Genomic DNA, 115,343 nt, shown 5'->3' on the forward strand with positions numbered 1-115,343 from the left:
CGAATATGCATCATACATGGCAAAGCCATAGATAGAGGGCAAGAACAAAAGCCATTGTTTATCGAATACGCGGGTGGCTTGTCCAATTTCACCCATAAGAATGTAGTTCATCCCTTCAGCGAAATGCGAAAAATAAGTAATCACTATCATCCAGGTCAGTATAAAGGCTGCCGTCACAATACGATGCAGGTACAGCTGCCCCATCCCCGGCATTAGGAAGGACCAGATCAATGCTGCTATGGGCTTTCGTTTATCTAAGTAATTGATCTCCAGCGGGCTGATAACAAACGAGTTAAAGCGATGGTTTTCCCTTTGGGCCAGGAGTGTAACTTTATTCATATCAATGGTGGTCCGGTAACTATCCCATATCCCAAAAAAATAAGTAGGTAAATACAGCATGAGCCAGCGCGTGTCCAAAACTTCTTTGGCTTTATCGAATTCACCCAAGAAGGAATAGGCGATTCCCAAATTGATATGTGCATTCAAATTAATGAGCATTTCCCAGAGGAAGAGCGCCATGCCCCTTATATATTTGGATAGAATCAGATGCCCAAACCCCGGAAAAGCCATTGACCACCACGCAACGATATAGGGGTTCCTTAAATGAAACTGTGTTGTACCTACTTGGCTAACATGGGCCATATATCTTCTGGCCGTATTATTGTTTTTGTAGTTTTGCAAGTGCGGAGTCCTCGCCGTTTGAGATTTATGCTTTCGGTTATGTTTCCCAAGCGGTTCCCTTACCATACACGTTTAACATCTTCATTCCGCATCCCGTAAAAGACTGTCCCCTGCCAAGTATAAGACGCAGGAACAGCCTGTTTTTGACTGCCTTCCCCTAGATTCGTGCCAACTCCTTCCGGTTGGGAGCATGCGGGGGTTCTTCTAACCACCCTCTGGAAATGAGTATGTCAGTACCTTCTTTCCCATACTGCTGAATCTCAGGTATAAGCTTCAAATATTCGCTGTTCAAGTCAATCCTTGAGGAGACCGACAGCGCGCGGCCGATAAAGTATACGCCTTGCGTGTTCAGCATAGCGACAAGGTTCAGTATTAACCTCTCTGAGAAGGGAGAGACCGTTGACGTTGATACTTCGGAATTGATCACTACTGTTCCCGACAGGTCTTCTTTAATTAAGATGTCGTTCAGAATCCGGATCTGTTTTTGTGCCAACTCTTTCCCCTTGATTAAATACTGCTGGATAACTTTGTCCTTCGTAACCTGAATTAGAGCTGTGAGGAGGACAAGTCCAAAATAGTTTCGTTCAATGTTAAAGAACATTTCGGAAATTTCAACTACGTTCAAGGGTCGTTTCTGTTCCATCCATTGGGCCAGAATGCCATCCTTCTTATGAATATATTCAATGTGATCCGGATATGGGATCATAGGCGGACGATCATAGATTCCTTTTTCCAGCATTAGGCTAATGGAGTCATTATAAAGCTCCTGAGTGGATTGCAGGCATTTGGAGAAGAAAATCCGGATATCCTCGCGAGCGACTTTGGATGTAAAAGAGGCATAGTTAACCAATCCCATACGGCTCATACCATACGCATAACTTAATGGATAAAGATCGTAGAACAGCGGGGGTGCACTTAAATCGATATCTTCATCAGTGAATCCCTTAGGTACCGGAAATCCCTCCTTTTCAAAAATACCCCTAATTTCTCTGATATGGGTCTCGGATAACTCCAAAGTCTTCTTAATGATGGGCTTGATATCTGCGCTCTCTGCATGGTGCAAAAAATGCTTCGAAAAGCAGATGGATAAAGTATCATTCATGTATGTCGCCCATAAACCCGCAATTTCCGTTGAGGAGAGGCCTACTGTATGTTCTACGTTCATTTTATTTACTCCTTAGAAAGTGATTTTCTAAAAAGTATGCGTAACTCGAGTGGGTCTTATGCACACTCCTGTCTACAAAAAGAAGGTGTCCAAATAATTGGACACCTTCCGTCGCTCATCTAAGTTACGTTACGGATTAACTGGCTGCCATGCACCCCATTGGCCTGTTGTACCGGGTTCTTGACCCTGCGTCCACCACTGAGCCTGCCACAGCTGTCCGTTGTGGGACACAATTTCATTCGTATACACCTTACTTGCATCCCATGCCGGGTAATGGTTGCCGTGATCGCCCGGGTCGGTTGGATGACCTGGATCTGTCGGTTCGGTTGGATCTGTCGGTTCGGTTGGATCTGTCGGTTCGGTTGGATTGCCCGGATCATCCCCAACCAGCTCCCAAACCTCATGGGTTCCTGGCTCCTGTCCCCGTGTCCACCACCTTGCCTTCCAAACCTTTCCTTCATGGAGTACAATCTCACCTTCAAGGTAAGGACGGATGGATACCCACTGCGGAATATCACCGAAACGGTCCGGGTCGCCCGGGAAGCCTGGTGCGGGCACTGTCGGCTGCGTAGGATCAATCGTCAGGTTAACGTCGATAACTTGATAAAATGCATTAACCGTATCAAAAATATCCCATACAGCTACGATAACATAATAGCCTTCCCGGTCATTCGGGATGAAACAGTCGTTGTACACATCCATTGGCGGAATCGCGCCGTTATCCTCATACCGGCAGAACAGCTCAAGATCCTCCCGCTTCAATGGAGAATTCGGGTCCCAGCCTTTTCTCGTAATGTAATAATCCCAAGTATTCGTACTGTGGTTAGCCACCATGTCCCAGTGGAATGTGTACGGCCCGCCCTTCATATCGACTTTCGTCCAGCGGTCCTGCGTCTGTTCGTCTAGAGCAGGGAAAGCGCCGCCTCCCCCTGCAATCTGGCCATCAGGCACTCCAATCTCCGGAAAATCACCACGGCCTTCGATGCTCCATGGCTCGTACATCACTGGCCCGCAGTTGGTATTGACCTTGTCATAGCACAAGTCAGAGCGGCTGTTCTCCACCCAGCCATGGGCAGAAGCACGTTCCGCGAGAAGCAGTGAACATGCGATAACCATCAGCATTGCGCCTGCTGTTAAGACCAGCACCTTAAGCTTGGACAACTTGTGTGGAATGAAAACTTGATCCGTCATACCTATCCCCTCCCATAATGGTTTTCAGACTCGGACAAAACTACCTTGCCTCTTCTAATTTTGAAAGCGCTATCACTCCTTCCGATAAAAAAACCCATTCCTACACGCCACTGCCGGACCCAACGACGAAAACAATCACCTCCTTTCGACTAACCTATTATCATAAGGGTCTCAAGGTGTAACCTGTTCTCACTTGGTGTTTGGAATAGAGAGAATCTGCGAATTGAAAACGTATACAGGTAGAATGATATAATACTAGCTTAACCGTAAATTACCAGTTCTGTCAATACGAAAACAAATTATAAGGGCGATCGTCTAGCGGACGACCGCCCTTCATTACTTGCTACTGTGCTTGTTTAACCAACCCTTGCTTTAAACGGTCCAGCTGCAGCAGATGATGACGGAAGTGCATTTCTACAAGCCGGAACCATTCCTCCGCGCACAATTCGCCAAATCTTGGATGGGATACAGTATACTGCTTGGACGCTTGCTCAAGCGCCGGTTCAACGTCCTTCATTCGCTGGATAATCGTATGCAGCTGCTGAACAAGCTGTTCTTTGCTTTCAGGCTGCTGCGGTGTATATTGGGCGGAAGGCGGTACCTGAATACGAATGGGCGGGAAGCTTCCTTGAGCAAATAAAGACACACCCATTTCGGTTTTCTCCGCAGGAGATACATCGGTCTCCTGGCTTGACGCCAGGCATTGCTCGATGCTGCGCAGCTGCATATGGAGTGCCGAGTTAATGAGATGCTGGAACATCTGGCCGAGCGACCATTCATTTTCGATAGGCGTCTTCTTCAGCTGCTCCATGCTAAACTGATCGAGCTCCCTAATATAGTATGCCGCCGTTTCCTCGAAGCGCTGCAGGGCTTCCTTTGTTGTTATCATGTCCTGTCATCTCCTTCAACCGTTATGAATCCCAGTATACAAAAACGCTACTGACACCATTATGTCAGTAGCGATTTAGCACTTTTTCCAATTCTTCTCTTACCCGGGTCCGAAAGGATTCCGGTTCCAGCACAACGACCCCGCTGCCCCAGCCAAGCACCCATTGCAGCAGCTCCTCCGGCTGCCGAACACGGAAGGTTATCAGCAGGCCCCCGTTATGCTCTTCAACCGTTTCAGTGTAGAAGTTGTACGCCTCCTTCACCTTATCTGCAATACTCGAATCGACCCATACCTGAACATGAACGTTGCGGTCGTCCGGGGGCTTGTAGGCAGCCAAGCGGAAATCGTCTGGGAGCATGAACTCCATCTCCTGAACGGTAAGCTCCGTCATCCGGGACAACCGGAAATGGCGGATACCCTGACGCAGTTCACACCAGGCAATCAGCACCCATGAGCCTCGCACAAGCACAAGGCCGTACGGGGCAGCCGTACGAATATTCTGGCAGTTACCGTCCATTTCGGTGATAGACTTGGAGTAGCGAAAACTTATTTTTCTCTTCTCCAGTATCGCCTGGCGAATGACGTTCAAGTACGCCTTTTCCTGGACACGTACCGCCTCTTCAGCGGTTGCCAGCAGACGAAAGCTTCCCCGTATCCGAGCGGCTTCACTGCGAATTGATTCCGGGAGAATCGCTTCAATTTTCTCTCTGGAATGGCGCGACTTACTGCCATAGTAGGCATCAAACCACTGCTCGATGAAATCGGTCCCGATAAGCAGCGTCACCGCCTCTTCCACTGTAAAGCTAACCGGCGGAAGGAAGTATCCCTCCATGATCGAATAACCCTGTCCGGGTGCCCCTACCACAGATACGCCTGCTTCGCTCAAGGCTTGAATATCTCTGTAGATGGTTCTTACACTGGTCTCAAATTTGGCTGCCAAGTCCTCGGCACGCAGCACTTTGTTGCGCTGCAGCTCAAGCACGATAGCTAACAACCGGTCGGTCTTGTTCATAACTGGCACCCTCTCCCAAGGGAATGTTAAAACGGTCGTTTACCCCATTCTAAACTAGATTCGGATCCGGCTCGCTTTCCGTTTTTAACGGTTTGGTCTTTTTCTCCCCGCTCTTAACCGGCGCTTCCTTGCGGAAATCCTTCAATATGGCAATAGACATGGCAATCAAGACAAAGGTCAGCGGAAATGCACTCACGATAATTGCCGTCTGCATCGCGCTAAGTCCCCCGGAGAGCATCAGCACGGCAGCTGAAGCGGTAAGGAACAACCCCCAGACAATTTTGACTGCGTTAGGAGGATTAAGATCCCCGTGCGTCGTCTGCATCCCCAGTACAAAGGTTGCTGAATCAGCCGATGTGACGAAGAAGGTTGTAATGAGCAGCAGGGTGACGACCACCAGCACCCCTGAGAATGGCAGCAGATCGTATACGGCAAACAGAGCCGTCTCCAAGCTTTGTCCCGCTATATTCGTCCCCTGAAAAAAATCAAAGTAGATCGCTGTGCCGCCAAATACACTAAACCAGAAGGCACACACAAGTGTTGGGATCACCAGCACGGCTATCATAAATTCCCTCACCGTCCTGCCCTTGGATACCCGGGCGATGAAGGTTCCCACGAAGGGAGCCCACGCAATCCACCAAGCCCAATAAAATATGGTCCACCCTTGAATCCAGGATGCCTGCTCTTGATTGAATGGCGTCAGCCGAAGACCCATACTCGGCAAATTTTGAATATAGCTGCCCAAAGTCGTTGTAAACAAGTCCAGTACGAACCCTGTCGGGCCCAGGAACAAGAAGGTAATAAGCAGAATGACGGCTAACACTAAATTCGCATTGCTCAGCAGGCTGATCCCTTTCTTAAGGCCGGTACTGGCCGAAAGGATAAATAACACGGTCACCACAGCCATGATAACAAGCTGCACGGTAAAGTTGTTAGGGACAGCCGGAATGACATAGTGCAGACCGCCATTTATTTGAGCGGCACCTAAGCCCAGGGAAGCAGCCACCCCGAAGATCGTCGCAAATACGGCTATTGAATCAATGATAGTGCCAACGATCCCTTGTGCCCGTTTACCAATCAGAGGCGTTAAGGTAACACTCACTAGTCCCGGTTCTTTCTTGCGGAACTTATAATAAGCCAGGACAAGGCCTATAACAGAGTAGATCGCCCAGGCATGAAATCCCCAGTGCAGATACGTGTATCGCATGGCGACTTTCGCCGCTTCCCCTGTTCTGCCTTCTCCGACTGGAGGACTGACAAAATGAGAGATAGGCTCCGAAACCCCGAAGAACAGCAGGCCTATCCCCATGCCTGCGCTGAATAACATAGCAAACCATGTTGCATTCTTAAACTCCGGCTTATCCTCATTCGCCCCTAGACGTATTTTCCCATACTTGCTAAAGATCAGGAATAGGGAAAATAACAGAAAGAAGGTTGCTGATAGCTGGTAGAACCACCCGAACGTCTGCAGGAAGAACACCTTCGTAACATCCATAACTGAACCCAGCCGATCAGGCGCCACGATACCCCAAAAGACAAAAATACTCGCAATAACAAGCGAAATCCAGAATACCTTTGAGACCTTGCCCACTCTCTCCAACTCCCTTGTAGGTGTAATCAAGTTATCGTTACCTTTCCCCAAGGAGTCCAAAATAATGAATAGCAGGTTTTCATTAAGCATTCGTACAAGCTGATTTCGCAATCGTCATACCGTATATTAACTGACCCAAAGGGGGATTGTTATGAGCAGCTTGACCTCGGAGCTGCCCAGATGAATGAACTGCGCAGCCTGATCGTTAAGCCTGCATCCATGGGAAGATATAAAGACCCGTAATAAAGACGCTGCCGGCGTCTTGATGCCGGCAGCGCTATCTCATACTTACTCGTGCTCCAGATGGCCAATCAGCGCCAAGGCCTCTTCATGATCAGGCTCAAGCTCCAACAGCTTGCGCAGATACATCGCTGCATCCTCAACCAGTGCGAGCTCGAAGCAGCAGATGGCTAGACAATAATAGACGGTGGATACGACCTCATCCTCTTCTTCTCGGACCGATGTTTCCAAATACCGCTTGGCATGCTCGTACATATCCATTTCAAACAGGATCAATCCGGCATCAAGCGCCAGATCATAGCGCTGCTCCATGACATAGTACGATGACCACATCCGCTCTATGCCCAGCAGGAGGTCCTGCAGTTCTTCCTCGTTGGCATCAGGCAGCAAGCTGGAGATCCGCTTCGCGCTCTGAATGAAGAACTCCGCGTCATAACCGCCGAGGCGCCAAAAGCTTAACAGCTGCTGCAGCCCCATGCTGTCCACATTGCGGTCCACCCAAATCTTCAGACTAAAGAATTCATCGGGCCCGAAGCGTTCGATACACCGGCGGTAAGCCAGCCTCATATTCGGATAACGAGTGGGCTGTTCCACGTTGAGAATACAGCCAACGTTCAGGTTCTTATAATGATGCGGGGGAAACAGCGTCTCAGCTCCCCGTTGTTCGAAGGCATGCTGAATCGCGTGGTAGTTCGCCGTTAACGAGAAGCTCCCGTGCACAATCAGCTCCGGCGGCTCTGCGAATTTCCAGTTATCCAGCAGATGATCCCCCTTATCCGCTGTTATCAATACGAATCCCGTCTGTGATAACCGGTTTAACCGCTCCAGGCAGCTTAACCCGACAGCCGGGAACAAAATATGCGAGTCTTCCAGCTGCTCCTGATAGATTGCGATAACATCACGGTAAGGATAGGTATCCTGTTCATACTCAGGCGCCCTGCGATGCTCATAGCTTAACTTAATCTGATTCAGCCATTCCGATGGTTTGTCCGACACCTGCTCTTCGGTATATTCGACATAAACATCCGCTTCATAAATCTGTCCCCCGCCAACATAGATCAGCTCCTGCGGGATGCTGTCGAAGAAGTAGTTCGCCACTATAATCAGAGGCTGGCGCAGAGCTGATTCCTCAATAACTGTACCGGATACTACAAGGTTCAGAGCGGTATCACGGGCAGCATCATACTGTGCAAAATCGAGCAAACCCTCCGCGATATAACGCTGCAGCGCAGGATGCTCCTTCCAGGCCGTCACATTGCTCATCGCCAGGTCTGTCATCACATAGCGGAATTCAGGCAGTGCTAATCCCGCATAGTCCCGCAGCTGGCAAAGCTCATGCAGCACATGGTTAGCCAGACGTCCCGCGCCCGCTCCCAGCTCCACAATATAGACGGGCTCTGCAACATGCCCCTGATTCGCCCGGTCCTGCAGAAACCCGAAGATCATCTCGGCGTAAGCCGCGCCGATCATGGGATTACTCGTTATATATTGAGGGACTTGGTCATTGTTCCAGGCCTTCGTCCCCTTGTCTTCATAATACTGCCGCTGGATGTTCCATATAGGCGCTTCGCTGAAGCGGTAAAGCTGTTTCTTCATTCCTGTCATGTACACAATCCTGCTCTCTTGGAATTTATACGCAAAACCATCATAACCTTGAGGCGCCTGCGTTACAAGTTGTTATAGATACTGCTGTATCTTAGTTCCCAGCCAGACAGAAAGCCACTCCGGCAATGGAGTGGCTTGTCTGTCGATATATTTACCTGTTAATTGTTCTTGTTGGGAGGGAGCGTGATCGCGGATGATTAGCAAGAATAGACTCCTTCATTAAGGTGACAACAGGGTGACTGGAAGTGAGAAACTGATTCTTGGATTCATACAGCTCAATTAGCTTCCCTTTCTCCAAAACACCCAGCGTATCCGAAATCGCAAAAGCTGCTTTAATATCATGCGTGATGAAGAGATAGGAAAGGCCATATTCGCTCTTCAATTCATTCAGCAGTTTCAAAATCAGCGTTTGATTCACCATGTCCAGGCTGCTCACCGGTTCATCAAGGATGATTAGCTTCGGCCTAAGAGCAATGGCCCTGGCGATATTGATCCTCTGAAGCTGCCCGCCGCTGAACTCATGCGGGTATTTTTTTGCGTCCGTTTCACTTAAACCTACCCTATTCAGCAGTTCAGCTACCGTTCTCCTTTGCTCAGCAGGGCTTAGCTTTTCATAGTTTTCAAGCGGTTCACTTATGATTGACTCTGCGGTCATTCGCGGATTAACAGCGGAGTATGAATCCTGGAATACAACCTGCATATCCCGGCGAAGCTTGCGCGGAATACGGGCGGCGTATAGATCATGGCCCTGAAACAGGATCTGTCCACGCTGCGGCCGCTGCAGGCCAAGAATCACTTTACCCAGGGTGCTCTTGCCTGCCCCGCTCGGACCAAGCAGCCCCAAGCATGTGCCCTCTTCAATACGGAATGAAATATCGGTAAGCGCTTGTTCCGATTCCTTCCTCCGCCTCAACAGCCGCTTCGAGCTATAGCTATGGGTTACGTTGTCTACTTGTAATAAGGTCATGAGTTCCCCCACTTCAAAAAGGTAACTGAAGCCTGGCATTCAACAGTGTCTTCGTATACTCATGCTGGGGATGGTCAAACAGCTCAAACACATTAGCCGCTTCAATGATTCGGCCCTGCTGCATAACCACCACATCATCTGCCATTTCCGCAATGACCCCTAAGTCATGCGAAATGAGCAGGATGGCTGTTCCATAGTCAGCTCGGATCTGATCCAGATGGCGAAGCACCAGCAGCTGGTTATGAACATCAAGGGCAGTCGTAGGCTCATCCGCAATAATGACAGCTGGATGCAGACAAGCGGCCATCGCGATCATCACCCGCTGCAGCATTCCACCGCTTAGATGGAAGGGATACTTAGCAAGCAGCTTGGCCGGGTCAGGCAGGTTTACATTCAGCAGCGCTTCGATGGCAAGCTCTTTAGCCTGCTTCGTATTGAATGCCGTATGGGACTTGATCGTCTCTACAAACTGTTCCCCTATTGTAAAAACAGGTGTAAATGCGCTCATCGGATTTTGCATAATGAAAGCAATATCCTTCCCGCGCATTTTGCGCATCTCTTGTTCGCGCAGACCATTTAATTCCTGTCCTTTCAGGGTGATGCTGCCGTCAATGGTCATAGCCTTCCGGTCCAAGAGCTGCAAAATGGACATGCTTGTGACGGTTTTACCACAGCCGCTCTCGCCAACGATCCCCAGTACCTTGCCCTTCTCCAATTCAAAATTGATATCTTGAACAAGGGTGGACATCCCTTGACTGGAATTCACGTGTACATGCAAATCTTTCACTTTCAATACGGATCGATTGTCTGTACTCAAGCTCTTCCATCCCTTTCAAGAATTGCGTTTGATGCCATAGCGTTCCGACAGCGCTTCGCCGAATAAATTAAAGGTTACAACCACCAGCATAATCATCAGGCCCGGATAGATCATTAATTCCGGATGGGAACGAATATACGATTTGCCTTCATGGATCATCGCGCCCCACTCCGGTGTTGGAGGCTGTACGCCTAAACCGAGAAACGACATGGCGGATATATCCATAATGGCCCAGCCCATTTCCAGCGCGCCCATAACTGCGAGCGGCGGCAGGACGTTGGGAATAACATGCTTTCTAATAATCGTCCACTGGGAAGAGCCGCTTATCTGGGCTGCAGCAATATAGGTTTGCTCTCTTAAGCTCAGCACCATCCCCCGGATGATTCTCGCGTAATACACCCACTGCACAAAGATCAGTGCCAGAATCACCTGCTTCAGCCCGTGTCCAAATATGCCAACTAGCCCAAGAACGAGCAGTAAGCTGGGGAAAGCCATAATCCCGTCACATATTCTCATTAATAGCTGGTCCACCCAGCCGCCCTTATATCCCGATAGGGTCCCGACAACTAAACCGATCGTTAGAGCGGATAGGAAAATTAATGTCGCATAACCCAGTGAAATGCGTGCGGCGTACAGAAGACGCGACAATGTACATCGCCCCAGATGGTCTGTCCCCAAGGGATATTCCCAAGAAGGAGACTTCAGCTTGTGGGCCAAATTAACCAGCGTCGGATCGTGGGGTGCAATCCATGGTGCCAGAAGCGTGATCAGAATGAGTATGCCTATAATAATAGAACAAAGAATCATGACCTTGCGGCTTTTCAATCGTGCATGTACCTTGATCGTCATCTCTCTGTTATTCCTTTACTGGAAATCCGGGGATCAATATACATCTGGATCAGGTCCACCACCAGGTTGCTAATGATGAACAACGCCGCTGCCAACAGCACATAGCACTGGATAACAGGCACGTCCCGGTTAAATATCGCTTCGATAAAATAACGGCCAAAGCCCGGCCATGAGAAAACGGCCTCTACAATAATGGTACCCGTCATGAGCTTACCCAGGTTCATTCCAAGCCCGGTCACCATAGGAGAGATGGCCATTCGTAACACGTGCTTGCCAAGTATTAGCTTTTCCTGGAGCCCTCTGGTGCGTGCGAAAAGAACGTACGGCTTCTCTAAATTTTCAATGACGCTGGCCCGCAGAAGTCTGGTATACAGCGCAATTAACGGCAGCGCTAAAGTGATCGAGGGCAAGACGAGATGCTTCCACGTACCGATGCCTTCTACCGGGAACAAGTCAAGCTTGACGGAGAAGAATATGATCAGCAGGTAGCCAAACCAGAACGAGGGAATGGATGCCCCGAAAAAAGAGAGAAATCGACTCAGATGGTCGATTCCGCTGCCTTTCTTCAAGCCTGCCAAAAATCCAACTGGAACACTGACTGCAATGGCTGTCAGGATGCTTCCCAGAGCCAGCTGAATAGTTGCCGACATGCGGGAGGATACTTCGTCCCAAACCGGTTTATTCGAGACATAAGAGGTGCCAAAATCAGCTTGGCTGATCTTGATCACAGATTTCAAATATTGAATGTACAGAGGTTGATCCAAGCCAAACTCTTGTCTCTTTTGCGCCAGAATCTCTTCGGTTGGCTGGATATGAGCAGCTGTTAAGTAAGCCTCGGCCGGATCAACAGGCGACATATGGATTAATCCAAAGGTTAGAAGTGTAGCCAAAAGGAAGATGGGGATAATGGCCAATATGCGGTTTGTAATATATATTCCCATCGAACTCTCCTCTTAAGGTTACTTGTTCATGCTTATACCTGTAAACGGATGCGCATCCCGATTAGCCGGGAATTTAAAATCCGCTACATCCTTCTGGTAGATCGCTATCTTCTTGATATAGGAGACCGGCACTATGGCGCCTTGCTCCTGAAGTGATTCCAGGATGGATGAGTAGAGTTCTTGACGCTCGGCTTCGTCAGTTGTCTGCGGAACTTTAGCGATCATCTGCAGCAATTCATCCTTGTTCGGATAAGCTGAGATCGCCTCTCTAAATCCGAATCCTTCTGTAGCTACAATGTTAATGAAAGTGTGGGGATCATATGGCGCGCCGTAGTTGCTGAAGAAGTTCAAGTCAAACTCATTGGCTTTAAACCTTTCGACTTGTGTTGTCAGCTCCACACCCACGATATTTAATTTCACTCCGATGACCGCATACTCCGACTGCAGGGTTTCAGCCATCATCTTCTGAATAGTCTCTGTAGCATTATACATCAATTCGATCTCAAGCAGCTTGCCATCCTTCTCACGAACAGCTTTTCCTTCTGGCAGCTTCCAGCCCGCTTCATCCAGAAGCTCTTTTGCTTTATCGACATTGTATTCAACAGCCGCTGCATCAATATCCGAAGTATAAGGGAAGTTTGTAGACAAAATCTGGTCAGCTACTGCTTCCAAACCGGAGGTTACCCCTTCTACCATCGCTTGTTTATTGAATCCGTAATGCAGCGCCTGGCGAACCCGTTCATCTGCGAGCTGTTCCTTCTTCGAATTCATAACCAGCAGTCTGGTAGCAACCGGCTCTGAAATGTTGGTTTCATAGGACCCTGTTGATTCCAACTGCTTGAACGTATCAATATTGATAACGCCCTCACCGTAGATCAGATCAAGGTCGCCTTTTTCAAAAGCAAGCACCCGTGTTTCGGCATCCGGGATAACCTTAACTTTAATTCTCTCTACTTTAGGAAGCTCCCCCCAGTAATGCTCGTTACGTGCAAAAATCGCATACTCATCCACTTTATGTTCTTCCAATACCCATGGGCCTGTGCCCACCGGTTTTGCAACACCCTTGGATGTGTCATCCCCTTCAGGAAATCCGGCAGCGCCCAGAATCCGGGTAGGACGAACAACAGCCAGCTCCTGAATCGTAGGATAGTATGGTTCCTTCAAGGTAAGCTTGAACTTATACTCATCTACGGCCTCGGTTTGCTCCACCTTCGAAATAAACCCTAGCCAGCTATGTAACTGGGCATTCTGCAGTACGGTATCAAAGTTTCTCTTAACAATCTCTGCATTAAAATCTGAACCATCGGAAAATTTCACATTTTGGCGAAGATTGAATATATACTCCTTGCCATCCTCGGATATTTCCCAGGATTCAGCCAAGTATCCTTTCAGTTCTCCTCCATCTTCATAGCCCACCAAAGGCTCGTAGACCATGGATTGCGCGAATAGCTGCGAAGGATTGTAGATATGCGGATTCATCTCGCCTATATCTCTAGGCCAAGCAAACGTAAGCATACTTTTGCTTTCCGTAACAGATACCGTTGTTTCCGCTGTGCTATTGGTACATCCCGCCAAAAAAGCAGATAACATCATAAATGTTACAAATAAACTAATGAATGTTTTGCGATTTCTTTTTCTCTGGACTGCCATAAATATGCCCCCTCTAGTTGCAATCGAAAATCATTCTCAATTATGCTGGATAATTATACGGCTGTCAATACATCTGGAGGCCATCTGTATGATCGGTCTTTCCCTGAAATCGTCCTATGGAAAAGTAGAAACCGGAATAAAAAAGATCAGCCTCCTGTATCCACATACATCGGAGGCTGATCATTTTACCATTTTGTCAGAATGCTACTCCACGCCGCTCTTTCTCAATTTTACAAGTTGACGCTTGAAGATCGCGGGTTTGGTAACTCTCAATATAATTAATATAGCAAGGATCAATATTACCGTGACGATGATAAGGACCATCGGGATGACAGAAAACCCTTTATAATCCACTGGCTTCGTGCCCGTAAGCGCAGAAGTGAGTTCACCTGTATATTCGGGAATAGTCAGGCTAACCTTGGACTTCATACTGATGGATTCGGTAATCTCGGAAGCTTCTTTGACAAGTGCCTCATCAACCACAAATTTATCGAATAATACTGTACCATCCGCAAGACTGAGGCGAATATTGGAAAGCTCAACATAAGCTTCATCCGCATTCACGTTGTTCCACCATGAGCCGTATCCAAAATATAACGAATCCGCATTGGCAATCCAGTTCAGCACAGGCGTGAAATCTGAGGTGCTCTTAAACTCTCCGGTTGCTCTGAGCTCATCATCTAATATGGATTGATCATAAGCCAAATCACCGTTTGCAAAAACTTTAAAGCCTGTAGGGACAATTTCAATTTTGATTGCTGCCTGTTCTTTAATATAGTCTTCAACTAATAAATAATCCTTGATGTTGGCATCAAAAAATCCGCCGTAATTAGCAGCATTATAGCCAAGATAAGAAGCAGGAGTAAAATACAGCCTGCCTTCATGCTCTCCACTCCCCATTAATGAGAAAATGGTGCCGAGCGGCGACGGTTCCCAAGTAGAAACGGCTGTAAACTCTATGGTCACTCCCTTAGAAGTGTCTTGGCCTTTAAAAGGGTTCTCATAGCTGTAAAGCGGAGAAAACTGCCCTGTTGTTTCTTTATGAATACCCAAATTAATAGTATCTACTGTTACAAGATTAGAACCAGTGGCAGAGCCTGCCCCGCTCCCCCAGACCACCGCAGAATTACTGCCGGTTAATAGCAATGTACAAATCATAAGGATGAGCACTTTATTTCTCATATACGAAATCTCCTTTTTTGTCGCAACCTATTTCAGGTTAGTAAATGCTGCAGATTGTTTAGTCAGTTCATACACAACATTAGAGCTGGATTCCATTTCCTCATGAATGACACTAATCTGATTGACTAGCTCTGATGTGCTGTGCGCCGCATCTGTAATTCCTTGTGTGCTTTCATTAATAGCACTGGAGATTTGTTTTACCGCCTCGGCCAACTCATTCATAATTCCCGTAAGGTTCTGCGTGTTGTGGACACATTCATCCATTGTCTCATTAACATGCTCTGAATCGGCTCTGTATTGCTGGCCAGAGCTTACAAACTGATCATAATCGGGAAGGACTGTTTGATTAATATAAGCTACGATCGCATTGGCCTGATTGTTCAATTCATTGACAGCAGAGGTTACCGTCGTGTTGATCGTCTGAATATTACTGGCAGCTTCACGGCTCGTGTCTGCAAGATTACGAATCTCATCAGCCACCACTGCAAATCCCTTGCCGGCTTCTCCAGCTCTAGCAGCCTCAATAGAGGCGTTAAGGGCTAATAACTGGGTTTGCTTGGAGATGTTCATGATTTCATTGGTTAATGCATTCACCCGTTGCACGCTTTTGCTATTTTCTATAGCAGTTTGCAGTGACTCCAGTATGGTTGTCATCATTTCATGCGTAGCTTCTTTGTTATGAACAGCTTTCTGTTCTAATTGGAGAGCCCGCTTCTTCATCTCAATGGTATATTGATAGATATTATGGGTCGAGGCTGATACGTTGTTCACCTCTACTCCCGCATGTTCGGCGCTGGAGCTGATGCTGTTAATGGTGTGGTCTACCGTCTCCATCCTGGCTGATAGCTGCTCCATCGTGGCAGATATATCCTGAGAGTTTGAGTTAGCTCCCGTAATATTCTCGTTCACATGCATCGTAATATTATCTAGTTGATTGGAGGAAACGACTATCTTTCCGATAATATCCTCCAATGTCATAATGAAGGTGTTGATGCCGCTCACAAGCTTACCTATTTCATCTTTGGTCTCAACAGGAATCCTCTCTGTCAGGTCCCCTTTATTACTTTTGATGTTTTCGATAATTTGGGCTAGTTTAGTTTCTGCAGACACGGTTGGTTTTACAATCGTTTTGTTTAGGATGATGAAATTCGTTATAAATACGATAAAAATAACCACCAGCATACCTAAGACGATCGCTACGGAGTTGGAGTAGGTGTTCACTTGATCCCGTTTGGCAATCTCAATATCATGTTTAGCCTGTTCAACTAATATGTCAGCCTGCTTGTTTAATGAGTTGAAAATTTCAGTAAGCACACCGTTTACGTTGCTTGCTGCTTCTTGATAGTGATTTACCGCGCTTAAGCGGAAGGTTTGTTCATACTTCTCTTTGTAGCTTTGATAAATGGTCATCAATTTATCGTAGGAAGCCTTGTCTTCATCTTCAATTAATGAAGCGTACTCCTCCAAACTGTATTCAAGCTGCGCTATGGACTTACTTATAGTCCCTGTTAATGCAATCTTGGATTCAACTGTTGAAGCGATACAATGGGCTAACAGCAGCTGCTGAGTCTCCTGCATCGTAGAGGAAATATGGTCTAATACCATAATCCGATTTAGATAATTCTCCGATATGCGATCACTTGAAGACTTCAGCATACTTAAGGAAGAAAGGCCCAGGAGTGAGGAACCTATCCCGACGACAACTAAGGAAATAAGGACAATGAGTATTTTAGCTTTTATTCTTCTCAATATGTTCAAGCCCTTCTGTAATTTGTTCTATGTTGATGTCCATCAACTGTCCAACCTCTAGGCTCCAATTGCTGATTTTTATGGAACCTACCGCAGATACATTGTATTTTTATACATCTCGACTTCCCCTCTATTCATTTCCCCCTTCTCATTCTTACTTGGACACGACGGACATCAGGCATGCAGAATCTGCAGTTGGCTAAGTCTTTTGGTAATCTATAAGGTATATATCGGTAAATGTGCGGTAAATTATAGCTACTAATGTATTTCTCAAGAATCACTGCAGATATGGCCGTTGTATAAAAAAAACAAAACCACTCCAGGCATGAAGTGGCTTCTTGTATGGAATTCGTCAAAAAAAGCACCTCGCCATGAGATGCTTATCCACTGATAGATTATCTCCCCAGCGTCTCCCGTAAACGCTGAAGATCTCTCCCCGGGGGCAACCCAAATCTGCGTGTATATTCCCGGCTGAAGTGCGACGGACTTTCGTATCCGACCTGATATGCAGCTTCGGCCGCTCCCAGGCCTTCTATGTGGAGCAGACGGCGTGCTTCTTGAAGCCGAAGCTGCTTCTGGTACTGGATCGGACTCATGCCCGTGACTTCCCGGAAATAACTGTATAAGGATGAGGCGCTCATCCGTGCTTCCTCCGCCAGCTCTTCTACCTTCAGCGGCTGTGCGAATTCACTGTTCATCCGCTCAATCACCTTCGCGATCCGCTGAGCCCGGCTGCCAAGGAGTGCAAACTGCCTCAACGCCGCGTTCTGTTCATCCTGCAGGACCCTGTAAATAATCTCACGAACAATTCCGGCAGCAAGCACGGGGATATCCTGCGGTGTATCCAGCAATCGGACAAGCCTTAGAACAGCTTCCAGGAGCGAATCGCTAAGCCTGCTTACAACCAGTCCCCGCCCAGATTCATGTTTTGGTTTACCAGCTTGTCCTGAGGCTTGAATTACTTCGAGAATTTGATTCATATCGAGCTGCAGCTGTACGCTTAAATAAGGCGCATCCGGTGAAGCCTCCATGATCTGGCCTGTAATTGGCAGATATACGGAAGCTGTCAAATAACTAGCCGGGTCGTACTGGTAGCGTTCCTCTCCAAGTATGACCTCCTTCGCACCCTGGGCCACCACACATAGAGACGGTTCATAAACAGAATGTACCGGCTCTGTGATCCGAGAAGCGCGGATAAAGTGCAGACCTGGAATCTCTATCTTCTGCGAACCGTCCTCTAATACATACCGCGCTAACAGCTCAGCCAGCTCACCACTTCTCTTAACACAACGCTCCCCCACGTATCCCACCATCCCATTCACAGTCTTATGCTATCTACCCTATAAGCTTTTGGAGGATTAGGCAAGTTCCTTGTATCTTCCAGCTACCGGGTGTTTTCTGCATTCATTCATAATGAACGAGCAGGGAGAAATCTGATGGAGGTATCGGCAATGCTCAAGCTTCTTTTACTTGCACTATTGTTCAGCCCTTTATCGAGTCAGTCTTGTCAGGACCTGAATGCCGGCCGGCATTCAAATACGACTACCGGGAAAAATAAACCGAAGAGGAGCGGGATTATATGAAGGCACTTCAAGAGAAAACAATTATCATCACAGGTGCGAGCAGCGGGATTGGCGAAGCGACAGCCCGTGAGCTTGCGCGCGTGGGCGCTAACGTTATTATTGGCGCGCGGCGCCTCGAGAAGCTTGAAGCTCTGGCATCATCCCTTCAGGCGGAAGGCGCCTCGGTTGCTGTTCATCAGCTTGATGTGACAGAACTCTCACAGATGCAAGCAGTGGTCAAGCTCGCGACTGACCGGTACGGACGTGTGGATGCTATTGTCAACAATGCCGGTATCATGCCGCTCTCGCCTCTGGCCTCCTTAAAGATTGAGGAATGGGATCGGATGATCGACGTCAATATCCGCGGAGTCCTTCACGGTATTGCTGCCGGACTACCGGTGATGAAGAAACAGGGGTTTGGGCAGTTTGTCAACGTGGCCTCTATAGGAGCCTATGAAGTGTCCCCCACGGCGGCTGTATACTGCGCAACTAAATACGCCGTGCGGGCGATAACCGACGGGCTCCGGCAGGAGGTTGCAGGGCAAGGCATCCGCGTGACACTCGTCTCGCCGGGCGTCACCGAATCTGAGCTGGCCGAGACCATAACAGATCATGAAGCAAGGGAACTCATGAAGGAGTATCGACGCATCGCACTGCCCGCTTCAGCCATCGCCCGCGCAATAACGTATGCCATTGAGCAGCCGGCAGGCATCGATGTGAATGAACTGGTCATCCGGCCAACCGTGTAGCACGGTTCCCCGCGTATTACACGCAGGGCACAAATTTAGGGGCATCCATAAGGATGCCCCTGTCTTCGGTAAGCTTATCTACATTACCAGATGGATATGCGCCGGTCCGGCGATAAGTACATTCCGTCTTGCTCTGTTACGTTATACACGTCATAAAATTGATCCAGCATCTGCAAGGTAAAATTAACTCTCAACTTATTCGGTGCGTGAGGATCGGATTGGAGACTTGCGACGGTTGACTCTACTGGCATCCAGGCCGCAAATGCTTGTGAGAATCCTTCGAACACTTGGGTGAGGTCCGCGTTCGGATTATCATCAGCAATATCAAGAACACACGCCAATCCGCCTAAGTCGGCAATCGTTTCCGCAAGCGTCAGCTCACCGTTTATTTTGTGTCCGGGCAGGAATTCAACTTTGGACAACTCTTCAGTCATTTCTGCCGCACGCTTCTGGAATTCAGCATAATCGGCTTCTGTCCACCAATTGGTCAAGTTGCCGTCCTTATCGAATTGAGCGCCGTTTACATCAAAGGCATGAGATATTTCATGACCGATAATCGTACCGATACTGCCCAGGTTCTGTTCCCGGCTCGCCTTTGGATCATAGAATGGCGCCTGCAGAATGGCTGCCGGGAAAATGATACTGTTCGTTGACGGAACGTAGAACGCATTTACCGTCATCACGGGCAGCATGCTCCATATGTCCATGGAATACGGCTTCTTGAGCATCTCTTTCCCTTCTGCATTCAGAGCGGCTTGCCGGCTCATAATCGCATCGAACATCGTACCGCCCTCTGCTTTGCTTGGGAAGCTGTAGGAAGCCGCCGGTTTCCATTCATCAGGATACCCGATATTTACATTGATGTCTCTCAGCTTCTCGATGGCCCGTGCTTTTGTTTCAGCACTCATCCATGTAAGAGCATTAATACGCTCTTCATATTTGGCAATAATCTCATTCACCATGTCTTTTACATCATTTTTACTGGACTCGGGGAAATACTTGCTGACAAACACTTTATCAAACGCCTGCGGTTCAAGGCCTTGAGCCAGAGCAGCCGCACGCTCTTCTATCGGAAGCTTCTCGGGTAAAATGCCGTACATCGCTTTCATCAAATCATCCTGGAAGCTTCGCGTTGTTTCAGAAAATGCAGCTTCATACTGGATAAATGTATTGATGGCCAGCATATCTTTAATCGCCTGTAAATTAGAATCGGTGATGAGGCTGTCGGCAAATTTAATATAATCATGCTCCGGGGAATATACCGTCATATCTGAAGGAAGGTCGTACAGCTTTATTACCATTTCCGCCAGTCCGGAGTTAGGTGTTGCCTTCTTCATTTCATCCCATGAAGATTTCTTCAGGCGGGCCTTAGGATCCTGCATCTGTTCTGGCGGCGTCGCCTTGGCAGAAAGCCGCTGTTCTAACTCGAATACCGCCCTGGCTCGTTCGGAGAGCTTATCTTTTTCGCCGATATAGCCCAGCACGCGTTCCATATATTCTACGTACGCCTTTTGAACATTGGCCATAGACGGATCGTCCGTGTAATACAGCGGCGTGCCCAAGCCCAGTCCTGTTCCTATGAAAAGGGCTGCGTATTTCGTTCTATCGCCGAGCGTATCTTCAACAGGCGCAAAACCTACATACGGAATGAAGTTGAAACGGTCCCAATACTTCTCGGCAGCCGCTCTCAAGCCTGCCACGTCACTGACAGCGTACAACTCATCCAGATAAGGACGGAGCTTATGAATACCATTCTCACGCGCAGCTGTATCTGTATACATCGCATAAAGCTCTGCCGCTCTCCATTCCGGAGACCCGCTGGCCGCAGTAGCTTTATGACTAAGCAGCTGATTCATAATCTCAGATCTGGTGCCGTCTACCTTCTTCATAACATCAAGGAATGTCCCAGCACTCGGATAACCGGGGTGGATAACGGGGTTAGCGAGATATTCCCGGTTCGTATATACATAGAAGTCATCCTTTAATCCAACCTGCTTGGCCCCGTAGGGGTTGTTGTTGGCTGCGGCTTGTACCACATACGACAGCTTCATGATAAATTGCTGCGCCTGTTCCATCGTGACGGCACCTTTAGGGAGCCCTAGATCATCCAACAGTCCGAAATCATCAAGCGCCGCATAATAGGGTGCTGCCCAAGCCGGTACATCCGCATTGTTGCGGCCCGCTTCTATTCCTTCCCAGGAAAGGATGTGGCATGCGATAACAACCAGCTGCGGCCCGCTAACTTTCGAATCAGGCTTGAACTGCTTTGCTCCAGTACCCTTCATGTATCCGGCAGCTGCTGCGATTGCTATATCATTGGCATTCGCATGACTGGCGGGTACATCGGTAAAGGCCTTTTTCGATCCGTCTCCCGAGATCTGAAACGTCTGATTAATTAATGCTGCGAGTTGACCCCTGGTTATGTATTGACTACCTGCTGCATCCGTCTTCGTGAGTCCAATACTGATAAACAATAATAGCGCTAAAATAAATGCGGTGGAACGTTGTAACCCTTTCACAAATGCACCTCCAAGTTTTATATATAACTTCTTCATTTTAACACAACTAGTATAAAAGGAAAAATAAGGTCCGTCCAACCAGCCCGGCAGCAGTTCTCCATAAAATGTGTCAAAGCCATGAATTGAATGACGATTTAATGCGAACCATAAAGGATGGATTGAAGACTACTGGTGTATGGATCTTTCACTATGATTGGAGGAATATCTGTTGAACATCTTGCGTGATGAGCTCATTAGAACAAGTGAAGGTTATGAATTGATTATTTACCTCGATCCACAGAAGGTCGAGTTCGCCAAAGAATCCGACCTGGATAATGGCGACAAACAAGAGCTGTATTCGGATGTCGAGGATTATGCCAAGAAGAAATATCCGAATATAAAAATTCATGTCGCCAAAATTATTCTGGGCGGCATGTTGATCTCGACAGTTCCGCTCACTGGAGCCGGACAAGCACAGGCAGCTGCACCGAATGATATTAATTCCGCTGCCGCATGGGCTCAGCCTTCGATTTCTCGTTTGATGGACATGAATATTATCACGGGGGATCCATCAGGTGCTTTTAATCCTAAGGAAGCCATGAACCGTGATGCTTTCACAACTATGTTAGTCAAAGCTCTGATTCCCGCAAATGAACTTGTGCGTCCGGGTACGCCAACGTTTACCGATGTTAACAAAGACCATTGGGCTTATGCCTATGTGGAAACTGCTGTAGACAGGGGCTGGATCTCAGGGATCTCAGCGGATGTCTTCGGGGGCAGCCAGAACATAACGCGCGAACAGATGGCCACGATATTCGTACGGGCCCTTGGATTGACCACAGACGACATTAAGGGACTCGGCGATACCCTGACATTCGAGGACAAAAATAACATTTCGCCTTTTGCCCGCGACGCGGTTGCTTTTGCCGTACGGAACGGTTTATTCGAAGGGGTAACACCAACCCGATTCGAAGCAAAAGTGAATGCCACCCGAGAGCAGGTTGCTGTAGTTGTGGATCGTTTCTTAGCCAACAAGGGTGACCTGCAGGATGCAGCAGCAGCCTTGCTTACAACTACCGTTTCGGCTTCGGTCGGTGCGGATTTGTCGTCCTTGACCCTGACATTCTCCAAAGCACTTGACTCACTCACGGCGTCTGATATCACGATTACAGCAGCCGGCGGCGCTGTGCTGGATGTGACCAATGTGAGTATAAGTGATGATAAGAAGACCGCTATTCTAACAACTGGAAAAATGACCGGAGGCGTGTCATACAGCATAACAGTCAACAAGCCATCGGTTAAAGGGCCGGCAATCGTTACGCCAGTCGTCACCGACCTCCTTGTGACGAATGTCTCCACAGACAATAATAAGCAAATCAAGGTTGCATTCAATCAGGAGCTGGACAGAACGTCAGCTCAGCTCGTGTCCAACTATACGTATACGGGAGCATCTTCAGGGATTACCTCTGTTGAACTGCTGGACGATAAGAGGTCCGTTCTGGTTACACTTGCCCAGGCTGAGGGTCAACAGGCAGTCGGTACGCTGGCAATTAAGAACGTGCAATCTGTAGCCGGCAATAAGCTGGCGAACGTCAGCAACACCGTTACCTTCCTGGATCTGACGATACCAAGCGCAGTTGGCGCTAAGCTGGTAGCACCGACTAAGGTTCAAGTGACGTTCTCGGAGCCAGTCACAGCTTCTTCTTTGAACAATGCAGCCTTCTCGCTCAACAATAATACGTATTCGTTAGCCGGTGCGCCAACAATCGTGCAGCCTAATGTAATTGAACTGACGCTCGGCAGCACACTGCCTGCCGGCGACTATACGATAACCATCAACCCGGCAAATACGGCCAGCGGTAATCAGATCAAGGACTTTGTAGGGTTGACTGTACCGAAGAGCGATGTACAATTCAGCTACACTGCGGATACGCTCGCACCGGTGGCAACCGTGGCGTCAATAACGCAAACAGCGGTTACGCTAGAATTTAACGAGCCGGTCAGCATGGCAGGAACTGGCGCTCTGAACACGGATTTCACGGTGTACCACTCGAACAATAATGTGGCGAACTACAAAGGAACGGCGTCCCTTAGCTCAGACGGCCGTACAATGACAGTCAACTTTGACAACACACCGCTGCCGCAAGGCACCGTTACCTTGTTCTTGAACAACAGCCCGTCGACAGCATCCCAGCTGCAGGATGCTTGGGGGAACAAGTTCGCGACGGCCACGCTTACCACATCAGTCATCGCCGATACGACTGCCCCTACGGTAGCCGGCGTGAACTATGTCGATTCCACCCACGTGGACGTGACATTCAGCGAACCTGTGACAGGTGTTGATGCCGCCGACTTCACACTGAAGGACGCGGACGGTACGACGGTTGCGATCAGCAACGTTGCTCCAACAAACAATACGTATCGCTTGACAACCGCTGTACCAATTAACGGCTCGACGTACACCTTGAGCCTTGCAGATGGCGTCTTGACCGATACGTCGCTCGCAAGAAACAAGAATCTCCCTTACTCCACCTCGTTTAACGTGGCTGACACGATCGCGCCAACCGTTACGACAGGAGAGTATACGGCCGATAACAAGTCTGTCCTTGTTAAGTTTAGTGAAGCCATGACAATAACCGGTCTAGGCTCTATTCTTGACACCAATAACTACCGCTTCGCAGCTGCCGACGGCAGCAGCCCTAGCGCGTTACCGGCAGGCACAACCATATCCCAGACGGCCGGCAATAAAGGAGTTCTCATCACATTCCCAAGCGCGATTTCGAGTCTTGGCAGCGGGAATTTCGAGAAGCTTCTAGTCGGCCAAGTCAGAGACGCAGCGGGTAATGCCACTAGCGCACTTAGCAATCCGGTTACACTAGCCGCCGCCACTCTATCCATCGGTAATATTAGCGATGTACGAGCCATAAGCAGCGACACGATCACGTTCAAGGTCGATACGTATCTTAATGCTATCGATGTATCGAAATTCACGATTGACGGTCAGGCTGCAGCTTCAGCGACCTATAAGAACGAAGGAGGCACTGCGCTCGTAACCGTTAAAGCGCCAAGTGCCCTGGTCAACCCGAATACAGTCGTTATGAGCATTGCGGCTGGCGGTCTAACATCAAATCTCAATGTTCTAAGCTCTGCCATTACGCAAACCGGCGCGGTCGACTATGTCGCTCCGGCTATTCTGTCCCGCGTTATTACCGATTCGAATGCGAACGACAAGTGGGATACTGTAACCATTACGTTCTCGGAAGCCATCCAGCCGACTTCAGTTGCTTTCGACTCGTTCTTGGTGGAAGGCTATACTGTAAACGATGTGGCTGTGAGCACCGACGGTACAGTGGTTACACTGAAGCTAAGGGAGAAAGACACAGCCGATGTCAATGGTCCGGCGCCAAGGGTACAGCTCGTGAAGTCGATTCGCGATGCATCTGAACAGCGGAATGTGCTTGTATCTGAGACGGCGGGAGTAGCTGCAACAACTAGTTAAGCAGCATAGGGAAACAAGTAAGCTGGGCCATCCAATATTGGATGGCCCAAACTTTTTAAGAATCAGCAGCCGTGCTGCAGCTACGAAGCACTCATCCGTCATTTCATGCACAGTTGTGTTGGGTTTCACCCGCGAGCCATGCGCTACTACTTGAGGTCAGTTACAGCATACAAATATGAAGGCACCCAAATAGGGCGCCTCGTGTGTATCTTCTAAGCTTCTTCCGTATAACGCTTGAAATTGTCCATGATCGCCTGCCAGCCTGCCTTCTGAAACTCAACGGGGTTAGTGCTTTCAGCATCAAACGTTTCGACTACCTTCGTTGCGTCCCCCTGGTTAACAAAGGTGATATCGACTGTCCTGCCATCTCCCATCGTATAGGAAATCCTCTCATGCTGCTCGACAACGTCGTAAACCCCGGAAAAGTCAAAGCCCATGCTGCCGTTTTTAGCTTCCATTCGAGTAAGAAACTTGCCGCCAACCCGCAAATCATTCTCTGCGTTGGGTACATGCCAGTCCTCTGAAGCCTGGTTCCACTTCATGATATGTTCCGGCTCGGTCCAATACCGCCATACTTTCTCTACGGGTGCTTGCACAACTGCCTCTACGGTTACTTTCGTCGGATTACTTGTTTCCATGCTGAACAGCTCCTCACTTATCATTATTTGCCTTCTCATATATGTAGACGAAACCGGATAACGAAATTCATCGGTGTATTCGCTCAGGAAGCCCAAATCGGGAAAATAATGATGAGTTAATGAAATTTTGGACATGGTATACCTTTCCGTTCCTCGTTTCAAGAATGTGAATACCCCAAGGGACCAAATAGGGCCCTTCGCTGCTTGGCACGTACTGTGCATAAGCAGGATATCCGCCATTCGCCGTAACCGGCAAGAACCTTGACCCGTCACAATGCCATCGTGTAAGCGTAAAGAACTTGAACAAATCGTCCTTGCCACGCACCCACATTGCGAAAGGCGGCATGGACATGCGGCCTTCCTCATGAAACAATGCTACCAGCGCTTGAATATCGAATTGCTCAAAGGCTTCCACATACCGTGACAGCAGCTCACGATCAGGTTCTGCTTCCGTCATGCTGAATTCGTCCGAACGGAGCTTCGCTTGTTCCATGGTTTGCCTGGCTCTTTGCAGGGCGCTGTTCACCGCTGCTGGTGACATGCCTAACGTTTCGGCGATCTGCTTAGAGGACCATTCAAACACATCCTTCAGGATAAGAACTGCACGCTGACGTGGAGGTAAGAGCTGTAAGAGTGTTATGAAGCAGAGCTGAAGGGTATCTTTGCGGATGAGAATATCTTCCGGACTATCTGTAAAATCTGGGGCAGGCCAAATCCAGGACGAGTCCGGCAGCGTTTCGCGGGGTTCAATGATGGCTGCAGCCGGACCGGATAAGTCAACGGGACGAGTGCGCCGTTTGGCTTGTCTCAGCTTGTCCAGGCATAGGTTGGTGGCAATACGATAGACCCATGTTTTGTACGAGGAATCCTGCCTGAATGAGTCCCAGCGCTGCCAAACCCGGATGAAGGTATCCTGAACAGCATCGTCTGCGTCATCAATGGATCCCAGCATCCGGTAACAAAACGAAGTTAACTCCGGCTTTAAGCTGTCAAACAACTGAAGTTCCAATGCAGTTTCGTTCATCATGGCCTCCTGTTGACGGACATAATCCCTTGTCATAAATCCACCGAACACAACTTCCATCTATCACCTATTATAACTATATTGTAGGTTAAGCATAGCGCCGATTTATCCGGGCCGTCATAGCAGCTTTTTAAAAATAACCTCAAGCTCCAATGATCTCTTTAACGTATTGTAAATTGGTGATTTCTTAAGAGCATCATAGCAAAAATCATTAAGTTCCTTGTCCTCTAAATCAACATATAAAAAAACGGTCACCGTTAGGCGCTGAATATACGGCTCTTCATCGTATCCCTTTACCCCAACAAGAGACAGAGGGTTCGCCAGCGACAGGTTCAAGACCCCTTCAATTTCTTCAATCGTTAGACCGCTTTTTTGGGACTGCTCTAACAGTGTCAATATAATACTGCTTAAGACGGAACCAGCGAAGTATTCAACACTGCTGATCGGCTTGTATTCCGAGTCAAAGCTGATCTGCTTTTCAATTTGAAAGCTGTTCTTGTTCGTATAAATCTTCACCGTAGAGAGATCGTTCGACGTACCCCTAAAGTTCATATCGAATATTCTGGACTCATATAGGGTATTTATCTCAGCTTTTGACCGATGCATTATAGTTGCTCCTCAATATTGATGCTGCTTCTGTTAAAGAGCGCATTTTGCCCGATATATTCTCCAGTACATTAACAGGGCTATTGGAAAAGGTTGCAAAGCCGCAGTCCGGATTCAGCCATATTCTCTCCGCTGGAAGATAAGTCATCGCCTCCTGAACTCTTGTCAGGATCGGTTCCGCTGTCTCAATGTCATCCGCTCGCGGATTAATGACACCTAAACCAAGTGCCGTATGCTCTGCTATTCTGGGATCAGCCAGTATGGAGCTCAGCTCCCCGGCCCTTGGCGTGGAGAATTCAAGTGTTAACAAGTCCGGATTAACCTTCGCAAATAACTCAAGGAGCGGCGTATAGGGGCCCGTCAGTAGAATACGCTCATCCTTACTCCAGTTGCCTCTGCAGACATGAAGGGAAGCAACCGTTCTCTTCCGGTCGATATGATCCATGATCGGTCCAATCAAGGAACCCGCGAATTCCAGCTCCTCCTTTGGGTCCTTTCTCTCGGAGAGAGCCGCGCACATGAATGACCTTGGCTTGCCCTCTGTGAACACAACCTCAGTCAGTACCGGTTCATCCAGTTGAATGACATCAACACCTATGCTCATCAGGTTGTCGATTTCTTCCTTCAAGATCTCAATAACATGCTGCCCCAGTTCCTCCTTGCTCCCGTATACCTTGCCAGTAAGCTTAGGGAGCCACATCGACCGGGTAAGCAGATAGGGACCCGGCAATGTGACCTTAACGGGTTTATCCGTAAGTTTCTTCATGGCCAGAAGCTCTTGAACAACAATGTCGCCATTGTATTGCAGCTTATCTACACATATCGCATTCTTAATACTGACGGCCGGAACATCAAGCGCGGTCAGCATGTCTTCGAACGCCTTTTTATCATCGATATAATCCAGCATTTCACTCATGCTCATCATGTTAACGCCGCCAATTTTGTCGGAAACAAAGGATACATAGTTATCCCGTCCGAGCTCGCCGCTGGTGATGATATCAATCCCCGCATCCTCCTGCAGCCTTACAATCTTCTCCGTCTCCCGCTCAATCAGCTTGTTGAAGTCGCTGGATTCAATGGCTCCCCTTCTCTTCATTCTTAGGGCGCTTAGCACCTCTCGTGATCTTGGCATGCTTCCGATTAAAGCAGTAGGAAACAGCGGTAATTGTTTTCGCATGTCGTTTATCTCCCAAAGTGTACGTATATAGTTAAAAAGAGAAGTAGCGGAAAAATCCACGCTTCTCTCTTTAGAGGAATTACTTATAAGAATTTCAGATAGTCATTTGCTTCCCTCAGCTGCTCGAATCCTGTGATTCGGCCTTCAACCCATTCCTTCAAGCCTTCCATATCCATCATCTGCTTATGCGCTTCATTGGAATAGTCCATTCTATGAAGCACCTCCTGCCATTCGAGGAACCTCTCTGTCGAAAAGTCGGGATGAGCGGTGAAGATACAGTGGTCAAATAACGGCGTTGTCTCAATACATACCAATTGATTCTCATCAACCGTGCCATCCTTCTTCCAAGCTTCCCAGTTCAAATCCAGCGCCACAGAGGCGTCTACCGTTCCCGCCATTAATGCCCGGATGGCATCCAGCTCTCCTCCAACATGATCTCCGTGGAGGCCGACGCCAATATCAAATCTTTGCTCCGTATAGTCCGCTTCATACTCAAGACCATTCTTATGCAGATAGTTGATTGGAATCAACCTCGCTTGAGGAGAATCCACAGCCCCGAAGCCAATCGTCTTTCCCTTCAGCCCATCGAGACCGGTTATGCCGCTGTCTTTCCTGACAATGAAGCAGGTCTTGCGGTCCCTGTCCGTATCCCTCATGGATCCCATCTGGCACTTGCCGTCTGTTCTCAGATAGGTATCCAGCCATGCCAGCGGGGAATTCCATGCAATGTCAATTTCCCTGTCCATCAGGCCGTCGACTTGTCCTTCATAATCCTTATAGAAGACACACTCGATCTCAAGCCCTTCCTCTTTGAAAAAATCAGCTATGATGCCCCAGATCACGGTAACCCTAGGATCATAAATAACGGCCCCGACATTTATTCTATCGTTACGCAATGAGCTCACTCCTTGTGTTGTCTTTACGGAATCATCTGACCGGTTAATGCTTTACCAAGCCACACAGACAGAACGTCAGCGCTTGGCGCCATAATTTGACCTGCATAGGCATCTCTTAAGAGCCTCTCCAAGGGGAGAGCCTTGTTATAAGCTTTGCCTCCGCCCACTCTCATGGCAAGCCTTCCGCATTCGATTGCGGCCTCCGAGGCAAATATTCTTGCTGACAGAATCTTGGCGAGCGCATCCGCTTCCCCGTTCGCACCTGCTCTGGCCGCTTCCAGCGTGATGGCTTTTGCGGCGGACGCATTTTTGTAAATATCCCCAATATGTATCTGAACCGTTTCAATATTAGACAGACTGCTTCCATCCGGATACTTCCTGTCCACAGCATGGCCGCTGGCCACTTCAAACATATGTAAGGCAGTGCCGCTGTATACAGCCCCCAGCCCTGTGATGAAGAATGGCGCGACCACATTGAATACCTGCTCCTGCCCCGAACCTTCCGCTCCAATGCGGTAAGAAGAGTCCAACGTTACCTGGTTAATAAGTACGGGACATGACGAATTGCCTCTCATCCCCAATCCGTTCCAATCTGACAGCCCGAAGGACAGTCCTTCCGACTCCAGAGGGAATACCCAGTTGTTTATTTGCCCTTCTTCAACAGAAGGCGCAAGAACGAGATAGTAGGACGCGTAGGCTGCAGATGTTACCATGCTCTTCTTACCGTTGAACGTGGTCTTGTCCCCGTTGACCTCAGCTGTCATTTCCGTTATGTAAAAATGGGTGCCCGTTCCGAATTCGCTGTAGGCCAGTGCCATGAACGTTCCGTTCTCAACAATGTCTGTAAAAACCCTCTTCTTCAACTCATCGCTTCCATGCGTTACAAGACACATCACGGCAACATTGTGCATCATATAGCAAAGAGCCGTCGTGGAGCAGGTCTCTGCGAATGCCAGACAAGCCTTGGCATGCTCTTCAAGTCCTCTGCCATAACCGCCGTATTCTTCCGGAATAAGAAGCTTCAAAAAGCCATGTTCACCCAGCTTCTTGAAAGACTCTTCAGGAAACCTCGATTCCTCGTCGGTCCGATCTGTATAGGGCAGTATGCAGGACTTTGCAAAATCCTTGCCTTCTTGATATACGTCCTTCATAGATCCTCTTCCTTTGCTTAATTATCAGCTTATTTATAAATATTACCATAATCTAGTTGTGCATTGATAGTTTATCGTCTGCTTTGCAAACTGGTGGCCGCTGCCTGAAATATTCTACTGCCACTTCACGGAATTCACGAGCTGCCTGTGAAATATAGCGGCCTCTATGCCACAACAAAGCTATCTCCCTAACCAATTCATGCTGCTCGACCTGCAGATAATGAATCCGTTCCCGTGAGTTCACTGCCGTGCTTGGTATGAAGCCAATGCCTATTCCTGCCTCCACAAGCGCGCTCAGCCTGGTAGGCTCATTGCCCTCATACACATATTTGGGTACAAAACCGGCCGACTGGCATACGGAGTCTACTAAATCACGGGTATGGTACCCTCTCTTTACGCCGACGAACGTTTCCTCCTTGAGGTCTGTCAAAGATACACTATGACGTTCCGCCAGCCAATGACCCATTGGAACAGCTACAAGGATGGGATCCGCAAACAATATTTCACATTCAATCCCCTCCCCTTGTATTGGAGGCGAGGAGAGGCCGTAATCGACCTCCCCCCGTTGAAGAAGCGTTACCATCTCCTGCGTGGTCAGCATCTGTACATGGAACTGAGTAGAGGGGCGTTTTTTCTTAAACTCTCGGAGGATATCCGGCAGCGTGCTTGCATTCGTCACGGCCAATTCGATGGTGCCATGCTCCGGACTGGACCAATCGCTAATCTCCTGTTTCCCTTGTTCCAATTCGAACAAAGCTCTCTCCGCACGGCGCAGGAATCGCCTGCCGACCTCATTCAACCGGAGATTCCTCCCTGCCCGGTCGAAGAGATGTACCCCAAGGTCCTCTTCCAAGCGGTGAATTGTCTTGCTTAACGATGATTGTGTAACATGCAGGCATCGTGCCGCTTCCGTCACATGCTCCATTCGGGCTACCGTCACAAAATATTGCAGTTGAAGAAGTTCCATTCACGCCCTCCATTCATTCCCTCAAGTCAATGGAATCATACCATAAGATGCATTGGAGTAAATAGCTGGTATCAAGTACGATGACTACATGAGGAAGTATCGGGAGGGGTACAGAAAATGAACGTTCGCAGCAGGTGGTTGATAATTTCCGTAGGTCTTGGGGTATTGTTGAACCCTTTAAATTCTTCGATGGTTGCCGTTGCTATCCCAAGGCTGCAAAATGTATTCCAGCTTAACTTTACCGCTATCTCCTGGATCATCTTTTCCTTCTACATTGCAAGTGCAGTCTCTCAACCTGTCATAGGCAGGGCAAGTGATTTATTCGGCCGGAGGAAAATATTTCTTACTGGGCTTATAGTGGCCTTCTTTGCATCGTTATCAGCCCCATTATCACCAAGCTTCGGGTGGCTCATCGTGTTCCGCATCGTACAATCAATCGGTACGAGCATGATGATTTCCGTCGGGATGGCTATTGTTCGTATTCACATCACAGAGAAACAGGCGAGTGCGCTGTCCGTCCTAACCAGCTTCCAATCTGGAGCGGCAGCCATTGGTCCCTTTGTTGGAGGGGTATTGATTTACTGGTGGGATTGGCCTGCTATCTTTCTCATTAATATACCGTTTGTGTTGGCAAGCTTCCTGCTCGCTTGGAGGACAATTCCCAAGGAACAACCATCAGGGCACGCTATGCTCAACCAGCCCGTCCGGAAATGGCTGAAATTAATTGATGCTCCGGGAATTATTTTATTCACAGTCGGTCTAATTTCACTGCTGGTCGGTTTATTAGCGGCAAAATCATCTGGGCATGTCTCATTCGTAAATGCCAGTGCTGCGTTGACCGGTCTCGTGCTTTTATCGGCTTTCGTACGACATGAGCTAAAAGCAGCATCACCCTTTGTTCCTGTTCGCATATTAGCCAAACATCCTGCGCTGACGCTAGTTAATGTCGAATTCATGATCGTTAACGTGCTATTCTACTCGCTCTTCTTCGGGCTTCCTTCCTACTTGCAAATGGTACGTCATATCAGCGAGTTCCATACAGGGCTGCTCATGCTTACCTTAGGCTTATGCTCGCTCATCGCTTCCCCTCTAGCAGGCCGGTGGATCAATAAATCAGGACCTCGGCCTGCATTGCTCACCGCCGGAACACTGATGACTTTAGGGGCAGCGTGGATTGTAACTTTCAACGAGGCTTCACCGGTTATCAGCGTATGTGCGGCGCTAGCAGCATTCGGAATAAGCAGCGGGCTGAGCAATGTCGGTTTGCAAGCGGCCTTGCTACATAGTTCCCCTAAAGAAATCATTGGCGTATCATCCGGATTATTTAATATGTCTAGAAACCTGGGGGCCATTCTCTCCTCCTTGCTGATCGGCATCGTAATGGGAGATAAGTTCAGCTTCGCAGGGTTCCGATTGCTTGGGGTGATCCTCACGGTCATTGCATTGTCCTTGGTATTTATGAATTGGCGGCGTCACCAGTCAAGGCCTGCTGATTCCGCATCGTTATCAGCCCGGAATTGAAATACTTGCCTTCTTCTTGATAGACATGACCCGCCTGGCACTTCAAATCAATGTACACGGACACATAGGGAACGCCCAAAACCACCCCGCTGCGGCTATAGCTTAGTTGGGGTGGTTTTGGGCTTCACCATTGAAGAACCGGGGCGTAAGCAGGCCGTTTTCTTATCGCAGTTGTACAGCCGGAATGCTTCGCTAACCAAGGTAAGTTTATAGGGACAACTTAGACTGGTACCGCCTTAAGATTTTTTGTCTTTTTCCATTTCAAGCGTAACTTTCAATACGTCACCCGCCCGGCCTCCGAAGACAATTAACCCGTTCTCCGGCAGAACCGCTGTATTCGTGCGGGTGGCAGCCGAGATATTGACCGGCATACCATTCGCATCATAGACGGCGAAGCCGCCATTCCGCGGAACATCCACCTTCATGGCCCGGCCTGCTGCTCCCTCGCCGATCTTGAACCAGAGCGCGTGGCCAGACGCCGGGATGGTAACGACGGAAGCAGCTCTTTCGCTGATTGGCTTCACGGCAGATTCACCAATATAGATACGGCCGTCTGCCTGCAAATATTCTGCGCCGCCCTCCGCGAAGAAGCTAAAATCGGTAACGTCCCGGCCGTTCATGACCGGAATTTCTACGGCATTAACCGCCTGATTTTTCCCTATAATCCTCGCTCCGTTCGCATATCCGCCCTGCTTATCAAATGAAATGGTTTTCATTAAGACTGCAGGCGACAGGTAGAACAACGAATTTATTTTCTCGTCCACCGCATAATAGGTCTTGCCATTCCGCTTCTTCCAGGCTTTGGCGACCGAGTGGGGCAAGGGATTCTTCCTCAGCTTTTGCCATTCATAATAAGCGATTACCGATTGCCCTAGGCCTGGAAACTCCAGAACACTCTTGACGCGGACGTACGTCTGCCCGTTCATCTGTTCGTCAAAGCTGATAACCGTTCGACCGTCCTTGCTGGTAAATTCACCCTCACCGGTATACACGAAGGTCTGCCCGGGAATTATGCCGCCCAGCATCCCCGGCAGGACCACTTTACCGCTGCCGACCTTGATCCGGAGCGTTGACCCTGCCGTTCCGTATAAACCGGTATATGCTCTCATGCTGTCCGGCATGGCCTTTTGGACGGGAGGCATAAAAGTAAGATCCGGCTGAATGGCCGGGATATCCCCTTTCACCTTCAGGTATGCCAGCAGAATTTGCGTTGCTGCTGCCGTATTATATAAGGATGAGCCCCCCGAAGAAAGCAAGGCAATGGAGACATCGTGATCCGGCAGGGCGATCAGCGCCGAATGATAGATGAGTGTGTCTCCGCCCTTGGTCACGGCTCTTATCCCGTAGTCACCGAACGGAGCCAGATCAACCGAATCCCATCCCAGCCCATAGCCGAAGATATTCCTCTCATCCTTGACCCAAATACCCCTGCGGTACTCAGGCTGCTGCATCGCTGAAGCTGACGCTTCTGACAGCAGCCCGGGCCGATTACCCATTAACACTTCCGCGAACAATGTCAGCTCCTCCGCGGTCGAATAGAGTCCGCCAGTGCCAATCATATTCGTGCTCTCTGCCGGCAGCTTATCGGACAACCCGGGAATCCGGCCCGGGAACAACCGGTTGCGGTTGAACTCGTCCAGCGGCGTCTTCGTAGAAGTCAGCCCCAGCGGAGCACTGATCTTCTGCTTCACAAAATCGCTATATGGCATCCCGCTCACCCGCTCTACCAGAAGCTGCAGCAGCTGAAAACCGTCATTGGCATAGACGGAGTACTCGCCTGGGCTGGACTTCAGCTTCTCAGAGCGCAGATTCTCCAGCAGCATATCGTAGTTTTCCGTATCATTGTCATCGAATAGGATACCATTCTTGTAATGCGAGCCGTAAAGCCCTGCCGAGTGGTTCATCAGCATACGGGGGGTAATCTGCTTGTATCTCTCATCAGCCATCTTGAAATCCGGAATATACGCCGTTAAAGGCCGGTCGATGTTCACCTTCCCCGCATCGACCAGCATCATGGCTGCGGCTGTCACGTACATCTTGCTGATTGAGGCAAGGCCAAACATGGCATCCCTTGAAACAGGCTCCTTGCCTCCAGCTTCATTTAATCCGAGACCGTCCGAGAGGACAATTTTCCCCTCATCCCGGATGGCATACTGGACGCCGCTTACACCATATTCCCCAATAAGCGTCTCCGCCATTTTAACCGCCACTGCTTCTGCTGTTTCCCCCGCTCCTCCACTGCTTGCCCGTGCTTTTCCTTCTGCCATGGGCAACATCAGCAGCAGCGCCGCCATCACAATCGCGATCGTCCGATTCCACTTAGTCAGCATAATTTCCTCCCCTATCCCATTTGGGTTACTGCTAACCCCATCATATAAAGGGATGAAGGAGGGAATGAAAAAATGCCCCTAAACGAAAAAAAAGAATCCCTGTACTGCATGAAGCAGGGGATTCTTCTCGCACCAAACGACAAGTTTACAGGATGGGCTCAATTATTGAAACCGCCGAGTATCGAATTCGTAAGAGGAGATGAGTATGCCAATATGAAGAGGTGAATAATGAAACGTTTCGAAAAAAAGAAAATAAAAACCGTTAATGGAACGTTTGAATACTCTCTGTCTGTTAAGAACTCGCCAGCAATCATCCTGATTAATGGCGGGAGCGGCCCTATTGAGGGTTGGTACAGAGTATTTCACGAATTGGCAGATGAGTTCACAATTATGGCCTATAACCGTTTGGGAGTTGGCGGCAGCAGTAAACCGACCCATCCCCAGGATGGAACAGCGATCGTCACCTCTCTGAAACAACTCCTCGATGATGTAGGAGTATCTCCCCCTTATATTCTTGTCGGGCATTCCTTAGGTGGATTGTACGCCAACTTTTTTGCCCGTCAATTTCCAGAGCAGGTCACAGGTGTTGTCCTCTTAGAATCCAGTCACCCACAGGATTTGGCGATTAATGATACACAGCCTGCTCCGATTCGGATTCTCAACCGTTTGCTGAGCATCTTTGATGTCTTTTCCCCCTCCCGTAAGTGGGATGAAGTCCATTTCGTACAAGAGACTGCCAAACAAATTGAACAGGCCCGCACCTTCCCCGACAAGCCTCTCTTCGTGGTGTCAGGTAAGAAAAAGCCTCCGTTTATGCCTGAACATGCCTTTGAAATACGGAGGAAGAACCAATTAGACTTTTTGCAGCTAAGCAAGCACAGCAAGCAGATTTGGGCTTCCCGCAGCGGGCATTTTCCTCAGTTAACAGAGCCAGATCTCGTGATCCAAGCCATTCGGGAATGTATTCATGCGGACTAAACACAACAAGCCCAATTATGTTCCGTAATCTGGTATTAAAACGATCACAACCGCTACCTGTCTTAATTTTTGTGTTTAAATATATCCTCCTGCCAAACCTGGTAACCATAAATAACAATGCCAAGCGCTGTTGTAGCAAGAACATCGACCATAGGCGTCATGTTAACGAATTGAATAATATTTCTGCTCCCCAAGAAAAGGTTTTCGAAAACATTTTGTTACAATGTCATACTTGAAATATTCGATGATAGCGAGTAAACTGTTCAAAGTGCCCGTTAATAAAATAATTTTACCTGTATAACCTCAGAATATGGCTTGAGGGTCTCTACCAGGAACCATAAAATCCTGATTACAGAAAATGATTCGTTCATTTTTTGTAATCAGGATTTTTTATTTTACAAATATTCTTTATTTTTTATTAGGAAGGACGTAAAGCAGAATATGAATGTAAAAGTGTTTATACTCGCCTTATCAGCTGTAGCCGTTGGACTGGTTGAGTTAATTATTGGCGGAATACTCCCGACTATCGCAAACGAGTTAAATATCTCTTTAAGCTCTGCCGGACAGCTCATCACGGTTTTCGCCCTTATTTATGCGGTTTCCGGTCCTGTGTTACTAGTGATGACTAGCAAAATGGAGCGAAAAAAGTTATATCTCATATCCTTGGCTGTTTTCTTCGTTGGGAATATCTTGACCTATTTCAGTCCGGATTTTACCTTTATGATGATTGCAAGGGTTGTAACCGCTATGAGTACAGCACTGATCGTTGTCCTGTCCTTGACCATAGCTGCAAAAGTTGTATCACCAGCACACCGGGCAAAGGCTCTGGGTCTCATTTATATGGGCATTAGCTCGTCGCTTGTCATGGGCGTGCCGCTGGGAATTCTGATTTCCGATAAATTTGGCTGGCGCATTATCTTTCTTGGGATCGCTGTTTTATCAATAGGTTCTTTTGTGCTTATCTCCATCTTTTTGGAGCGGCTTCCCGGGGAAAATACAATGCCGCTTTCACAGCAGTTAAAGGCCGTGAGCAGCTTTAAACTAGGCAGCGCACATCTTGCAACCATGTTTATGCTGGCGGGGCATTATACGCTTTATGCGTATTTCACCCCCTTCTTGGAAACGCAGCTTCATCTGAATTCCAATTGGATCAGCATATGTTATCTATTATTTGGGATTGCAGCGGTAAGCGGCGGAGCATTCGGAGGCATCCTTTCAGATTCTATCGGTGCTCCAAAAAGCATTATTACCGTCATCACTTTATTTGCCGTTGTGCTGTTCGTCATACCGCTAACTACTTTCTCACTTGTTGTATTCATACCGTTCATGATGATCTGGGCAGCCCTAAGCTGGAGTCTGGCTCCGCCGCTGCAGAGCTACCTGATTCAAGCAGATCCTGCTACATCAGATATTCAGCAGAGCTTTAATAACTCCGCATTACAAATTGGTATTTCTCTCGGGTCAGCATTTGGTGGTATTGTGTTAAGCCAAACCGGAAGTGTTATCCATGCAGCTTGGTTCGGCGGCATCCTTACCATCATTTCCCTGGTATGTGCAGTCTTTTCTTTAACAAGTAAAACGAGAGTAAGAGGAAAAATAGCACCGAATTAGTCTAATACTGTGTTGGTGCTATTTTCAAAATACCTTGGGGGTTTACTACCCTAACTGGCGTTGAAAGACTCTATTGGCAACGAAGTAAGCGATGATCATAATACCGGCGCACCAAGCAAGCGCGGTCCAGATCTCGCTGCCAACAGGCCCATCATGCAAGAGGGCACGAATTGAATTTACAATGGAAGTCACGGGCTGATTCTCAGCAAACGCACGAACAATGCCTGGCATGGACTCGGTGGGGACAAAAGCTGAGCTGATAAACGGCAGGAAAATCAGTGGATACGAATATGCTGTCGCCCCTTCCATAGACCCTGCTGTCAGTCCCGGGATGACCGCCAGCCATGTCAGCGCCAATGTAAACAGCGTGAGTATTCCGATTACCGCGAGCCAATCCAAGATATCAGCGTTGGAACGGAAGCCCATCAAGAGCGCTACCAGGATCATGACCACGACCGTAAGCGCGTTGGAAACAAGTGAGGTCCATACATGAGCCCACAATACCGACGAACGTTTAATGGGCATCGTAATGAACCGCGCCATCACCCCGCCTTTTACATCCGTAAAGAGCCGCAAGGAAGTATAAGCGACGCCGGATGCAATGGTAATGAGCAATATTCCCGGCAGCAGATAATTGACGTAGTTATCCGTGCCTGTCTCTATAGCGCCGCCAAATACGTAGACAAACAGCAGCATCATCATAATTGGCGTAATGGCTACCGTGATAATTGTATCCGGACTGCGCATAATATTCCGCATTAAACGGCCTAACAAAACCCCTGTTTTACCTTTCACTTACAGCTCCCCCTTTTTGCCGATGATGGCAAGGAAAATTTCCTCCAATGTTGGCTGCTTCTCGATGTATTCCACTTCTGCCGGCGGGAACATCGCCTTGAGTTCGGGGAGGGTACCTGTCGTGATGATTCTCCCGTCATGCAGGATGGCAATACGATCCGCCAGTTGTTCGGCTTCCTCCAGGTACTGGGTCGTCAACAATATAGTCGTGCCACCCCCGGCAAGCTCCTTGACGGCAGCCCAGACTTCAATCCGCGCTTCGGGGTCAAGCCCTGTAGTCGGTTCGTCGAGAAAAATAACTGCCGGCGTTCCAATCAGGCTCATGGCGATGTCCAGCCGGCGCTTCATTCCGCCAGAGTAACTGTCCGCGCGACGGTTAGCCGCATCGTTCAGGCTGAATCTTGCAAGCAGATTGTCGGTGACTTGAGCGGGATTGGCAACTGCCCGCAGCTTGGCGATTAACATCAGGTTTTCCCGCCCGGTCAGCATGCCGTCTAAGGCTGCAAACTGTCCTGTAAGGCTGATGCTCTGGCGCACATGATCCGGTTGGCGCTGAACGTCAAAGCCGCATATATCCGCTTCTCCGCCATCTGGCTTCGTCAATGTCGAGAGGATATTGACCGTCGTAGTCTTACCCGCCCCATTGGAGCCCAGCAGTGCAAAAATCTCGCCGCGCCGCACCGCAAAATCTACTCCCTTTAAGACTTCCTTGTTTTTAAAGGATTTTTTCAGCCCTTTTACAGAAATCACTGCATTACCCATGCTCTGTTTCCTCCTTAGAAGTGCTCGAGATAGATTCATCTTTCACCTACTTAGTATTACTGGTATTCCGTGACACTTACTACTTAGGTAAAAATAAACTGAATAGTTAGGCTCTGATTACATTGGCAACCAGCTATTCAGGCAGAGATACTTGTGATTTTTTTATTCGCTAATTAGCAGTATTTTCGGTCGTTTAGTCGCGGCTGATCTTATCATTCAACTTCTGGCGGTTTTTATCCTTCCAAGTCTTTGCGTCCTTCACTAGTTCATCACAAAAACTGGCTGCGTCCTCGCCGATCAGGTCTGTAACTGTCTTGCCGCTTGCTGCACCTTCCTCAAAGAGGTCCAGAATGCCGTTAAAGATCCGGCTGATGTCCTTCCAGTCCGTGGCACCCCCAGAGGTCCATATATATTCTTTGATCGCGTTATAAGCGCTGCGGTACTCGCTAGGAAGTGATTTCGCACGCGTCTCCATCGCCTTCCATTCCCGCTTGTCATCCATACTTCCGATAATTTTCTCGATAAAATTCATTTTGCTGCACTCCTTTTTATTTTATTTGGCCTTGAGTTCGTTAATTTTGCTTGAGACGAAATCCCACTTTCTCCAAAAAGCTTTCAGCTCTTCTTGACCCGCTGCATTTAGTGTATAAAACTTCCTTGGCGGTCCCATAGTGGATGGCCTTCTCTCGATGTCTACCCAGTTGTTTTTCTCAAGCCGCATGGTAATCGTATAGACTGTTCCTTCAACCACATCCGTGAAGCCAAGTTCTCGCAGCTGGTGCGTGATTTCATAGCCGTACGTTTCGCCGCGGCTGATGATCTCAAGCACACAACCCTCAAGCACCCCTTTCAGCATTTCAGTAATATTCTCCAAGCTTATCCCTCACTTACTCCAGTATTGTTCGGTACTCTGCAACATCGGTACTTAGTAATAACGACTACAGGTATATAGTATTGCAGAGTAGCTTGCCTTGTCAAGAACAATATATGCGGACACCAAAGTGGGGGCAGATGGAAATGCCGTATCGGTAGTTCCTGATCGGAGTCTAACCGATACGGCACAGTGTTCAGCAAAGAGGGCCATCCCGCCCGGGTGGCCTGCACTAAACCCATCCTCTCATTGATTGCATCACAATCACGTTACTTCATTGAACGGTGCAGCAAGTATACAAAGTAAGGTGCGCCGATCAGGGCGACAACGATCCCTGCCGACAAGCCTTCCGGATATGCAACATTTCTTCCGATAAAGTCAGCGATTAATAGCAGCCAGCCGCCAAGCAAGATCGATACAGGCATAAATGCTTGCGATCTGGGGCCAACTAGTGACTTCGCAATATGGGGTGCCATCAAGCCAATGAAGGAGATCCCTCCGGTGACCGATACTGCCGCCGATGCCAGGGCCACTGCAGCGATTATGAGCTGTAACCTTTCTTTTTGCAGGCTTACTCCTACCCCTACAGAAACAGCCTCGTCCAGACTTAACACATTCAGTGTCCTCATTTTATAAAAGACGAACGGGATACATATAATAAGCCATGGGAGCAATGCCAAGATATACGGCCAATCGGTTCCCCATATGTTGCCTGCCAGCCATTTGCTTATGAATTGAACCTTCTCGCGGTCTGCTGAAGAGATTAGCACAATCATCAACCCCGATAATGCCATCGAAAAGCCTACGCCTGTAAGGACAAGATTTAACGGGTTGAAACCAACCTTGCGCTGATAAGAAAAGAGATATATTGTCGCAGCGGTCATAAGCCCGCCGATGAAAGCAACCAAGGGAAATATGATGGCATATCCCTCTCCAACAGGGGCAAATAAGTAGTACAGAGCGATCGCCGCGCCCGCTCCAGCGTTAATACCTACGAGACCAGGTTCTGCAAGATCGTTTCTGGTAACAGCTTGCATAATGGCTCCCGATAACGCTAGGGCCATCCCTGCCAATAAAGTAATAAGCATCCGTGGAAAGCGAATATTATACAAGATTATATGTTCTTTCATCGTGCCATCACCCATGATTGCAGGCAGCATCCGACCCCAGGACAATGAAGCATGTCCAACAGCTGAACCTAGAATAAACGTAAGAACAATCAAGGTGAATAATATAAGTATAGCTCCAGCCAACTTTCTTTTTCTTAAAACGAATGTACTCATACCGTCCTGCCCCCTCTATTCACAATGAACAAGAAGAAAGGGATGCCTAGAATAGCAACGATTGCCACAACTGAGGTTTCAAAAGGAGCGTTGATGACGCGCGCAATTGTATCTGCCCCGAGCATAAATATAGCCCCCAAAATAGCAGAGACAGGGATAATCCTTGTATAATCAGTGCCAACGAGTCTTCTTGCTACGTGCGGAATCATTAGACCTACAAAAACAAAGTTACCCGCCAATGCAACAGACACCCCTGCAAGCATAGTCACTAATACAAATAAGATAGCTTTACTCAACAGGGTGTTTAGTCCCAGTCCGGAAGCTACATCTTCACTTAAACTAAGTATCGTAACCTGCTTGGAAAATAGAATCGCAAGCGTTATTCCAACGACAACGATTGGAATAAGCAGAGATAATTGGTTCCAGCTGCTGCCAACAAAACCTCCTGAAGTCCACATGGATACATTTTTAACCACTTTGAAATTTATGGCTACTCCTTCAGAGATAGCATACAGGAATGCTGATACAGCAGAGCCAGCCAGTACTAGCCGTACAGGTGACAATCCGCCTTTTTTCATAGATCCTATGCCAAACACAAGACCCGCCCCGACCGCTGCTCCAACAAAACAGGCTATAATAGTGATCATGAATGACAACTGCCCTGCGAACGCCATGACAAGAGCAAGGCCCAAGTTCGCTCCTGCCGTTAATCCTAATAATCCTGGATCAGCAAGGGGATTCCTTGTCATTCCTTGCATAATTGCTCCCGCTACAGCAAGAGCAGCCCCCACAAACAGGGCTGCCAGCTCTCTTGGTAATCGTATCTCTCTGATGACTAAGGTTTGATCATTTACGATATTCGTCAGTAAAGCTCTATACACATTTATGAGGGATACATCTCTTGCGCCTAGAATAATAGATAAGATTAACGTTATGCTGAGCAGAGCAAGCAATCCACTGACTGTTGCCGTAAACAGAAGAGGACGACTTCGCATGCCTTAATTCCCTAAAAATCCATCAAGAAAAAATTGCAGCTGGTATTCAAGCGTAATCGGATCGTTAAAGTAGAACTGGGCTGCGTCAGCGGTTAAGACACGATTATTTTTAACAGCTTCAATATTTTTATAGGTTTCCGTCTCAAGGAAGGAATTGTCGGCTCCTGCAGACTTGCTGAATACGATGTAATCGCCGCCAAGCTCAGGCAGAACCTCTGGTGAAATAGCTGAATACCCTTCTTTGGCAACAAACTTTTCAACACCTTCTGATCTCTTCAGGCCCATTGCATCATACAAGATTTCCGTTCCACGAGCATAATTGTCCCCGAATACGTAAAGCTCCTTATCCCAGCTCTCAATTACAGTTACAGTAGTGTCATCGCCGAGCTTAGCTCGAACCTCTTCACCTGCTTTAACCGCACGAGCTTTAAAATCAGCCACCCAGTCTTCCGCCTCCTTCTGCTTGTTCACAATCTTGCCGATTTCTAATACGCGTGTCAGATAATCTTGTGAAGAGTACGTAAGACCAAGCGTGGGTGCTATATTATTTAGCTGCTCAATGTTCGTTGCATAATCATCCGTAATGATAAGATCAGGGTCCAATTCAATAATCTGTTCTAAATTTTCGGCGCTTACTTGTTGGACTCCATCTATATAATCGGCCATCAGTGGATTTTCGTATGTAAAAGAATCAATGGCTATTACTGGCGCCCCCAGGAAAAGGGCATGTCCTGCATAGGAACCGCTAAGTACTATAATTCGTTGTGGATCTGCCGGGATTTCAACCGCACCCGCAGTCGTTTCATAACTTACTGTCGCTGCTTCACTTGCCGCGGGTTGATTCGTTGTAGTATTTCCCGCATTATTACTCTTGCTGCTTGCTACAGAGCTAGCATTGTTGCTGCCGCAGCCTGCAAGAATTACGCATGAAATTAAGATAACACATGACATCCATAATGTTTTTTTCATTCCTCTGCACCCCTAATCTATAATGATTATCATTCTCATTAACGACTTTACCATTATATCTCTACGCTGTCAAACACCTAAGCAGGCGTTTCTTGCCGCTTCTTCTACTTTACTTGTTCGGTAAACAGTACACCCCGCTTAACGTGTGATTCCTAGAGTCCATACCTGCTACCACTGGAAAATGGGCAAAAAAATAGCCTGTATATGAATACAGACTAAAAGGTAACTATTGGAACTATCCTAGCTAACGTTACCCACTAACAGCTTCTTCTTGCTGCTTGACCAGGGCTTTCTTCTCCCAGACTCTGCTCTTCCAGCGCACATACAGAACTGCGCCGCGCACCCACTCATCCAGAATAAATGCCGCCCAGATTCCAACCAAGCCAAAGCCCAAATGGATGCCCAGGTAGTAGGTTAGAGGAACACTGAACAGCCACATGACCAGCAGGGCGGAAATCATCGGAAACCGCGCATCGCCAGCTGCCTGCAACGCCCGTTCAAACAAGATATTGAAGTTCCTTCCCGGCTCCAGCAGGAAGCCCAATAGCAGCAGTGCAGATCCCATGCGAATAATGTCCGAGGAATCGGTGAAGAGATCCAGCAGGGGAACGCGGAAAAGACATATCAGCGCCACACCTGCCAACGATATGACTAGGCTGGCCTTAAGCGTGGAGAATGTCTGCTTATAAGCTTCCTCTATCTGTCCCGCCCCAATCAGGTGACCAACAACAATCTGTAACCCTCGACCCATAGCAATCCCTATAATCATCACAATAAAAATAATGTTCTGTGTGTAGATTTTCGTTGTGAGCATCTGCGCTCCCAGGGAGGACACGAACGCCGTCGTCACAAACTGGCTGGCGTTATAAGAGATATTGACCATAGAAGAAGGAACCCCAATTCGCAGCACCTTGGCCACATGCTCAAGCTTCCATTTCGTCAGATGCCCGATCCCAATCCTTACGCCAACGATTCTGCGCAGGACGTACAAGTGAGCAATCAAAGCCAGCAGCTGACTGATGACGGTCGATAAGGCAACGCCTAACACGCCAAGCTTCGGAATGCCGAAGGGGCCAAAGACAAACAGATAGATACAGGCAATGTTGACGACATTCATGCCAAGCGTCACAGCCATCGTATACCTGGTCTGGCCATGAGATTGGATAATCGCTACCGTAACCGTAATCAAGGCCTGCAAGATGAGCGCGCCGCCAACAATGTATAGGAACTCCTGAGCCATAGTAAACAATTCCGGCTGTAAGCCGAAAACATTCAGCAGCGTTCCGCTGAACATGACCACACCCAGGCTCATTATAATACCAGATACAACATTAATCCCAAGGGAAGAGCCGACAACACTATTGATTTCCTCTGTACTCTTCTTGGCTCCAAGGTATTGCGAGATAACGACAGCAGACCCTACTGCGATAAAATTAAAGGTCAGAATGGCAAACATGATAATCTGGTTTGCAACGCCGACAGAAGCGACGGCATCGTCCGATACCCTGCTCAGCATCAGCGTACCCGTCGTGCGCATCAGCATCTGAAGCGCAAACTCAACAAAAATCGGCCATGTAATGGCAAAGATCGATAACTTCCCTATCTCCGACTTATTCATTCGTTGTACCTTCTTTGTCTGTTATATACTTCATGCAGGAAGCCATGTTTGAGAACCCAATTGCTAACAAATTTATAACTTCGTTGGCCTAACCATTAATCTAATCTTAATCCATTCTTCTGTCTTTGCGCAAATAGCCTAAACAGAACTTCAAATCAACTGTAACGAATTATATATTTATCGGATATATAGTCGGAGGGAGTGAGAAAGTGGCCGAGGATATAGAAGATGTCTATAAAAACTACGCAAAAAGTGTCTACCGGTATTTGCTGAGTCTTACCCATGATGAAGATTTGGCCGAGGAGTTAACGGAGGAAACATTTTACCGCGCTGTATACTCGATTCATACCTATAACGGCTCATGCAAAATAAGTGTTTGGCTGTGCCAGATCGCCAAGCATGTGTGGTACCAGGAGCTTGAAAAGAAAAAAAGGCGTTCAACCCAAGAGCTGGACGAGGATATCCCTTCGCCGAATGGGTCGCCAGAGGAGGCCCACCTGTTTCAGAGCAACAAAATGGACTTATATCGGGCTATTCACCAATTGAGTGAGCCTATGCGGGAAATCGTACATATGCGTATATCCGGTGAATTTTCTTTTGCAGAGATAGGTGAAATACTTGGGAAAAGTGAAAATTGGGCACGTGTCACTTTCTACCGGGCAAAACAAAAAATAATGGAGTTGTTATAAATGATCCAATGCCATATTGTCCAAGATCTTTTGCCAAGCTGTATAGACGGCCTGCTCAGTGCGGAAACCGAACATGACATCCAGCAGCACTTGCAGGAATGTGAGAAATGCCGTGCCCTTCATGCTAAGCTATCCGCTTCAATAGATCACGCACATTTACACGCAGAAAAGGAAGATATCAATTTCCTAAAAAAGGTGAGAAGGAAAACCACAGCCAAAATGATAACAGGATTTGCAGTACTCCTGTTGATTTTTGCATTGTTAACTTACTATTTCGCCATAGGCTCCCCTGTCCGCAAGACCGATCTAATCTATACAACCGATGTTACAGAGGATTTGTGGCGAATCCATCTAGAGCTTACCAACGGCAAAGCCCTGCTTGTCAAGACAGAGACGATATATGGAGAAAAGGACAGCAATGGCATCAAGCCTATTATTGGCAAGCTCATCACACCTCACGAACTGCTGCCCTCACCGCTCCTCGGTGAAGAGGATACTTCCTTTATGTATGGCAGCACGATTGACAGCTTCAAGAACGGTGATTATAAAGTCATTCTCCGGCTAGAAGACGGCGACATTGTTTTTACATCAGATAATCTCGGTCAATAATCCCAGTCGTCTCTTGACTTAAGTCAATGCACGCAAGCAACCCCCCAGCTACAATACAATCATGATCACTGCAGCTTAGGGGGGACGTACTCCAAGGGAGGATAATCAAGTCAGCAGGGGGCTTGGTGGATTCTCTTCTTAATTCTGCTTAGTGACTCCGGCGTAAAAAGAAACCTTTGAGATCATCACTTCCTAGATAGAGGGTGCGTTTCGGGTTGATTAAACCCTTTTATTATAAGCCATACAGCCATAACCATTTCCTGCAGAGCAAGCGGCATTTGAAGTGCCGTATAGTTTGTTCCATACAAGGCCATTGCACCTGCCACTAGATAGATGATGCCTCCAATAAATCCCCATCCTGATAGCCATCTGGGTATTAATCGGGATTGGTACAATAAAGAATACAACATCAGCGCACCAAGGCTAAAGATAATTGTTGTTATGGAGTGGAGGTGTTCGCTTGAAAGGGACAGGATGTAACCCATACTCTGATAAACAGTACTGTCTGCAGAAGTCACCGTATTCGCGTGTTCCATATTTATGACCAACAGCAATAACCAGCTAATCGCTGTCACGATGTAGGTGAAGGTTTCAAGTGCTCCGCGGAATACTACATACCCTAGGGCCAAGGTTTGATTAACCTGACTGACTACTGGGTAGATGACAACCGGAATCAGCGCAAGTGAGATGCCCATAAGCAATAGAAAAAGTGTGCCCAGTATGAACTGGTTCTCATTTGCAAAGGTTAAGGTGTGTAAATCTGTCGCACCAGGCATTATTCCCGTACCTACGGTGCTCAATATGCCTGCTGCGGTTCCAAAAATATAGAGCACGCCAGCCCATCTTGCCAACTTGTTATTAGACTTCATTAACACACACCCGCTCTCTCGTATTCGCTACTCTTGGACTTCATAATCGAATACTTCCTCAATCTTCAAACCAAATATCTCACAGATACGGAAAGCAAGTTCCAATGAAGGGGAATACTTCCCCGCTTCAATAGAAATAATAGTCTGCCTCGAAACCCCTACCCTTTCAGCCAATTCCTGTTGTGTCATTTCATTGGCAAAAAATCGAAGCTTCCGGATGTTGTTTGTTATTTGCAGCTTCTTAACCATTTCCTACTCCTTTTCTGTAGAAATACAATTGGGCGGTTCCTTGAAGCAGCGGGGCTGAAAAGAAGGATAGGAATATGATGTTCAGCATGATTGAACTTGAGTAACCAAGTACCAGCGATATAAGTGCGCCAACAAACCCTAATCCCACAATGAGGTAGCTAATTCTCGTTGACTTGAGTTCAATCCGCTTATTCATTTCGTCCGACATGTTCTCTAGCTCAACTATCCGCTGAATAACTTTATCATCATAACGGCCATTCTGTGTCTTCACCTGTGCAGCAACTGCCACAGAGAACAAAATATTAAAAATGATCTGACTCGCAATGATAACCACGATCCCTATACCGATAGACGCGAGCATAGTGCCCGCCCAGAATTGCAGATCATCTGCAGCATTCGCGCCTGACTGAATCTTCCCGTAGGTGTAAGCCGCATAAAACCCCAATAATAGCGTTCCCGTTATCACGGAAACAATCGCTTTCTTTTCTTGATACGACATATTTAGCACTCTCCTACGTGTGGATCCAACATATATTCCTTTGGAGTGTCAGCGAAACCTGACAAGTTGAGAATGAGCTCTACCCGCAGTGTAAATTACTACATACACAACATAAAGTATTTTTAACATAGTGTCAAATATTTTTTACATTGAGAACAAACTAAAATGCGCAGGTTACCGCTCGTGTCTTAACTTAAGTCAATGCACGTAAGCCTCCCCCTAGTTACAATATAATCAATCCATTGAGCCTAGGGGGCAAGTGTTCCAAGAATAGGGTGTTCGGATCAGCGGGGGGCCTGGTGGATTCTCTTCTTAATTCTGCTTAGTGATTCTGGCGTAATACCGAGATAACTGGCCAATTGATGCTGGGGTACCCGGTCAATGAGCAATGGGCGTCTATGTTGCAGCGTCTTGAAGCGTTCTTCAGGCGAAGAAGCGATGAAAGCAGCGAATTCCTCTTGGACCTGGCCCAAATTCTCCTCGATCATCATGCGAGTCATCGTCTCCAATTGGGGGTGTTTGTTGTACATGTCCTGTTCCGTCTCCAGGTCGCCAACGACCATTACCGCATCCTCAATGCATATGAAGGTGTAATCGGATAACCTCTCTGGTTTGTGATGGTTGAAAACAGCGATAGCCTGCTCTTCGGTATAGAAATTGGACGTGGTCTCTCTTCCCTCTTCATCGATTGAATACTGTCTTACACAGCCTTTCAGAATGAAGTAACATCTTGTCGGGACCTCTCCTTGTCTAAAAAGAACGGTTCCCTTCTTGAATTGCTCGATATGTAACTGCTCCATAATGACTTGCTGTTCTTCCTCGGTAAGGGAAGTCCATCTCGACATATATTTGTATAAAATGTCCTTCATGGCCGCTTTCCTCCATCCCCTTCTCTTTCGTTCATCCTCCCATCCATTTTCTAATGCAGGGGAACATCTTGTAAAGGACCATTACTGTGAATCATATAAATTTGCCGTTAACTGGTTTTGGTATGTTCGATATAGAGCTCACTAAAGAATCGGAGGGAAACTAATGAAAGCTATGGTTCAAAGCTCGTATGGTCAACCGGAAGTCATCGTCCCGCAAGAAATTCCGAAACCGTCGCCTGGTAACAAGGAGGTTCTCATTCGGATCCAAGCTGCCGCAGTAGGCCCGTCGGACTGCGCTTTTCGCAAGGGTGATCCCCCAATCATCAAATTGATCTATGGACTTTCCAGACCCAAGTTTGCCGTTGGAGGCTGCGAACTAGCCGGAGAGGTCGATGCGGTTGGCGGGGATGTCGAGCATTTTAAAGCGGGCAATCGTGTATTGGGGATGAGCGTCAAGAGCTTCGGTGCTTATGCCGAGTATATATGTCTTCCCGAAGATAGTCCCCTTGTAGTTATACCGGATAACATCTCATTTGAAGAGGCGGTCGGCGTTTGTGACGGGGGGGCCACCGCGTTGACGTTTCTAAGAGATAAGGCCAAGCTGAAGAAGGGACAGAAGGTGCTCATTAATGGTGCCTCGGGGGCTGTGGGCATCTATGCTGTGCAAATAGCCAAATACTACGGTGCTGAAGTAACCGGTGTCTGCTCTGCCGCTAACGTTGATCTGGTAAGAAAAGCAGGCGCAGATTTCATCATTGATTATAGCCAGGAGGATTTCACGAAGGCGGGTAAAGCTTATGATGTCGTATTTGATGCTGTAGGCAAACGCTCCTTCTCAGCATGCAAGCGTGTACTTACGGCCAAGGGAATTTATCTGACTACCGTACCCAAGCTGTCTGCCGTTATACAGATGATGTGGACCTCTCTCATTAAAGGCAAACGGGCCGTCTTCGCAACAGCTGGCCTTATGCAAAACAAATCGAACTTGGCATTTCTTATGGAGCTTACACGGAATGGAACACTGAAGGCCATGATTGATCGGCGGTATCCTCTGGAACTCCTGCCGGACGCCCACAAGTATGTTGAAACCGAACGAAAAAGAGGTAATGTGATTATCACATTCTAGAAAATAGCTAAGCCCCTATTCTCCACTGGGGATTGGGGCTTAGCTCTATCATAACCGAAGATTCAGTATTGTCCTTTAATGACAAAGAACGAACCTCGAATGGTCCCTGCCAGCTTGGACTTCTGCCTGGCAAACTTAAACTTCCCTTCTAACTCCCTCGGGACCTCCATCCCCTCAGAAAGCTTAAAGCCTACAGCCCTCTTCTTAGGGTCATCAACCGTATACATGACGTTGACCCCAAGACCATCCTCATAAAAAACGTAAGCGAATTGGATATTATCCACTTGAAAACGCGACGTTTCTAAAGCTTTGGCGGTAAACCCAATATCACGCTCTTCTTTCAGAATTCGGTTCACATAATCAAGGGTCTCCTGGCTTTCGCCAGCTGGTACAACCGTGAACTCATGCTTGTATTTGTTCATAAAATAACGGGCTTCATTAGCACGTAAACCAGCAAGCGCTTCTGCTACCGGTGAAGATTCTAGACCAACCGTAGACACATTGTGAAAGTCAACGTTATAGGACATCCTCAATTCTCCTCTAATCTCGTTTACTTCTTCACAACCGGAATCCACATTTCCCCGAATACGATGCCATCTCGCAGTCCCATCTCAACCGCTGCATTGGGCCCGCCAACATAGGCAAAGTTCTCAGCTGCCGGTAAAACCTGGCCGAACGCTATGCCAGTGAGCTTATTGCTCAACTCTTCAGCCGTCTTCCCTTCCCCTTTCACGACAAGATATGGTCCCTTAGGGAATTGGATCACTCTGTGTTCTCCCGGTATCGATGCTTCAGTCATGACGCCGGCATAATACATCATCTTCTGATTTACCGCTTCGCTCACGGCAAAGATGTAGTCATTCGCAGCGACGGCCTTTAAAGCGTCAAGCGTTCCATCCTGCTCCACTGCCCGCCAAAATTTTTCCTTCTCCTTGTTTATGCCTGCATAATCCGTGTAATCGCTCTTCAGCTCTGTTCCAATACCAATAACCGTAAATCCGTCTTTTTCCTCAAGGGTATACGATGTCATCATTCAAGCTCCTCTTCTTTGAGATAGATGTTCAAGCGATTGTCCTTTTCGCTTGATACGTTTATCATAAATGTAAATCATGTCAAAATATGATACTGATTAGGGGGGCCCATGAAAAAAGTAGAACGGGTAAATGTAATGATGCGGTACATCAACAATCGCGCCCACTTTACCATTTCTGAAATCATGCGGGAATTCAACATCTCTCGATCTACGGCCATTCGAGATATCAGGGAAATTGAAGCAATGGGAATGCCGCTTGTCGCCGAGGTCGGGAGGGACGGGGGTTATTTTGTCATGAACAACTCGGTCCTGCCGGCTGTCCGTTTTACTGATAATGAGATCAAAGCTCTATTTATCGCCTTCATGGCGACAAGAAATCAACAGCTCCCCTATCTCAAGAGCCGCCAATCTTTAGCTGAAAAATTACTCGGACTCATCTCGAAAAACCAGCAAGATGATCTTGTTCTGCTGAATCAAATCTTGCTGTTTGAAGGAACCAACCCCCACAACCCCGACTTGCTCGATCTGTCAGATTTGCCTCATCCTATGTTGGAACGGCTTATCCAATACCTTCTTAAGGACAGCTGCTTGGTGGTTTCCGCCCGGGAAGGGAAGGAAATAAAGACATATCCCCTCTATTTGCTGCATCTATACCGTGAGAAGAGCTCCTGGCAAATTGAGGGCTTCGACCTAGAGGAGAAAAAAAGGCGGATAATCCCAGTCGATAATCTCACCGATGTCAACCCCTTTCCCGAGAAGAAAGGAATAAGCAAGAAACGGATCGTAGAACAGCTAAGCAAACAGGAGGAAGCCAGCAACCTTGTACTGGAGCTTGGTCCAAAGGCTATTGCCCAGTTCAAAAAATACCACCCGTTAAAAATGACTCTCTCCTACACGAGTCCTTATCAGAATACGGCTGTATTAAAGACATTCGTCCATGTTCATCATTCCGATGAATTGACTGAAATGACAAATTGGCTGCTATTCCTGGGTGGAGATATCACGATTCGAGAAATACCCAGAGAAGTCTGGGAGAGCTTGCAGGAGAGAATGGTTACTATACACGAGCAAGCCGCCGGCGGCGATCGAATCAATCCTGCGCAGGGCTAGGCTTCATTTCATAAATTTTCTCTAGCGTATGGACATGCTTCGTCTTCTCGTCATCGTCCTCTGTGTGGAGATACCACTCCACAAGCCTGTACCCGAATATGAGGAGGATCAGCTCGTAGACGCAGGGATCTATTCTTTGGAGTTGCCCATCTTGGGAATCCAGGGGCAACATTATGGAGCGCTTTCGCCATAGCCCTGCAAGCAGGTGTTCTGCTCGGAGCCGCCTTCATGTGGCGGCGGAACTTGTGGTTTGCCATGGGACTGCATTTTGCTTGGAATGCCGTTGAAGGCTTGCTTGGCATCCCGGTCTCTGGACACTCTGCTGCCGGTCTATTCACTGTAAAGGTACACGGTCCCGCACTTCTCACAGGCGGCGATTTTGGGCTTGAGGGCTCTATTGTGCCGGTTGTCGCCAGTCTTCTGATCTCCATACCTATGCTAATGTGGGCTGCACAGAATCGAAGAGTTGCGTCTCGAAACCTGCCTGTATCAAAGTAAATGAATAACTTCGAAACAAGGGTTGTAACCTCTCCAACAGCCTACCCTATTATCCCATTACTCCTGATATACCTAGAAGAATTAATAAAACTTGGAAATCTTGATTCAAATCAAGGAAAAACGTTCATTTATATTCTATTCTAAATTCACATCAGCGTTTTCTTATAACGACTAAAGGTTTCTGGGGTGATATCCAAATAACTTGACAGAATAGTTTGAGGTATTCTTTTTAGAAGTTCCGGACGGTTTTTTACCAATGCTTGAAATCTTTCTTCAGGTAATTGTGCCTTAAAGCTTGCGAAATTTTTCTGTAAGTCAATGAACTGCTTTTGGAAGAAAATTTTGAGCATTTCTCTGAATTCAGGTTGTGTGTTATCTAAGTCACGAGTCATAACTTCAGGACATGATACCATGATACAGTCTTCAAGACATGCGAGACTGTACATAGAGTCACCTTTCTCATCAGCATAACTGACCATATTGATCGCTTGTTCATCTATATAAAAGTCAACTGTGGTTTCTTTTCCGTTCTCATTACTGACATACTGACGAACACAACCTTTAATAAGGTAATGGCTCATATCTGGTTTATCACCTTGTTTTAATAGGACTGTCCCCTTTTTATATTTTTGTATAGGTATTTGCGTAATCAAATCTGAAATCTCTTCATCATTTATATCCGTCATTTTTTTCAATGTTTCGGCTAAAATTAATCTTCCAATTACAACGTAATTCATCGCAAATCACCTTTTCGCTATAAATTTCAGAAAATTTAAACACTTCTTTTACTAAAGGGAGAATGGATAAAACATGGAAAAACAGTTTAGAACGTATGAAAAAGTTATTGGATTATGTTTCTTATTAGCGACTGTCACCTATGCAATTGGAAATCAGATGATTGAAAATGGGGTACACGGCCATCTAGAACTAGGTTCCACAAGATTAGGAATTGTGTTTGAATTAATTAATAGCTTTGCAGTTGTTATAATCGGTTGGATGAGTTTTAAAGTCTTAAAGTCATATAATAAGACAATTATAAAAGGGTATATGTTTGCAAGGTTTATAGAAGGATTTTTATTAGCAGTGGGAGCAATAAGTGTGTTATTAATAACTCAAGCCAATATTGAACCAATCCTCAAGCTCAGGGAGCTTTGCTTTTCACTAGCTATGCTGTCTCTTGGGGGATTTAGCAGCTATTATTGTTGGTATTTGCTGATGAAAAGGTTAGCGCCAAAATGGATGATGGGACTAGGGTTTATAGGATATCTCTGTTTATTGATCTATTCAATTATAATGCTTATCTCAGGATTTGCACCTATATGGCTCTTTACTCCAGGAGGTCTTTTTGAACTGATTTTCCCTATTTACTTGATTATGAAAGGGTTCAATCGTCCATTCAATGATAGCTTGAATAATTAGCAAAAGGAGCTGTCGCGACAGCTCCCCCGCCTAATATACCTTCTTCAACATCTCCATCACTTCATCCAAAGTAAGACCAAAGGATTTGTAGTAGGAGATGTCATGAACCATTTGCTCCAGAATCATGTCGCTGCGTATTTGCTGCTTCCGCTCTGCGGATAGTTCGGCGACAAAACATCCCTTGCCCGTTATGGTATGGATCAACCCCCGTCTCTCCAGTTCTTCCCACGCCTTTTTGACGGTAATGACGCTAACGCTAAGCTCCTGGGCCGCTTGTCGAATTGGCGGAAGACAATAGCCGTTCTCCAGCTCGCCTTTCAGAATTTGGGCGCTTAGCTGCTCAAAAAGCTGCTGATAAATCGGTTTTTCCGATGTGCTCGAGATTGCGATATTCATTAGACTTCCACTTGCATGAATCGTTTGACTGCGATCCGGTAAGCAATGAAGGAGAATACCGCGAAAATCACGATTCCAGCAATCAGAATGATGGTTTGATTCAGCAGCTGGCCGGCACCGGTTCCATAGAAAATATCAGATAGAACTGGATTTTGAATTCCGAGCCATTGAGCAACTCCGGCGAATAGCATGGCAGCCGTAACAGAGACGAGCAGCGCCCAGCCGAATTTATACGCAGTCTTATAAAACATAGGAATAAAGATAAGGTTGAAAATCGCAAACATCACAATCCCTAGCCCCCAGAAGCCTATATTCGGCGGGAAGAAAAAGTACGTGAGATTTGGGTACAAGAGCATCGTGAATACACCAAAGATCGCGGCAATCAAGATATGCAAGAGCTCCAAGCCGATCACAACAAGTACTCTTGCTTTCACCATATCCCGTTTGGTGACGGGCATCATCGACGTAAACATCAAATCGTTCTGCGCTTTAAATTGATTGAACAGATTCGGAATGGTAATCCAGCAGAAATACAGCAGGACAACGAAATAAATCCAGCCGGGAATGAGCATTAGAGCCCCTATTAATACAGGAAATAAGAAATAGAAAAAGGGTACGCCTAATTTTACATCTTTCATTATCAAGTTATACATACTGATCCTCCTTCTTCGCGAAATAAATCATAATTTCCTCAAGGCTGGGTATGGCAGCCTTTATGCCACAGGCAGAATCGTAATCGCTCGCATGAATCAGCCCTGTGAATCCAAATGAATTGATTTTATAGGAAATCAACCGGTCCTTCACCTGGTTCAGCTGGTTTGCAGCACCGTTTAGAAGGAGATACGACTCTTTGAACTCTTCCTTCTCAACGCTGCGAATAATTTGCCCATTTTCGATGAAGGTTATGAAATCCGCGCATTTCTCCAGATCTGAAGTGATATGTGTCGAGAATAGAATACTGATCTCCCCGCCAGCGACAAGACCTTGGAAAATATCCAGCAGTTCGTCCCTTGCAACGGGATCAAGCCCGCTAGTAGGTTCGTCAAGGATGAGCAGCTTTGCTCCATGAGACAAGGCAATGGCGAGGTTGTATTTCACTTTCATTCCGGTCGACAGTTCGGCGATTTTTTTATTTTCATCCAGCTTGAATGTACGCATATAGTTACGGTATGTCTCATCGTCCCAGTTGGCATAAAACCTCTTGACCACGTCGGTCAGCGTCTTCATTTTGCTTCGGGTATAGAAATCAACCCCGCCCATGGCGTATCCGATCTCCTGCTTTAATTCGATTTCATGCTCCGCCATGTTCTTCCCCAGAATATGAACTTCTCCGCTATCCATACGGGTCATATTCAAAATCGATTTAATCGTGGTTGTCTTACCTGCGCCGTTAGCGCCGATAAAGCCCATAATATAGCCTTGTTCTAGTTGAAATGATACATTCCTAAGCTGAAAATTAGGGTAGCTCTTGCTTACGTTCCGAACGTCTAATGCAAGCATCTTCTTTATCCCTCCTACATTGTGCATATCGTGTATGCACAATATAGCACGCAGGGATTGCAGCAGTCAACCACTTTCTGGAGGATCCACGGTTACTGTGAATTATCCAGGCCTCCTTGAAGCAGTGTCTGGGTGCGGTGCTTTGATGCCCGTTTGACAAAAGGGAAAAACAGTGATAGGAAAAATGGCACAATCCGAGAGCTTCCTATTCACCAGTGTCAGAAACCACCTCATGAAGCATGCCCCTAAATGGATCTCTCGCAGTCAGGCACAGCACTTGTACAAGTTTCAGCTCTAGGACAGATGCGTTTAGACTATTGAATTGCAAACCGTGATTAATGCTTTCTTCCGGCCGTCCCAACATCTGTATGCCTATTTGCTCCACCCTACATCCTGTTCGCTTCTTGAACCTTAAGAAGTTTTCCCTTAATCGTTGTCTCCTTCATCATCTGAAGAACCAGGCGGCCTTTGCCGTTGAGAATATCTACATAGGAGGCATTATCCTCGATTGTAATAATCCCGATGTCCTCCGGCGAGACGCCTTCAATTTTGGCTATGGTGCCGACAAAGTCTACAGCTCTCATCTTCTTTTTCTTGCCGCCGTTAAAATACAGCTTCATGACACCTTGACCTAAGCGGGAGCCCCTGTCCTTCTTTACAGCTGTCTGCTTCCTCATCTTCGCTTCAAAAGCGACCTTCCCCTGTGTCACGGTTTCTTTGGCAGGACTTGTTTTCCTTGGGATCTCGAATCCGATATATCTTTCAATGTTGTGAACAAACTTCTCTTCCGTCGGCGTCGCGAAGGAGATCGCTTTCCCGGAGTGGCCTGCCCTTCCCGTTCGGCCTGTCCGGTGTACATAGCTTTCATTCTCTTGTGGAATGTCGTAATTGATGACATGACTGATACTGTCGATATCAATCCCTCTTGCGGCTACATCCGTCGCAATCAAGTAGCGGAATTCCCCTTGCTTGAACGCATTCATCACTTTCGTGCGATCGTCCTGCTCCATTCCGCCATGGATCCGGTTGCAGGAGTATCCCTGCTTCTCTAATTCTTTAAAAACAACCTCAACCCGAGTCTGCGTTCGGCAGAAGATAATACAGCTGTCCGGATTCTCGACCACCGTGACAGCCCGGAGTAACTGAAGCTTGTTCTCGTCCTTTACCATATAGAGCGAATGCTCGATTAGACTTGTTGCTTTCCCTTCGGTCTTCACCTCAATATCCAACGGATCGTTCATATACCGGTGGCATAAACTCTCGACATCTTTGGGCAGCGTCGCGGAGAACAACAGGGTCATGCGATTTTTGGGCAGCTCGCGGATGATTTTCTCCACGTGCTCAATAAATCCCATGTTCAGCATTTCATCGGCTTCGTCAATGACAAGAAACCTCACTTGCTCCAAGTCGATGGTTTGTTTCTCGATATGATCCATCACCCGGCCCGGCGTACCGACGACAATATGATTTTTATACGTCAACTGCGTCTTCTGTCTGGCAAAAGGCTGCTTCCCGTAAATCGCGATTGCCTTGATTCGTTTATATCTGCCTATATTCATGATGTCCTGTTTAACCTGGTCGGCAAGCTCGCGCGTTGGTGTCAAGATCAAAGCCTGCGGCCGATTCTCTTCCCACTCCACCATTTCGCAGATCGGGATCCCGTAAGCTGCCGTTTTCCCGCTTCCCGTACGGGATTTGACGGTCATATCCTTCTTCTCGAGCGCAGAGGGGATCACGGCCCCTTGGACTTCCGTGGGACGTTGATACCCCAAGCTATCCAAGGCGCGGAGAATATCCCCGCTTAATCTATAATCTTGAAAGCTTAACTCTTCCATATATAAACCCCTTTGTTTAAACAACGTTTGGCTTGCATGTATTGCGGGAGATCAGCGAATTTCTCGTGTACTTTACAATCGGGACACTCCTCCTGACTCCAGGCGCGAGGTGACCGGTCATACGTCAGTGCTCTAACATTAATATTTCCCAAACCCTTTTTCACATATAATATTCGACGAGAGAATGTCATACAGCTTTTGCTTAGATTCATTCAATTTTTGTTGAGCGGCTTCAATCTCCGCAATTTTCTTTTGTATCAGGTTTACATGCTCATCCTTTGATATTCCGTTCTTCGAGATCATGGATTGAATTTCCCGAATCGAAAAGCCAACGGCCAAACAATGTTTAACAACGTTCAAATGATGAATGATGTCTGAAGTATATACCCGATAATTATTTTGATCCCTTACTACGTATTCATCCGTGATAATGCCAATTTGCTCATAATAACGGATTGTTGAAATCGGAAGATCAATACTCCTTGCTACTTTCACTTATCTTCATAACCATCACCCCGTTTTGGCGCTTGCTATAAAGTTTACTTCATAGTTTACCATCTTACTAGCAGTGATGAGTAACATCATTGCCAAATTCAACTGAAAAAGGAGAGAAACCTGCATGAGTATCCATACAGGCAACTACCACAAAACAAACGACTTCAACAAAATCGTTTTGGAACGTCGTTCCGTTAAAGTCTACGATCCTGAAGTAAAAATCAGTCGGGAGGAAATGAGCGAAATATTAGCGGAAGCTTCCCGTGCCCCATCTGCCATTAACATGCAACCCTGGCGCTTCCTTGTGATCGACAGCGACGAAGGAAAACAAAAACTTGCGCCCCTAGCCTCCTTCAACCAGACACAAGTTTTGACATCTTCGGCTGTGATTGCGGTATTTTATGATGCTAACAATGTTGAATATATGGACCAAATTTTCAATAAATCAGTAGAACTTGGCTACATGCCGCAGGACATCATGGAATTGCAGCTGCAGCAGGCAAATTCATATTATGCGAGCCTGACTCCAGCTGCTCTGCGCGACATAAACATGCTAGACTCTGGTCTTGTTTCAATGCAGCTGATGCTGGTAGCTAGAGCCCACGGATATGACACCAATCCAATGGCGGGTTATGACAAGGAGCGAATCGCGGAGGTTTTTGGCATGGACAAAGAGCGCTTCCAGCCAGTCATGCTGCTTTCGATTGGCAAAGCGAGTAAAGAAGGCTATCTATCCTACCGTTTACCAGTAGATACGATTACTAGATGGGCTTGATCGAATTTTGGAGGGGTATGTACCTTGTAAAGCAGCTGCTACCTGGAATTGGCATATAAGAAGAACACTCGCCTCCGTAACGGCGAGTGTTCTTTATTATGAAAGAGTGTCCAGTGTAGTGTCAGAAACTTGCCATCACTTATGATACGGTTCAGTGAAACTTAATGGTAAAATCCGGTTCGACGGGTTCCTCGCGCTTGACGAGAACCAGCTTCGATTCGGACTTGAATCGGAGGAATCTGTAAAGCCGTATACCCTGAGATTGCCGAGGAAATTCGCGGAATGGCTGACGGCTTGCGGATATCATATGACACCTTTGCCGCTTTCTTGCTTAATCTCGGGTCCTTTGGAGAAGCCTACGGATGTACATGCTTCTGTTTCCAAGTGGGAGAGGATATCATCTTTGCCCGTAATCGTGACATGTTTACACAGTTGAAAATTATCACGGAGAGCTGCTTGTATCGGCCAACATCCGGATATATGTTCGTTGGTTAGGGCGATGCTCTCATTGGGAAAGAAGACGGGATGGACGAACATGGGCTTGCTGTCGGAATGACCTTCGTCGCTTCCGTAAAGACCAAGCCGGGATTAAACTTCCTTATGGTTGTACGTTATCTGTTAGAGAAAGCCCGAAACGTTCGAGAAGCTATTCACCTGCTGCAGGAGCTGCCGTTAAACACGGCGCAAAACATCATTCTTGCCGATCGAAGTGGGGTGTCCCATTTTTCCAAATCCCCTCTACGAAGGCCGGTATTTCCACGAAAGGCTCTTTAACAATAACGGCCTTGCCAACTGCGGTTGAAGCCTTTTCTTCAATAATTCGATAGTTCATGCCCGTCAATGCATGGAACATCCTTTGGTAATGGAACTTTGACAACATCGCGGATGTTGCGATATCATCGATCTCCAAGTTAGATTGTAAATCTTATTCAACGTAGTCAATCGCCGGCCGAAGCAGCCGAAGCAACCAAAGCGCCTCCACTTGATCTCATCTCCTTTCCTCATTCAGTTTAGAAGATCGGCAGAATGGCTTCCTCAACCGGTGAGATAAATCTCCATACAACGCCTTCTTCATTCCTTTGATACCCTACTTATGTTAAGGTTTAGTGTGATGGATGTGACATTCATATCACTACTTGAATACACTGGTTATTTATTTTCGGAAAATGAGAAGGATTTTAAAAGATATTTTTTATATAAGAGTTAATTATCATAGAGTGTGAGGTAGAAACGATGTCATTACTTACGATCAGTCAATTGGTAAAGAGAAAAGGAAACACATTATTACTTCCTGAGATTAATCTTGAGATTGGAAGTGGTCAATGTGTTGTGATCCAATGTAACAATGAGTTAGGGAATTTACTTATCCAGCTGCTTCTCGGTGCCGTTCCTGCTTCAAGCGGACAAGTACTATTCGAGGCGGCTGAATTGCGACATGAATTCAAACAGAAGGCACATAAAATAGGCATATCCCTCTTAAACGATGGAATCTATAATGGCTTAAAAGTGAAAGACTATCTTACTTTTTATAAGGATCTGTATGGGACAACAGATACAATTGATATAGTCTTGCGAAGAATAGGGCTGCTCGATCATCGAAACAGCAGGCTCTCTACGTTAAGTTTCTCTGAACAGAAACGTTTGCAGCTAGGAAGAGCCATTATACATAATCCTTCATTCCTTATATTAGAAGAACCTGAACAGAACGTAGATATTGAGAGCCATATCATTATTCGGGCATTAATCTCTGAGCTTCGTAATGAAGGAAAGGCCATTCTAATCACAACTTCCTATCTGGCTGATGCCATTTCTATTACCAATGAAGTATACAGATTAAATGAACACGAACTCAAAAAGATAGAAGTTATCGACCAGCCTGAAACGGATAACCAGACTGACGACCAACTTGTTGCAGCTGCTATTGAGCAGCCTGACGATGGTGATGATCACCTGCTTGTAACCGAGCAACAGATGCCACAATCTGAAGCTGCAATTCAGCCGGCTTCGCCGGTTCAAATTGAAATTCAACCCGTTCGTGTAGAAAAAATTCCTGCTAAGGTGGAGGATAAGATCATCTTATTCGACCCTACAGAAATCAATTTCATTGAAAGCAGCGATGGGATTTCCATGCTTCATGTAAAGGGAGAAACATTCCCCTGCACGTTTACTTTAAACGAGCTCGAGCAAAAACTAAAAGCCTTCGGCTTTTTCCGCTGCCATCGGTCCTACATCGTCAATTTACAGAAAGTACGTGAAGTCATTACTTGGACACGAAACAGCTTCAGCCTTATTTTAGATGATAATAAGAAAAGCTCGATACCGCTTTCCAAAGGCAAGCTTGACGAGTTAAAGACCATATTAGGCATCTAAAGCTCCAAATTGTCGTATAAAACGCTGTATCATTCACCCTTAAAATCGCATCATTCAACCCTGTATTTACTCTATTTATCCTTGAAATACTGCGCGGTTACGGGATTTCCTTTAATGTTGGTGCTGCAAGACGAGAACAACATGTAAAGGAGCAGCCCAAATGAAATATCAGATTGAAGTGAGCCAATTAACGAAAGCATTTGCTAATAAGTCGGCTCTAAATGGAGTCAGCTTTCAAATTAACCGTGGTGAAATTTTTGGATTTCTTGGCCCAAGCGGTTCGGGTAAAACAACCATGGTAAAAATATTAACCTCTCAACTTTTACACACATCTGGTTCGGTTAAGGTGTTTGGAAGCGACGTACGTAACCTGCAGGATTCCGAACAAATGAAACGGATTGGTATTCTTACCGATAATAGTGGTTTGTATGATCGACTTACGATCTATGATAACTTAGAGCTGTTTTGCAAGTTATATAATGTGGATGTAAAACGCATTGAAGAAGTGCTCGAAGAGGTAAATCTCCTTCAAGATAAGAAAACAGCTGTAAAGCAGCTATCCAAAGGCATGAAGCAAAGAGTGACATTAGCACGGGCGATTTTACATAAGCCAGAGCTTTTGTTCCTGGACGAACCGACCTCAGCTCTTGACCCTACCAATAAACAGCAGATTCATACTGTCTTACGGAAATTGAATGAGGAAGGAACTACAATTTTTCTAAGCACTCATGACATGCAAGAAGCTGAGGATCTCTGCAATCGGGTTGCATTTCTTCATAATGGAACAATTTTAGAGCTGGATACACCTCAAAGCCTGCGAGTGAAACACGGTGACTCAACCATTAATATTCTATTAAAGAACGGTAGCTCTGTAACCGTAGGTCTGGATGAGGCCGGATCTTACGCTATTAGAGATTACATGAATAATGGAGAGCTGCTTACGATTCATTCTAATGAACCAACTTTAGGGGATATATTCATCAAACTAACTGGGAGGGCGCTCCAATGACATTTTCGATGAGAAGAGTACGAGCGATTATTACGAAGGATTGGAAAGACTTATTAAAAAACTCATACATATTAGTTTCCATACTCCTGCCATTAGGCTTTGCAGCCATGCTATCTCGTATGAGTACGGATGACAGCAGCATGCTGAGTATGCCGATCAACCTTGCATTAGTTATGACTGGCGCATTTGTTCAAGCATCGATGATGGCAGAAGAGAAGGAAAGAAGCACCTTGCGTGTCCTATTACTCTCACCTGCTTCAACGCTAGAAATTATGATTGGTAAAAGCGTTTTATCTGCGATTATTACGTTAATTGTCGTCATTGGTTCTATCTTCATCAGTGGAATTAACATTCCCGAACTATTTTTCTTTTCTATTATGGTTTTATTATCACTGATCATATTCATATCGTTAGGTACCATTATTGGACTCATCTCACGTACGGTCATGGAAACCTCCATTGTAGGATTGCCTATTCTCATCATCTTTACTTATGGATCGATGTTAAGCTCTATGTTTGATAGCCCCATTATCACCAAGAGTATTTCTTATTTACCTACAGAAAACTTCTCGACCGCACTTATGAGTTTACAAGGCAGTGGCGGTTTTACAGAAATTAAATGGAATCTTCTAAATATGCTCCTATGGACGATTTGCTCGGTAATTCTAGCCATATTCATCTACGGAAAGCGTCGCTTTGACAAGTAAATATAAATAAATGAATGCGAGGTAACACATATGAACTCTAAAGCAACCAAATTTATTTTTCAGATGTTAATGGCAGCTGTTGTTACTATAATCATTGTTTCTGTTATCAAAGGCTTCTCTTAGTTACTTAAGTACTTACTTAAATACAAGAAATGCTAAAAGCCCTTCGAGATTGAAGGGCTTTCTGATTTAATCATTTCGCTCTATTTGTGATACGGTTCAGTGAAACTTAATGGTAAAGCACAAATTAAATAAAAATTCTATATGCGTCCCCCGATATGTAATCATTATTACCTTCCGCATGCTATTCTAAAGCCAAGGTCGTCTATCTTAAAATTCGGCATGCTTTTTCTTCTAGTCGTAGAACCACAGTTGTTTTCAACTTCAGCCCAACTGCCTCCCCGAAAAACTCTATAATCCCCATATCGCTTTATATCATATAGGTCCCAGCACCATTCCCAAACATTCCCTATCATATCGCATAGCCCCCATGGATTTGCCAGTAGTTTTCCGACTGGTTGAGCCGAGCCATTGGAGTTTTCTTGGTACCATGCAATCTTATCAATACTCTCGTACCGGTATCCCTTTGTTCCCGCTTTGCACACATACTGCCATTCAGCGTCTGTTAATAATCGAAAGCCGTTCGCTGATTTGTTATATATCGTATTCACACTTTCGTTTGTGATTGTGTAGCATTCATCCCTGCCAAGAATCCTGGACAATTTGTTACAAAAGACTAGCGAATCTAGCCATGAAACTTCCGTAATGGGCAGGTCATTCGCAACAGGTTCTAGAACATCATCATCCATGACAAAATGATACAGATGCTGTGTTATCGGATACTTCATTACATAGAAAGGTTTAATCGTTTCAGTCCATGTAATAACCTTCCGATCAGTTCCTCTCCCAGGATCTCCTAAAGTGTAATCAGAACTAATCCATTTGTTCGTGTTAATATAATCACGCAATTCAATAGTCCCACCATCTATAGGTACCATCAAATTCATTATATCTTCCTGAAGATGCTCTCTGTCGGCCCCATATCTCCCCAATATCATAGCAACCTCCTGTCTATTTCAACATTGAATTCAACTTTCCGCTATACCACTATTTGTGATACGGCTGTCGACTTTCCCGCACCATTTCGTCCGATCAGGCCGATACGTTCCCCTGGCATATTCGAAAATAAATATCGCGAAAGATCATGGACCCTTCATACTACTTCGTGACGTTCTCCGCGTATGACGCTCATGGCTATCACCCTTACTTAGTTTTTATTCTACTGGCGGCAGCGAAGTTCGCAGCAAGGTCTCCATGTCGGCAATCGGTACGGCCAAACCGGCCTCTATCAACTGGTCTTGATGCTGGACCTCGGCAATGGCGAATACAACGGCGATGGCTTTGCCACGCTTGTTAATGACGGGAGAACCGCTATTTCCGTTATAGATCGGCGCATCAAGAGCCATGACCGGCGTCTGGCGGCCTTGGATCGGGACCAAGCCGATAATAGCGCCTTCAATGACGATTTGCGTGAAATGAAGCGGATTGCCAATCACGTAGATATGTTCATCCGGCCCCCACTGCTCGTTGTCTCGCTCGACTTTAATAAATGGCAGCCGCTCATCCCCGATGTCCGCTTTCAGTATGGCGATATCCAGATCGGGATCACTCCCCGATAGCTCCGCTTTATAACTCTGACTTTGTTCCGGGAATTTTACTATAATATAGCCGCTATCTTCGATGACGTGATAATTGGTCACAATGTAGCCGCCGTTAATGTGGAACCCAGTGCCCTTGCCGTTGTCCGTGCTGACTGTAACAACCGCTTCTTTATAGCTTTGTATTTCAGCTTGTCTGGATAATTTCTTCGACCCGAACAAGAGGGGGAGCGTCTTCATGTTGTAGATTTGCGGCCAGAAGGCCACTATATTTCCGACTAGAGCGGCCACGAGCAGGAATAGAATCGTCCTTTTGATCCGCTTCCATCGGTTGGCCGATGAACCCCCGTCGTCGTCCTCCTCTTCCGACTCAAAGTCCCACTCCTCGTCCGCATACGGGTGGTCATTCTCATGTTCTTGATTATCTTCGGAATTAGAAAGAGAGTTCTCTTTGTTTCGACCTGAATTATTTTCCATGCGCATCCCTCCATACCCGCCGTAATCTTGTCCCGTTATTGTATCATCGAACCGCCTATAATTGGGGAAAATGGCGGCAACATCCTGCGTCGCTTGAAATACATTATTCGTTCAGAGGGGAATTCGCACAAACCACGTTTCGACGTTAATATTTTTCCACCATCATCATGTTTTAATGCTAACTGACTTCACTTCGAGAGTTGTCACCAGATAGAGATTCTATCTTTTGACTACGTATTTCTCCTTCGAAGCCAACTTTTTTAAGCCGGCGTTTTAATTGGTCCTAGATCAATGGTCTTTGGGCTGTATGCCGTCTTGACCATTTATCGTTATAATGAAGGAACCGATTCACGAGCGGCCAAGCTCAAGAAAGGAATATGTTCCATCATGACAATAATGGATTCGAATTCACCAATCGGGCTTAGCGTTGTCCAGTGGCAGGATCTGATCGCCAGCTGCGCCCGGAAAGCGGCGGACACCCCGTACGACAAAAATTATGGTACCGAGGTCCGCTCCATGGTGCGCCCCTTCATGTCGGAGTTCACACCTGAGGAAGCCTGGCTGTTCGAGCTGAACGTCGACCTGTTCTTGCTCCGCAAGCAATCGACCGGCCGCCACTTGGGCTACTTCGCCCAGATGGCGGCATCCGAGACGCTGCATGCCATCGAGAGTCACATCCATAACGGCCTGCCGCCGGAGATCCCGGTCAAGCAACAGGGGCGGCTGCTGGAGACGGCTGCATATATTCGTGATAAGGCAACCGCGAATGCATGGTCCCCTCCAGCCTATCTGGATATCTACGTGGAGCTGTGGCTGATCCTGGTTTCATCCGCTGCGGACAGCCCTCGCCTCCTCAAGGAGGAGCTGGCGCATCTATCCCAGGGACCCGGCATGGAAAACAAACTCTTCCCGCTCGTCGCCCTAGCCTGGATGTGCTTCTGGCTAGGTGAGGATCAAGAGGCTTGGCGGCTGCTGGATGCTGCAGAGCGGCATGGGCTAAAGCCCGGGCAGGTATTTCGCTTCCTGCGCCAGCTGGAGGAGAATAACGAATGGACCCGGCTTGAAGCCTGGCTAAGTCGTTGCGCGAACGAGCAAGTTGGACTCAGCCCCGGCAGCCTAGGTGAGTATGGCCGCTATTGGGATGCCGTCATCACGCGACTGCCGGAGGCCGAAGAACGAATGTGGAGCGCAATTACGAGCCTGCCTCCCTACTGCAGCAGCTTGTACGAGGAGAAACTGATGAGCTATGGCCGTTGGCGGCAGTGGATCGATTACCAGCTTAGCCTCGGCAGCGATCCGCTCGACTTTCGAGCGAAGGATCTGCAGCCCATCGAGAAGGAGGCGCCGGAAACGCTGCTGCCTTTTTACCACCAAGGCGTCGAGAAATACGTGTTGTTAAAAAACCGCGACGGCTACAAGCGGGCGGTCAAGCTGCTCAAACGGCTGGCCAAGCTGTACAAGAAGCTGAAGCGCGTGCAGCGGTGGGAGGCATACATCGAGACATTCGCCAGCCGGTATAGCCGATTGCGGGCCCTCCAGGAGGAGCTGCGGAGAGGAGGACTAATTCCATGATGAAGACTACTACTTATAACCGCGAGACCACCGCGGTTCGAATGGTGCTGACGTCGCATGGCGACGCGTTGTTCTTCGCGGACCCGGATTCGCTGCGAGAATGGACCGGACTTCAATTGAAGCATCGCCTGTTCGCTTGGCACGAACCGTCCTTCTATGGCACCGAGCTGGAGCTCGTCAAAGTCGGGGAGCTCGAGGCCGTCGTGCTGCCCGCCGACGAGGTCATTGCCTTCTTCGCCTCGGGGCAGCACCTGGAGCATATCGAGTGGAAGTGGGAAGACGATGCCGCGCGCTTGGCTGCTTTAGCGCCGCTCTTGGGTGAGTGCCTGGAGAAAGGGCTGTACGCGCCCGACCTTGCGGCTTACCGCAGCGGCTCCCTGCGCTGGAATTGGGATGCGGCTGCGGTCGGCGCGACCTTCGGACAAGCGCGCCGCGACGAACTGGACCTGGAGCGCGGCAGCTGGAGCGATGAGGCGCGCGACGGGCTAATGGCGGCCTTCTCGGCGGCCATAACGAGCCGCTTCTACGGTACGGAGTCGGACGAAGCGGATCTGCGCCGGGAATTCCCGGCTCTGTTCGCGCGCGAGAACGCAGCAGCCACGACGGCTGGACTCGACGACGAGACCTGGCTTGTGCAGATCGGCTGGAAAACGGATGTCGCGCCGTTCCGCCCCCTGCTGCAGCTAATGGAGCCGTGGGAGGGCGACGAGCACTCCCGCTGGCGGCTGCGGCTCGTGCTGCAGGACAAGAGCGATCCGGCTAAGCTTCGAACAGTACGGCTCGGCGACGACGGCTCGGCGGCAGGCAAGTGGCCGGACGCATGGGCGGAAGCTATTCGGAGCCGCTCGGACGGTTGGCTGCAGCGGCTGCGGGTTAGCCTTCCGCACGAACGGCTGGCGCGCGGCGAGGACGTGCTCGGCAAGCCGCTTGACGACGAGGCGGCCTGGCGCTTCCTGAACGAGGACAGCCGCCGGCTGCTCGAAGCCGGATGGCAGGTCCTGCTGCCCGCATGGTGGGAAGCCGCAAGCCGCAAGAAGCCGCGGCTGCGCGCAGCGGTACAGTCGGAGGACGATTCCAAGAAACGGGGCGGCGGCAAGTCTTTGTTCGGTCTGGATGCGATTCTGAGCTTCAACTGGCGCATCTCCATCGGCGACGCCGATCTGAACGAGGAGGAGTTCGACGAGCTGCTGGCGCGAGGGGAGCGTCTCGTGAAGTTCCGGGACCGCTGGATCGTGCTCGACCCGGCGCTGATCGCCCAGATCCGCCGCATGATGGAAGGCATGGACAAGAGCCAGGGATTAAGCTTCCAGGATGTGCTGCAATTGCATCTGCTCTCCCAGGGCGAGGCGGATGGCGGTGCAACGGACGCCAGTGTAGAGATTCTCGGGTCCGATGCAGCCCGCGTTGAACTCGAAGTCGAACTCAATGCGCACTTGACCGGGCTGTTCGCCAAGATTAATCAACAGAGCGAATGGCCTAGGCTCGATCCGCCCGCCGGTCTGCGTGCCGAGCTGCGCAGCTACCAACAGGATGGGTTCGCCTGGCTGGCTTTCCTCCGCCGCTTCGGGCTCGGGGCCTGTCTCGCGGACGACATGGGACTTGGCAAGACGGTCCAGTTGATTGCCTACCTGTTGCACGCCAAGGAGCAGGCGGATGATAGGCTCCGGCTCCCTTCGCTGATCGTCTGCCCTACGTCCGTACTCGGCAACTGGCAGAAGGAGATTTCCCGCTTCGCCCCATCGCTGAAGGTGGCCATGCATTACGGCTCCGGGCGTAAGAGCGGCGTCGCGTTCCGGAACGAGGCACGCAGCGTTGACGTCGTACTGACCTCTTATGCCACCGCCTCGCTGGACCAGGAAACGCTGGCCGCTTTCCAATGGGGAGCTGTCTGTTTGGACGAAGCCCAGAATATCAAGAACGCCGGGACCAGGCAGGCCGCGGCGGTCAAGAGCTTTCCCGCGCTTCATCGCATTGCGCTCACCGGGACGCCGATCGAGAATCGGCTCGCGGAGCTATGGTCCATCTACGATTTTACCGTGCCCACTTACCTCGGCTCCGCCAAGGCGTTCCAGGACCGCTTCGCAGCCCCGATCGAGCGCGAACAGGACGGGCGTCGCACGGCTGAGCTAAAGCGGCTGGTAAAACCGTTCATGCTGCGGCGCAAAAAAAAGGATCCCGCCATCCAGCTCGACCTGCCGGACAAAAACGAGATGAAGACGTATGTTCCGCTTACCTCCGAGCAAGCTGCCTTGTACGACAATTGTGTCAAGGAGCTGCTCGAGAAGCTGAAGAAGCTCGACGGCATCCAGCGCAAAGGCGCTATTCTCGGAGCGCTGACACGTCTCAAGCAGGCATGTAACCATCCGGCTCTGCTGGATGAGGATACGGGAGCGGAGCTGGAGGATGGCCCTCTACATACGGGGGCGATCGTCGCCCGCTCCTCCAAGCTCGAAAGGCTGCTAGCGATGGTCAAGGAGCTGCGCGAGGCGGACGAGCGCTGCCTCATCTTCACGCAATACATTGGCATGGGCAAAATGATTCAGGATGTCCTGCAGCGCGAGCTGGGCGAGCCCGTACTGTACCTGAACGGCAGCACGCCGAAGACGCAGCGGGACAGGATGGTCGAACGGTTTCAGTCCCGCGGCCTTCCGGCATCCGAGCAGCCGAACGTGTTTATCCTTTCCCTAAAGGCGGGAGGCGTCGGGCTTAACTTAACCGCGGCGAACCACGTCTTCCACTTCGACCGCTGGTGGAACCCGGCCGTCGAGAACCAGGCGACCGACCGCGCCTACCGGATGGGCCAGACACGCGACGTGCAGGTGCATAAATTCATCTCGCTCGGCACCCTTGAGGAACGCATCGACGAGATGCTGGAGAACAAGCAGCAGCTAAGCGACAATGTGATCTCCAGCTCGGAGAGCTGGATTACCGAGCTATCGACGGATGCGCTGCGGGAGTTGTTCTCGCTGCGGCGGGACTGGTCGCGCGATTAAGCGGAATTTGGGCAACCACTAGCACGGGTTCCTTATCTTCCCTTTTTCACCGTCATTCAGCTCAAAAGTTACGTTCTCCAGGACCAGCTGAGCGGCGTTGTATTTACGTTTTGGCAATTTATCGTTAACAAGTGGGTTCCTCCTGTACGAGGACTCCATTCGTATTAGATCAATAAAAAAAGGCGCAGGGAAATTCCCCACGCTCATCCGGTACGATCCGTTCAAGTCAAGGTTGGAGCCTCTTCGCAAATTGTGAAATCGTATGGTTAGACTTCTCCCGTAACGTGTGTATCGGCGAAAAATGCTACAGGAACTGCTACGGCATACTCCTTAGTTAATATTCTTGTGGATTTTTTTTCATAATCTGCACGACAGGCTGACGATTCGGTGCCGAGGCACTTCGAAAAGTCGGCCTTTTTATATTTATTTACCTTATTGAGTTAACCGGTACGATATCATAATCCCCAAACCTCATCCTGTCAAGAGATACTGTACAAATGAGCGACATAGCCGGAGATACCCCCTATTGTTTTCGGAATATGAATGTTCTTCTGGGAATGAGAAGCGGTTTCGCATTTTCCAAATCATTTGGTTTCACGTAAAATTTTATTCAGGTCGATAAGAAGATGATGCAGGATAATTTGCACGACGTGCTGGCAACTCGGTGCCAAGGCCAGAGCGAAAAGAACTTTCGGGAGGTAAAGAATGAACAAGCAGATTCGCGATGCAATTGGAATGAAACGAGGTCCGATGTTAACCGCGCTACTCATAGGTGCATTTGTAGCGTTCCTTAACGAGAATTTACTTACCAATGCATTCCCTGGATTGATGCGGGAATTCAATGTTGCTGCTTCGACCATACAATGGTTATCGACAGGTTACATGCTCGTAATCGGCGTACTGGTGCCGGTGACCGCATTGCTGCAGCAATGGTTCACGACTCGCCAGATGTTTATGTCTGCTATGGCGTTATTTTTAGCAGGTACCTGCTTGTGTGCAATATCCCCTGGATTCGAAATTTTGCTGATAGGTAGGGTTGTTCAGGCTAGCGGAACAGGATTATTAATCCCGTTGATGATGAATACGATTCTCGCTCTTTATCCTATAGAACGCCGGGGTGCGGCCATGGGTCTCATGGGGCTGGTCATTATGGTTGCCCCGGTCATCGGGCCAGCTTTATCGGGTCTGGTCATCGATACTTTACACTGGCGATGGCTATTCTATATGGTGATTCCTGTCGCTTTGTTTTCGATTATTTTTGCATTCATGTACTTAAAAAATGTGACAGAACTAACCAAGCCAAGGATCGATTTCTTATCCATCGTCATGTCAACCATCGGTTTCGGTTGCATCATCTACGGCTTCAGCCGAACAACTGTCTGGACTGAACCCGAGGGTTACAGTTTAATTGGCATAGGCAGCCTCTTCTTGCTCTTGCTTGTATGGCGGCAGCTCAGGATCAAAGAGCCTTTGATTGATCTTTCCGTATTTCGGCATCCCACTTTTTCTTTGGTAGCAGTATTGGTAGTCGTCCTTATGATGGTTCTATTCTCCACCACGACGTTGCTGCCAATATATATGCAAGATGTGATGCAGTTGACAGCGTTTACGACAGGTTTACTTCTGATGCCCGGCTGTATTTTAAACGCAATGATGATGCCGGTGACAGGAAAACTATTCGATAAATTCGGGCCTAGATTCGTCATCGTGCCCGGATTGCTCCTGATCGCCATATCGTTATGGCAATTTGCCAGTATCGACAATAATACTGCGCAAGGGTCCGTTCTTTTCAGTCATATCCTCTTATTCTTAGGCATATCGTTCGTCGTCATGCCGGCTCAGACAACTGGGTTAAATCAACTACCGCGCCATCTAGTCGCCCATGGCACAGCCATATACAATACTCTTCAACAGATTGCTGGTGGAATAGGCATCGCTTTGTTCGTCGGCATTATGTCATCCGGAACCGATCGTTATCTTCACCACTCGCTCGATCCCACTGCCATGCATGAGAAAACACAAATCGTGGTTGCTGGTTTACAAACGGTTTTTTGGATTGAATTTATTCTCGCCCTACTTATTTTGGTGCTGAGTTGGTTTATAAAAAAGTCTTCTGTATATAATGAAAATGATTCATTGCTTGCACAGAATGAGAGCTGACCCTACATCAAATAACAGTGTAAAAGAAATTAAGGAATCCTTGATATGAAGCGTTCTATCTCTCCTCCCCCTCGCTTCCGAGCAACGCCTGGAATTGGTTAATATTAGAGTTTTCGCCGTTACTTGTGGTAAGGTTCACCGTAACGGGGCTAACAGCGAAGTTTCTTTGCCGCGGCATTATAATTGTAAGAGCTATAGCTAAAGAGGGATATTTAAATACTAAATATCATTGTATACTCAACGAATATTTTCGATTCTAACACGCATTTATCAACTAATATCCGCTCTAGTTCTAGACATAACTTAGATACGAGAAATTCTATCATTATGCCTTCTTCCAATTCGTATATCGTATCGTAGGGTTACCATCAGGTAGAGATAACCGGAAGGGGAACTTGAACCTAAATAGGTCTCGGAAGGACAATTCCACTCTACCAATGCATAAACACTACGTGCTACCTGTCGTATTCGCTCATTCTCCGTCAGATCTAGATTAGCCCATTCTACAGGGCTCTCGAACCAAGTGATTAGTTGGATACAACACTTGATGCTTAAGGGTCGTGTGAAGGTTCGGTATTTCGACATCCTGTGATCGAAAGAATTTTGGGTAGCACGCTCTTATGGGCGTGCTTCTTTTATTTTTAGAGCGGCCCCTCAGCAAAAGGGAAAAATGTGCATAAGAAAATCGTCACTGGACATTCTACCTTTAGGTTAAGTCCTGTTTCAAACAGGGAACACAGAATGACTACCTTCAAAAACTGATGATTGAGGAGACGTGGTTATGAATCGGCGTTTTAGTGGAATTCTTGCAGCTTCGCTTATGATACTCACAATTGCGGGGTGCGGAGGGAATAATCAAGCACAACCGCCGGATGCAGCTAATGACGGAAACCAAGCGGAAGCTCCTGTCGAGGCCAAGCAGCGTATTATTCGTGCCGGGATCGGCTTGAATGATCAGCATCCTCAGTATAAAGGGTTGTTACGCTTTAAGGAAATCGTCGAAGCGGAGTCCAACGGAGCGATTAAAGTAGAAACGTATCATAGCGGACAATTGGGCGACGATCGAACAATGATGGAAGCATTGCAGTTGGGCACGCAAGAGATGACAATTCCTTCGACCGCTCCAATCGGAAATTTCGTAACGGATTTCACGGTATTCGACATTCCGTTCCTTATGCCCAGCGAAGAAGTGGCGGACAAGGTACTCCTGGAGAGCGAGATCGCTCAACAGCTATTAGATAAATTACCGGCTCAAAATTTAATCGGTCTGACGTATTGGGAGAACGGTTTCCGTAACTTGACCAATAATGTTAGGGCAGTCGGGACGGCATCCGATTTTAAAGGTCTGAAAATCCGCACGATGGAAAATCAACTGCATTTGGCGGCATTCAAAGCTTTAGGGGCTAACCCGACGCCAATGGCCTTCAGCGAATTGTTTACTGCACTACAGCAAGGAACAGTAGATGGGCAAGAAAATCCGATAGCGACCATCTATCTGCAAAAGTTTTACGAGGTTCAAAAGCATATCTCGCTGACGAAGCACGTGTACAGCCCGTTTGTCGTCATGTTAAGTAAGAAGTTCTGGGATGATTCCACTCCAGAGCAGCAGGAGTTATTGAAGCGGGCGGCATTAGAAGCTGGTACGCTCGAGCGTCAGTTGAACCGAGAAGCCAACGAGCAATATTTGACAGAGCTTAAAGCGGAAGGCATGACCGTGACAGAAATCTCCCCCGAAGCCCGCGCCGAGTTGGAATCGATCATTGTACCGATCGTCGATCAGTTTGCGGATAATATTGGGAAAGATACCGTCGAGAAAGTCCGAGCAGCCATTACGGAAGCAAGCCAATAAATCGAGTGTAGGAAACAGAAACATAAGACATGCTCTGTTTCCTGCTTTTCTTATTTTGGGGAGGAGCATAGAAGTGAGGTTCATACGAAAAATCGACGAGCAATTGGAAGAAACGGTCTGCGTCATATTGTTTTCTATTATGGTCATTCTCACCTTTGTACAAGTACTGTCGCGCTTTGTCCTAAACTTATCGCTTGGGTGGTCGGAGGAGATCTCTCGTTTTTTATTCGTGTGGCTCGTCTACATGTCCGCTGCCATGGCTGCGAAGCATCGTCGACACATTCGGGTCGAGTTGATCGACCAGTTTCTCCCTCGGGGGTTGTCCAAATGGGTCGGTCTCGTATCGGATGTACTGTGGATCGCCTATGCGGTTGTTGTAGCGTTCCTAGGTTTTAATATTATGCAAATGATCATGGGGCATGGGCAGCTGTCGCCTGCCGCACAATTGCCTATGGGCTGGATCTATTTCATTATTCCTGTCGGTTTCGGGCTGATCGCGCTTCGCGTTGCACAAGGCATCTATGCGCGTTTTCGCGGAAATGATGAGATTTCCGACGAGGAAAAATTACGAAGAGTCATTGAGGAGGGCTGACCGTGTCGCCACCTATCGTATTAGGCATATCTCTTATCGTATGTATACTAATAGGTATTCCGATCGCATTCGCCATTGGGATCGCCACCTTGGTTACTTTATTCGTCGGGGGCATTCCGCTCGCGTTTATCGCCCAACAATCGTTTACTGCCCTTGACTCTTTTCCTCTGATGGCCGTTCCTTACTTTATATTAGCGGGCGCTCTAATGGAGACTGGCGGTTTATCCAAAAGAATCATTCATGTCGCGCAGGAGGCCATGGGCAACGTAACCGGGGGCTTCGGCATTGTGACAATTCTAGCTTGTTCCTTATTCGCCGCCATTTCCGGATCAAGTCCGGCGACGGTCGCAGCGATCGGTTCGATAATGATTCCAGCCATGGTAAAGCACGGATACAGTAAGGATTTCGCTGCCGCAGTAGCCGGATCGGGCGGAGGGTTGGGCATCATTATCCCTCCTTCCATTCCAATGATTATTTACGGCATTGTTGCCGGAGTATCCATTGGCGATATGTTTCTAGCCGGATTCGTGCCCGGGTTTTTCCTAGCATTTCTGATGATTATGCTGATTTATGTCACGTCGAGACGAAGAGGATATACTGGTACCGGCCAAGCTTTTCAATTCACCAATTTCATGAAGGCACTCTGGGATGCCAAATGGGCGCTTTTCGCGCCAGTTCTTATCTTAGGAGGTATATACAGCGGCATCTTCACCCCGACGGAATCAGCAGTCATCGCCGTTGTCTACGGGCTGTTCGTAGGTCTATTCATATATAAAGAATTGAACTGGAGGCAGATTCCCAAAACCCTAATCTCTTCGGCCATGATCACTGGTTCCGTCATGGTTATACTGGGGACCGCGACCGCATTCGGCAAGTTAGTTACCATGTACCAAGTGCCGAACATGCTAGCCGCCGCGTTGACAAACATATCCGACAACAAATATGTGTTACTGCTGTTGGTCACAGCATTGATTTTGTTTATCGGCACATTTATGGAGACGTTGTCGATCATCATCATTTTAGCACCGCTGTTCTTACCTGTACTGATGCAGTTGGGTGTAGATCCGATCCATTTCGGGGTTCTTCTTGTCATCGGGGCCGAGATCGGTATGATGACTCCTCCGCTCGGCGTGAATTTGTTCGTTGCGTCTGGGATTTCGGGCTTATCTATTGAAAGAGTGTCCAAATCCATTTTCCCGTTTGTGCTTGTGCTCATCTTCGGCATGCTTGTCATGTTGTTCGTGCCATGGATGATACTCATTGTTCCACGAATTTTCGGATAAGGGGGCATCGGAATGGCTACGAAAAAAATTGTCATTCGGTTGTCGGAGGATAAGACGATCGCTGAATTAGGAAAAATATTAACCGGATTTAATTCCGAAGTGATGATAAAGAAGAACGAAGGGGTTCACTATAAAGAAGCCAATCTTAAAAGCATTTTGGGATTGATCAATCTGCGTCTCAATAATGGCGACGGGGTCACGATCGAAGGGGTCGGGGAGGAGGCGGAGGAGGCCGTAGAAGTCGTTGCGACATTCCTTGGCGGAACGCGGTAAACCCTTTCCTGATTCTGTAATCTCAGTGTACACGATATGTTTAGGGAGGAACATCGATGACCCTTAAAGTAGTGGTGACGGATTATGAATACGAGAACCTCGAGCCGGAGCGGGAAGTATTCGAACCCCTTGGAATCGAGCTAATTCCAGCGCAGTGCCACACCGAACGGGAGGTCATTGAAGCCGCGAAAGATGCTCACGGCTTAATTAGTCAGTATGCTCCTATTACTCGGAACGTCATTGAAAACTTGCCGCATTGCAAAGTCATCTCTCGTTACGGGATCGGCGTCGATACGATCGATGTGAAGGCAGCCTCGGATAGAGGAATTATTGTCGGGAACGTTCCTGACTACTGTATCGACGAGGTGTCCGACCATGCGCTCGCTCTGCTCCTAACCGGAGCCCGAAAAATCATACCGTTGCATCAAGCGATCCAAAAGGGCAAATGGGATTACAAGATAGGCGTTCCTATATATCGCTTAAGAGGGCTTGTTCTCGGCTTGGTTGGCTTTGGCCGAATCCCTCAGCAAGTCGCGCGGAAAGCGCAGGCCTTCGGTCTTCGAGTGATCGCTTACGATCCATTCATTCCTGGAGGAGTGGCCGAAAGCTTCGAAGTTAAGCTGGTACAATTGGATGAACTTTGTGCACAGTCCGATTTTATTTCCGTACATGCGCCGCTCTTGGCAAGCACCCGAGGCATGATCGGCGAGGAGCAGTTCCGACGGATGAAGAAAGGAGCCATCATTGTAAATACGGCAAGAGGCCCTATCATTCAGGAGGAGGCATTAATTCGGGCGCTTCAAGAGAGAACCATATCCGGCGCATGTTTAGACGTAGTAGAACAGGAGCCCATCGACGAGAGCAATCCGCTACTGAGCATGGACAATGTGATTCTGACCCCCCATATTTCTTGGTATTCGGAAGAATCACAAAATGAGCTCAAGCGCAAAACGGCACAGAACGTGGCTCGTGTGTTGATCGGCGAACGACCGGACTATATCGTGAATCCAATCCAGTAACAGTATGATGAGGAAACGCCTGGGGGTGTTCACCCGCAAGGGACGCCGGTGTGGTACAATCAATTTGTCTCTGTAAAAAAGGTCGAATAGCCCTTAAAGGTGGTCTATTTGGTGTATTTAAGTAATTCTATTCACTTTCTAAATATGAGCATTTTGCATGAGCGCTAAAAAGGGCATTTTGTCCAAAAACTAACGGCCCTTGTCAGGCAGGTATAATAGCAATGATGATTCCCCCTTTCAACCAGATTCCATCAGAGTGAGGAGAGCATCCCCACTCTTTCTTTGTGAACTCTAGAAAAATTCGCCCTACTTATGATAAGGTTCACCCCGATTAATCTTCACCGCCCGATACACCTGCTCGGTCAGCACCAGCCGCATCAACTGATGCGGCAGGGTCATACGCCCGAAGCTGAGCTTCTGCTGGGCGCGTTTCAGTACGTTCTCGCCGAGGCCGTTGGAGCCGCCGATGACGAATACGACGTGGCTGCTGCCGTAGGTGCCCAGCTTGTCCAGCTGGGCGGCAAGATCCTCGGATGACCACAGCTGGCCGCCAATGGCCAGGGCGACCACATGTGCATCCGGCTTGATCTGGGCCAGCAGGCGTTCGCCCTCCCGCTCGCGGACCTGTGCCTCCTCCGCTGCACTCATCGTCTCCGGCGCCTTCTCATCCGGCACCTCAATCACATCAAACTTTATGTAAGGCTTCAGACGCTTCGCATACTCCGCAATGCCGTCCGCCAAATATTTTTCCTTCAGCTTCCCAACCGCTGCTATTTGCACATGCATTCGTAATGCTCCTCCCGTTATAATCGAGCAGCCTACCCACCCGCCATAAGCCCCCACTAATTACCTTAACTATATGTCTTCCCCAGCCTTCTCGCGATGCAAACGTTAGAATCATGAAGCTTTTCTAATTCATTCAGACGTTTATAATGCTCCCCTGCAAGGGTATTAACGTTACAGAAGCGCACACAACTGCCAACAACAATTTGGATTTCGAAAGGGGTACAAACATGAACAAACAGAAATGGGTTAAGTCTTCGCTGACTGCTGTCCTGGGTGCTACACTGGTATTCGGTGCTGCTGCTTGCGGTAATGCCGAGAACAACAACGTCGTGGTCGAAGACGAGAATGTCGTCACACCGGATACGACTACTCCTACTCCAGACACAACAACACCAGATGCCGGCACTACAACGCCTGATGCTGGCACGACTGAACCAGGTACTGACGCAACGGCTCCCGACGTGAACGTTACAACACCAGATGTTGACGTGGATACGCCGGACGTGGATATCGACTCCCCTGAGGGAGAAGGCATTACGGAAGAAGGCACATCCCAAGACACGACAACTACTCCATAATGCATGATGATACAGGAAAACCCGCGCATCAGGCCAACCGGCCTGACCGCGGGTTTCTTGTTGTGGACCTGTTGTCCTAACCGGCTCACACCAGCAGAATTTCCGCTCTCTGCTCACAGAGATCGCACTTGCGCGGCGGGTCCCAGTCCGCAAACTGAGTCCGGTCCAGATCCACCATATCCGGCGCATCTTCATAATCGTCTACGAATTTATCAATAGCCAGCTCTACATGCTCTTTACATACACAATACATAAGCGCGTCTTACTCCTCTTCGTTGTCCTTCTCGCCCAGCTTGAATGTCGTTGTCTTCAACTTGCCATCCCGGTAAAAGGTTACGTCAATGGTGTCGCCGATTTCCTTCTTACTATACAGATACTTCCGAAGCTCCATCGTGCTGCCGATCGGCTGGCGGTCCAGCTTCACAATCACATCATTGAAGGCAAGCCCTGCTTCCTTAGCCGGCCCCAGCGACTCCAGGACAATAACACCTTCGGTTACATCCTTCGGGAGGTTCAGCTCATTCCCGGCAGGAGGCTCCGCCTCTTCCCCGGTCTCTTCCTCATCTGTCCATGCCGCTCCCGGCTGCTGCGACAGATACTGTTCCAGATCCAGTGTATAGACGCCCAGATAAGGGCGAAGCACCTTGCCATACTCCATTAGAGAATCCACAACAGGAAGAGCGCTGTTCATCGGAATTGCAAAACCAATCCCCTCGACACCATAATCTGCGACTTTCATGCTGTTTATACCAACAACCTCGCCGCTAAGATTAACCAGTGCCCCGCCGCTGTTGCCTTGGTTGATGGAAGCGTCAATCTGAATGACCTCCTGCTCCCAGTCATAATTGCCATCCTGATTCAGCGATACAGGAATCGTGCGTTTGCTTTTGCTCACAATTCCCATCGTCAGGGAGTCACCGAGCCCAAGCGGATTGCCTATCGCGATTACCGTTTCCCCGTCCCGAAGCTTCATCGAATCGCCGATCGCGGCAACCGTATCAATGCCCCTGCTATCTATCTCAAGCACAGCCAGGTCAGTAATCTGATCCATTCCCACGACCTTGGCTTCCCTAACTTCGCCATTCACAAGCATTGCCTTCAAGATATGAGCGCCTTCGACGACGTGATAATTCGTAATAATATAAGCTTTACCGTCTGACTTCTTAAAAATAACACCGGAGCCCAGGCTCGCCTGCTGAAGCTCGGCTTCTTCCCCGCTGTCCAGCTCCTCTTCCGTCCCATCCTCACCGCTCCACAAGCCTTTTCCCTGCGGCAGCAGCTGTTCATTAATGATGCTTACGACAGCTGGCCTGACCACCGCTGCTGCCTGAATGGTACGCTCGAACGGATCAGCGGTCTGAATCGGCGCAGCGCCGCCAGTCTGTGTGCCGCCGGCCGGGCCGCCGCTGTCATAGCCGTAGATGAAGCCGAACATCAGCACAGCGGCCATCGCGCTGACGAAGGAGGAGACGAACGCGATCCGCACCGCTCCCCAGCTGCGTTTTGCCGGAATACCCCATTCATCCTTGCGTGAACGGACCCGGCGGGATACCCTCGTGGAATAAAAATCGTCGTCGAACAAGCTCATATCTATCGCTCCTCTCGATGCCTTGCATCAAGACTATTTTTAGACTTATAGGAATGTTTTCGGCAGAACGGATTACAATAGTAAGAGTACTAGAATTCCCTATACGAATCTGTACTAAACATTTGACATCACAAGAGGAGATGATATTGATGCAGCATTTGCCTGTGTCTGCCTGGGATCAAGTCAATATGACCGCCAAGCTTGCCGATATGAAGGATCAGCATTACCAGATGCTTCTGGCCTTCCATTCCATGCTCGACATCCTCATGGATAAGGGACTCATCACAAGGGATGAACTGGAGCGTAAAGCTGCTGCACTGGACGCGGAGTCCGAGGCCGCTATTTCTTCCTTACTTCGTCCCATGGGGTAGGCCGGTCATGGTAGGTGTGGTTCAGAAAACACTCGTCCCTTTTAAAGAATATGCCGTGATCCTCCATAATAGAATTAACAGTTACACGGGCTAGTTCCATCAAGTTATGATCAAGGCTTAGGTGAGCCAGATAGACGCGTTTGGTGCGGTCGGTCATCAGCTCGCACACCGCTTCTCCGGCTGCCTCATTGGACAGATGCCCGATATCGCTTAAGATCCGCCGCTTAATGTTCCACGGGTATCTGCCCATCCGCAGCATCCCGATGTCGTGATTGGATTCGAGCACCATTACATCGGAGTCCTCTACGGCCCGTTTCACCTTATCGCTTACATAGCCAAGGTCGGTTACCAGGCTTAGCTTATAATCCCCATCTTGAAAACAGTACCCGACCGGCTCAGCCGCATCATGCGAGATGGGATAAGACTCAACCCGCAGCTCGCCGAACTCGACTATACCGCCTGTCGGCACAATGAACCTCTTCTGGTCGGCAATCTGGCCGACATGCTTATCCAGCGCATGCCAGGTTGCTTCATTGGCATAGACCGGAAGGTCATGCTTGCGGGCGAATGCCCCTAATCCTTTAATATGATCCGAATGCTCATGTGTAACAAATATGCCGTCTATATCTTGTCCGCTGACGCCGCGTTCCTTCATTAATCCTTCCAGCTTCTTCGCGCTGAGCCCGGCATCAACCAGTATCGTCGCCTCGTCGGTCTGCACAATCGTTGCGTTCCCTGTTGAACCGCTGGCAAGAACAGTAAACCGTATGCCCATCTATTGTTGTCCTGTCCTTTCTCTCCCCGTCCCATCAATCCAGAAGGACATTATCCTTCATCTGGGTAACCTCGGCACTGATCGCATTGACGTAATAACCGCTGCCATCCTCCAGCAGCACGCGCCACGACGGTGCCGAGACCTGGATGTCCGAGTTGAAAATTTGTCCGTGATAGCCGAGCTGAATGTCGGTCACCACTGATCCTGTCTGCAAATATTTATCGATCAAATGCGCCACGACGGTCGCCGCCGGCAGCACTGCTTGTCCTTCTCGTTCATCGTCACCGGGAATGATTTCGACCCGGTTCTGCTGATAGGCTATAATCTGCTGATTGCTGTAATAGAGCTTCATCCTGACATCAAACATCGGCAGCCCGTTATGCAGCCGGTAGAACACCGCGCTGCTGCTGTCGCTCATGTAAGCGTCGAAGCCGTACAGCTCAAGATCGGGAATGATATCCCCCATACCTTCTAATAATTCGCTCTTGTTAAAGACAATCCTGCTGGAAACTGGAATATCAAGTTCGACTTTATTCCCGTCACCCGCCTTCTGCGTATAACGGAATGTCAGATCCTCCAGCTTGGGCGTATCCGTCGGAATACTGGCCTCAAGCCGGATTTTTTTCTCCTGCATCTTCACAGCCGCCTCCAGCGGGAGAGCCGAGAGATCCACATTGGCGTTCAGCCGTTCACGGATATCCAGCCAGAGCTGGTAGCCAAGGAGCATATTCAGCAGCAGGAATGATATGATCAATACACTCTTCGCGCGGCTCCAATCCATTCGTTACATCTCCCTCTCCCGGCTCTGCCATGGCTGGCTGTACCAGTCTGCCAGTATCAAAGTCTCGTCTAACAGATTATCCATTTGCTTCTTCGGCGGCGGGAGCACCCGCTCCAGAACGGGGATCCGGAAGCAGCGGGAGTACACTATCGCCTCCAGAGCCGCCCCCCTTAAGCCCGCTTCCTTCATCCGCAGGCTGACCCGTCTGATTGAACTGCAGCTTGGGAAGCTTCTTCAGCGGCTGCTCCGGAACAGTTCCAGCCGGCATCGCATCCATCAGCTTATGCTCCGTGCCATCCGATAGGCGCACCGCCCATACCGGTGCAAAATGCAGCTCCCCCTCGTCTGTCGGGGTTACCTGCTGCGCCGGGAAGACCGCCACCACCTCTCGGTGGCGTGGATACCGCTCCAGCTCTTCGATCACACTTCCCGAACCGGGAAGCCAGCGTTCAGTCGTCCGGCCGCTCCGCTCCCCGCGGGTCAGCAGCGAGCGTTCAAATTCGCTAACAACCCCCTGCTGCACGACCAAGCGGATATGCCCGTATTCAAAATCCTCCGATCCCAGCACCGGATACCGGTCATAATACTGCTGGAAGAGGATGATCCGGCCATCATCCGGATCGGCAGGCACCACATATCGGTGACGTCCGTCCCAGCCGCCATGATCGTTCACAAACTGCAGTCCGGCGAGCATGTTTTCCCCCAGGTCATTCGGGCTGTCGAGCGGAGCTACAGGGTCAGTGTACACCATCCAGGTGCCGCCAGAGCCCAGCTGCAGCCCGCGTTTGCCGTCCGTATAGATCTGGGAGCCGTTCCAGTCCTCCAGGTTCCGCGTTTTCTCCGGGTCGAAGAACAGGTTGCGCTGCATCTGCTCCGGCGAATAGGCGGTATAGCCGAACGAGGATTCAATCGTCTCAACCGCCGTCTCCGGCAGGTAGACCGATCCTCTCCACAGCTGATAAGAGGGCAAGTAGGAACCGTAACTGGCGAACTCCTGCACATCCTGAAGCGTCAACACTTCCCTGACTGATTCATAGACCGTCTTCCCGTCCGAGCTGAAGAAGAACGTCTCCACAGTATCCTGATTCGGCCGCTTCATGACCCAGATCCTCTCGATCGTATCCCCCAGGAACAGGAAGTCTCCATCAAGATCGTAGAACTTCTGGAGCAGAGATACCGGGACACCGCTTCCGAAGCGCAGCTCAGCCCCGATTCCTTCCGTGCTGGCCTTGGCCCAGTCATAGCTGTCGGCTGTGTGCCTAAGGAAGCCGCTGAACTCCACCTCTTCAAACCGCTTCATGATTTCATTGAAGGTCACGGTGTTCGGATACAGCAGCGTATGCCGGTTGCCGCCCGCATGGAGGACGATATCCTCCGGGAAAATCACATGCTCTACGCGCTGCTTCTGTCCCATCGTCTCGGTCTGCACATACTCCTGCTCAACCTTGACACGGGCGCCGAGATTCGGGAAGCTGTACGCGAGAAAATAGCTCTGTATCAGACTCAGAACAACAAGAATAATAAGCGCTGTCGTCTTCACCCGCTCCATCATGACCCCTGGCTCCCTTCGTGAAGCGTCGGAAGCGTGAACGTAACCGTTGTGCCTTCATTCCACTCCGATTCCAGTTCTACTGTCCCGCCGTGCGCCTTAATGATTTCCCGGGCAATAGACAGACCAAGACCGGTGCCTCCCGCATTGCGGGAACGGGCTTTATCCACCCGGTAGAAGCGCTCAAATATCCGTGCCAAATCCTTGGATGGAATACCAATCCCGTTATCCTTCACACTGATGGAGATTGATCCGGCATCCGGCTTGCGTGCGGCTATCTCGATATGACCGCCGTCCATCGTATATTTGATGGCATTGGACATCAGGTTATCAAGGACCTGGTCAATCTGATCGCGGTCGATCCAGATGTTCTCAATGCCGTTCTCAATCAGCACGGAGCTGCCAATGGACTTCTGTCTCATCTGGAATGAGAAGCGGTCGGACACCTCCTCCAGCAATTCCCTCACGTGGACCGCCTTGCGCCGGAGCGGCGCCTGATTCGAGTCCAGTCTCGACAGATGCAGCAAATCGGTCACAAGCCGGATCATCCGTTCCGATTCCCCGCGGATGACGCCGACGAACCTTCCGGCAAGCTCCCTGTCCTCCAATGCGCCGTCATCCAGCGCTTCAATATAGCTCTTGATCGTCGTAAGCGGCGTACGCAGCTCATGCGACACGTTCGCCACGAATTCACGCCTGGAGCGTTCCATCTTCTCCTGCTCGGTAACATCCTGAAGAACAGCAATCGTGCCGGCCATCGTCTTGTCCCGGCGGCTGATCGGGGTACAGGTGATGCGCAGCAGCCACTCATCCTCGTCACCCTCAAGCTCCTTGCGAATCACCGTCGAATGCTCGACCCCCATCTGAAGCTCCGTTACCTTCTCATCCGAAATGCCGATCAGCTCGGACAGCGGAGTGCCTGTCCCTTCCTTCACCTCAAGCATCTCCTTGGCTCGCCGGTTCATCAGGATCACTCTATTATTCTCGTCCGCTGCCACTACCCCGTCACTCATGTTGGCCAGAATCGAAGCCAGCTTCTCCTTCTCTTCCTCGTTGGCGGACAGGGCTTCCTGCAGCCTCCCCGTCATATTGTTGAAGGCGTGGCTCAGCTGCCCGATCTCATCATCTCCATAGACCGGCACCTTATGATCGAACCTGCCTTCCGCTACGGCAACCGCCTGCCGGGTGAGCCCCTTGATCGGGTTCGTGATCGTATGGGCAAGCAGTATGCCCAGGATGCCGGTTAGTCCAAGCGCGATCAGCATGCCGGACATGAAGATCCGGTTAATCCGGTTCACCGTCTCGAACAGCTCCTTCATGGATGCGACGATGTAAACCGCACCGACCACCTTGCCGTTATCGAAGGCCGGCCTTGCGATTACCTTCTTGCGGACATTGTCCTCATCCACGATGTCCTGCTCATTTTCGCGTATTCCCTGAAGCGCGCGGCTTACGGCAAGGGTGGTGTTTTTCCGCCCGACATAGGATTGCTGGGCATTAGAGGTGGCAAGCACCCTGCCGCTGGCATCCAGAATCTGAATGTCCGCCTGGCTGAAGTTGAACAGGGAGCTGAGCAGGCTGCTGAGATCGTCGCCAAGCTGCTCATCCGGCACCTCGTTCTGTTCCCGCTCTGCTGAACCCAGCGTCTGCTCGACCAGAACCGTCAGCATGTTCGTCTGTTCATTCAGGTTATTCGTGAAGGAAGCAGCCAGCGATGTCTTCATCGTACTGATGAAATACACGCCGATCAGCTGCATGGCAATCAGGATCAGCAGCACATAGATAATAATGAGCTTCACCTGAACGGTGCGGAACAGCCGAATTCCTCGCATCATCCGGGGATGAACCCTCCTGACTTCGGATTACGCATCATATAGCCGAGTCCGCGCCGGGTAAGTATATATTCCGGCCTGCTTGGATCATCCTCAATCTTCTCGCGCAGCCTCCGGATCGTCACATCTACGGTACGTACATCACCAAAATATTCGAATCCCCAGACTGCCTGCAGAAGATGCTCACGCGTCATGACCTTCCCGCTGTTGCGGGCCATATAATAGACGAGCTCATATTCCCGGTGTGTCAGATCGAGCGGCTCGCCGTCCTTATAGACGACATACATATCCGTATCAATGAACAGGTTGAATAGCTTAAGCCCCTGCTTCTCCGCCTGGGCAGCTTCCGCATTTACTCCTGCCGTCTGCAGCTTCTGCTGCCGCCGCAGATGGGCTTTCACCCGGGCTAGCAGCTCTCTTGTACTGAAGGGCTTGGTGACGTAATCATCAGCACCCAGCTCCAGACCCAGCACCTTGTCCAGCTCTGTATCCTTTGCTGTAAGCATAATAATCGGGGTTTGCATGCGGCTGCGCACCTCGCGGCACACATCCATGCCGTCCTTGACCGGAAGCATGAGATCCAGCAGGATGAGGTCCGGCTTTTCCGCATAGGCCAGCTGCACAGCCTCTCCTCCGTCAAAGGCGCATATGACCTCGAAGCCTTCCTTCTCCAGATTGAATTTCAATATATCTGCAATTGGCTGTTCATCATCTACCACCAGTATCTTGCCCTGCATGCTCCCACCACCTGTTCGTTCTACTCTACCTACTATTTTACCACATAGGCTGAAGCCCTCCCAGCGGAGGACATTGACATTGGACAGGGCAAAATAAAGCAGCCGGCTGCTCACATGCAGCCGGCTGCGTCTATCCGCTTACAGATAGTTGATCGGGTTCTGTACCTTGCCATCCTTATGAATCTCAAAGTGCAGGTGAGTACCGGTCGAATGGCCCGTGTTACCCATTACGCCCAGCTTGTCGCCCTTCTCTACGACATCGCCTTCGCTGACATTGATAGAGTCCAGATGAGCGTAAACTGTCTTGAATCCATTCTTATGATCAATAAAGACAACCTTGCCAAGCCCATTCTTCGTTCCAGCAAATTCCACTACCCCGTCATCGGCTGCCAGAATACTGCTGTTTCCGACCAGATCGATCCCTTTGTGCTGTCTTCCCCAGCGCGGTCCGTAGCTGCTTGTCAACCGGGCACCGCTGACCGGCCAGGCAAACTCGCCCGTGCCCTCGCCCCGTACGACCTTCGTGCCCTTCATAATGATAGCCGGTACAGCTGGTTTAACGATCTCCTCATCTACCAGCTCTTCACTCATCAGGTAGCCGTTCTTCTTCACGAGCTTGTAGGTAACCTTCTTCGAGCCGCTGACACCCTTGCGGATCGTCTTGCGTTCGCCCTCGCGCATCTCATCGTTCTTCTGGACAATAACCGCTGGCTCGATTGTTTCCGTTTCAGTCACATTCTCGATGGTCTGCACGGTAATCTGCGGCTGAAGAACGGTCAAGTCGAGCTCGTCCCCTACCTTGATCATGTCATCCTTGATCCAGGGGTTATTCTGATAGATAACTTGCGGAGAGATGGAGAACTTGCTCGCGATACAGCCAATGCAGTCACCTTCTTGGACGGTGTAAACCGTATCCTCCGCACTCCCTGTCACCAGACGGCTGTACAGCGTATCCGCATCTTGAATGCGCTCTGGCGACACCTTCGTGGAAGACAGCTTAACCTCCTCTACAAAGCCAACCTCGGCCACCTCTGTCTTGGGGGCGGCTGCTGCCGGTTGTGCACTGTATGCGAGTGCCGTAACCTCTAACTTGTCTGCCGCTGTATTCTTCTCCGGCACGTACTTGGACTGCACTCGTTTCAACACCAGATCTGCGGTCTGCTGATCCTTGGCAATGCCAATAAGCTTGCCGTCTACCCGTACCTCCACGCCAACGGCATGGCTTGTGATGTGGTCCTCCAGCTTATCCAGCGTCGCTTCTGTCTCCGGCTTTGCTTTGAACCCGCTTGCCTTTATGTATGACAGCTCGCCGGCATCCAGTGCCATATTGAGGCCCGGATTGGCCGCACTTGCTTCCTTGCGCTTATCTTCCATCAGCTGCTCGACAGCTTCAGGAGCGTGTACGGTTCCCAGCTGGGCTCCATCCTGGTAGACATAATAATATTCTACGGTATTGCTCTTAACATAATAATGGCCGCCAAATCCGGCGGCAGAGAGGAGTACCAATGCTCCTCCGGCAAGTAGGACTGGTTTGCGAAGAAGCCCCTTAACAGCGCTCTTCCAGCTTGCGGCTTGCTGCTGCTTGCCATTCAAGTCTTGCAACCGGGTATCCGGCGCGGGCTTCTTAAGTCCCTTGCCTGCTTTGCTCTTCCGGTTTGTATGCCTGTGAACGGTCATGTTCTTCTCCTTTGTTCCACCCAATGATGTAATCGTTCATTCGTCTTGGAACAGACGAAAAATCCCTGTCCGGGAGATTACGCCTTTTACTGTATCACAACATTTGCAGCAGCGGCAACCGCACTGAAACCATCCCTCGATTAATATTTTTTCAGAATGTCCATTAATTCCTCATATTCTTCCCGGTCCAGATGCTTGGCAACAATCTGTTGAATGTTAGTCATCTCCTCATCGGTCAAGCCGCTCTCCACATAGGTAGAGATCGTCTGCCATTCCGATTGCGGAAGCTTGCTGACCAGCATTGCGAACAGCTTGTTCCGGTCTTCCTCGCTCATCTGATCCTTCGCTCTGGCCAGCTCTTCCGGCGTAATTACTGCTTCGCCCTGTGCTGACTGCGCCTGTGATCCTGTTCCGGACCCAGTCTCCGCCTTGGCTTCATCCCCATCCAGTCCGCTGTTGTCACCGCTTCCGGCGTCTGTGAGCTGATCAGTCTGCCCCGAATCCGGATCTGCTTGGCCATCGGTTCCGTCTGTCGAAGCTTCCGAGTTCATCCCTTCGTCCTGGAACGGATTAGCAGCCGGATCATCGCCTCCGCTGGTGTCGGTCTGATTCTCCTGACCGCCATCTCTGGCATCTCCTTCAGCATCCCGGCCAGCGCTGCTGCCATGCTCCGAATATCCGCTGCCATCGCCACTGCTCTTCGACGGGTTTGCATCACGGCTGCTGCCGTCCTCTTGACCGGCCTCCGCTGTCATTCTGCCGTCTTCCGCTTCGTCCGCACCCCACAGCTTGCCCCAAACACCGGACAGTGCGAAGGGCTGTGTCTTCATTGGCAGGTTATAATCTTTTATCAGTGCCTCTACATAGCTGTTTACGATATAACCCGTCGTCCAAATCGCCAAAAAGCTGACGATCAGCGCGGAAGCCACCGCCTTGCCGAGCCATCCCGCCATTTTCCACCACATCATGAGCCATCCATCCTTTACTCCATACTGTCCCTTGCAAAGTGGACATATCTACCAGTATGGACCAACCCGGGCGGCGCCATTCGTAGTCTGAGAGAAATTGTTAGAATCAGCGGCTTTAATAAGCGCAGCAAAAGGCCTGCTTTTCTTATCACCGATAAGGAAAACAGGCCTATTATTCTCTTATTCGGTATGATTATACATCATACACGTTGATCAGCGGATTCGTCTGCTCGCGGTTCCGGCCAACAGAGAAGATCGCAATTGGAATACCTGTCAGCTCCGATACACGCTCCAGATAACGACGGGTTGTCGCCGGCAGGTCATCCAGCGTCTTCGCGCCCGAGATATCCTCGCTCCAGCCCGGAAGCTCTTCATAGACAGCCTCGCATTCGGACAGCATCTTCAGGCTTGCCGGGTAGTGCGTAATGATCTCGCCGCGGTACTTGTAGCCTGTGCAGATCTTCACTGTCTCCAGTCCTGTGAGCACATCAAGCGAGTTCAGCGACAGTCCTGTGATTCCGCTGACTCTGCGGGCATGGCGAACTACAACACTATCGAACCAGCCGACACGCCGCGGACGTCCGGTCACTGTCCCGTACTCATGTCCACGTTCACGAATTTCGTTGCCTGTCTCATTGTGAAGCTCAGTCGGGAACGGTCCGTCGCCAACACGGGTCGTGTAGGCCTTCGCTACTCCAATAACCTGGCGGATGCGTGCCGGTCCAACACCCGAACCGATACATACGCCGCCGGCGCTCGGATTAGACGAGGTCACGAACGGATATGTACCCTGGTCAATATCCAGCATGACGCCCTGCGCGCCTTCGAAGAGAATTTTCTTGCCTTCGTCAATGGCATCATTCAGGACAACCGATGTATCTGTTACATACTTGCGCAGCGTTTCGGCATAACCGAGATACTCCTGAATGATCGATTCAGCATCCACAGGCTCACCGCCGTATACCTGCTGAATAACCTGATTCTTCTCCTTAACCAATTGGCGCACCTTCGCCGTGAAGTCCTCCGCGTCCATCAGGTCGGCGATACGCACACCGCTGCGGGCCGCTTTATCCATATAACAAGGACCAATCCCTTTACGGGTCGTCCCGATTTTGTTGTCGCCTTTACGGTCTTCCTCCAAACCATCGAGGACCATGTGGTACGGCATAATGACATGCGCACGGTCGCTGATCTTCAGATTGTCCGTCGAAAAGCCATTATCGTGAATGTAATTGATCTCATCAATTAGCGCAGCCGGATTAATAACCATCCCGTTCCCGATTACACACAGCTTATCATCATTGAATATTCCGGACGGAATCATCGTCAGCTTATATTTCTTGTCACCGATGAGAATCGTATGGCCGGCATTGTTACCGCCTTGGTAACGGGCGACAACGTCTGCGCCTTCAGCCAAATAGTCGGTAATTTTGCCTTTCCCTTCGTCTCCCCATTGGGTTCCGACAACAACAACCGTAGACATGGCATACCTCCGCTCAGTGTTCCATGACACCGAAATTTACCGCCCTGCAGCGCAGATTCTCCGCACTTCTGAAAGGCAGCAATACTAGTGTAGCAGTCCACCCTACCCCTGTCAACAAAAACGAACAATCAGTAGACCATATATACGAACGTTCGGATTTCGGTCTGATCCTGGCTAAGAAAAACGATTCCATCCTACCCCTCGCAGGGCAGTATGGTGATAATTGCTCCAACAGGCTATTCTTATGAAGGGACTGTTCAGAGCCGCCCGGTCAAGCCTTCTGACGAACTGCAGCGGCTCTCGTGCGCCAGCCTGCGCATAACAAAAGCCCGGCCTGCCGGCCGGGCTGCTGTCTATCCAAGCTCAATATCTCTATCGGGCATCCGCCTCTAGGCGACGCCCGGCTGCTGCTGTCCCGAGTGGTCGAGACTGACGAATTTGTTAAAGTTCTTCAGGAAGACAAGCTCGACCGTACCAACCGGACCATTCCGCTGCTTGGCGATAATGATCTCGATAATATTCTTCTTCTCGGTTTCCTTGTCATAGTAATCATCCCGGTACAGGAACGCGACGATGTCGGCATCCTGCTCGATCGAACCGGATTCCCGGAGGTCAGACATCATCGGACGCTTGTCCTGCCGCTGCTCCACGCCCCGGCTTAACTGGGACAGGGCAATAACCGGCACTTCCAGCTCACGGGCAATCTGCTTGAGGGTACGGGAAATTTCCGATACTTCCTGCTGGCGGTTCTCCCCCGCCTTGCCGCGTCCCTGAATCAGTTGGAGGTAGTCGATCAGAATCATGCCGAGCCCCTTCTCCTTCTTCAGTCTGCGGCACTTGGCGCGAATATCGGCCACCGTAATGCCAGGCGTATCATCGATATAGATCTCCGCCTCTGACAAGGCCCCGATCGCCATCGTCAGCTTCTCCCAGTCATCACCTTCCAGGTAGCCTGTCCGCATGCGGCCAGCATCTACATTGGACTCTGCACAGACCATACGCTGTACCAGCTGGGCCGCGGACATCTCCAGACTGAAGATCGCCACGGCCTCGCGTGCCCGGACGCCTACGTTCTGGGCGATGTTCAGTGCGAAGGCCGTCTTGCCGACCGAAGGACGGGCAGCAACAATAATCAGGTCACTCCGCTGAAAGCCGGAGGTCATCTTATCGAGATCCGGGAAGCCGGACGGGATTCCCGTCGTACCGCCCTTATGACTGTACAGAAATTCTACCCGTTCGAATACTTCCATCAGTACATCCCGGATGGATACGAAGCCGCTGCTTGAACGCCGGTTCGATATTTCGAGTATGCGCTGCTCCGCTTCATTCAGCAGTATACCGACTTCATCCGTCGCCGCGTACCCGTTCTGCACGATTTGCGTCGCCGTCCGGATCAGGCGCCGGAGTAGTGATTTTTCCTCCACGATCTGGGCATAATAATCGACGTTGGCCGCAGTCGGCACACCGCTTGCCAGCTTCGCCAGATACGTGACGCCACCGGCCTCTTCTAGTTGCTGCCTGTCCTGCAGCCAGGATGTCAGCGTAACCAGGTCAATCGGCTGATTGCTTTCACCAAGCTCTACCATCGCTTCATAAATCATCTGATGCTCAGATGAATAGAAATCTTCGCTCCGCAGCCGTTCCATAGCAGTAACCAATGCCTCGGCCTGCAGCAGAATGGCCCCCAGGACCGCTTGCTCAGCTTCAAGATTTTGCGGGGGGACCCTGTCAAACATCGCCTCTGTGTTCATCGTCCTTCTCTCCCCTGTCCGATGCTGTCCGTCATTACGATCGGGTTATGATAGTCATTCAATATAGTCAATAAGTCCAATATGCTCTTATTCCTCAGCCGTCTGTACCTTCAGGGTTGCCTTCACTTCCGGATGCAGCTTTACCGGTACCTGGGTCACGCCCAGCGAACGGATCGGCTCACCCAGCTCAATCTTCCGCTTGTCCACCGTGAAGCCCTGTGCAGCCAAAGCCTCCGCAATCTGCTTACTGGTAATAGCGCCGAACAGGCGGCCGCCTTCCCCGGCCTTCGTCTTGATGACAACTGTCGTCTCACCCAGACGCTCGGCCAGCTTCTGTGCGTCCTCCTTCTCCTTCGCCTTACGCTTCTGCTCGGACGCACTCTGAGCTTCAAGCGTCTTCACATTGCCCTCGGAGGCTTCCTTAACCAAGCCCTTAGGCAGCAAGAAATTGCGTGCGTAGCCTTCGGATACATTCTTAATCTCGCCCTTCTTGCCTTGTCCCTTAACATCCTGCAGGAAAATTACTCTCATTCGAATAACCCCTCTTCCTTATCAATATGATCCAGTACTTTCTTCAGGCGTTCCGCTACCTCGGTAACGGTGCCTTCCAGCTGAGCTGCTGCGTTAGTTAAGTGGCCGCCTCCGCCCATACGCTCCATCACGACCTGCACATTCATGTCACCGAGCGAACGGGCGCTAATGCCAATCAATCCGTCCGTTCGTTCGCTGATAACGAACGATGCCAGCACATCGGTCATATTAAGCAGCGTGTCGGCAGACTGGGCAATCAGCAGCTGAGAGTTCTTGACACCTGGCTCTGTGACCGCGATCGCCACATGCTCGTAATGAATCTCCGCATGCTTAATAATATCAGCCTTCTTGATGTATTCTTCAAGGTCCTCCTTGAGCATCCGCTGCACGAGCGATGTATCCGCGCCATGTCTGCGCAGGAACGATGCCGCTTCAAAGGTGCGGGACCCGGTCCGCAATGAGAAATTCTTCGTGTCTACCGTAATCCCCGCCAGCAGCGAGGTCGCTTCCGTCACATCCAGGCCTACCCGGTCATGAATGTACTGCAGCAGCTCCGTCACCAGCTCGCATGTGGAGGAAGCATACGGCTCCATATAGATCAGCACCGGATTCGCAATGAATTCCTCGCTCCGGCGGTGATGGTCAATGACGACCACCCGATCAGTTGCGGACAGCAGCTTCGGCTCTTTCACCATCGAAGCCTTATGCGTATCCACAACGACTGCGAGTGAACGTCCGCTCATAATGGTCAATGCCTGCTCCGGAGTAATGAATCGCTTAATCAGCCGCTCTTCCCCGGCGATCAGCTCCATCATCTTCTCGATAGAAGGATTAAGCCCCTCCAGCACGATATAAGCTTCTTTATTAAACAGCTGGGCTGCCTTTAGCACACCGATTGCCGCCCCGATAGAATCCATATCAGGAAGCTTATGGCCCATGATGATAATGTTATCGCTGTCCTTCATCAGGTCGCGCAGCGCGTGCGCTACAACCCGTGCTCTGACACGGGTCCGCTTCTCAACTGCGTTCGACTTGCCGCCGTAGAAGGTCTGCCGCTGGCCTACCTTTACCGCGGCCTGGTCGCCGCCGCGGCCGAGCGCAATGTCCAGGCTTCCCTGCAGCCATTGACCGAGTTCAATAAGATCCGAGGTTCCGCAGGCCATGCCAATGCTGAGTGTCATCGGAATCTTGAGATCCAGCGTCATTTCCCGGACCTCGTCCAGAATTACGAACCGGGACAGTTCGAGCTCTTTAAGCGTCTTGAAATCTGTCATAATCAAATAACGGTCCGAGGTTAATCGTCTTAGGTACATATGGTACCGCTGGGCCCAATCGGTAATTTCGGCTGTTACCTTGGACATCAGCGCCGAGCGCTGCTGATCGTCCATCCCCTGTGTGACTTCCTCTAGATTATCCATCATGACGACGCCAAGCGCCAGCTTTTCGTCCTCGTATTTTTTGGCAATATTCCAGCGTTCCGTAATATTCACCACATACAGGAGTCTCTCTTCCTGCTTGAACAGCAGCTCGTACACAGAAGTACCGATTCGTATCTCTACCGGTCCTTCCTGCTCCTTATCCTTGTCCTTCGACTGCAGAGCCGGGAACAGCTCGGTCAGCGGCACACCAATCACAGATTCCCGCTCCAGCATGTGCGAGATGAACGGATTATGCCATTCAACGACCTTATCCTCATTGAAGAGCACGATACCGAAGGGCAGCTCGCTGATGACTTCATTGCCCGTCTTCTTGATCCGGTATGACAAGGTGCCAAGGTAGCTCGTTAAATCCCGGCGGAACGAGCGTTCCGCGAGCAGCGTATACACGGCCACGACGCCTGCCAGCACAAGTCCGGCAAGGCCGAGCAGCCAATTGTAAGTGGAGAGCGCCAAGGTAAGCGCAATAATAAGCACGAGCGACCATACCTGATGAAGTCCGTGCCATCTCTTCATGAGAAACTTTGGCATTTCCATTCGCCCCTGTACTTAAGGTTTCGTAAACGATTTTCTGAGCGGAAACGCTACGTCAATGACCCCGATCAGACTAAGCGGCGGAAACAGCAGCACCGGCACGGTTAGCAGAATCGGCACGACACGCGGCCAATTTTTTTGCGCGGCTAGAAAGAAGAAGAACCCGATAGCCTGTACGGTAAATGCAAACCGCAAGAGCGGCAGCAGATTGATAATTACCACTGAGAAATACGTGCTGTCCTTGGTTGTCATGAACAGGTCGAACAAAATGGCAATCAAATAGTAAAAGACAAATGAGCGCGGCAGCATCCAATCCTTTGCCTGTTGGAAGGCAGCCACCTCGATACCCGAAGAGCGCAGTGCCCGACGGGCCAGATAATGCGTAACCGCCGCGTACAGGAACGAGACAATGATGAGCATTACGGGCAGGGATTGCATGGCCGTCCGTATCAAATCCTCTGTCATGTCGGCCGTCCAGTAGCCGGGCAGCAGCCCGTCTCTCGATAACGTTGCGAAATTTTCCCGTATGATATTGCCCATCTCACTGAGCAGCGCGATATCAAACGCAAACTGCAGAATCAGCAGCTCCAGCAAAAATTGCCCCAGCAGGGCAAGTGTACCGCCGGTTATTGCCGTACGTGCTGAAGCCTTCTTCTTATACAAGTGTCCCATCACAATTCCGGGGATCAAGAAGAACAATCCCACGATCAAGGCAGCAGGCCCTATCAGCAAGTACCCGGCAACCCAGATTGCCAGCATATGAACAGCAAAGGCGGCTGCCGGAAGCATCGTGTAAAGTACTACATACGGCACCATTAATAAAGTTATGGTCAATACATTAACGCCAGGTACAGCAATCGAGAACAACAGCACAAGCGCCGCAGCACTCCACAATAGTGGTCGATAACCTGTCTTCAAACCGTTCCACACTCCTCGGCACATGAGCTTTAATCTCCATTATAACATAAAGGCAGGAGCCGGCGCATTGCTACCCGGCCTTTCCCCGTCCTGTCCCCGAATAATGTCATAATGGTTTAATCCTATTCCCCTACTATTATTCCGGCGTAAAAAGACTCCCTGCCTCAGCTGTCGAGGTCAGGGAGCTTGTCCGATATTCATTCTACTGCTGCCGGCTGCTGACAGCCGCTTGATCCTACTGCTCTCAGCATGCCGGCTGTAATCAGGCACCGACTGCGGTCCATACATCGCCTTCCTTCGAAACCTTAAATCCTGTGTCCTCCAGGAACTGCACCGGCACGAATGCCCGCTCACCTATCGAGATCAGCTCAGACTGCTTGTCTGCCGCCTTCACCTCGTACCCGCGCTCAAGGATCAGCTCACCGCTCTTAGGCTTCTGGCCTGCCTTGGAGTCAGATGCTTCAGCTGAACCGGCTGCTGTCGTGTCCAATGTATACGTCTTGCTGATCTTATCCCATACAAGTGAATAACCCTGCTCCTTGAAAGCTGCCAGATCGACATATACCTGATCGTTATAAGCTATCAGAGGGTAGGAAGCCGTACCCCATTTCAGGCTTCCCGCCGTTTCCTTGAAGCGGACGAATTCACTGCGGATCGCCTGTCCAACACGTACGCTCTTATTCAGCTCGCCTTGGTCCAGTGCCACCTGTCCGTTAACAAGCACATACTCCATTCCTTCGGAATAGAGATCCGGCTGCTCCACCGTAGCTTTGTCAATGACTGTGTCATAGTTGAAGACGACGATGTCAGCATCCATCCCCTTCGCAATCCGGCCCTTCTTCTTCAGAGCCGGCACCTGCTTCTCCAGCCGCTGAGCCGGCATAAGGCTGAGCTTGGCAATAGCCTCGGACAGCGTAATGACGCCCTTCTCCCTCGCGTATAGCCCCAACGCGCGGGCGAACGTGCCGGAGGCACGCGGGTGATTGTTATGGCCCGGCTCCAGAATCGCATCACTGCCGATCATGACATAAGGTGCCTGAAAGGCATCAATAACGTCCTGCTCGGGTATTGCGTAGGCTACGGCCAGCTTGCCTTCCTTCTGATACTTGCGGAAGGTTTCCGCTGTCAGCCGCTCACTCGTCCCGGCAATCTGCAGATCCTCATATGTAATGCGGAACCGCTCCTGCCAGCCTTCATCGAATCTGGCGGAATTCAGATAAGTCCCCCAATAATCATACGGATACAGACATGCTGTTATATCAAGTCCTTCTTTCAGCGCCTCGTCAATCATCGCCAGCGATTCCTTCATGCTGAACGTTCCGCCCGTACTATTGATATGATCAATATGCACAGCCGCACCGCTTGCTCTTGCATAGCCGATTAGCTCGTTCATCGTATCGAAGTTCGTTCCCGGCTCCTCCATATCGGAGTAACGGCCGTGGAAATAGGTCGGAACGTTATATTCCTTAGCGAGCTCCATGAGCGCAAGCACTTCCTCCGAAGTGATGCCCGGCACATATTCCAGACTGAAGGATATACCGAGCGCACCATTGTTAAGAGCTCCCTCCGCCTGCTCCTTGAGCTTGGCGATCTGGGCGGCACTCGCGCCTGCGTAGCGGCTCAGCTTGAACTGATTGCGTGCCTGCGTATAGAAGAACGATGCGCCAAAGTGCACGGGAGGCTTGTCCCTTTCATAGTAGGCATACCACTTTGCAGGAGAGGATGTGCCTCCATGCATCGCAATGTTCGTCGTCACACCGTCCGCGATCTTGTTCCAGACACCGAGAGGGTTCGGATCATAGGACAGATTATCAATGAATCCAGGTGCTACGACCAAGCCGGTCGCATCTATCGTCCGTTTCCCCTTCAGAGGCTTCGATGTAACGACACCTACCGTTCCGTCCTTAATGCCTACATTGAGCCCTTCCTGGTCCAGCTGCGTCTCCGGGTTGATTACCCGTCCATTCTGAATCACGATATCATATACAGCATCGAGCTCCGCCTGCGTGACGTCAGCATCGAGTGCAGCCCCTGCGTTGTTCTGATCTGCTGCCCCGGCAGCCGGATCCCCTTCTTCCGCTGATTCTCCTGAACCGCCCGTACCGCTATTGTCACTTACGGTCTCCCCTTGGTTACCTGCTGTACCGTTCTCCGCCGTCTGTCCCGGTGTTAGACCCGGTGCCATATCGTCTTTACTGCCGAACAGCGACCAGATCATAAACACGGCAAAGACCGCCGCGAGCAGCGCGGCGATCATCAGCAAGACGCGCATCGGCCTGCGGCCTGTGCCCGCCCCATTACGTTGTTGTGCCATTCCCTGCCTCCTATATTCTTGCATTGCGGCGTGGAGATTAGCTGGTCATACAGCTTACGCTCCAAAAGCCGCTCATCCCTCCGCCCGGATCAGCCTATGTTTCAAGCTTGGGCACAGCTGCCGCTGCTTCCTTACCGCCCCGGCTGTGCTCCAGCATCGCGCCTGCACAGTAATCTATAATATCACTGCGCCGGACAATACCGATGAACCGGTTCATGTCATCGATAACCGGGACAAAATTCTGAACCTTAGCCAATGAGATCAAGTCTTCCATTTTCGCATCGATCTGAACCGCCTTATTGCTGATGCGCCTCGGTACATCCTTAAGTCTGTATTTATTAGTCTGCTCAAAGCTCATACCAGGCTGACTCTTCAGAAACCAGAGCAGGTCGCCCTCGGTAATTGTACCCGCATAACCACCCTGATCATCGAGAATCGGCACCGCCGTATAGCGGTGATATTCCATCCGCTCCAGGGTCTGCCGCAGCGTGGCATCTGCTGTTACGCATACGACTTCTTGCTTAGGCAGCAAGAAAAAAGCAATGTTCATGACACTATCCTCCCACTTTCATTTCCCCATGTTTAGTCTGTGGTTGTCCTGTGAGGTAAGGAACTAATCAGTGCCCGTTCGCCTGCGCAGCCGACAGTGCCTCGACCGGCTTCTTTGCCTGATATTGATCCGGCAGCGGCAATGACGATAACGGCGTCGAATCGTTCAGCCAGGCATCCACCCAGCCCTTAGCCTTATCCAAGTCTTCCTCTTCCACAAAGAAATACCATCCGCCGCCATTAGAATGCAGCAGTCTGCCTTCGCCTTTCAAGGTATGGCTGTAGATGGTTCTGCTGTTGGACGCCAAGAGCGCCTTCCCAAGCTCCACCATCTCGTCAGGGACAATGTCCATTGTGAAATTATCGCCCATAATATCAATCAACTCAGGGATTTGAGCCCATTGGTTCATCTCCGCCGCCTTGTTAAGAATAGCATTCAGGAAAATCTGATGACGCTGTGTACGGCTTATATCCCCGCCTGCATCCTCGCGATAGCGAACAAAGTTGAGGGCATCAGTACCATTGTAAATCTGCTGACCGCCTTTTACAATAAACTTCTCGTGCATCGCATCATTGTTCACGATATCTTTCTTGATCGGCAGCTTGATCCCGCCCATCGCATCGATAACATTCCGGAAGCCTTCAAAGTTAATGGTGGCATAATGATCCACATGCATGTCAAACATCTCTTCTACCGTCTGCACCGCCAGACCCGCTTCACCGTAAGCGTAAGCGTGTGTGATCTTGTCCGGCCGGCTTCTCCCCGGAATTTCCACATAAGAATCTCGCGGAATGGAGATCATCAGAACAGCTCCGTCTTCAGGTCTTACGACCGTCACAATCATCGTATCGGAGCGGCCGCGCTCGTTTTTACGCTGGTCAACACCCAACAGCAGCAGGGAGAACGGTTTCATCTCCTTATAGCTGACAGGTTCTGTCTCCGGCCTGCCTTCCAGCGGCTGATAGGACTTCTCCAGCTTCTTCTTCACGCTCCCTGAGAGAAATGTATCAAACCCCCACAGTGCAAGTGCTGTACGATTAAAATATCCGATAATTCCAAGTACCAGCACAGCAGCCAATATGCCTGCCGTCCATTTCTGCCAGCGTCTATGTAACATTGTTACCATTCTCCCTTCGCCCTACACTATTTAAACCGCTAACACTCGCTTAAAACGATCCGGCAATCCGTAAAGCTGCACCCCTGCTCGTGGTTTCTCCCGGGAGGAGGTGAATCGTTTACTGCCGCCTTGCATACATATTGCTAAGACAACCTTGTCTAGTACATCTGACAACCGGAAAGGATGATCAGTATGAATGATTCCCCGTCCTCCAAGCGGCGCGTCCCCCGCTTTGAGCCCCGGATTGCCGCCATGCTCTGTTATGTGCTCGGTTTTATAACAGGTCTCCTATTATTGACGATTGAAAAGGACAGCAGGTTTGTAAAATTTCACGCACTGCAATCTATTTTTGCATCAACAGCTATTATTGTGACGCAGCTGCTACTGGGCGGCATTCCAATTATCGGGTGGCTGATTGGACTTCTGCTGGCTCCAGCGGCCCTTATCCTCTGGCTGGCTTGTATGCTGCTGGCCCTGCAGGGTCAGTGGTTTAAGCTCCCCCTAATTGGTGACCTGGCCGAGAGGCATGCGCAGCGTTATTGATTAGGCGTTATTGATCAGAACACGGCTTCTGACAAAAAGAAAAGCCTGCATTTCCCATGCAGGCCGGACCGGATGCTATTTTTTCGGTTGTTTTCTCCTGTCGGTATCATGCCCTGTCACAGTCTCCTCGACATTATCCATGATACCCGCCACTGCATCATCAATTGGATCCGTAGCAGCATTGTCTTCCCGTTCAGCTGGGGTAAAGATACCGTAGAAATTCTCTGACTTCTCCGTATTGCGGTCGTGATTCCGATCAGACTTGGCCATCATCTGCACGCTCCTTCGCAGCCATGTACCGGCATGATTACGGCATAATCGGGACGATGTCCTATCAGGCCACCGCCCTGTACCGTTTGCCCCTATCATACCCGTTATCGGCACTTAGGAATCACCCTGAACAGGTCAGGAAGCAACTTCCACGTTCCGTATCTCCTGCCCGCCGCCCCTGCGGCGCATACGGAATACATAGTAGGAGAGTGTGATGAACGCACTGGCTGTGAATACGCCTGCCAATACACCCGCATCTTCCTGCAGAAAATCAAACTGTCCGGTCGAAATAATGGTCCGGAAGCCATCCACTGCATAAGCCATCGGCGTCCAGGTATGCAGCTGCTGCAGACCGGTCGGGATCATCTCAACCGGGAAAGTACCGCCCGATGTCGTGAGCTGAACAATCAGCAGCAGAATCGCCAGGAAGCGTCCGGCATCGCCGAACAGCGTGACCAGCATCTGTACAATTGCCATGTACGTCCAGCTGAGCAGAATACTAAATCCAATGAAATATGGAACGCTCTTCACTTCCAGCTGCAGTACGCCAAGCATAACGCCATCCAGCAGCAGCGCCTGCAGCAGCGCCTGCAGCAGCCCTACGAGAAGCATGGTGACCAGCTTGCTGCCAAACCAGTTAATGGCCCTCCTTGGCCGGACAGCCGGCTTGCGTACATCAAATACGATTGTCAGCATCATAGCGCCGACAAACAAGCTCATCGAGATAAAGTACGGCGCCATGCCGGTTCCATAGTTGGGAACGGCCCCTTCCTTCTCTTCGTCAATAATGACTGGTGATGCGAACATTCGGTACGTCGCCTCATCTGGATGTATCGATGAGGTCTCCGCTGCTGCATCTGTTAGCTTGTGAAAGAGCTCACTCGATCCGTCTGTAACCGAGCGGGAGCCGCTTGCCAGCTCCACTGTGCCTTCATGCAGCTGCTTCGCGCCGCTTGTTACCTTGCCAATACCAGTCTTCAGCTCGCCTAGACCCGTCTTCAATTCCTTCGCGCCCTGCTCAACCGACTGGGCTCCTGCTTCAAGCTTAGCTGCAGCCTTGCCTGCTTCATCAAGCTTGCCGCCCAATGTCTCCATGCCCGCCAGCACCTCTGCCCCACCGGCTGCCAGCTGTTCCGCGCCCGCTGCAAGCTGCTGCTGTCCCTCTGCCAGTCCTGCTGCTCCTCCGCTCAACTGCTCAGAAATCTGTATCGCCTGAGCATACTGCTGTGAAGCGGCAAGCTCAGGATTGGCTCCTGCAATAGCCGCCAGCAGCGCCTGAAGTCCTTCCGCACCTGTCTTCAGCTGCTCAGCGCCTGCCTTGGACTGTGCAAGCCCATCCTTCAATGCAGCCGTTCCGCCCTGCAGGCTGCGCACGCCGTCCGTCAGTTCCTGATGGCCGTCCTCCAGCTTCACGATCCCCTCGCTGAGCTTCCCGCTGCCTTCAGACAGCTTCTTGGTTCCACTTCCCAGCTTTTCCGTGCCTTGAATCAGCTTGAGAATGCCATTGCCTAACGTGCCTGTGCCGTTAAACATCTCGCCGAGCTTACTTTGAATCTGTTCGATTCCTTCGTGCAGCTTCCCGCTGCCGTCGGCCAACTTGCCTGCACCTTCAGCTGCTTCGCCAAGCCCGTCCGATACCGTCTGAATGTTCTCAAATAAGGAGGTCACGTAAGCTTCCGTAAGCTCCTGTGACAGCTCCGCCTTTATTTTATCCACGGCTGATGAACCAATTCGTGAAGTCATATAATTTAGGCCTTCATTCGGAATGTACGTGAGCACGGCCGGGTCCGGATGAGCTTCCATCACTTTGGAGGCCCTTAGTGAAAAATCCTCCGGGATCTCAATCGCCATGTAGTACTGCTTATTCCGCAGCCCCTGTTCGGCCTGCTCCTTCGTAACGAAATCCCACTGGAAGGCATCGGAATTCTTAAGCTCCTCCTGGAAGTCTTCGCCGATCGTTAGCATCTTGCCATCCATCTCAGCGCCCGTATCCCTATTCACGACCGCTACCGGCAGCTCATTCACTTGATCGTAAGGATTCCAGAATGCCCATAGGAAGGTACCGCTGTACAGCAGCGGAATCGTACAGACCGCTATAATGGAAACTAGTGTCATCCGCTTCCGGAAGATCGACTTCCACTCCTCCACAAACAAAGTCCTGCTTCTCTTCTCCATAACTATCCTTCTTTCTCTGTTTCCTTCTATGTTGCCTATATGCTACTGCCTGCCCTGCAATTCGATGTTGTTCTTGTAGTGCTCATAGAACGTATTCAGCATCCGCTGCAGCTCGTTGACATCCTTCTCCGGCAGCACGCCAAACAGCTTGTTAAGCAGCTCCTTCCGCTGCTCCACGACACGTACCAGCTCTTGCCGCCCTTCCTCTGTCAGCTCCAGATACACGGTCCTCCGATCCTGTTCATCCTTCACACGCTCAACCAGTCCGGCCTTGACCAGCCTGTCAGCTATACCTGTGAAGCCTCCTGTCGTAATGAACAAAGCACCGGCAAGCTGAGAAGCCTTCTGCCTGCCTTCCTTATCAAGCAGTTCAAGCAGCTGCACCTGCGTTATGGAAAGACCAGATGGATTCTGCTTGTACCATTCCGTTCCCCAGATCTTATAGCTCATACGAATCATCTGCCAGCAATCCAGCAGCTTATCTTGATGGCTCATGCGTTATCCCCTTTCCTAGTCCGGATAGGTTTCACTATCGAACCTTCTGCCGGACATCTACATAGAATAATTCCTTTAAAATAAACCAGTAATAACCGTTTCCCTTATAAATAAGCATCTTACTACTAAGATAAATATTTTGCAAGTGCTCAGTGTAAAATTTGATTATAGCCTTATAGCTTAACTTATAACAGAAAGCACAAAAAAGCTGCTTCTCCAGCAGATCGTAATCTGCTTTCAAAACAGCTTCTTTACTCTATATACTACTCCGTTGTGTAAGGAAGCAGAGCTACCTGACGCGAACGTTTGATGGCAGTTGTCAGAGCACGTTGATATTTAGCGCTGGTGCCCGTTACACGGCGAGGCAGGATCTTGCCGCGCTCGCTGATGAACTTTTTGAGCAGGTCAGTGTCTTTATAGTCAATGTGCGTGATTTTGTTAACGGTGAAGAAGCATACTTTACGACGCTTGTTACGGCCGCCTTTACGGCTGAACTTGCGCTCTGGACGCTCTCCGTCTCCGCCTTCTCTTGGTTTAAAGGCCATGTTCATATTCCTCCTTGTCTAAAAAATTCATTAAGCAGCAGCCTGCGGCCGCTTCTTAAAATGGCAAATCATCTTCCGAAATGTCGATTGGTCGTCCGTCATCAGAGAACGGATCGTTGTCGTTCCGCGAAGCATTCCCGCGTCCGCCGGCATTACCGCCGCCGTACGAACCGCCGCCTCCGCTTCCGCCGCCGTAATTGCTGCCGCCACCACCGTAGCCGCCGCCTTCTTCACGGTTGTTACTTCCGCCGCCCTCACGGTTCGATGACTCCAGAAAACGAACGTTATCGGCAATGACTTCCGTCACGTAAACCCGCTTACCTTCGTTATTCTCATAGTTCCGAACCTGAATCCGGCCTTCAACCGCGGTCAGACGACCTTTGCGGAGATAGTTGGCGCATGTTTCGGCAAGCTGCCGCCAGGTGACAACCGGGATAAAATCAGCTTCCCGCTCACCGCCATTGCTGGTAAACGGCCGGTCAACAGCCAGCGTAAATTGCGTGACCGCCACACCGGACGGTGTATATCGCATCTCGGGATCTCTTGTCAGACGCCCGATCAGAATGACACGGTTCAACATGGTTATTAACCTCCCAATCGGTTAACATCCCTTGCGCGCAGCTTAGGCTACGTCTTTGACGATCAAGAACCGGATAATTTCATCCGTAATCTTCATGACGCGGTCAAGTTCAACGATAACCTCAGATGGAGCGTTGAAATGTACCAGCACGTAAATGCCGTCACGAATCTTATTGATCTCATACGCAAGGCGGCGTTTGCCCATCACGTCTTGCTTTGTGACTTCTCCGCCGTTGGAGATGATGCCATTGAATTTTTCGACTAGTGCTTGAACAGCTTCCTGTTCTACATCCGGACGAATAATGTACATCACTTCATATTTGCGCATTCTGTTCACCTCCTTTTGGACTAGCGGCTCCCCTGCGGGAGCAAGGAGCGAGAGACTTAATCAACTCGCATACCATATTACTATATCAAAGATAGAGTGCCGAAAGCAAGTACTGTTTTCCTGCACCTGCTTCCCCCTCTCAGAACCAGCCATGTCACATAATCCCGTTCATTGACTGTCCTCCCTTCGCGCACAATAAGCTGTGGACGAAACCGTCCGTTAACTATGCAGCATAAGGAGGAACTTCCCCATGGGTGAATGGACACATTTTACGGACAGACATACGGCTCCTAATGATGGAATCTATATTGAGGTCGGCGAGCATGCCGTGCACACGGGCGTCAACAATCCGCGTAAAGTAAAGCTCAAGAAAGGCCAGCGCTTCCCCGAGCTTACGAATGAAGACCGCCGCTGGACCCGGATGAAGTAAAAGCATTATTTCATCGGCATCATGTATACAGCTGATCCATCCGGGACAATATAATATCGACGGTGAGACGAGAGGTGTGGTTACGTTGAACTCCTTAGTGCAACAACCGCAAGAGGAACAGATCCACTCAGCATAGAAGCGGAGGGATGTGCCAAAGACTCTTAAGTCGAAGTACACGCGCATCGGAAGATGCACCCGAAAGTTTCTTGTCGCCTGATGAAGATACTGATGACTCAACCAAATCAACCACCGTCAGGAGAGCCCGCAAGGGCTCTCTTTTTTGGTGAATATAAACCAAATCAACCGAAGCAAACAACAAAAAAACGGCCCCATCGGGACCGTTATGTGTATGTATGGCGGAGAAGGTGGGATTCGAACCCACGCACGCCGTGAGACGCCTAGCTGATTTCGAGTCAGCCCCCTTGGACCACTTGGGTACCTCTCCATTCATCACAAGCAGGATTTATAATACCATAGATGGTTGGGGAATGCAACAGCCTTGTTTACAACTTTTTAAAGGCAAATCATTCCCCCTCCTCTCCCTTACTCTGCAGCCTGTCCTTGCTGCTCTGATCCAGCGCTTCGCAGCACCTTCTTCATGTTTTTCTCAAACTTCAGCCTGGGCACAAGGATGCTGTGCTTGCAGCCGACACATTTGATGCGAATGTCCATCCCCATCCGGATGATCTCCATCTCATTGGTTCCGCAGGGATGCTGCTTCTTCATCTGCACAATATCGCCAAGCGCAAACTCCTTACGCTCCATCTCGCTATGCGCCTCCTCTTTCACCCTTGTAGTAGGTGACCATCTTCGGATACGGAATTTCAATGCCATTCGCATCAAGTGATTTTTTAATCTCAGCATTGAGCAAACGTGCTACGACAAAGTGAGTATTCGGCATGCACTCTGCAATAACCCTTATGGTCACTTCCGATTGTCCCAATGCCTGTACACCCAGAACCTCAGGCGTCTTCGTCATATTCTCATGATGCACCTGTTCAATCGTTTTCTTAATAATCTCCGTCGCATGGTCGATATCCTCTTCATAAGCAATCGAAACATCCAGCACGGCAAGTGAATTGCGCAGTGAATAATTCGTGACCTCCACAATTGAGCCGTTAGGTATAATATACACCTCTCCAGTCCAGCTTGTCAGCCTTGTGGCACGCAACCCGATCACATCCACTGTACCTTTGAAATTACCCGTCTGAATAAAATCGCCTACCGAGAACTGGTCTTCAAGGATAATGAAGAATCCGGTAATGACATCCTTCACCAAGCTTTGGGCGCCGAAGCCAATCGCAAGCCCGACTACACCGGCCCCTGCTATAATCGGTCCGAGATTTATATTGAATTCGCTTAGAATGAGCAGTAATGTGATGAAATAGACAACATAGTTTACTACATTCTTAAGCAGCCTGCCGACGGTTTGCACACGTCTTGTTTCAATGTGCAGCCGGGTAGTGTTCCGGCTCAAGATCATATGGTTCAGCAGCTTGTTAGCTCCCCAGATGATGACTCTCCCGATTACCAGAATCAGCAGAATTCTAATGGCACCAATTGCGACCGCAATCCACATCGCCTCATTCATGAACCAATCCTGAATTGCCGCCCAAAGCCCAGATATCGTTTCCTCATTAATCGTTGTTTCTTCGTTCATCAATTTCTCCTCCCTACGAACCCATCATCCTAAAGCTTAACCTCTTTATTTACACAGTTAGCTTAGCTATTTAAACGACACTTGCACATACTGGTTTCCCACCTGCTCGAATATTCCCCGTATCTCTACCTTCTCTTCTATTATAACGGCTGCCACCTGCTGCAAGTCCACATCCGGAAAATCAATTGACAGCGCGCAGCCTGCAGTTATCTCCTTTGGTGTAGGCCGTATATCTATTTCTATCTCCGCGTATTCCAGGAGCATCTCTGCCCGCAAAGCTTGTTGAGTAGAATCAAATGCAATCAGCATATTCTGTCCTCCGCGAATGAATCTTTATTTTTACAGCCCCAAGTATAAAATGACCACCCTGTCCATATACTAGTAACACATGAGGATGGCGGAGGGGATTCTATGAAAATGACGAGTAGAAAAGAGACGCCTTTCAAGATAGCGCACACGGAATCAAATGTTGGCGTACTCCTGACAGACAGGCTTACCGGTTATTTGCGCAACCTGTACCCGGAGCAACGACTTGTTATTGTGTGCGTCGGAACTGATCGTTCAACCGGAGATTCACTAGGCCCATTAATAGGCTCCCAGTTAAGCAAGCATCGCAGTCCCCACTATGATCTGTTCGGTACGCTGGAGCAGCCTGTCCATGCCGTTAATCTGGAGGAAACACTCCAGCATATTGAACGGAATATACGCCATCCATTCGTCATTGGTATAGATGCCTGTCTTGGACAAGTTGCCAGTGTGGGATGTATTCAAGTTGGGAAGGGTCCTGTCCGTCCGGGTGCCGGTGTGAACAAGGAGCTCCCTCCCGTTGGGGACATCCATATTACCGGAATCGTGAATGTCGGCGGCTTCATGGAGTATTTTGTCCTACAGAATACCCGTCTTCACTTAGTCATTCGCATGGCCGAAATCATAGCCCGAAGCCTGCATCATGCGGTCCTTCTTGCTAACCGGCCGGCTGCTATTTCGGCTGCACAGCCTGAATGATCGCCTGCTTCTCCTCTGGTGTCAATGGATAAGTAGATTCACCGCCCACGAGCGGTTTAGCATATACGTATGTTTCCTCGCGTGTATGAAGACCGCTCATCACAATACCATCCTGGTCATCGTTAACTATCGCAATCGAGAAGCTCATATCACTGCCTTGTGTTGAGAATGCATTATAACGATAAATACCGACATTCCCCTTCTTCAACCGCAGCCCGTTATACAGCTTCACCAGTTCGTTCTCATGCTCCCTTAATTGGTATTCACTATGCGTCACCCTCGTCTGCAGGTCGGTCAGAAGCTGTTCCAAATTATCCACTCCGGTCTCCGCCATCATCGCCCGATAATCACGTCTTAATCGTTTCAGCCTTCTGCCCATTGCAATATTCCAGATCACAAGCATTAGAACAATTGCTGACAAGCCCAGGAACAGCCATTCGACGATATATGGTTCAAATATTGGCTCCATTCTAATTTCTCCTCCATACCATCCCATTACCTGCCTGCCTGCTTGCAGGCAACTAACTGCGCTAAACTTTCTTTATGAATAGTGCTGTTTTATTTCTTCCACTGCAGCAATTAATGCATCTACGTCTGATTCTTCCGTGTAAAAACCGACACTTGCGCGTACCGCACCTGTCTCTGTCGTACCCGCACAGCCGTGTGCAAGCGGCGTACAGTGAAAACCGGAACGTACTGCTATACCGTAGTGCTGATCCAAAATAAAAGCGGTCTCTGAAGGATCGGCAGAACCCACCAGGAAGGATACAATGCCTGTTCTGGGCTCGCCAATCGCAGGACCCAAGACCGTTACACCATCTATTCCAAGAAGCCCCTCCATCAGACGCTGTGTTAAAGACCATTCTTTATTATGGATCTTTTCGACAGTCTCATTCGCTACCACTTCAACCCCTGCCCGCAAGCCCGCAATACCAGACAAGTTTAGTGTGCCTGATTCATAACGGTCCGGTCTTACATCCGGCTGATCAATGGCTTCGGATTGACTTCCAGTCCCTCCATGCAGGAGCGGAACCAAGTCGATATCCGGATGAATGTACAGCCCTCCCGTCCCTTGGGGGCCCAGGAGACCTTTGTGACCCGGAAAGGCCAGCATATCTATGCCCATCGCCTCAACGTCTATAGGGAGTATTCCAGCGCTCTGAGCGGCATCTACCAGAAGTGCTATACCTTTTGAACGTGTGAGCTGTCCTATATCTTGAACTGGAAGTATGGAACCAAGCAGATTGGAGCTGTGGTTAACGATTACAAGCTTTGTAGCAGCTGTTAATGCCTCTTCTATCTGTCTCAGCTGAAGAGTTCCTGCCGGATCTGTATCTACATAAGTTACTTGAATTCCAATTGTGCGTTTGAGGTATTCCAAGGGTCTGCGGACAGAGTTGTGCTCAACCGCGGTCGCCACCACATGATCGCCAGGCTTCAAGAATCCTTTAATAGCAAGGTTAAGTGCTTCTGTCGTACTTGGAGTAAAAGCGATGTCATTCGGATTCTTAATGCGGAATAGCTGAGCCAAACTCTTCCGGGCGCCAAACACCGCACGACTGGCCCGAACGGCCATTCTATGGCTGCCCCGCCCCGGATTAGCTGCGTACTCCAACAGTGCCTCCTGGACAGCATCAACAACCTGCTGAGGCTTGGGCCATGAAGTAGCCGCATGATCCAAGTAATGAATTTTATTATTTGTATCCACCTTTTACTCCCTCCACTCATCCACCTTTTTCCCATATAAAACAATAGCACACCTTAGTTTAATCTTTCCTCCGAAAGATTACAACTCAGGTATGCTATAACTGTTTACCATGAATACTAGGCCATTTTTTCAAGAAGCTCTAACAGTCGCTCTAGATCCTGTTTATTGTAATACAGCAGTTCAATACGCCCTTTATCCTTCTGCTGCTTAATTTTGACGGTTGTTTTGAAACGTTCGCGAAGCGATTCTTCTACTTGTTCAATATAAGGGTCCCGCTTCTTATTGCGCTGGGCTGGTAGCGATTCCTGTTCTGCTGCAGGCTTGCGGTCAAGATTCTGAATTGCTTCCTCCAGCTCTCTTACGCTCCACTCCTGCTCTATTGAAAGCCTGGCTAATTCCTGTTTTTTCACTTCATCCTTTAGACCTGCCAGTGCGCGTGCATGACCCATAGATAATGTTCCACGTGAAACATTTTCCTTAATTTCTGCTGGGAGAGTAAGCAACCGCAGGAAGTTTGCAATATGGGATCTCGACTTCCCAACCTTCATGGACAGTTCTTCTTGGGTCAGACTGAACTTCTCCATAATCGACTGGTAAGCGATCGCCAGCTCTATGGCATTCAGGTCTTCCCGCTGCAGATTCTCGATCAAAGCAATTTCCATGACTTGCTGATCAGTGAAGTTTCGTACTACAGCAGGGATGGTCGTATTACCGCACAGCTGAGACGCCCGAAAGCGTCGTTCACCAGCGATTATCTCATATCCCTTAACAACACTGCGGACAATAATAGGCTGAATTATTCCGTGCTGTTTAATCGATTCAGCGAGTTCCTTGATAGCATCCTCATCGAATGTTTTACGTGGCTGATAGGGATTCGGCCTTAACTGCGTCAGTGATACCTCAACCACTTTATCATCTTCCTGTACCGAAAGCGATGGAATCAGCGCGTCAAGCCCTCTACCTAGCCGCTTGCTCATACGTTATCACTTCCTTCGCCAATTCAAGATAAACCTCCGCGCCTTTCGAACGAGGATCATAGGTAATAATGGATTGACCATGAGACGGGGCTTCGCTCAGCCGCACATTTCTTGGAATGATCGTCTGGTAGACCTTCTGTTGGAAGTATTTCTTCACTTCTTCTATAACTTGAATGCCAAGGTTTGTCCTGGCATCAAACATCGTAAGCAATACACCTTCAATTTGCAGCGAGGTGTTAAGGTGCTTCTGAACAAGGCGGACTGTGTTGAGCAGCTGACTTAAACCCTCTAGAGCATAGTACTCACATTGTATGGGAATAATTACGGAATCCGCCGCTGTTAACGAATTAATCGTTAAGATGCCAAGAGATGGCGGGCAATCAATCAATACGTAGTCGAACTGATTCTTAACCAGCTGCAGAGATTTCTTCAGTCTTACTTCACGCGATATCGTAGGGACAAGCTCGATCTCCGCACCGGCCAGCTGAATCGTAGCCGGTATAAGCGTAAGTCCCGGGATTTTCGTTTCACACATCGCTTCTTCTGGATGAACATCATTAATAAGAATATCGTAGATGCAGTTGCTCACATCTGCTTTATTTATCCCGATACCACTCGTTGTATTCCCTTGCGGGTCAATATCTACCAGAAGAACTTTCTTGCCAAGTGAAGCTAAGGAGGCGCCTAAGTTGACAGAGGTGGTTGTTTTCCCTACCCCGCCCTTCTGATTCGTTATGGCAATTATTTTGGACAATCCGGTTCACCTCAATATCTAGCTAGTAGGCTGTAAATAGAGAAAAAGCGGCAAGGGTTGCCGCTTTCGCGAACGAAGCTGCTTGGGTCATGTTGTACGGCTCAGCTACCGCTTAGGGATCCGAATAACGATCTCATAATGCTCTTCGCAGTCCTTTTCATCCGTCTTGATCTTCAAGCCGGAGCCGGACACCATATCTATGGATTGGCGAATCGTATTAAGAGCCAGGCGTACATCCTTCGTAAATGAGATCCTTTTCGACTTCTTGGCTTTGGCCGCTTCCTTGTAAAAGGCTGCTCTCGCCTCTGTTTGTTTAACATTCAGTTCCTTGGTAATAACATCTTCAAGAACCTTTATTTGAAGCTCTTCCGTTTCAAGAGTCAGCAATGCCCGTGCATGACGTTCGGTTATTTTCCGTTCCATCAATGCAAGTTTAACAGGTTCACTAAGATTCAACAATCGAAGCTTATTGGCTATCGTGGATTGACTCTTTCCAAGCCGCTGTGCCAGACTTTCCTGCGTCAGATCATGAAGATCAATGAGTTTCTGATAGGCAATGGCTTCTTCTACAGCGGTCAGCCCTTCTCTTTGCAGGTTCTCAATAAGAGCAATGGAAGCAGCTTGAGAATCATTAAATTCTCTTATGATAGCCGGTATTGTTTCAAGGCCAAGTTTCTTTACCGCACGCCAACGGCGCTCACCCGCAATGATCTCGTACCGATTATTCCGAATTCGTACGACAATTGGTTGAATGACGCCATGTGTTTTTATCGTTTGGCAAAGCTCTTCGATCCGATCATCATCGAATATCGTTCTGGGCTGATAGGGGCTTGTATCGATATCCTCCACGGGGATTTGTTTGACTTCATCCTGGTTGGAGCGTTCGGAAAAGCCGAAAAGCCGCGAAAATTGTTCTTTCATACCGTCATAACCCACCTAATTCAATATGCCGTAACGTTGAACCATACAATGATGCGGATGTCTCTAACTTAACATAATTGGATCAATTAGAGTGCACTCGCTTCATTATACGCCTTACGACGATATTATCAAATTTTCTCCGGTTCTTTATTGCACTTTAGTTATATTCGCCAGCCAAAATCCTTTTTCCTGCTTGATAACATCAAAACCGGGAATGAAAATGTTTCACGTGGAACAATTTCACTCCCGGAATGTTATCTTTATACAATCGGCTGTTTGAGCGGCGTACCTGCCTTGCGCGGGTACTTCTTCGGCGTGGAACCTTGCTTGCGAATCAAGATAATATGACGGTCTGATTCTTCGTTAGGAAGCTTGAAATGATGGACATTTTCCAGCTTGCCGCCAAGCTCCTTCAAACTCTTCCCCGCTTCGTGCACTTCATCTTTAGGATCACTGCCCTTCATGGCTGCAAACAAAGCACGTGGTCTTGCAAAAGGAAGACAAAACTCGTTCAGAACGTTCAGCCTCGCAACCGCCCTAGCTGTTACCAAATCATATTGATCTCTGTGCTCTGCTTGACGCGCAATATCCTCTGCCCTCCCATGAACAAGCTGGCAATTCTTCAGTCCCAGTTTTTCACATAGATGAGTAAGGAACTGAATTCGCTTGTTAAGTGAGTCCACGATTGTGATATGGAGATGGGGGTAACAAATTTTCAACGGAACACTTGGAAAACCAGCGCCTGAACCGATATCCGCCAGCCGGGTCGCCTGATCCATATCAACATAGAAGGATAATGAGATCGAGTCGTAAAAATGCTTCTCATATACCGCATCTCGTTCCGTAATCCCGGTCAGATTCATCTTCTCGTTCCACTCAACAAGAATCTGATAGTAACGCTCCAACTGCTCCAGCTGAGTGTTGCTAAGCTCCCTTTGTTGTTCTGCCATAAGCTTGATAAACCATTCCATCCTCTTACCCCCGTGCCGCAACTACCCGGTTATAATGCTCCAGATAAACAAGGAGAATGGACAGATCTGCAGGTGTCACGCCAGATATTCTGGATGCTTGACCGATTGATAGCGGCCTGATTGTGCTCAGCTTCTGCTTGGCCTCAGAAGCAAGTCCATGTACATCGTAATAATCGATGTCATCCGGAATTTTCTTCTTCTCCATCTTGGCTAGACGTTCAACCTGCAGCAGCTGTTTCTCAATATAACCCTGATACTTCACTTGGATCTCCACTTGTTCCTTCATATCATCATTTAACTCGAGCGGTGAAGGAGCAACCTTCTCAAGCAGTGCATAGCTGATCTCCGGTCTGCGCAGCAGCGAGAGCGCATCGACTGTGTTGGCAATCGGTGCCGAGCCCGCTTCTTCTAGCATAGCTTGCAGGGATTCATCTGCCCGAACCTTGGTCGTCTTAATTCGTTCAATTTCCTGTTCAATCCTCTCCTTCTTCAACAGAAAGCGGCTGTGTCTCTCCTCCGAGATAAGGCCAATCTCATAACCAATCGGGGTCAGCCTCAGGTCAGCATTATCATGACGAAGCAGCAGGCGGTATTCTGCACGGGAAGTCAGCAAGCGGTAGGGCTCATTCGTCCCCTTCGTCACGAGGTCATCTATCAATACACCAATGTATCCCTGAGACCGTTCCAGGATTACTGGCTCTAGTCCCTGCACCTTGCGGGCTGCATTGATGCCTGCCATGATTCCTTGGCCAGCCGCCTCCTCATAACCGGATGTGCCATTAATCTGCCCAGCGGTGAATAACCCAGACACAACCTTCGTTTCCAGTGTCGGCCACAGCTGAGTAGGTACAACCGCATCATATTCAATGGCATAGCCGGTACGCATCATTTCTACACGTTCCATACCAGGGATCGAGCGAAGAATAGCGAGCTGAACATCTTCAGGCATACTCGTCGACAGACCCTGTACATAATATTCTGACGTGTGCTTGCCTTCAGGCTCGAGGAAAATTTGATGTTTGGGCTTATCCGCAAACCGCACAATCTTGTCTTCTATAGAAGGGCAGTAACGTGGCCCTGTACCTTCGATTTGACCCGAGAACATCGGCGCGCGATGCAGGTTATCATTAATAATCTTGTGTGTATCTTCTGATGTATAGGTCAGCCAGCATGGCAGCTGTTCATTGTCCGAGTATTCCGTCTCATAAGAGAAGAACTTCGGCTGCTCGTCCCCAGGCTGGATTTCCGTCTTGTCAAAATCAATCGAATCCTTGTGAACACGTGGCGGCGTACCGGTCTTAAATCTTACAAGCTCAAGTCCCAAACCGCGAAGCGATTCGGACAGCTTCACCGATGGCTGCTGGTTGTTAGGACCGCTCTCATACATCAACTCGCCCATAATCACTTTGCCGCGCAGATAAGTTCCCGTTGTTACAACAACAGCTTTCGCCCGGTATTCAGCACCTGTCTTCGTTATTAAGCCTACGCAATTCCCGTCTTCTACGATCAACTCTTCTGCCATACCTTGGCGAAGCGTCAGATGCTTCGTTTCTTCAATGGTCTTCTTCATCTCATGCTGATACATGAACTTATCTGCCTGAGCACGAAGCGCATGAACTGCTGGCCCCTTACCTGTATTCAGCATCCTCATTTGAATGAAAGTTTTATCGATATTCCGTCCCATCTCGCCCCCGAGCGCATCAATCTCACGAACGACATGTCCTTTAGCAGGACCCCCAATTGACGGGTTGCATGGCATGAATGCCACCATATCCAAATTAATTGTTAGCAGCAGGGTCTCACAGCCCATTCTTGCCGATGCCAGTGCAGCTTCACAGCCTGCATGTCCGGCACCTACCACGATGACATCATAATCGCCAGCATGATATCCCATTTTGCTATCCCTCCTCCTCTTTTTCGCCCAAAACTCATCCTCATTCATCTATCTGCATAATCTCTTAATTTCATCAAGAATCCGACTCGAATTGCCATCATTATTTTTGCATATTATTTACCTAGACAGAACTGCGAAAAAATCTGATCAATAAGTGAATCACCCGCGCTATCACCAGTAATTTCGCCAAGAAGCTCCCAAGCTGTACGGACATCGATTTGCACAATATCAATCGGGATGCCGGATTCTGTCGCCTCGATGGCATCCTCAAGAGAACGCATCGCCTGCTTAAGAAGAGCAATATGCCTCACATTCGATACGTAGGTCATATCGGCGGATTCCAGCTTGCCGGAGAAGAACATGGAAGCAATTGCTTCCTCCAGCTGATCCATACCTCTTTCCTCCGCCACTGACATCCGTACAATGGCCTGTTCGGGGACCAGCTCGATAAGCTCTTCATCACTAAGCTGAGTCGGAAGGTCCGTCTTGTTCAAAATGACGATCATCTGCCGGCCGCTCAGCTGCTTTAGCAGCTCCTTCTCATCCTCATGCAGCGGCTCTGCATTGTTCAACACTAACATAATGAGATCCGCCTCACCTAATGCAGTGCGGGAACGCTCCACTCCAATCCGTTCCACTAAATCAGAGGTCTCCCGAATTCCCGCTGTATCCAGCAGTCTTAGGGGAATCCCCTTTACCGTAACAAATTCCTCTATCACATCCCGGGTTGTTCCCGGTATATCCGTCACGATCGCTTTATTGCTCTGGGATAAGGCATTCAGCAGAGATGACTTGCCTACATTCGGCCTGCCGACAATTGCCGTCACAATACCCTCCCGCAAAATCTTGC

The 115,343-nt window shown here is 49.1% G+C and carries 112 protein-coding genes, 1 tRNA gene, 1 pseudogene and 1 riboswitch (2 of these 115 cut by a window edge); of the genes and pseudogenes, 29 read left to right on the plus strand and 85 right to left on the minus strand.

From position 1 onward, the window contains the following. The 15 genes from L1N82_RS12470 to L1N82_RS12550 form a co-directional block, all read right to left on the minus strand. Nucleotides 1–681: the 5' portion of a hypothetical protein gene (locus tag L1N82_RS12470; RefSeq protein ID WP_235287842.1), read on the minus strand. The gene continues 102 nt to the left of window position 1, outside the view; only the first 681 of its 783 coding nucleotides appear in the window; the start codon lies at nt 679–681; its stop codon lies off the left edge, out of view. A gap of 157 nt (nt 682–838) precedes the next feature. Further along, on the minus strand, nt 839–1,846 hold the full coding sequence (locus L1N82_RS12475; protein WP_235287710.1) for a DUF3231 family protein: 1,008 nt from the start codon (nt 1,844–1,846) through the stop codon (nt 839–841). Between the two features lie 129 nt (nt 1,847–1,975). Then, complete coding sequence (locus tag L1N82_RS23245) at nt 1,976–3,037, minus strand: lytic polysaccharide monooxygenase (RefSeq protein ID WP_268821946.1); 1,062 nt, start codon at nt 3,035–3,037, stop codon at nt 1,976–1,978. A 343-nt stretch (nt 3,038–3,380) separates the two neighbouring features. Further along, on the minus strand, nt 3,381–3,923 hold the full coding sequence (locus L1N82_RS12495) for a DinB family protein (RefSeq protein ID WP_235287844.1): 543 nt from the start codon (nt 3,921–3,923) through the stop codon (nt 3,381–3,383). Nucleotides 3,924–3,990: 67 nt separating this feature from the next. Further along, nucleotides 3,991–4,938, minus strand: a complete 948-nt coding sequence (locus L1N82_RS12500; RefSeq protein ID WP_235287711.1) for a helix-turn-helix transcriptional regulator — start codon at nt 4,936–4,938, stop codon at nt 3,991–3,993. A gap of 49 nt (nt 4,939–4,987) precedes the next feature. Further along, nucleotides 4,988–6,529, minus strand: coding sequence for a glycine betaine uptake BCCT transporter (locus L1N82_RS12505; RefSeq protein WP_235287712.1), 1,542 nt, complete (start codon nt 6,527–6,529; stop codon nt 4,988–4,990). 288 nt (nt 6,530–6,817) lie between these two features. Continuing rightward, on the minus strand, nt 6,818–8,374 hold the full coding sequence (locus tag L1N82_RS12510; RefSeq protein WP_235287713.1) for an SAM-dependent methyltransferase: 1,557 nt from the start codon (nt 8,372–8,374) through the stop codon (nt 6,818–6,820). Nucleotides 8,375–8,525: 151 nt separating this feature from the next. Further along, nucleotides 8,526–9,341: a nickel import ATP-binding protein NikE gene (gene nikE, locus L1N82_RS12515; RefSeq protein WP_235287714.1), complete on the minus strand. Its 816-nt coding sequence runs from the start codon at nt 9,339–9,341 to the stop codon at nt 8,526–8,528. Between the two features lie 13 nt (nt 9,342–9,354). Continuing rightward, nucleotides 9,355–10,089 (minus strand): nickel import ATP-binding protein NikD, encoded by a 735-nt coding sequence (gene nikD / locus L1N82_RS12520; RefSeq protein ID WP_407946751.1) that lies wholly within the window; start codon nt 10,087–10,089, stop codon nt 9,355–9,357. Nucleotides 10,090–10,173: 84 nt separating this feature from the next. After that, nucleotides 10,174–11,007, minus strand: a complete 834-nt coding sequence (nikC, locus tag L1N82_RS12525) for a nickel ABC transporter permease subunit NikC (RefSeq protein WP_235287716.1) — start codon at nt 11,005–11,007, stop codon at nt 10,174–10,176. Beyond that, nucleotides 11,004–11,948 carry a nickel ABC transporter permease subunit NikB gene (gene nikB / locus L1N82_RS12530; protein WP_235287717.1) on the minus strand — a complete coding sequence of 315 codons (945 nt, stop codon included), beginning with the start codon at nt 11,946–11,948 and terminating at the stop codon, nt 11,004–11,006. Before nikB ends, nikC begins: the two co-directional genes overlap by 4 nt. 18 nt (nt 11,949–11,966) lie before the next feature. Then, on the minus strand, nt 11,967–13,541 hold the full coding sequence (gene nikA / locus L1N82_RS12535) for a nickel ABC transporter substrate-binding protein (protein ID WP_235287718.1): 1,575 nt from the start codon (nt 13,539–13,541) through the stop codon (nt 11,967–11,969). 261 nt (nt 13,542–13,802) lie between these two features. Continuing rightward, complete coding sequence (locus tag L1N82_RS12540; protein WP_235287719.1) at nt 13,803–14,780, minus strand: hypothetical protein; 978 nt, start codon at nt 14,778–14,780, stop codon at nt 13,803–13,805. A 27-nt stretch (nt 14,781–14,807) separates the two neighbouring features. Next, nucleotides 14,808–16,538 (minus strand): methyl-accepting chemotaxis protein, encoded by a 1,731-nt coding sequence (locus L1N82_RS12545; RefSeq protein WP_328284480.1) that lies wholly within the window; start codon nt 16,536–16,538, stop codon nt 14,808–14,810. A gap of 386 nt (nt 16,539–16,924) precedes the next feature. Beyond that, nucleotides 16,925–17,830, minus strand: a complete 906-nt coding sequence (locus L1N82_RS12550; protein WP_235287721.1) for an AraC family transcriptional regulator — start codon at nt 17,828–17,830, stop codon at nt 16,925–16,927. A gap of 278 nt (nt 17,831–18,108) precedes the next feature. Between L1N82_RS12550 and L1N82_RS12555 the strand changes: the two genes are divergently transcribed. Continuing rightward, nucleotides 18,109–18,840: an SDR family oxidoreductase gene (locus tag L1N82_RS12555; RefSeq protein ID WP_235287722.1), complete on the plus strand. Its 732-nt coding sequence runs from the start codon at nt 18,109–18,111 to the stop codon at nt 18,838–18,840. A gap of 83 nt (nt 18,841–18,923) precedes the next feature. Here L1N82_RS12555 and L1N82_RS12560 read toward each other — a convergent pair whose 3' ends face one another. Next, nucleotides 18,924–21,359 (minus strand): M13-type metalloendopeptidase, encoded by a 2,436-nt coding sequence (locus L1N82_RS12560; RefSeq protein WP_235287723.1) that lies wholly within the window; start codon nt 21,357–21,359, stop codon nt 18,924–18,926. A 208-nt stretch (nt 21,360–21,567) separates the two neighbouring features. On the opposite strand from L1N82_RS12560, the gene L1N82_RS12565 reads away from it, so the two are divergent. Then, complete coding sequence (locus tag L1N82_RS12565) at nt 21,568–24,837, plus strand: S-layer homology domain-containing protein (RefSeq protein ID WP_235287724.1); 3,270 nt, start codon at nt 21,568–21,570, stop codon at nt 24,835–24,837. A gap of 212 nt (nt 24,838–25,049) precedes the next feature. Here L1N82_RS12565 and L1N82_RS12570 read toward each other — a convergent pair whose 3' ends face one another. From L1N82_RS12570 to L1N82_RS12600, 7 genes are all read right to left on the minus strand, one after another. Further along, entirely contained in the window at nt 25,050–25,475 is a 426-nt protein-coding gene (locus L1N82_RS12570) for an SRPBCC family protein (protein ID WP_235287725.1), read from the minus strand. 67 nt (nt 25,476–25,542) lie between these two features. Further along, nucleotides 25,543–26,499 (minus strand): sigma-70 family RNA polymerase sigma factor, encoded by a 957-nt coding sequence (locus L1N82_RS12575; RefSeq protein ID WP_235287726.1) that lies wholly within the window; start codon nt 26,497–26,499, stop codon nt 25,543–25,545. Between the two features lie 117 nt (nt 26,500–26,616). Beyond that, entirely contained in the window at nt 26,617–27,105 is a 489-nt protein-coding gene (locus tag L1N82_RS12580; RefSeq protein WP_235287727.1) for an OsmC family protein, read from the minus strand. Then, nucleotides 27,086–28,282 (minus strand): cobalamin-independent methionine synthase II family protein, encoded by a 1,197-nt coding sequence (locus tag L1N82_RS12585; protein ID WP_235287728.1) that lies wholly within the window; start codon nt 28,280–28,282, stop codon nt 27,086–27,088. The genes L1N82_RS12580 and L1N82_RS12585 overlap by 20 nt, the downstream gene beginning before the upstream one ends. 83 nt (nt 28,283–28,365) lie before the next feature. After that, nucleotides 28,366–29,178: a phosphate/phosphite/phosphonate ABC transporter substrate-binding protein gene (locus tag L1N82_RS12590; protein WP_268821949.1), complete on the minus strand. Its 813-nt coding sequence runs from the start codon at nt 29,176–29,178 to the stop codon at nt 28,366–28,368. A 23-nt stretch (nt 29,179–29,201) separates the two neighbouring features. Further along, nucleotides 29,202–30,329 (minus strand): acyl-CoA dehydrogenase family protein, encoded by a 1,128-nt coding sequence (locus tag L1N82_RS12595; protein WP_235287730.1) that lies wholly within the window; start codon nt 30,327–30,329, stop codon nt 29,202–29,204. Nucleotides 30,330–30,381: 52 nt separating this feature from the next. Beyond that, nucleotides 30,382–31,296 carry a LysR family transcriptional regulator gene (locus tag L1N82_RS12600; RefSeq protein ID WP_235287731.1) on the minus strand — a complete coding sequence of 305 codons (915 nt, stop codon included), beginning with the start codon at nt 31,294–31,296 and terminating at the stop codon, nt 30,382–30,384. A gap of 117 nt (nt 31,297–31,413) precedes the next feature. Between L1N82_RS12600 and L1N82_RS12605 the strand changes: the two genes are divergently transcribed. Beyond that, complete coding sequence (locus tag L1N82_RS12605) at nt 31,414–32,817, plus strand: MFS transporter (protein ID WP_235287732.1); 1,404 nt, start codon at nt 31,414–31,416, stop codon at nt 32,815–32,817. Between the two features lie 236 nt (nt 32,818–33,053). Here L1N82_RS12605 and L1N82_RS12610 read toward each other — a convergent pair whose 3' ends face one another. After that, nucleotides 33,054–35,147 carry a serine hydrolase domain-containing protein gene (locus tag L1N82_RS12610; protein WP_235287733.1) on the minus strand — a complete coding sequence of 698 codons (2,094 nt, stop codon included), beginning with the start codon at nt 35,145–35,147 and terminating at the stop codon, nt 33,054–33,056. 228 nt (nt 35,148–35,375) lie between these two features. On the opposite strand from L1N82_RS12610, the gene L1N82_RS12615 reads away from it, so the two are divergent. Together L1N82_RS12615 and L1N82_RS12620 are read left to right on the plus strand one after the other, a co-directional pair. Further along, nucleotides 35,376–36,125, plus strand: a complete 750-nt coding sequence (locus L1N82_RS12615) for an alpha/beta fold hydrolase (RefSeq protein ID WP_235287734.1) — start codon at nt 35,376–35,378, stop codon at nt 36,123–36,125. 273 nt (nt 36,126–36,398) lie between these two features. Beyond that, nucleotides 36,399–36,497: riboswitch (purine riboswitch) on the plus strand. Between the two features lie 69 nt (nt 36,498–36,566). Next, nucleotides 36,567–37,736 (plus strand): MFS transporter, encoded by a 1,170-nt coding sequence (locus tag L1N82_RS12620; RefSeq protein ID WP_235287735.1) that lies wholly within the window; start codon nt 36,567–36,569, stop codon nt 37,734–37,736. Nucleotides 37,737–37,781: 45 nt separating this feature from the next. Here the strand turns inward: L1N82_RS12620 and L1N82_RS12625 are convergent, their stop codons facing one another. From L1N82_RS12625 to L1N82_RS12660, 8 genes are all read right to left on the minus strand, one after another. Beyond that, the gene (locus L1N82_RS12625) at nt 37,782–38,531 is read right to left on the minus strand and encodes an ABC transporter permease (RefSeq protein WP_235287736.1); all 750 of its coding nucleotides are present in this window, start codon (nt 38,529–38,531) and stop codon (nt 37,782–37,784) included. Then, entirely contained in the window at nt 38,532–39,293 is a 762-nt protein-coding gene (locus tag L1N82_RS12630; RefSeq protein ID WP_235287737.1) for an ABC transporter ATP-binding protein, read from the minus strand. 193 nt (nt 39,294–39,486) lie between these two features. Further along, the gene (locus L1N82_RS12635; RefSeq protein WP_235287738.1) at nt 39,487–39,825 is read right to left on the minus strand and encodes a DUF1048 domain-containing protein; all 339 of its coding nucleotides are present in this window, start codon (nt 39,823–39,825) and stop codon (nt 39,487–39,489) included. A 21-nt stretch (nt 39,826–39,846) separates the two neighbouring features. Next, nucleotides 39,847–40,167, minus strand: a complete 321-nt coding sequence (locus L1N82_RS12640) for a PadR family transcriptional regulator (protein ID WP_235287739.1) — start codon at nt 40,165–40,167, stop codon at nt 39,847–39,849. A gap of 266 nt (nt 40,168–40,433) precedes the next feature. Next, entirely contained in the window at nt 40,434–41,447 is a 1,014-nt protein-coding gene (locus tag L1N82_RS12645) for a FecCD family ABC transporter permease (protein WP_235287740.1), read from the minus strand. Further along, nucleotides 41,444–42,442 (minus strand): FecCD family ABC transporter permease, encoded by a 999-nt coding sequence (locus L1N82_RS12650; RefSeq protein WP_235287741.1) that lies wholly within the window; start codon nt 42,440–42,442, stop codon nt 41,444–41,446. The genes L1N82_RS12645 and L1N82_RS12650 overlap by 4 nt, the downstream gene beginning before the upstream one ends. A gap of 3 nt (nt 42,443–42,445) precedes the next feature. After that, complete coding sequence (locus L1N82_RS12655; RefSeq protein WP_235287742.1) at nt 42,446–43,411, minus strand: iron-hydroxamate ABC transporter substrate-binding protein; 966 nt, start codon at nt 43,409–43,411, stop codon at nt 42,446–42,448. Nucleotides 43,412–43,661: 250 nt separating this feature from the next. After that, nucleotides 43,662–45,029, minus strand: a complete 1,368-nt coding sequence (locus tag L1N82_RS12660) for an MATE family efflux transporter (protein ID WP_235287743.1) — start codon at nt 45,027–45,029, stop codon at nt 43,662–43,664. Between the two features lie 209 nt (nt 45,030–45,238). On the opposite strand from L1N82_RS12660, the gene L1N82_RS12665 reads away from it, so the two are divergent. Continuing rightward, entirely contained in the window at nt 45,239–45,718 is a 480-nt protein-coding gene (locus tag L1N82_RS12665; RefSeq protein WP_235287744.1) for an RNA polymerase sigma factor, read from the plus strand. Then, a complete protein-coding gene (locus L1N82_RS12670; protein ID WP_235287745.1) occupies nt 45,719–46,327 on the plus strand; it encodes a zf-HC2 domain-containing protein in 609 nt (202 codons plus the stop codon). Between the two features lie 185 nt (nt 46,328–46,512). Here L1N82_RS12670 and L1N82_RS12675 read toward each other — a convergent pair whose 3' ends face one another. From L1N82_RS12675 to L1N82_RS12690, 4 genes are all read right to left on the minus strand, one after another. After that, a complete protein-coding gene (locus tag L1N82_RS12675) occupies nt 46,513–47,196 on the minus strand; it encodes a DUF4386 domain-containing protein (RefSeq protein ID WP_235287746.1) in 684 nt (227 codons plus the stop codon). A 27-nt stretch (nt 47,197–47,223) separates the two neighbouring features. Next, entirely contained in the window at nt 47,224–47,445 is a 222-nt protein-coding gene (locus L1N82_RS12680) for a helix-turn-helix transcriptional regulator (RefSeq protein WP_235287747.1), read from the minus strand. Continuing rightward, on the minus strand, nt 47,438–47,944 hold the full coding sequence (locus tag L1N82_RS12685; protein ID WP_235287748.1) for a hypothetical protein: 507 nt from the start codon (nt 47,942–47,944) through the stop codon (nt 47,438–47,440). The genes L1N82_RS12680 and L1N82_RS12685 overlap by 8 nt, the downstream gene beginning before the upstream one ends. A 284-nt stretch (nt 47,945–48,228) precedes the next feature. Then, on the minus strand, nt 48,229–48,813 hold the full coding sequence (locus L1N82_RS12690) for a Crp/Fnr family transcriptional regulator (RefSeq protein WP_235287749.1): 585 nt from the start codon (nt 48,811–48,813) through the stop codon (nt 48,229–48,231). Between the two features lie 163 nt (nt 48,814–48,976). On the opposite strand from L1N82_RS12690, the gene L1N82_RS12695 reads away from it, so the two are divergent. Beyond that, nucleotides 48,977–49,939: an NAD(P)-dependent alcohol dehydrogenase gene (locus L1N82_RS12695; RefSeq protein ID WP_235287750.1), complete on the plus strand. Its 963-nt coding sequence runs from the start codon at nt 48,977–48,979 to the stop codon at nt 49,937–49,939. A 62-nt stretch (nt 49,940–50,001) separates the two neighbouring features. Here L1N82_RS12695 and L1N82_RS12700 read toward each other — a convergent pair whose 3' ends face one another. Both L1N82_RS12700 and L1N82_RS12705 read right to left on the minus strand, forming a co-directional pair. Further along, nucleotides 50,002–50,466: a phage tail protein gene (locus L1N82_RS12700; protein ID WP_235287751.1), complete on the minus strand. Its 465-nt coding sequence runs from the start codon at nt 50,464–50,466 to the stop codon at nt 50,002–50,004. A 23-nt stretch (nt 50,467–50,489) separates the two neighbouring features. Beyond that, nucleotides 50,490–50,969, minus strand: a complete 480-nt coding sequence (locus L1N82_RS12705) for a GyrI-like domain-containing protein (protein ID WP_235287752.1) — start codon at nt 50,967–50,969, stop codon at nt 50,490–50,492. 111 nt (nt 50,970–51,080) lie between these two features. Between L1N82_RS12705 and L1N82_RS12710 the strand changes: the two genes are divergently transcribed. Further along, nucleotides 51,081–52,082 carry a helix-turn-helix transcriptional regulator gene (locus L1N82_RS12710; RefSeq protein ID WP_235287753.1) on the plus strand — a complete coding sequence of 334 codons (1,002 nt, stop codon included), beginning with the start codon at nt 51,081–51,083 and terminating at the stop codon, nt 52,080–52,082. Here L1N82_RS12710 and L1N82_RS12715 read toward each other — a convergent pair. Further along, a pseudogene (locus L1N82_RS12715) lies at nt 52,063–52,212 on the minus strand (aminoglycoside phosphotransferase family protein); the annotation flags it as partial. The gene L1N82_RS12710 and the pseudogene L1N82_RS12715 sit on opposite strands and share 20 nt — an antisense overlap. Before the next feature lie 98 nt (nt 52,213–52,310). On the opposite strand from L1N82_RS12715, the gene L1N82_RS12725 reads away from it, so the two are divergent. Beyond that, entirely contained in the window at nt 52,311–52,580 is a 270-nt protein-coding gene (locus tag L1N82_RS12725) for a hypothetical protein (protein ID WP_235287754.1), read from the plus strand. Between the two features lie 146 nt (nt 52,581–52,726). Here the strand turns inward: L1N82_RS12725 and L1N82_RS12730 are convergent, their stop codons facing one another. After that, nucleotides 52,727–53,317, minus strand: coding sequence for a Crp/Fnr family transcriptional regulator (locus L1N82_RS12730; RefSeq protein WP_235287755.1), 591 nt, complete (start codon nt 53,315–53,317; stop codon nt 52,727–52,729). 73 nt (nt 53,318–53,390) lie between these two features. Here L1N82_RS12730 and L1N82_RS12735 point away from each other — a divergent pair, with 73 nt between their 5' ends. After that, nucleotides 53,391–53,999, plus strand: a complete 609-nt coding sequence (locus L1N82_RS12735) for a DUF4386 domain-containing protein (RefSeq protein ID WP_235287756.1) — start codon at nt 53,391–53,393, stop codon at nt 53,997–53,999. 30 nt (nt 54,000–54,029) lie between these two features. Here L1N82_RS12735 and L1N82_RS12740 read toward each other — a convergent pair whose 3' ends face one another. The 5 genes from L1N82_RS12740 to L1N82_RS23470 all read right to left on the minus strand — a co-directional run bounded on the left by L1N82_RS12740 (nt 54,030) and on the right by L1N82_RS23470 (nt 58,225). Continuing rightward, entirely contained in the window at nt 54,030–54,395 is a 366-nt protein-coding gene (locus L1N82_RS12740; RefSeq protein ID WP_235287757.1) for a GntR family transcriptional regulator, read from the minus strand. Continuing rightward, nucleotides 54,395–55,048 carry an ABC-2 transporter permease gene (locus tag L1N82_RS12745; RefSeq protein WP_235287758.1) on the minus strand — a complete coding sequence of 218 codons (654 nt, stop codon included), beginning with the start codon at nt 55,046–55,048 and terminating at the stop codon, nt 54,395–54,397. Before L1N82_RS12745 ends, L1N82_RS12740 begins: the two co-directional genes overlap by 1 nt. Further along, entirely contained in the window at nt 55,041–55,895 is an 855-nt protein-coding gene (locus L1N82_RS12750) for an ABC transporter ATP-binding protein (RefSeq protein ID WP_235287759.1), read from the minus strand. The genes L1N82_RS12745 and L1N82_RS12750 overlap by 8 nt, the downstream gene beginning before the upstream one ends. 386 nt (nt 55,896–56,281) lie before the next feature. Further along, entirely contained in the window at nt 56,282–57,730 is a 1,449-nt protein-coding gene (locus L1N82_RS12755; protein ID WP_235287760.1) for a DEAD/DEAH box helicase, read from the minus strand. A gap of 138 nt (nt 57,731–57,868) precedes the next feature. After that, entirely contained in the window at nt 57,869–58,225 is a 357-nt protein-coding gene (locus L1N82_RS23470) for a helix-turn-helix domain-containing protein (protein WP_235287761.1), read from the minus strand. 124 nt (nt 58,226–58,349) lie between these two features. Between L1N82_RS23470 and L1N82_RS12765 the strand changes: the two genes are divergently transcribed. Together L1N82_RS12765 and L1N82_RS23595 are read left to right on the plus strand one after the other, a co-directional pair. Further along, nucleotides 58,350–59,000, plus strand: coding sequence for a nitroreductase family protein (locus L1N82_RS12765; RefSeq protein ID WP_235287762.1), 651 nt, complete (start codon nt 58,350–58,352; stop codon nt 58,998–59,000). Between the two features lie 552 nt (nt 59,001–59,552). Beyond that, entirely contained in the window at nt 59,553–59,774 is a 222-nt protein-coding gene (locus L1N82_RS23595) for a carcinine hydrolase/isopenicillin-N N-acyltransferase family protein (RefSeq protein ID WP_407946752.1), read from the plus strand. Here L1N82_RS23595 and L1N82_RS12770 read toward each other — a convergent pair. Further along, on the minus strand, nt 59,692–59,910 hold the full coding sequence (locus tag L1N82_RS12770; protein WP_235287763.1) for a hypothetical protein: 219 nt from the start codon (nt 59,908–59,910) through the stop codon (nt 59,692–59,694). The genes L1N82_RS23595 and L1N82_RS12770 overlap by 83 nt on opposite strands. 323 nt (nt 59,911–60,233) lie before the next feature. Here L1N82_RS12770 and L1N82_RS23475 point away from each other — a divergent pair, with 323 nt between their 5' ends. The 3 genes from L1N82_RS23475 (at nt 60,234) to L1N82_RS12790 (ending at nt 63,086) form a co-directional block, all read left to right on the plus strand. After that, nucleotides 60,234–61,370 (plus strand): LytTR family transcriptional regulator DNA-binding domain-containing protein, encoded by a 1,137-nt coding sequence (locus L1N82_RS23475; RefSeq protein ID WP_328284481.1) that lies wholly within the window; start codon nt 60,234–60,236, stop codon nt 61,368–61,370. Nucleotides 61,371–61,530: 160 nt separating this feature from the next. Next, nucleotides 61,531–62,379, plus strand: a complete 849-nt coding sequence (locus L1N82_RS12785) for an ABC transporter ATP-binding protein (protein ID WP_235287764.1) — start codon at nt 61,531–61,533, stop codon at nt 62,377–62,379. Continuing rightward, nucleotides 62,376–63,086: an ABC transporter permease gene (locus tag L1N82_RS12790; RefSeq protein ID WP_235287765.1), complete on the plus strand. Its 711-nt coding sequence runs from the start codon at nt 62,376–62,378 to the stop codon at nt 63,084–63,086. The genes L1N82_RS12785 and L1N82_RS12790 overlap by 4 nt, the downstream gene beginning before the upstream one ends. Before the next feature lie 290 nt (nt 63,087–63,376). On the opposite strand, the gene L1N82_RS12795 is transcribed toward L1N82_RS12790, so the two are convergent. The 3 genes from L1N82_RS12795 to L1N82_RS12805 all read right to left on the minus strand — a co-directional run bounded on the left by L1N82_RS12795 (nt 63,377) and on the right by L1N82_RS12805 (nt 65,221). Further along, on the minus strand, nt 63,377–64,144 hold the full coding sequence (locus tag L1N82_RS12795; RefSeq protein WP_235287766.1) for a formylglycine-generating enzyme family protein: 768 nt from the start codon (nt 64,142–64,144) through the stop codon (nt 63,377–63,379). A gap of 41 nt (nt 64,145–64,185) precedes the next feature. Then, on the minus strand, nt 64,186–64,263 hold the full coding sequence (locus L1N82_RS12800) for an ATP-binding cassette domain-containing protein (protein WP_235287845.1): 78 nt from the start codon (nt 64,261–64,263) through the stop codon (nt 64,186–64,188). 97 nt (nt 64,264–64,360) lie between these two features. Then, on the minus strand, nt 64,361–65,221 hold the full coding sequence (locus L1N82_RS12805; RefSeq protein WP_235287767.1) for a S1C family serine protease: 861 nt from the start codon (nt 65,219–65,221) through the stop codon (nt 64,361–64,363). Nucleotides 65,222–65,617: 396 nt separating this feature from the next. Here L1N82_RS12805 and L1N82_RS12810 point away from each other — a divergent pair, with 396 nt between their 5' ends. The 8 genes from L1N82_RS12810 (at nt 65,618) to L1N82_RS12845 (ending at nt 76,962) form a co-directional block, all read left to right on the plus strand. Further along, nucleotides 65,618–66,793 carry a hypothetical protein gene (locus tag L1N82_RS12810; RefSeq protein WP_235287768.1) on the plus strand — a complete coding sequence of 392 codons (1,176 nt, stop codon included), beginning with the start codon at nt 65,618–65,620 and terminating at the stop codon, nt 66,791–66,793. Then, nucleotides 66,793–69,786 carry a DEAD/DEAH box helicase gene (locus L1N82_RS12815; RefSeq protein ID WP_235287846.1) on the plus strand — a complete coding sequence of 998 codons (2,994 nt, stop codon included), beginning with the start codon at nt 66,793–66,795 and terminating at the stop codon, nt 69,784–69,786. The genes L1N82_RS12810 and L1N82_RS12815 overlap by 1 nt, the downstream gene beginning before the upstream one ends. Before the next feature lie 705 nt (nt 69,787–70,491). Beyond that, nucleotides 70,492–71,946 carry an MDR family MFS transporter gene (locus L1N82_RS12820; protein ID WP_235287769.1) on the plus strand — a complete coding sequence of 485 codons (1,455 nt, stop codon included), beginning with the start codon at nt 70,492–70,494 and terminating at the stop codon, nt 71,944–71,946. A gap of 781 nt (nt 71,947–72,727) precedes the next feature. Continuing rightward, nucleotides 72,728–73,795, plus strand: coding sequence for a TRAP transporter substrate-binding protein (locus L1N82_RS12825; protein WP_235287770.1), 1,068 nt, complete (start codon nt 72,728–72,730; stop codon nt 73,793–73,795). A gap of 103 nt (nt 73,796–73,898) precedes the next feature. Beyond that, nucleotides 73,899–74,387, plus strand: a complete 489-nt coding sequence (locus L1N82_RS12830) for a TRAP transporter small permease (RefSeq protein WP_235287771.1) — start codon at nt 73,899–73,901, stop codon at nt 74,385–74,387. A 2-nt stretch (nt 74,388–74,389) separates the two neighbouring features. Further along, nucleotides 74,390–75,670: a TRAP transporter large permease gene (locus tag L1N82_RS12835; protein WP_328284482.1), complete on the plus strand. Its 1,281-nt coding sequence runs from the start codon at nt 74,390–74,392 to the stop codon at nt 75,668–75,670. Between the two features lie 12 nt (nt 75,671–75,682). Beyond that, on the plus strand, nt 75,683–75,943 hold the full coding sequence (locus L1N82_RS12840) for an HPr family phosphocarrier protein (RefSeq protein ID WP_235287772.1): 261 nt from the start codon (nt 75,683–75,685) through the stop codon (nt 75,941–75,943). 56 nt (nt 75,944–75,999) lie between these two features. Beyond that, entirely contained in the window at nt 76,000–76,962 is a 963-nt protein-coding gene (locus tag L1N82_RS12845; protein ID WP_235287773.1) for a C-terminal binding protein, read from the plus strand. A 306-nt stretch (nt 76,963–77,268) separates the two neighbouring features. Here the strand turns inward: L1N82_RS12845 and rlmH are convergent, their stop codons facing one another. Then, a complete protein-coding gene (rlmH, locus tag L1N82_RS12850) occupies nt 77,269–77,748 on the minus strand; it encodes a 23S rRNA (pseudouridine(1915)-N(3))-methyltransferase RlmH (protein ID WP_235287774.1) in 480 nt (159 codons plus the stop codon). A gap of 227 nt (nt 77,749–77,975) precedes the next feature. On the opposite strand from rlmH, the gene L1N82_RS12855 reads away from it, so the two are divergent. After that, nucleotides 77,976–78,326 carry a hypothetical protein gene (locus tag L1N82_RS12855; RefSeq protein ID WP_235287775.1) on the plus strand — a complete coding sequence of 117 codons (351 nt, stop codon included), beginning with the start codon at nt 77,976–77,978 and terminating at the stop codon, nt 78,324–78,326. Between the two features lie 85 nt (nt 78,327–78,411). Here L1N82_RS12855 and L1N82_RS12860 read toward each other — a convergent pair whose 3' ends face one another. Then, nucleotides 78,412–78,579: a CxxH/CxxC protein gene (locus L1N82_RS12860; protein ID WP_235287776.1), complete on the minus strand. Its 168-nt coding sequence runs from the start codon at nt 78,577–78,579 to the stop codon at nt 78,412–78,414. A gap of 9 nt (nt 78,580–78,588) precedes the next feature. Next, nucleotides 78,589–79,914 carry a S1C family serine protease gene (locus tag L1N82_RS12865; protein WP_235287777.1) on the minus strand — a complete coding sequence of 442 codons (1,326 nt, stop codon included), beginning with the start codon at nt 79,912–79,914 and terminating at the stop codon, nt 78,589–78,591. 149 nt (nt 79,915–80,063) lie between these two features. On the opposite strand from L1N82_RS12865, the gene L1N82_RS12870 reads away from it, so the two are divergent. Then, complete coding sequence (locus L1N82_RS12870) at nt 80,064–80,285, plus strand: hypothetical protein (RefSeq protein WP_235287778.1); 222 nt, start codon at nt 80,064–80,066, stop codon at nt 80,283–80,285. On the opposite strand, the gene L1N82_RS12875 is transcribed toward L1N82_RS12870, so the two are convergent. The 15 genes from L1N82_RS12875 to L1N82_RS12945 all read right to left on the minus strand — a co-directional run bounded on the left by L1N82_RS12875 (nt 80,254) and on the right by L1N82_RS12945 (nt 99,238). Next, the gene (locus tag L1N82_RS12875) at nt 80,254–81,060 is read right to left on the minus strand and encodes an MBL fold metallo-hydrolase (protein WP_235287779.1); all 807 of its coding nucleotides are present in this window, start codon (nt 81,058–81,060) and stop codon (nt 80,254–80,256) included. The two genes, L1N82_RS12870 and L1N82_RS12875, sit on opposite strands and share 32 nt — an antisense overlap. A 34-nt stretch (nt 81,061–81,094) precedes the next feature. Continuing rightward, nucleotides 81,095–81,841 (minus strand): two-component system regulatory protein YycI, encoded by a 747-nt coding sequence (gene yycI, locus L1N82_RS12880; RefSeq protein WP_235287780.1) that lies wholly within the window; start codon nt 81,839–81,841, stop codon nt 81,095–81,097. 76 nt (nt 81,842–81,917) lie between these two features. After that, nucleotides 81,918–83,393: a YycH family regulatory protein gene (locus L1N82_RS12885; RefSeq protein WP_235287781.1), complete on the minus strand. Its 1,476-nt coding sequence runs from the start codon at nt 83,391–83,393 to the stop codon at nt 81,918–81,920. Continuing rightward, the gene (walK, locus tag L1N82_RS12890) at nt 83,390–85,222 is read right to left on the minus strand and encodes a cell wall metabolism sensor histidine kinase WalK (protein WP_235287848.1); all 1,833 of its coding nucleotides are present in this window, start codon (nt 85,220–85,222) and stop codon (nt 83,390–83,392) included. The genes L1N82_RS12885 and walK overlap by 4 nt, the downstream gene beginning before the upstream one ends. Next, entirely contained in the window at nt 85,222–85,959 is a 738-nt protein-coding gene (gene yycF, locus L1N82_RS12895; RefSeq protein ID WP_235287782.1) for a response regulator YycF, read from the minus strand. The genes walK and yycF overlap by 1 nt, the downstream gene beginning before the upstream one ends. A gap of 138 nt (nt 85,960–86,097) precedes the next feature. Continuing rightward, nucleotides 86,098–87,636, minus strand: coding sequence for a M23 family metallopeptidase (locus L1N82_RS12900; protein ID WP_235287783.1), 1,539 nt, complete (start codon nt 87,634–87,636; stop codon nt 86,098–86,100). A gap of 140 nt (nt 87,637–87,776) precedes the next feature. Continuing rightward, entirely contained in the window at nt 87,777–88,604 is an 828-nt protein-coding gene (locus L1N82_RS12905) for a hypothetical protein (RefSeq protein WP_235287784.1), read from the minus strand. 193 nt (nt 88,605–88,797) lie between these two features. Further along, nucleotides 88,798–90,087 (minus strand): adenylosuccinate synthase, encoded by a 1,290-nt coding sequence (locus L1N82_RS12910; RefSeq protein ID WP_235287785.1) that lies wholly within the window; start codon nt 90,085–90,087, stop codon nt 88,798–88,800. A gap of 389 nt (nt 90,088–90,476) precedes the next feature. Further along, the gene (dnaB, locus tag L1N82_RS12915; RefSeq protein WP_235287786.1) at nt 90,477–91,838 is read right to left on the minus strand and encodes a replicative DNA helicase; all 1,362 of its coding nucleotides are present in this window, start codon (nt 91,836–91,838) and stop codon (nt 90,477–90,479) included. Nucleotides 91,839–91,925: 87 nt separating this feature from the next. Further along, the gene (gene rplI / locus L1N82_RS12920) at nt 91,926–92,369 is read right to left on the minus strand and encodes a 50S ribosomal protein L9 (protein WP_235287787.1); all 444 of its coding nucleotides are present in this window, start codon (nt 92,367–92,369) and stop codon (nt 91,926–91,928) included. After that, nucleotides 92,366–94,336 (minus strand): DHH family phosphoesterase, encoded by a 1,971-nt coding sequence (locus L1N82_RS12925; protein ID WP_235287788.1) that lies wholly within the window; start codon nt 94,334–94,336, stop codon nt 92,366–92,368. The genes rplI and L1N82_RS12925 overlap by 4 nt, the downstream gene beginning before the upstream one ends. A gap of 18 nt (nt 94,337–94,354) precedes the next feature. After that, nucleotides 94,355–95,257: a DUF2232 domain-containing protein gene (locus L1N82_RS12930; RefSeq protein WP_235287789.1), complete on the minus strand. Its 903-nt coding sequence runs from the start codon at nt 95,255–95,257 to the stop codon at nt 94,355–94,357. Nucleotides 95,258–95,519: 262 nt separating this feature from the next. Beyond that, nucleotides 95,520–97,571, minus strand: coding sequence for an amidohydrolase family protein (locus L1N82_RS12935; RefSeq protein WP_235287790.1), 2,052 nt, complete (start codon nt 97,569–97,571; stop codon nt 95,520–95,522). Between the two features lie 94 nt (nt 97,572–97,665). Then, on the minus strand, nt 97,666–98,121 hold the full coding sequence (locus tag L1N82_RS12940) for a CBS domain-containing protein (protein ID WP_235287791.1): 456 nt from the start codon (nt 98,119–98,121) through the stop codon (nt 97,666–97,668). A 67-nt stretch (nt 98,122–98,188) separates the two neighbouring features. After that, entirely contained in the window at nt 98,189–99,238 is a 1,050-nt protein-coding gene (locus L1N82_RS12945) for an LCP family protein (protein ID WP_235287792.1), read from the minus strand. Between the two features lie 192 nt (nt 99,239–99,430). Between L1N82_RS12945 and L1N82_RS12950 the strand changes: the two genes are divergently transcribed. Next, nucleotides 99,431–99,781, plus strand: coding sequence for a DUF4870 domain-containing protein (locus L1N82_RS12950; protein WP_235287793.1), 351 nt, complete (start codon nt 99,431–99,433; stop codon nt 99,779–99,781). Nucleotides 99,782–99,856: 75 nt separating this feature from the next. On the opposite strand, the gene L1N82_RS12955 is transcribed toward L1N82_RS12950, so the two are convergent. The 6 genes from L1N82_RS12955 to rpsF form a co-directional block, all read right to left on the minus strand. Next, nucleotides 99,857–100,051, minus strand: a complete 195-nt coding sequence (locus L1N82_RS12955; protein WP_235287794.1) for a hypothetical protein — start codon at nt 100,049–100,051, stop codon at nt 99,857–99,859. Nucleotides 100,052–100,186: 135 nt separating this feature from the next. Then, nucleotides 100,187–102,226: a YhgE/Pip family protein gene (locus L1N82_RS12960; RefSeq protein WP_235287795.1), complete on the minus strand. Its 2,040-nt coding sequence runs from the start codon at nt 102,224–102,226 to the stop codon at nt 100,187–100,189. A 42-nt stretch (nt 102,227–102,268) separates the two neighbouring features. Next, complete coding sequence (locus L1N82_RS12965) at nt 102,269–102,721, minus strand: MarR family winged helix-turn-helix transcriptional regulator (RefSeq protein WP_235287796.1); 453 nt, start codon at nt 102,719–102,721, stop codon at nt 102,269–102,271. 263 nt (nt 102,722–102,984) lie between these two features. Beyond that, complete coding sequence (rpsR, locus tag L1N82_RS12970; RefSeq protein ID WP_111146014.1) at nt 102,985–103,266, minus strand: 30S ribosomal protein S18; 282 nt, start codon at nt 103,264–103,266, stop codon at nt 102,985–102,987. A gap of 55 nt (nt 103,267–103,321) precedes the next feature. Further along, nucleotides 103,322–103,846: a single-stranded DNA-binding protein gene (gene ssb / locus L1N82_RS12975; RefSeq protein WP_235287797.1), complete on the minus strand. Its 525-nt coding sequence runs from the start codon at nt 103,844–103,846 to the stop codon at nt 103,322–103,324. Nucleotides 103,847–103,888: 42 nt separating this feature from the next. After that, nucleotides 103,889–104,173, minus strand: coding sequence for a 30S ribosomal protein S6 (gene rpsF, locus L1N82_RS12980; protein ID WP_235287798.1), 285 nt, complete (start codon nt 104,171–104,173; stop codon nt 103,889–103,891). A 250-nt stretch (nt 104,174–104,423) separates the two neighbouring features. Between rpsF and L1N82_RS12985 the strand changes: the two genes are divergently transcribed. Then, entirely contained in the window at nt 104,424–104,603 is a 180-nt protein-coding gene (locus tag L1N82_RS12985; protein ID WP_111146017.1) for a YjzC family protein, read from the plus strand. A gap of 354 nt (nt 104,604–104,957) precedes the next feature. Here the strand turns inward: L1N82_RS12985 and L1N82_RS12990 are convergent. The 4 genes from L1N82_RS12990 to L1N82_RS13005 form a co-directional block, all read right to left on the minus strand. After that, a tRNA-Ser gene (locus tag L1N82_RS12990) sits at nt 104,958–105,048 on the minus strand. A 98-nt stretch (nt 105,049–105,146) separates the two neighbouring features. Continuing rightward, on the minus strand, nt 105,147–105,368 hold the full coding sequence (locus L1N82_RS12995) for a DUF951 domain-containing protein (protein ID WP_235287799.1): 222 nt from the start codon (nt 105,366–105,368) through the stop codon (nt 105,147–105,149). Between the two features lie 4 nt (nt 105,369–105,372). Next, nucleotides 105,373–106,263, minus strand: coding sequence for a mechanosensitive ion channel family protein (locus L1N82_RS13000; RefSeq protein ID WP_235287800.1), 891 nt, complete (start codon nt 106,261–106,263; stop codon nt 105,373–105,375). Between the two features lie 66 nt (nt 106,264–106,329). Further along, complete coding sequence (locus L1N82_RS13005; protein ID WP_235287801.1) at nt 106,330–106,572, minus strand: DUF3343 domain-containing protein; 243 nt, start codon at nt 106,570–106,572, stop codon at nt 106,330–106,332. 102 nt (nt 106,573–106,674) lie between these two features. Between L1N82_RS13005 and yyaC the strand changes: the two genes are divergently transcribed. Continuing rightward, nucleotides 106,675–107,268 (plus strand): spore protease YyaC, encoded by a 594-nt coding sequence (gene yyaC, locus L1N82_RS13010; protein ID WP_235287802.1) that lies wholly within the window; start codon nt 106,675–106,677, stop codon nt 107,266–107,268. Here yyaC and L1N82_RS13015 read toward each other — a convergent pair. From L1N82_RS13015 to mnmE, 8 genes are all read right to left on the minus strand, one after another. Further along, complete coding sequence (locus L1N82_RS13015) at nt 107,243–107,737, minus strand: DUF4446 family protein (protein ID WP_235287803.1); 495 nt, start codon at nt 107,735–107,737, stop codon at nt 107,243–107,245. The two genes, yyaC and L1N82_RS13015, sit on opposite strands and share 26 nt — an antisense overlap. A gap of 72 nt (nt 107,738–107,809) precedes the next feature. Next, a complete protein-coding gene (locus L1N82_RS13020) occupies nt 107,810–108,976 on the minus strand; it encodes an aminotransferase class V-fold PLP-dependent enzyme (RefSeq protein ID WP_235287804.1) in 1,167 nt (388 codons plus the stop codon). A gap of 116 nt (nt 108,977–109,092) precedes the next feature. Then, nucleotides 109,093–109,953 (minus strand): ParB/RepB/Spo0J family partition protein, encoded by an 861-nt coding sequence (locus L1N82_RS13025; protein WP_235287805.1) that lies wholly within the window; start codon nt 109,951–109,953, stop codon nt 109,093–109,095. Further along, entirely contained in the window at nt 109,934–110,707 is a 774-nt protein-coding gene (locus L1N82_RS13030; protein ID WP_111146027.1) for a ParA family protein, read from the minus strand. Before L1N82_RS13030 ends, L1N82_RS13025 begins: the two co-directional genes overlap by 20 nt. Nucleotides 110,708–110,812: 105 nt before the next feature. Then, a complete protein-coding gene (gene noc, locus L1N82_RS13035) occupies nt 110,813–111,628 on the minus strand; it encodes a nucleoid occlusion protein (RefSeq protein ID WP_235287806.1) in 816 nt (271 codons plus the stop codon). A gap of 260 nt (nt 111,629–111,888) precedes the next feature. Beyond that, on the minus strand, nt 111,889–112,578 hold the full coding sequence (gene rsmG / locus L1N82_RS13040; protein ID WP_235287807.1) for a 16S rRNA (guanine(527)-N(7))-methyltransferase RsmG: 690 nt from the start codon (nt 112,576–112,578) through the stop codon (nt 111,889–111,891). Between the two features lie 25 nt (nt 112,579–112,603). Beyond that, complete coding sequence (mnmG, locus tag L1N82_RS13045) at nt 112,604–114,493, minus strand: tRNA uridine-5-carboxymethylaminomethyl(34) synthesis enzyme MnmG (RefSeq protein ID WP_235287808.1); 1,890 nt, start codon at nt 114,491–114,493, stop codon at nt 112,604–112,606. Between the two features lie 113 nt (nt 114,494–114,606). Next, nucleotides 114,607–115,343 carry the 3' portion of a tRNA uridine-5-carboxymethylaminomethyl(34) synthesis GTPase MnmE gene (gene mnmE / locus L1N82_RS13050; RefSeq protein WP_235287809.1) on the minus strand. 643 nt of this gene lie beyond the right edge of the window, so the window shows 737 of its 1,380 coding nt (coding positions 644–1,380); its start codon lies off the right edge, out of view; the stop codon is at nt 114,607–114,609.

The sequence above is a fragment of the Paenibacillus tarimensis genome (assembly GCF_021532315.1).
In the GTDB taxonomy this organism is placed as follows: domain Bacteria; phylum Bacillota; class Bacilli; order Paenibacillales; family Paenibacillaceae; genus Paenibacillus_I; species Paenibacillus_I tarimensis.

Excerpts from the sequence above, each read along its gene's own strand:
- L1N82_RS12475 (WP_235287710.1), bottom strand. The coding sequence starts at position 1,846 with ATGAACGTAGAACATACAGTAGGCCTCTCCTCAACGGAAATTGCGGGT.
- L1N82_RS23245 (WP_268821946.1), bottom strand. The coding sequence starts at position 3,037 with ATGACGGATCAAGTTTTCATTCCACACAAGTTGTCCAAGCTTAAGGTG.
- L1N82_RS12500 (WP_235287711.1), bottom strand. The coding sequence starts at position 4,938 with ATGAACAAGACCGACCGGTTGTTAGCTATCGTGCTTGAGCTGCAGCGC.
- L1N82_RS12510 (WP_235287713.1), bottom strand. The coding sequence starts at position 8,374 with ATGACAGGAATGAAGAAACAGCTTTACCGCTTCAGCGAAGCGCCTATA.
- nikE (WP_235287714.1), bottom strand. The coding sequence starts at position 9,341 with ATGACCTTATTACAAGTAGACAACGTAACCCATAGCTATAGCTCGAAG.
- nikD (WP_407946751.1), bottom strand. The coding sequence starts at position 10,089 with ATGTCCACCCTTGTTCAAGATATCAATTTTGAATTGGAGAAGGGCAAG.
- nikC (WP_235287716.1), bottom strand. The coding sequence starts at position 11,007 with ATGACGATCAAGGTACATGCACGATTGAAAAGCCGCAAGGTCATGATT.
- nikB (WP_235287717.1), bottom strand. The coding sequence starts at position 11,948 with ATGGGAATATATATTACAAACCGCATATTGGCCATTATCCCCATCTTC.
- nikA (WP_235287718.1), bottom strand. The coding sequence starts at position 13,541 with ATGATGTTATCTGCTTTTTTGGCGGGATGTACCAATAGCACAGCGGAA.
- L1N82_RS12540 (WP_235287719.1), bottom strand. The coding sequence starts at position 14,780 with ATGAGAAATAAAGTGCTCATCCTTATGATTTGTACATTGCTATTAACC.
- L1N82_RS12555 (WP_235287722.1), top strand. The coding sequence starts at position 18,109 with ATGAAGGCACTTCAAGAGAAAACAATTATCATCACAGGTGCGAGCAGC.
- L1N82_RS12570 (WP_235287725.1), bottom strand. The coding sequence starts at position 25,475 with ATGGAAACAAGTAATCCGACGAAAGTAACCGTAGAGGCAGTTGTGCAA.
- L1N82_RS12575 (WP_235287726.1), bottom strand. The coding sequence starts at position 26,499 with ATGAACGAAACTGCATTGGAACTTCAGTTGTTTGACAGCTTAAAGCCG.
- L1N82_RS12580 (WP_235287727.1), bottom strand. The coding sequence starts at position 27,105 with ATGCATCGGTCAAAAGCTGAGATAAATACCCTATATGAGTCCAGAATA.
- L1N82_RS12585 (WP_235287728.1), bottom strand. The coding sequence starts at position 28,282 with ATGCGAAAACAATTACCGCTGTTTCCTACTGCTTTAATCGGAAGCATG.
- L1N82_RS12595 (WP_235287730.1), bottom strand. The coding sequence starts at position 30,329 with ATGAAGGACGTATATCAAGAAGGCAAGGATTTTGCAAAGTCCTGCATA.
- L1N82_RS12600 (WP_235287731.1), bottom strand. The coding sequence starts at position 31,296 with ATGGAACTTCTTCAACTGCAATATTTTGTGACGGTAGCCCGAATGGAG.
- L1N82_RS12605 (WP_235287732.1), top strand. The coding sequence starts at position 31,414 with ATGAACGTTCGCAGCAGGTGGTTGATAATTTCCGTAGGTCTTGGGGTA.
- L1N82_RS12610 (WP_235287733.1), bottom strand. The coding sequence starts at position 35,147 with ATGCTGACTAAGTGGAATCGGACGATCGCGATTGTGATGGCGGCGCTG.
- L1N82_RS12615 (WP_235287734.1), top strand. The coding sequence starts at position 35,376 with ATGAAACGTTTCGAAAAAAAGAAAATAAAAACCGTTAATGGAACGTTT.
- L1N82_RS12620 (WP_235287735.1), top strand. The coding sequence starts at position 36,567 with ATGAATGTAAAAGTGTTTATACTCGCCTTATCAGCTGTAGCCGTTGGA.
- L1N82_RS12630 (WP_235287737.1), bottom strand. The coding sequence starts at position 39,293 with ATGGGTAATGCAGTGATTTCTGTAAAAGGGCTGAAAAAATCCTTTAAA.
- L1N82_RS12635 (WP_235287738.1), bottom strand. The coding sequence starts at position 39,825 with ATGAATTTTATCGAGAAAATTATCGGAAGTATGGATGACAAGCGGGAA.
- L1N82_RS12645 (WP_235287740.1), bottom strand. The coding sequence starts at position 41,447 with ATGAGTACATTCGTTTTAAGAAAAAGAAAGTTGGCTGGAGCTATACTT.
- L1N82_RS12650 (WP_235287741.1), bottom strand. The coding sequence starts at position 42,442 with ATGCGAAGTCGTCCTCTTCTGTTTACGGCAACAGTCAGTGGATTGCTT.
- L1N82_RS12655 (WP_235287742.1), bottom strand. The coding sequence starts at position 43,411 with ATGAAAAAAACATTATGGATGTCATGTGTTATCTTAATTTCATGCGTA.
- L1N82_RS12660 (WP_235287743.1), bottom strand. The coding sequence starts at position 45,029 with ATGAATAAGTCGGAGATAGGGAAGTTATCGATCTTTGCCATTACATGG.
- L1N82_RS12670 (WP_235287745.1), top strand. The coding sequence starts at position 45,719 with ATGATCCAATGCCATATTGTCCAAGATCTTTTGCCAAGCTGTATAGAC.
- L1N82_RS12675 (WP_235287746.1), bottom strand. The coding sequence starts at position 47,196 with ATGAAGTCTAATAACAAGTTGGCAAGATGGGCTGGCGTGCTCTATATT.
- L1N82_RS12680 (WP_235287747.1), bottom strand. The coding sequence starts at position 47,445 with ATGGTTAAGAAGCTGCAAATAACAAACAACATCCGGAAGCTTCGATTT.
- L1N82_RS12685 (WP_235287748.1), bottom strand. The coding sequence starts at position 47,944 with ATGTCGTATCAAGAAAAGAAAGCGATTGTTTCCGTGATAACGGGAACG.
- L1N82_RS12690 (WP_235287749.1), bottom strand. The coding sequence starts at position 48,813 with ATGAAGGACATTTTATACAAATATATGTCGAGATGGACTTCCCTTACC.
- L1N82_RS12695 (WP_235287750.1), top strand. The coding sequence starts at position 48,977 with ATGAAAGCTATGGTTCAAAGCTCGTATGGTCAACCGGAAGTCATCGTC.
- L1N82_RS12700 (WP_235287751.1), bottom strand. The coding sequence starts at position 50,466 with ATGTCCTATAACGTTGACTTTCACAATGTGTCTACGGTTGGTCTAGAA.
- L1N82_RS12705 (WP_235287752.1), bottom strand. The coding sequence starts at position 50,969 with ATGACATCGTATACCCTTGAGGAAAAAGACGGATTTACGGTTATTGGT.
- L1N82_RS12710 (WP_235287753.1), top strand. The coding sequence starts at position 51,081 with ATGAAAAAAGTAGAACGGGTAAATGTAATGATGCGGTACATCAACAAT.
- L1N82_RS12725 (WP_235287754.1), top strand. The coding sequence starts at position 52,311 with ATGTGGCGGCGGAACTTGTGGTTTGCCATGGGACTGCATTTTGCTTGG.
- L1N82_RS12730 (WP_235287755.1), bottom strand. The coding sequence starts at position 53,317 with ATGAATTACGTTGTAATTGGAAGATTAATTTTAGCCGAAACATTGAAA.
- L1N82_RS12735 (WP_235287756.1), top strand. The coding sequence starts at position 53,391 with ATGGAAAAACAGTTTAGAACGTATGAAAAAGTTATTGGATTATGTTTC.
- L1N82_RS12740 (WP_235287757.1), bottom strand. The coding sequence starts at position 54,395 with ATGAATATCGCAATCTCGAGCACATCGGAAAAACCGATTTATCAGCAG.
- L1N82_RS12745 (WP_235287758.1), bottom strand. The coding sequence starts at position 55,048 with ATGTATAACTTGATAATGAAAGATGTAAAATTAGGCGTACCCTTTTTC.
- L1N82_RS12750 (WP_235287759.1), bottom strand. The coding sequence starts at position 55,895 with ATGCTTGCATTAGACGTTCGGAACGTAAGCAAGAGCTACCCTAATTTT.
- L1N82_RS12755 (WP_235287760.1), bottom strand. The coding sequence starts at position 57,730 with ATGGAAGAGTTAAGCTTTCAAGATTATAGATTAAGCGGGGATATTCTC.
- L1N82_RS12765 (WP_235287762.1), top strand. The coding sequence starts at position 58,350 with ATGAGTATCCATACAGGCAACTACCACAAAACAAACGACTTCAACAAA.
- L1N82_RS23595 (WP_407946752.1), top strand. The coding sequence starts at position 59,553 with ATGACCTTCGTCGCTTCCGTAAAGACCAAGCCGGGATTAAACTTCCTT.
- L1N82_RS23475 (WP_328284481.1), top strand. The coding sequence starts at position 60,234 with ATGTCATTACTTACGATCAGTCAATTGGTAAAGAGAAAAGGAAACACA.
- L1N82_RS12785 (WP_235287764.1), top strand. The coding sequence starts at position 61,531 with ATGAAATATCAGATTGAAGTGAGCCAATTAACGAAAGCATTTGCTAAT.
- L1N82_RS12790 (WP_235287765.1), top strand. The coding sequence starts at position 62,376 with ATGACATTTTCGATGAGAAGAGTACGAGCGATTATTACGAAGGATTGG.
- L1N82_RS12795 (WP_235287766.1), bottom strand. The coding sequence starts at position 64,144 with ATGATATTGGGGAGATATGGGGCCGACAGAGAGCATCTTCAGGAAGAT.
- L1N82_RS12800 (WP_235287845.1), bottom strand. The coding sequence starts at position 64,263 with ATGCCAGGGGAACGTATCGGCCTGATCGGACGAAATGGTGCGGGAAAG.
- L1N82_RS12805 (WP_235287767.1), bottom strand. The coding sequence starts at position 65,221 with ATGGAAAATAATTCAGGTCGAAACAAAGAGAACTCTCTTTCTAATTCC.
- L1N82_RS12810 (WP_235287768.1), top strand. The coding sequence starts at position 65,618 with ATGGATTCGAATTCACCAATCGGGCTTAGCGTTGTCCAGTGGCAGGAT.
- L1N82_RS12815 (WP_235287846.1), top strand. The coding sequence starts at position 66,793 with ATGAAGACTACTACTTATAACCGCGAGACCACCGCGGTTCGAATGGTG.
- L1N82_RS12820 (WP_235287769.1), top strand. The coding sequence starts at position 70,492 with ATGAACAAGCAGATTCGCGATGCAATTGGAATGAAACGAGGTCCGATG.
- L1N82_RS12825 (WP_235287770.1), top strand. The coding sequence starts at position 72,728 with ATGAATCGGCGTTTTAGTGGAATTCTTGCAGCTTCGCTTATGATACTC.
- L1N82_RS12840 (WP_235287772.1), top strand. The coding sequence starts at position 75,683 with ATGGCTACGAAAAAAATTGTCATTCGGTTGTCGGAGGATAAGACGATC.
- L1N82_RS12845 (WP_235287773.1), top strand. The coding sequence starts at position 76,000 with ATGACCCTTAAAGTAGTGGTGACGGATTATGAATACGAGAACCTCGAG.
- rlmH (WP_235287774.1), bottom strand. The coding sequence starts at position 77,748 with ATGCATGTGCAAATAGCAGCGGTTGGGAAGCTGAAGGAAAAATATTTG.
- L1N82_RS12855 (WP_235287775.1), top strand. The coding sequence starts at position 77,976 with ATGAACAAACAGAAATGGGTTAAGTCTTCGCTGACTGCTGTCCTGGGT.
- L1N82_RS12860 (WP_235287776.1), bottom strand. The coding sequence starts at position 78,579 with ATGTATTGTGTATGTAAAGAGCATGTAGAGCTGGCTATTGATAAATTC.
- L1N82_RS12865 (WP_235287777.1), bottom strand. The coding sequence starts at position 79,914 with ATGAGCTTGTTCGACGACGATTTTTATTCCACGAGGGTATCCCGCCGG.
- L1N82_RS12870 (WP_235287778.1), top strand. The coding sequence starts at position 80,064 with ATGCAGCATTTGCCTGTGTCTGCCTGGGATCAAGTCAATATGACCGCC.
- L1N82_RS12875 (WP_235287779.1), bottom strand. The coding sequence starts at position 81,060 with ATGGGCATACGGTTTACTGTTCTTGCCAGCGGTTCAACAGGGAACGCA.
- yycI (WP_235287780.1), bottom strand. The coding sequence starts at position 81,841 with ATGGATTGGAGCCGCGCGAAGAGTGTATTGATCATATCATTCCTGCTG.
- L1N82_RS12885 (WP_235287781.1), bottom strand. The coding sequence starts at position 83,393 with ATGATGGAGCGGGTGAAGACGACAGCGCTTATTATTCTTGTTGTTCTG.
- walK (WP_235287848.1), bottom strand. The coding sequence starts at position 85,222 with ATGCGAGGAATTCGGCTGTTCCGCACCGTTCAGGTGAAGCTCATTATT.
- yycF (WP_235287782.1), bottom strand. The coding sequence starts at position 85,959 with ATGCAGGGCAAGATACTGGTGGTAGATGATGAACAGCCAATTGCAGAT.
- L1N82_RS12900 (WP_235287783.1), bottom strand. The coding sequence starts at position 87,636 with ATGACCGTTCACAGGCATACAAACCGGAAGAGCAAAGCAGGCAAGGGA.
- L1N82_RS12905 (WP_235287784.1), bottom strand. The coding sequence starts at position 88,604 with ATGATGTGGTGGAAAATGGCGGGATGGCTCGGCAAGGCGGTGGCTTCC.
- L1N82_RS12910 (WP_235287785.1), bottom strand. The coding sequence starts at position 90,087 with ATGTCTACGGTTGTTGTTGTCGGAACCCAATGGGGAGACGAAGGGAAA.
- dnaB (WP_235287786.1), bottom strand. The coding sequence starts at position 91,838 with ATGAACACAGAGGCGATGTTTGACAGGGTCCCCCCGCAAAATCTTGAA.
- rplI (WP_235287787.1), bottom strand. The coding sequence starts at position 92,369 with ATGAGAGTAATTTTCCTGCAGGATGTTAAGGGACAAGGCAAGAAGGGC.
- L1N82_RS12925 (WP_235287788.1), bottom strand. The coding sequence starts at position 94,336 with ATGCCAAAGTTTCTCATGAAGAGATGGCACGGACTTCATCAGGTATGG.
- L1N82_RS12935 (WP_235287790.1), bottom strand. The coding sequence starts at position 97,571 with ATGGCACAACAACGTAATGGGGCGGGCACAGGCCGCAGGCCGATGCGC.
- L1N82_RS12940 (WP_235287791.1), bottom strand. The coding sequence starts at position 98,121 with ATGAACATTGCTTTTTTCTTGCTGCCTAAGCAAGAAGTCGTATGCGTA.
- L1N82_RS12945 (WP_235287792.1), bottom strand. The coding sequence starts at position 99,238 with ATGTTACATAGACGCTGGCAGAAATGGACGGCAGGCATATTGGCTGCT.
- L1N82_RS12950 (WP_235287793.1), top strand. The coding sequence starts at position 99,431 with ATGAATGATTCCCCGTCCTCCAAGCGGCGCGTCCCCCGCTTTGAGCCC.
- L1N82_RS12955 (WP_235287794.1), bottom strand. The coding sequence starts at position 100,051 with ATGGCCAAGTCTGATCGGAATCACGACCGCAATACGGAGAAGTCAGAG.
- L1N82_RS12960 (WP_235287795.1), bottom strand. The coding sequence starts at position 102,226 with ATGGAGAAGAGAAGCAGGACTTTGTTTGTGGAGGAGTGGAAGTCGATC.
- L1N82_RS12965 (WP_235287796.1), bottom strand. The coding sequence starts at position 102,721 with ATGAGCCATCAAGATAAGCTGCTGGATTGCTGGCAGATGATTCGTATG.
- rpsR (WP_111146014.1), bottom strand. The coding sequence starts at position 103,266 with ATGGCCTTTAAACCAAGAGAAGGCGGAGACGGAGAGCGTCCAGAGCGC.
- ssb (WP_235287797.1), bottom strand. The coding sequence starts at position 103,846 with ATGTTGAACCGTGTCATTCTGATCGGGCGTCTGACAAGAGATCCCGAG.
- rpsF (WP_235287798.1), bottom strand. The coding sequence starts at position 104,173 with ATGCGCAAATATGAAGTGATGTACATTATTCGTCCGGATGTAGAACAG.
- L1N82_RS12985 (WP_111146017.1), top strand. The coding sequence starts at position 104,424 with ATGGGTGAATGGACACATTTTACGGACAGACATACGGCTCCTAATGAT.
- L1N82_RS12995 (WP_235287799.1), bottom strand. The coding sequence starts at position 105,368 with ATGGAGCGTAAGGAGTTTGCGCTTGGCGATATTGTGCAGATGAAGAAG.
- L1N82_RS13000 (WP_235287800.1), bottom strand. The coding sequence starts at position 106,263 with ATGAACGAAGAAACAACGATTAATGAGGAAACGATATCTGGGCTTTGG.
- L1N82_RS13005 (WP_235287801.1), bottom strand. The coding sequence starts at position 106,572 with ATGCTGATTGCATTTGATTCTACTCAACAAGCTTTGCGGGCAGAGATG.
- yyaC (WP_235287802.1), top strand. The coding sequence starts at position 106,675 with ATGAAAATGACGAGTAGAAAAGAGACGCCTTTCAAGATAGCGCACACG.
- L1N82_RS13015 (WP_235287803.1), bottom strand. The coding sequence starts at position 107,737 with ATGGAGCCAATATTTGAACCATATATCGTCGAATGGCTGTTCCTGGGC.
- L1N82_RS13025 (WP_235287805.1), bottom strand. The coding sequence starts at position 109,953 with ATGAGCAAGCGGCTAGGTAGAGGGCTTGACGCGCTGATTCCATCGCTT.
- noc (WP_235287806.1), bottom strand. The coding sequence starts at position 111,628 with ATGAAAGAACAATTTTCGCGGCTTTTCGGCTTTTCCGAACGCTCCAAC.
- rsmG (WP_235287807.1), bottom strand. The coding sequence starts at position 112,578 with ATGGCAGAACAACAAAGGGAGCTTAGCAACACTCAGCTGGAGCAGTTG.
- mnmG (WP_235287808.1), bottom strand. The coding sequence starts at position 114,493 with ATGGGATATCATGCTGGCGATTATGATGTCATCGTGGTAGGTGCCGGA.